The following is a 112,897-nucleotide window of genomic DNA, read 5'->3' on the forward strand; positions in this document are numbered from 1 at the left end:
CGCGCGCGCCCTCGCGCTCGCGCCGCTGTTCGGCCACGGTGATGCAGCGGTTCGTCGCGAACTTCGACCCGGTCTTGCGCTGGCGCGTGCAGACCACCCGGCTGTCTTCGGCGGCCTGCGTCAGGATCTGGTTGACCGCGGACTGATGGTTGTAGATCTCCACCTGCCGTTCGGCCGCACTGCCGGCCCCGGAGTTCCCGCCCAGGGCATGACCGATCGCCTCGAGGTGGCTCAACACCGCGGCACGGCCCTCGGTACTGATCTCGCCGTATTCACCCCCTTTGATCATTTCCGCTTCGATCTTGGCCTTCTGGGTCTGGAACGCGGCGTGGTCGGCGAACTCGATCTTGGTCTTGGCGAAGGTCGGTCCGGCCAACAATAGGGCAAGGGCAAAGGTCGGTAGAACACAACGAATGATCACCTGTTAACTCCTGAACGGGGTGAAGTAGGCCGCGTGCATGCGCGGATGCGGCGGTAGGCATCAGAGCATACAGAACGGTTAGTCGGTCTTGTTCTCAGCCCGGGAAGTATGGCGACGCCCCGTCAGGTCGGCGTCAACAACGCCCACAAAAGAGCCCAGACGATGCCATCGCCTGGGCCCAAAGGTGATGCCCCGATTACCGTAATCCTGGACTGCCCTTGGACAAGGAAACACGGGCAGGCGCGGAATCCGGTAGCCGGTAACGTAGTCCCGACGAGATTAAGCGTTCGTTAAATTCCGGTGAGCGGCGGACGGCGGCGGCGGCGGCGGGACGCCGCTGGTGCCCCGGGAGATCCGCAGGATTCGGCACCATTTACGACATGTTCGACGATATTGCGGGCGATATCGATACCGGTCGCTTCTTCGATCCCTTCCAGCCCCGGCGACGCGTTGACCTCCAGCAGCAGCGGACCCCGCCGCGAGCGGATCAGGTCGACGCCGGCCACCCCCAGCCCCACCGCCTGGGCGGCGCGCACCGCCACCGCCTGCTCGTCGGCACGGGCCTCGACCGCGGTGGCGGTGCCGCCGCGATGCAGGTTGGAGCGGAAGTCCCCCGCCGCGGCCTGCCGCCGCATGGCCGCCACCACGCGGTCGCCGACCACGAAGCAGCGCAGGTCCGCTCCCTCGGCCTCGGCGACGAACTCCTGGACCAGGAAGTTGGCGTAGAGCCCGCGCAGGGCCTCCACCACGCCGCGCGAGGCCGACAGCTTCTCGGTCAGCATCACGCCCGCCCCCTGGGTGCCCTCGTTGAGCTTGACCACGTGCGGCGGCGGCCCCAGCAGGGCCAGCAGGTCGGAGGTGTCGTCGGGGTTGTCGCCGAACACGGTCGCCGGCAGGCCGATGCCCTGCGCCGCCAGCAGCTGGTGGCAGGCGAGCTTGTCGCGCGCGCGCGCGATCGCCGCGGCGGGATTGGGCGTGTGGCTGCCCATCAGTTCGAACTGGCGCAGCACCGCGCAGCCGTAGCGGGTGATCGAGGCGCCGATGCGCGGGATCACCGCGCCGTAGCCGTCGATGGCGCGGCCCTTGTAGCGCATCGCGAACCCGTCGTCGCCGATGCGCATGTAGCAGCGCAGCGGGTCGAGCACCCGCACCGTGTGACCCGCCGCGCGCGCGGCCTCCACCAGCCGGCGCGTCGAGTACAGCTTGCCGTTGCGGGAGAGGATCGCGAGCTTCATCGGCGGCCTGCGAAGCGAAAAACGGCGGCACCACCGTATCGATGATGCCGCCGCCTGGATTGGAGCGGGTGATGGGAATCGAACCCACGCTAGCAGCTTGGGAAGCTGCAGTTCTACCATTGAACTACACCCGCGTGCGGCACCAGTCTATGCCCGCCGCACGCGGGCTGCAACGCGGGCACCGGCCTCGCCGGCACCCGCGCCCGGCGTCAGAAGCCGCCGCCGACCGTCGCGAACGCGGTGGTCTGCTTGCCGCCCTTCTCGCCCGCGTTCAGGCTCACGCCCAGGTTGGCATCCAGCCCGAACAGCGAGGTGCGCGCACCCAGCGTGAGCCGGGCGTAGGTGTCGTCGTAGGACAGCCCCGGCACCGCGTAGTCCATGCCGGTGCTGAGCGAGCGGGCGAAGGCCTCGGCGGCCGGATCCTCGAACTCGCGGTCGAGCGTCAGCCGCGCGTACGGTGCCAGCTGCGAGTGGATGGCGTAGCTGGCCTGCCAGCCGACGCTGCCGATCAGCGAGTCGTAGGACTGGTCGGGGAAGGCCAGCGCGCTCGACGAGGCCGCATCGCCTTCCGCGAAGCCGTCCACGTCGATGCGCTGCGCCACCAGGCCCAGCACCGGCCCGTGGCGGAGCGCGCCCTCGCCCAGGTCCCAGCCGGCGTGAAGCGCCGCGGTGACGTTGCTGCCGTCGGCCGAACCGTGGTGGACGCGCAGCACCGGCCCGACCGGCACCTGGCGGTCGATGTCGAAGTCCAGGCGGGTATAGCTCAGCTGCGCGTTGACCCAGGCGCCACCGTCCGCGTGCCAGCCGACGAACCCGCCCAGGGTGGCCTCGTCCTGGTCCCATTCGCCGCGGCGCTGCCCCCAGTCGTTGGCCTGTCGCCCGTAACCGGCGAACCCGCCATAGCTGAGGTTGCCGCGGGTCCAAGCGAGGCCGGCGGTCAGCGCGGGTCCGGCGCCGTCGTAGCTGTCGCCGTGGCCGTAGCGCTGGAAGTCGCCGCGCAGGTCGACCCACCAGCTGCGACCGTCCTGCTGCGGCGCCACCGACAGCTGCGCACCCACGCGCTCGGCACGGCCGCGCCCGGTCATCGCCGCCGAATGCGGCAGCACGGCGATCTGGCGCGGACCTTCGATCATCGCCACGGCGAGATCGGCGATCCCGCGATGCGCGGCCGAGGACGGATGCACGCCGTCGGCGAACAGATAGGTCGAGTCCGCGCCGGGCGCCGCGTACGTGGCGGGGCTGCAGGTGATCGACTGCGAGACGATCTGGGGCTGGCAGGCGGTCCCGGTGACGTTGGCGTATCCGTACTGCGCGGGCGCGGCGACCACTTCGCGCAGGAAGGTGAAGGTATCCAACGGAATCACGCGCAGGCCATTGGCCTGCAGCCCGCCGTACAGCGCGTTGTTGTAGGCGCTGGCGATCGCCGTGCCCTGGGCTGCCGCGGCGGGACCCTGCGCCAGGAAGGTGGGAGTCAGGCCGATGTCGGGGATGTTGGGCACCAGCACGTAACGCGCGCCGGCGGCCTGGAGGGCGCCGACAATGCCGACCTGCGCGGTCACGGCGCCCCCGATGATCTGCTGGGCCTGGCCCGGGTTCCCGGCGATCGAGAACAGGTCGTTGGGGCCGCCCCACACGGTGTACAGCGCATCCGGATCGGCCCGGCCGCCACTGGCCGACAGGTAGGCCGCGGCCTGGGTGGCAAGCGACGGGGTCAGCCCGAACGGCGGACCGACCCGGTCGGTCGCGACCATCGCGCCGCCCGCGGCGTAGTTGTCGCCGCTCTGGCCGTTTCCGTTGGGCGCGGCATTGGTGCCGTAATGCAGGGCCAGCCATTCGGCCCACACCAGGCCCGGATTGGTGGTGAAGCGCCCGAGGATGGCGGCCTGCGGGTTCTGCTGCACCAGCAGCGGACGGAAGTAGCCGGCGTCGGTCAGGCTGTCGCCGAAGAAGACGGTGCGGGAGAAGGTGTCGGCGGCCAGCGCGGGCGCGGTGGCCAGCGCCAGGGCGGCGGCCAGTGCCGCGAAGGCGGGGGTGGAACGTGACTTGGAACGGGGCATGCAGCGACTCCGGGCTCGAGGACGACGGCGGCCCCAATACGGGGCCGCACGGAAACAAGTGTCCGCGATGCCGGCGACGCGCTCACGCCGCACTGCGGCAAGCCGCGTGCGCCGCCGCGCCGGGCGGGCGACAATCCGACCATGGACATCGAACTCAACGGCGACGCCCTGACCGTCGCCGACTCAACCACCGTGCATTCCCTGCTCGAACAGCAGGGCCTCGCCGGCCGCCGTGTCGCGGTCGAGGTCAACGGCACTATCGTGCCCCGCAGCCGTCACGCCGAGCACCTGCTCCGCGAAGGCGACCGCGTCGAAATCGTCCACGCGCTCGGAGGGGGGTGACCCGGCGCGCATGCGATCCACGGGGTCGCGTGCCGGCGGGCGCCCGCACGCGGATGCGTGGGCCGCGTCCCGGAGCAACGCCGTCGCGCCATGGACGGCGCAACGGACCCTTCCGAAGCAGGGTCCCGATCTCCCTGTCGGCATCGGCTGCGTTCGCGAACGCACGCACAAAATGTGCAGGCCGGTCCGCCTCAGGGACGGCGCATCGATCCTTTCCAGAGCAACGGCCGACGGCCTGTCGCCTGCACCTCCGGGCGATGGCTGTCCCGCCTAGCGCCCGGGCACGCGAACGCGCCGCGTGAATCCGCCACCGATTTGAATCCCCGCTGCCCGCCGGCCCCGATCGGACCCGCACCGCCGCCGCCTTTGCGCGATAATCCGGCGATGACCACGCAGCCCACCTCCGAAGATACGCTCGTCATCGCCGGCAAGACCTACCGCTCCCGACTGCTCACCGGCACCGGCAAGTTCAAGGACCTCGACGAGACCCGCCGCGCCACCGAGGCCGCCGGCGCCGAGATCGTCACCGTCGCGATCCGCCGCACCAACATCGGCCAGGACCCCAACGAGCCCAACCTGCTCGACGTCCTGCCGCCCGACCGTTACACCATCCTGCCCAACACCGCCGGCTGCTACACCGCCGAGGACGCGGTGCGCACCTGCCGCCTGGCGCGCGAACTGCTCGACGGCCACAACCTCACCAAGCTCGAGGTGCTGGGCGACCAGAAGACGCTGTACCCGGACGTGGTGCAGACGCTGAAAGCCGCCGAGCAGCTGGTCGCCGACGGCTTCGAGGTGATGGTCTACACCAGCGACGACCCGATCCTGTGCAAGCGACTGGAGGAGATCGGCTGCGTGGCGGTGATGCCGCTGGCCGCGCCGATCGGTTCGGGCCTGGGCATCCAGAACCGCTACAACCTGGTCGAGATCATCGAGAACGCGAAGGTGCCGATCATCGTCGATGCCGGCGTGGGCACCGCCTCCGATGCCGCCATCGCGATGGAACTCGGCTGCCACGGCGTGCTGATGAACACCGCCATCGCCGGGGCGAAGGATCCGGTGCGCATGGCGCGGGCGATGAAGCTGGCGGTCGAGGCGGGGCGCGACGCCTTCCTCGCAGGCCGCATCCCGCGCAAGCGCTATGCCAGCGCGTCCTCGCCGGTGGACGGACTGATCGGCTGACGATGACCGATCCGTTTTCCAGCGACGGCGCCAAAGCCCCGCCCAAGCCGTTCACCGTCGTCGAGGGGCGCCGCGAGATCCGCAGCTTCGTGCTGCGCCAGGGCCGCTTCACCGAAGCGCAGCAGCGCGCGTTCGACGAGCAGTGGCCGCGCTACGGGCTGGACTACGCCGGCCAGCCGCGCAACCTCGACGCCGCGTTCGGACGCCGGGCGCCGCGCGTGCTGGAGATCGGCTTCGGCAACGGCGAGGCTCTGCGCCATGCCGCCCCGCGCGATCCGGGGCGCGACTTCATCGGCATCGAGGTGCACGCGCCGGGCGTGGGCCGCCTGCTCAACGCGCTGGCCGCGGACGGCACCCGCAACGTGCGCGTCTACCACCACGACGCGGTCGAGGTGCTCCAGCACGAGCTTGGCGAGGCCAGCCTCGACGAGGCGCGCATCTACTTCCCCGACCCCTGGCACAAGAAGCGCCACAACAAGCGCCGCCTGGTCCAGCCTGCCTTCGCGCGGCTGCTGGCGGGCAGGATCGCGCCGGGCGGGCGCTTGCACCTGGCCACCGACTGGCAGGACTATGCCGAGCAGATGTGGGACGTGCTCGACGCCACCCCCGGACTGGTCAACCGCGCAGGCCCGCGCGGCCACGTCCCGCGCCCGGACTGGCGACCGCAGACCCACTTCGAGACCCGCGGCCAGCGCCTGGGCCACGGTGTCTGGGACCTGCTCTACGACCGGGTCGAGGCCGATATCGACGCGTCCGCGCCCGCGGCGGGCGCGCCGTGAGCGCGGCTCCCGTGCTCCCGGGCCGCCTGCGCGCGCCGCTGCCGCCTGACCACGGACGCCGCCGCCCCAAGCCCCGCGCCATTCCGGACGCCAGGTCCTGATGGAACCCCAGCTCGCGCTCACGACGGACATGAAGATCGTGCTCGGGCTGGTCGGCCTGACCATGGTGCTGTTCGTGTTCCAGCGCGTGCGCGCCGACCTGGTGGCGCTGGTGGTGCTGGTGATGCTGGGCCTGACCGGGCTGGTGCAGCCGGAGGACCTGTTCAACGGCTTTTCGTCCAACGCGGTGATCAGCGTGATCGCCACGATGATCCTGGGCATGGGCCTGGACCGTACCGGCGCGCTCAACCGCCTGGCGGCGTGGCTGCTGCGGCGCGCGCGCGGCATGGAGGACCGGCTGCTGTTGCTGGTGTCCGGCATCGCCGGGCTCAATTCGTCGGTGATGCAGAACCCGTCGGTGATGGCGCTGTACCTGCCGGTGGTCTCGCGACTGTCCTCGCGCACCGGCATCGCGCTGTCGCGGCTGCTGTTGCCGGTGGGCGTGTCGATCGTGCTCGGCGGCACCCTGACCATGGTCGGCAACTCGCCGCTGATCCTGCTCAACGACCTGCTGGTGGCCACCAACGCCAACCTGCCCTCGGGCGCGGCCACGCTGGAGCCGTTGAACATGTTCGCGCCAGCGCCGATCGGCCTGTCGCTGCTGGCCGCCGGCCTGCTCTACTTCCGCTTCCAGGGCAAGCGCCGGTTGCGCGAGGAGGGCGACGCCAACGTCACCCCGGCGCGCACCGAGAGCTATTTCTCGCGTACCTACGGCATCGAGGGCGAGGTCCACGAGCTGATCGTCAGCGCCGACAGCCCGCTGGTGGGCATGACCTTCGGCGAGGCCGAGGCGCTGCACAACGCGCCGCTGCTGCTGGCCCTGCAGACCGGCAACGAGTCGCGGCTGGCGCCTCCGCCGGACGCGCGCATCTGGGTGGGCAGCGTGCTCGGCGCGATGGGTCCGCGCCAGCAGGTGGCCGACTTCGCGCAGAACCAGTTCCTGCGCATGAACTCGCGGCTGCGCAACTTCGCCGACCTGTTCAATCCCAGCCGCGCCGGCATCTCCGAGGCGGTGATCCCGCCGACCTCGAAGTTCATCGGCAAGAGCGCCGCCGAACTGCAGCTGCGCCGCCAGTACGGAATCAGCCTGCTGGCGATCAACCGCGACAAGACCGTGATCCGCGAGAACCTGCGCGACACGCCGCTGCGCGCCGGCGACATGCTGGTGCTCCACAGCATCTGGCAGGACCTGGCGCAGGCCGCCGGCAAGCGCGACTTCGTGATCGTCACCGACTATCCCAAGGGCGAGCAGCGGCCGCACAAGTTCCGCATCGCCATGGTGATCTTCGCCATCACCATGCTGATCGCGCTGTCCGGCCGGGTGCCGACCTCGATCGCGCTGATGACCGGCGTGGCCGGCATGCTGGTGTTCGGCGTGCTGAAGATGGACGAGGCCTATTCGGCGATCAGCTGGAAAACCGTGTTCCTGATGGCCTGCCTGATCCCGCTGGGCTGGGCGATGGACGGCAGTGGCGCGGCGGCCTGGGTGGCCGGCCACACCATCGAGCGGCTGCCCGGCGGCCTGCCCTCGTGGCTGCTGGAGTTCTGCGTGGCGGTGCTCACCGCCGCATTCTCGATGGTGATCAGCCACGTCGGCGCGACCATCGTGGTGGTGCCGATCGCGGTCAACCTGGCCCTGGCCACCGGCGGCAATCCCACCGCGTTCGCGCTGATCGTGGCGCTGTCGGCCTCCAACAACTTCGTCACCCAGTCCAACCCGGTGATGTCGATGATCACCGGCCCGGGCGGCTACCAGCCGCGGGAGCTGTGGAAGCTGGGTGTGCCGCTGTCGCTGATCTACACGCTGGTCGTGGTGCTGGCGGTGAACCTGCTGTTCTGAGCCACTCAGTCCGCGGTGCCCAGCTCCACCATGCCCTCGCGCACCGACAGCGCCACCGCGCGCAGCGCTTCGCCGCGGCAGGGCCCGGCCACGCATTCGCCACCGCGCAGTTCGAAGCTGGCCCCGTGCGCGGCGCAGACCAGCAGTCCCTCCCTGGACTTGAGGAACTGGCCCGGAGCCCAGTCGAGCCGTCGCCCCGCGTGCGGGCAGACATTGAGCCAGCCGCGGACTTCGCCGCCATCCCGATGGAGGACCAGCGACTCGGGTTCGCCATCCACCAGCGCCTCGACTTCGGCGAAGCCGCCGTCGGGAATGGCATCGAGCGCAAGCAGCGGGGCGGCTGGGATGGTCATCACGAAGGTTTAACGTTCCTGTTACAACTCGGGGGCGGTACCGCCCGATACTGGGCACCTTCCTATTGTCGCACCCCGCCGATGTCGTCAGTCCTGTTCCGCTCGCTCCACGCCCGCTTCGACGCCTCCGGCATGCGCGGGCTGTTCACGCCGCGCAAGCCGCGCAACCCGCTGCTGCGGGTGGCGCTGGGGCTGGTGGGCGTGGCGCTGCTGTGCGTGCTGCTGGTGGTCGGGCTGGTCGTGGGCGCGGGGATGCTTGCCTTCGGCCTGCTGCGCGGCGCGCTGCGGCCGCGCGCGGCGAAGTCGCGCGAGCGCACGCTCGACGCCGAGTATCGCGTGGTGTCCAAGCCCGGCCAGCCGGTCCTGCGCTGAAGCCCCATGCAGGACGTCATCGAGGCCCCTGCGATCCCGCGCATCGCGGTGCGCGGCGGCGGCAGCTTTCCGGTGCGACGGATCTACTGCGTGGGCCGCAACTTCGCCGACCATGCGCGCGAAATGGGCGCCAGCGCTCCGGCCTCGAAGGCCGAGCGGGGCACGCCCGTGTTCTTCCACAAGCCTGCCGATGCGGTGGTTACCGACGGCCACGTCGCCTACCCGCCCGGCACGCGCGACCTGCATCATGAAGTCGAGCTGGTCGTCGCGCTGGGCCGCGACGCCCCCGCCGGCGAGCTGCGCCTGGAAGACGCGCCGAAGCTCGTCTTCGGCTATGCGGTCGGGCTGGACCTGACCCGTCGCGACCTGCAGGCGGCCGCCAAGGCCAAGGGCTTGCCCTGGGACACGGGCAAGGGCTTCGACCAGTCCGCGCCGATCGGCGAGCTCGTGCCTGCCGCCGAGGTGGGCGAACTCGCGCCGCGTCGCCTGTCGCTCGAGGTCAACGGGCAGCTGCGCCAGCAGTCCACCCTGGAGCAGCTGATCTGGGACGTGCCCGAGATCCTGCACGAACTCTCGAAGCTCTACGCGCTGCGCGCCGGCGACCTCGTGTTCATGGGCACGCCCGCGGGCGTGTCCGCGCTGCGGCCGGGCGACGCCTGCGTGGCGCGGCTGGACGACGTGCTCGAACTACGTTGCCAGGTGCACGCGCCCTCGGCATAGTGGCCGCGCGCGACGCTGCCGTCGCCGGCGATAACGATTGAGGAGGCCCCATGGGCATGATCAGTGAGTTCCGGGAATTCGCGATGCGCGGCAATGTCATCGACCTCGCCGTGGGCGTGGTGATCGGCGGCGCGTTCGGCAAGATCGTCAGCTCGCTGGTGGACAACATCATCATGCCGCCGATCGGACTGCTGCTCGGCGGCGTGGACTTCAGCGACATCGCCTGGACGCTGCGCGCGGCCACGGTCGATGCCGCCGGCGAGGAAGTGCCGGCCGTGGTCATCGGCATCGGCGAATTCCTCAACACGCTGGTGCAGTTCGTGATCATCGCCTTCGCCATCTTCCTGCTGGTCAAGGCGATCAACCGCATCCACCGCAAGCCGCAGGCCGAGCCCGTGCCGGCCGCGCCTTCGGAAGAAGTGCTGCTGCTGCGCGAGATCCGCGACGCGCTGCGCAAGTAGGGGCGCGCCACGCCTGCATCCGGAGCCGCGGGCCTGCTAGGCTCGCGGCTTCGTCGTTTCCGGAGCCCGCGATGCGCCTGGCCAAGCTGCTGCTGTCCGCTTGTCTCGTTCCCGCCCTGGCGTTCGCCGACGATGCGGCCCTCGAGACCGCGGCCGCGCTGCGCGCGCAGGCGCTCGCCGACGACACTGCCTGGAACGTGGTGGAGTCGCTGACCACCGAAGTCGGGCCGCGCCTGGCCGGCAGCGAGGCGGACGCGCGCGCCGTGGCCTGGGCGCAGGCGAAGTTCGAAGAACTCGGCTACGACCGCGTCTGGATCGAACCGGTGACGTTTCCGAAGTGGGAGCGTCGCAGCGAATCGGCGCAGGTCCTCGGTGTCAACGCGCAGCCCCTGCTGGTGACCGCCCTGGGCGGCAGCCCCGGCGGCACGGTCGAGGCCGGGATCGTCCGCTTCGACAGCCTCGACGCGCTGAAGGCCGCGCCCGCCGGTTCGCTGGAGGGGAAGATCGCCTTCGTCGACTACCGCATGGAGCGGGCCCGCGACGGCAGCGGCTATTCGCACGGGAGCGCGGTGCGCGGCCGCGGCCCCTCCGAGGCCATCCGCAAGGGTGCGGTCGGCTTCCTGATGCGCTCGGCCGGCACCAGCGCGCATCGCGTCGCCAACACCGGCATCACCCGCTTCGACGAGGGCCTGTCGCCGGTGCCGTCCGCGGCGCTGTCGCTGCCCGACGCCGACCAGCTCGCGCGACTGCTGGCGCAGGGCCCGGTGCGCGTGCGCATCTCGCTGGACTGCGGCTGGGACGGCGAATACACCTCGCACAACGTCATCGGCGAGATCACCGGGCGCGAGGCACCGCAGGAGGTGGTACTGCTCGGCGCGCACCTCGATTCCTGGGACCTGGGCACCGGCGCCATCGACGATGCCTCCGGCATCGGCATCACCATGGCGGCGGGCCACCTGGTCCGGCAGCTGCCGCAGCGGCCGCGGCGCTCGATCCGCGTGGTGGCCTTCGCCAACGAGGAGCAGGGACTGCTGGGCGGCCGCGAGTACGCGCGCCGGCACGCCACCGACGTGGCCCGCCACGTCATCGCGGTGGAGAGCGACTTCGGCGCCGGCCGCATCTACGGTTTCAACACCAGCGGCGGCGAATCCGGTGCGGTGGCCCGCATCGCCGGGGCGCTGGCGCCGCTGGGGATCGCGCAGATGCCGGGCAAGGGCGGGCCGGGTCCGGACATCTCGCCGCTGGCCGCGATCGGCGGCGCCTGGGCCTGGCTGGGGCAGGACGGCTCGCGGTATTTCGACCTGCACCACAATGCCGACGACACGCTCGACAAGATCGATCCGGCCGACCTCGCGCAGAATGCCGCCGCCTATGCGGTGTTCGCGTGGCTGGCCGCCGAATCGGGCGCGGACTTCGGAAGCAAAGCGAAGGCGCCCGCCGCGGACTGAGCCGCCCGCGCAGGTGTGTGCCTGCGCGAGCGGCGCCTGACCGACTGACGGCCGCGACCGTCCGCCGCGAGCGAGCGGCAGCCCTGCTTTGCTGCGCACCCTCGTGCGACAGAGTCCGACGGTCCCACGCAGGTGCGCCACGTCGGGCCGGCACGTGGGCCGCAAGGGCAGCATCCCCTTCACCACCGTATCGCGTGCGGAAGGCCGGGCTGCGAAGCGACAATCGGCCTGCCCGCGTTTCCAAGTCGGCCCTCCATGGCGGGGACCGGTCGGACGACCGCCTGCCGTGCGGGACTCAGCCCGCGCCCGCGCGTCCCGCCCACTGCGCCAGCAGCACCGCGGTGGCGGCCGCGACGTTGAGGCTTTCCACCTTGCCCGTGCCCGGGATCGACAGGCGCAGGTCGCAGGCGCGCGCCAGCGCCTCGCCCATGCCCTCGCCCTCGGCGCCCAGCACGTAGACCAGGCGTCGCGGCAGCGCGGTCGCGAACAGGTCGCCGCCCTCGCGAACCACCGTGGCGGCCAGCGCGAATCCCGCCGTCCGCAGCGTGGCGATCGCCTCGTCCGGCGGCCCCATGTCCACCAGCGGCACCGCTTCCGCCCCGCCCTCGGCCACGCGTGCGGCCGCACCGGAGAGGGCGAGCGTGGAGGCTTCGGGCAGGAGCAGTCCAGCGACGCCGAAATGCGCCGAGGAGCGCAGGATCGCGCCAAGGTTGTGCGGATTGCCGACCCCGTCCAGCCAGAGCGCGCAGCACGGGCCTTCCGGCAGCGCCGCCAGCCAGTCGCCGAGTGCGAGCGAGGGCTCGCGCAACACGTCGGCCACGACGCCCTCGTGGTGCGTGCTCGCCGCCAGCCGACGCAGTTCGTCGGAATCCTCGACCACCCGGTAGCCGATGCGGTTGGCCACGCACCATTTCAGCAGCGGCTGCAGCTGGCCGATGCGCCCGGAGGCCAGGTACAGCTTGCGCAGGGCCTGCGGTCGGCGGGCGAACGCGGCGCAGACCGCGTTCATGCCGTACAGCCGCAACTCCGTGCTGCGCGCCGGGAGTTCCGCCGCCGATGCGCGTTCCCGCGGCGGACGGGATTCGCGCGCCGGTCCAGCCGCATCGCGGCCGCGCGCGCCCCAGGGCGTGTCGCGCCCGGGGCCCGGTGGCGGACGCCTGCTCATCTCAATCGCGCCTACGCCAGAAATCGGCGTTGCGGATGCCGAGCGCGTCTGGGTCGAACACCGGATCGACGCCTTCCTGCTTCTGCCGCTCGTAGTCCCGCAGCGCGACCAGCGCCGGCTTCTGCAGGATCAGGATGGCGACGATGTTGAGCCATGCCATCACGCCGACGCCGATATCGCCAAGCGTCCAGGCCGCGCCGGCAGAACGCACGGCGCCCAGGATCACCGCCAGCAGGATCGCCACCCGCAGCACCAGGGTCATCCAGGGCCGGTGCACCTTGCGGTTGATGTAGGCGATGTTGGTCTCGGCCATGTAGTAGTAGGCCACGATCGTGGTGAACGCGAAGAACAGCAGCGCCAGGGCCACGAAGCCCGCCCCGTAACCGGGCATGACGGATTCCACCGCCGCCTGCGCGAATCCCGGGCCCGCCTCGATGCCGGGCAGCGCTTCGACCAGGGCGGTCCCTTCGGGCGAGGCCACGTTGTACATGCCGGTGGACAGGATCATGAAGGCGGTCGCCGAGCACACCAGCAGCGTGTCCACGTAGATCGAGAACGCCTGCACGTAACCCTGCTTGGCCGGATGCGACACCTCGGCCGCGGCCGCGGCGTGCGGACCGGTACCCTGGCCCGCCTCGTTGGAGTAGATGCCGCGCTTGACGCCCCACTCCACCGCCAGGCCCAGCAGCGCGCCGAAACCCGCTTCCATGCCGAAGGCGCTGCGGAAGATCAGCGACACCATCGCCGGTACCTGCTCGGCGTTGAGCACCATGATCACGAAGGCTACCAGCATGTATGCCAGCGCCATGAACGGCACCACGAACTCGGCGAAGCGCGCGATGCGCTTGACGCCGCCGAAGATGATGAAGCCGAGCGCGAGGACCACGCCGGCGGCGGTGACGGTGGGCGCGATGCCCCAGGCGTTGTCGAGGCCCGCCGCGATGCCGTTGGACTGCACGCCTGGCAGGAAGAAGCCGGTGGCGACGATGGTGGAGATGGCGAACAGCCACGCGTACCACTTCTGCCCCATCGCCTTCTCGATGTAATAGGCCGGGCCGCCGCGATAGCGCCCTTCGTCGTCCTTTTCCTTGTAGATCTGCGCCAGGGTGGATTCGACGTACGAGGTCGAGGCGCCCAGGAACGCCATCACCCACATCCAGAACACGGCGCCGGGGCCACCGAAGGCGATGGCGGTGGCGACGCCGGCGATATTGCCGATGCCCACGCGGCCGGACAACGAGATCGCCAGCGCCTGGAACGAGGACACGCCCGCCTGCGACGACTTGCCCGACAGCAGCAGCCGGATCATCTCCGGAACGCTGCGCAGCTGCATGAAACGCGTACGGATGGAGAACCACAGTCCCGCGCCCAGGCAGAGTGCGATCAGCGCCTTGCTCCAGATGATGCCGTTCAGCCAGTCCAGAAATGCTTCCACGAAGACTCCTCCCCTCCGGTCGGTCCATGCTCCAGCCGGACGGCGGGCGCACGAAAGGGCGCACGATAAACCGATTTGCCCCGCGGCCACACCCCCGCCGGCAACGCGGGCCCGCAGTCAGTCCCCGACGACGTCCTCCGGTCGCGCCGCGGACCCGGTGGCGGCCGACCCGTTCCGGCGCAGGCGCGCAAAAAGCCGCAGGTCATGGATGCGGTCCTGCTTGCGGACCGCCCTGCGCAGCACGCCCTCCTCGACAAAGCCGTTCTTCGCGAGCACCCGGGCCGAGCCTTGGTTGAAATCGACCACGGTGGCCTGCAGCCGCTCCAGCGCCAGCGCGTCCATCACCCATGGCACGAACGCGGCAACCACCCGGGTCATCAGTCCGCGTCCCCAGTGCGCATGGCCCAGCCAGTATCCGAATTCCGCGCCCACCGCCCGTTCGCCGGCGAAGGGCCGCGCGCCGATGCCGCCGCAGGCCTCGCCCTCGACTTCGATCGCGAACACCGGGTCGGACAGGTCGACCACCGCGCCGGCCAGGAAGGCCTCGCCGTCGGCGCGCGTGTACGGAGACGGGAAGCGGTCGCTCAACCCGGGCGCGATGCGGGGATCGTTGGCGTGGCGCACCAGCGCGTCGAGATCGTCGCCGCGCCACGCGCGCAGGCGCAGGCCCGGTGCCACGGCCAGGGTCCGGTCCTGACACGCCATCTCGCGACCTCCGCAGCGGAAAGACGGCCGATCCTCTCACGGACCGGCGCGTCGCCGCAGCCGGTCAGGCGTGCCCGCTGACCGGCGCCGTCTCCGCCTCCAGCCGCTCGAGCTTCTTCGCCAGCGCATCCGGCGAGCGCGTGAACGGGGCCAGCAGCGCGTAGAACGCGGGCACCACGAACAGCGACAGCAGCGTGGCGAAGGACACGCCGAAGATGATCACCACGCCGATGGTCGCGCGACTGGCCGAACCCGGCCCGCCCGCCACCACCAGCGGCACCGCGCCCATCACGGTCGCCGCCGAGGTCATCAGGATCGGGCGCAGGCGAACCGCCGAGGCCTCGGCGATGGCTTCGCGCACGCCCATGCCCTCGTCGCGCAACTGGTTGGCGAACTCCACGATCAGGATGCCGTTCTTGGCCGCCAGGCCCACCAGCATCACGATGCCGATCTGGCTGAACAGGTTGAGCGTACCGCCGCTCGCCCACAGACCGATCAGCGCGCCCAGCACCGCCAGCGGGACGGTGAGCATGATCACCAGCGGATGGATGAAGCTCTCGAACTGCGCGGCCAGCACCAGGTAGACGATCAGCAGCGCCATGGCGAAGGTCACCAGCACCGCGCCACCGGCGCGCTGGTATTCGCGGGTTTCGCCCTTCCAGTCGATCTGCGCGTAGTCGGGCAGTTCCTCCTCGACCACGCGGTTGGTCCACTCGATCGCCTCGCCCATGCTGTAGCCGGGGGCCAGGCCTGCGCTGATGGTGATCGCGCGCAGGCGGTTGAAGCGGTTGAAGCTACCGGGCTCGGCGACTTCTTCCAGCGTGACCAGGTTGGACATCGGCACCAGGCCACCGTCGCCGCCGCGCACGTAGGTATTGGCCAGGTCGGCGGGCGTCATGCGCGCCTCGCGCCCGGCCTGCACCACCACCTCGTATTCCTCGCCGTTGTCGACGTAGGTGGTGACCCGGCGCGAACCCATCATCGTTTCCAGCGTCCGCCCGATCGCGGTTACCGACACGCCCAGGTCGGCGGCGCGCGCGCGGTCGATCTGCACGCGCATCTGCGGCCGGGTTTCCTTGTAGTCGGAGTCCGGGTCCTGGATGCCGGGGTTGGCTTCCATGCGTTCGAGCATGCGGTCGCGCCACTGCGCCAGCTCGGCGTAATCGGGCCCGCCCAGCACCAGCTGGTAGCGCTGGCCGCGGCTGCCGACCAGGCCGCCCGGCACGTTGGCGCGCACCTGCACGCCGGGCAGTTCGGCGAACTGGCGGCGCAGCCCGGCCACCACCTCGTCGGTGGTCTGCTCGCGCACGCCCCAGTCCTCGAGGAACACGATCACCTGCCCGGTGTGCATCTCCTCGCTGCCGCCCCAGCCACGCGGCACGCGCGAGTTCGCGCGCTGGATCGGCTTGCCCTCGCCCACCTCGTCGAGCACGATCTTCTCGACCTGCTGGATCTGCGAGACGGTGTAGTCGAAGCCGGCGCCCTCGGGTCCATCGACCATGATGAAGAAGCGGCCGCGATCCTCGGCCGGCGCCAGTTCGCTCGGCACACGCATGAACAGCAGGGCGGCGACCACGGCGCACGCGGCCATGGCCGCCAGCACCAGCGCCAGCAGGCGGCCGCCGGGCAGCGCCACCAGCCGCCCCACGCGCCGGCCATAGCCGGTGCTGACGCGGGCCAGCTGACGGTTCATCCAGGCGTTGAAGCCGGTGGCCTTGCCGTGCGGACGCAGCAGCTTGGAGCACATCATCGGGGTGAGCGTGAGCGCGATGAAGGCCGACAGCGCGACCGCACCGGCCAGCGCCACCGACAGTTCGCGGAACAGCCGCCCGGTGTTGCCGTCCATGAACCCCACCGGCAGGAACACCGCCACCAGCACCGCCGTGGTCGCGATCACCGCGAACGCGACCTGGGCCGTGCCGCGCCGCGCCGCCACCAGCGGCGGCTCGCCCAGGTCGACGCGCCGCTGCGCGTTCTCCAGCACGATGATCGCGTCGTCCACCACCAGGCCGATGCACAGCACCAGCGCCAGCAGGGTCAGCAGGTTGATCGAAAACCCGAACGCGTACAGGGCGACGAAGGCCGCGATCAGGCACACCGGCACCGTCACTGCAGGAATGACGGCGGCGCGCAGGCTGCCCAGGAACAGCCAGATCACCAGGAACACCAGCACCATCGCCTCGCCCAGCGTCCAGTAGACGCGCTTGATCGAAGCGTCGATGAAGGTGGTGCCGTCGTAGGCGATGAAGATGTCGGTGCCTTCGGGCAGGGTTTTCTGGATCACCTCGGCCTCGGCGCGCGCCGCGCGGGCGACATCCAGCGCGTTGGCGGTCGAGGTGCGCACGATGCCCAGGCCCACGTTCGGAACGCCGTTGCTGCGCAGGTAGGCGCGACGCTCCTCCGGCCCGAGCTCCACCTGGGCGACGTCGCCCAGGCGCACCACGTAGCCGTCCTCGCCCTTGCGCAGCGGGATCTGCGCGAACTGTTCGGGCTGGCGGTAACCGCGCTCCACGCGCAGGGTGAAATCGCGCGACTCGGATTCGATGCGGCCGGCCGGCAGCTCGACGTTCTCGCTGCGCAGCGCGTTCTCCACGTCGGTGGCGGTGATCCCGCGCGCGGCCATGGCATCGCGGTCGAGCCAGATGCGCATCGCGTAACGCTGCGACCCGCCCAGCTGCACGCGCGCCACGCCGTCGAGCGCCGACAGCCGGTCGACCACGTAGCGGTCGGCGTAGTCGGTCAGCTCCATCGTATCCATCGCCGTGGAGCGCATGTTGAGCCAGACGATCACCTCGGCGTCGGCCTCGACCTTGGCGATCTCGGGCGGGTCGGCTTCGTCGGGCATGCGGTCCATGACCCGGCTGATGCGGTCGCGCACGTCGTTGGCGGCCGCCTCGATGTCGCGGTTGAGGTTGAACTCGATGGTGACGTCGGCGCGGCCATTGCGGCTGCTCGACTGGATGGTGTTGATGCCCTCGATGCCCGACAGCGCGTCCTCCAGGATCTGGGTGACGCGCGTCTCGACCACCGCCGCGGACGCGCCCGGGTAGGTGACGTCCACCGACACGATCGGTGGATCGATATTCGGCAGCTCGCGCAGGGTCAGTCGCATGAACGACATCAGCCCCAGCACGATCAGCAGCAGGCTGATGACGACCGCGAACACCGGTCGCTTGATCGAGACGTCGGACAGCTTCATCGCTCAGCCTTCCTGCGCGGCGGCCGGGACCGGGGCCTCGCCGCCGGCGTCGGTGACCGTCATGCCGGGGCGCAGCTTGCCGGTGCCGTCCACGACGATGCGGTCCCCGGCCTCGACGCCGGCCTGGATCTCGGCCTGCCCGGCGCGACGCTCGCCCACGCGCACGTTGGCGCGCTCGACGGTACCGTCGGCCTTGACGCGCCAGACGAAGGTGTCGCGGCCGACCTGAACCACCGCGATCTCCGGCAGCACCAGGGCCTCGCGCGCGGGGCGCGACAGCTCGACCTGGACCAGCATGCCGGGACGCAGCCGCCGCTCGGGATTCGGGAAATCGCCGCGGACGATCACCGCGCGGGTGGCCGCGTCGACGCGCGCATCCACGCTCGACACCTCGCCCGCGAACGTCACGCCCGGCCAGGCGACGCTGGTCCCGGCCAGTGCCTGCCCCTGGGCCAGGTGCGCCAGGTGCACTTCAGGCACCGGGAAATCCACATACACCCTGGAGATGTCGTCCAGCGTCGCGACCACCGTGCCCGGCGTCACCAGCGCACCTGGGCTGACCTGCCGGATGCCGAGCACGCCCGCGAAGGGCGCGCGGATGCGGCGGTCGCCGATGTCGGCGCGCATCTGCGCCACGCGCGCCACGGCGGCGTCGCGGGTCGCGCGCTGGGTATCGAGCTGTGAGCGGGCGATCAGCTGCTGGCCGGCCAGCTCGGTGCCGCGACGGTACTGCTGCTCGGCTTCCTTGGCCGCCGCTTCGGCAGCGGCCAGCGCGGCCTGCTGCTGGTTGCCCGACAGGGTGACCAGCGGCGCGCCGGCCTGCACCTCGTCGCCGCTGTCGAAATGCACGCGCTCCACGGTCTCGCTGACCTTGGCGGTGATCGTCACCGATTCGCGGGCCTTGACCGTGCCCAGGGCCGAGATCGTATCGCTCCACGGCTGCAGCCTGGCCACCTCGGTGGTGACCACCGCGGTCGGCGCGCCCTGGCCCGGGCCGGTGGGCGCGGCCTCGCCACCGCAGGCGGACAACAGCAGGCAAAGGCTCCCGGCCAGCAGGACGGGAAACGAAGGGAAACGGAAATCTGGGGGCATGTCGACTGCGGGGAAGGAAACCGCCCGATTCTATCGGGGGCCGGTGAAGACGGCCCATGCCATAGGAGGGGGTGAGCGATCCGGATACCGTGTCAACCGATGCCGCGGTCGCGCGTTTGCGCCCGCCGGCGCGAGGCGTGGTTCAGGCGGCGACCCATCGCCCGAGCGCGGCCTGGCCATTGTCGCGTGCGCGCGCGAATACCGCTTCCTGCGCCTTGGCCACGTTGCCCTGCAGGTCCTGCGACCAGATCTTGAGCGCGGCCGACTGCATCGCACGGCCGTAGGAGAACGACAGCGTCCAGGGATGCGGGCCCATCCGGTTCATCGCGTCCAGATGGGCGGTGGCGGCCCGGTCGCCCTGCCCGCCGGAGAGGAACACGATGCCCGGCAGGATCGCCGGCACGGTCGACTTCAGGCACAGCAGGGTGGCTTCGGCGACTTCCTCGACGGTGGCGGTCTCGCCGCTGTCGGCGCCCGGCAGCACCATCGAGGGTTTGAGGATGGTGCCCTCCAGCGCGACGCTGTGCTGGTAGAGCGCGTCGAACAGCGAGCGCAGCACCACCTCGTGCACCTCGTAGCTGGCCTCGATGTCGTGGGTGCCGTCCATCAGCACCTCCGGCTCGACCACCGGCACCAGCCCCTGCTCCTGGCACAGCGCGGCGAAGCGCGCCAGCGCGTGGCTGTTGGAATCGATGCAGGTCCCGGATGGGGTGCCGTCGCCGATCGAGATCACCGCGCGCCACTTGGCGAAGCGCGCGCCGAGCTTGTAGTACTCCTCCAGCCGCGGACGCAGGCCGTCCAGGCCTTCGGTGACCAGTTCGCCCGGGCATCCGGCCAGCGGCTGGGTGCCCTTGTCGACCTTGATGCCCGGCAGGATGCCGGCATCGGCCATCAGCCTGGCGAACGGCACGCCGTCGCGGCTGGCCTGGCGGATGGTCTCGTCGTAAAGGATCGCGCCGCTGACGTGCTCGGCCAGCCGTGGCGTGGTCAGCAGCAGTTCGCGGTACGCGCGGCGGTTCGCCTCGTTGCTGGCGATGCCCAGCGCTTCGAACCGCCGGGAGATGGTGCTGGTCGACTCGTCGATCGCCAGGATGCCCTTGCCCGGCGCGATCATCGCCTGGGCGGTTTCGGCGAGCGTCTCGATGCTCATCGTGTCGGGTCGGCCACTGCGGAAAGGCGCCGATTATATCCCCGCGCCCCGCAGCGACAGGCGCACCGCGGTGGTCGCGGCGCGCCTTTGCAGCAAGGGTTACAGCTCGCCCAGGCCTTCGGCGCGGCCGTCCTCGCCCACCTGCAGCAGGCGCAGGGTATTGGTGGCGCCATGGGTTTCCATGTGCTCGCCGCTGGTGAACACGACGCGGTTTCCGGGGTCGAGCACGCCCGCCTCGACCAGCAGGCGGATGCTGCCGCGCGCGGCCTCGCGCGGGGTCTGGCCGCGGCTGTCGTAGTCGGTGGGGAACACGTCGCGCATCAGCGCCATGCGCCGGCGCGCGCCGGCGTGGCGCGAGAACGCGTAGATCGGCGGGCCGGCGCGGAAGCGCGACAGGTGCCGCGCGGTGCCGCCCGATTCGGTCATGGCCACGATCGCGGCCACGCCGATGTGCTCGCTGAGGAACATCGCGGCCATCGCGATCGCCTGGTCGGCGTGCTGCAGGCCGCGCTGCGCCTTTTCGAAGTCGGTATCGTGGTTGAACTGGCGTTCGGCGCCCATGCAGATGCGCGCCATCGCCTCGACCGCGCGCACCGGGAAATGGCCGGCGGCGGTCTCGGCCGAGAGCATCACCGCGTCGGTGCCGTCGATCACCGCATTGGCCACGTCCAGCACTTCGGCGCGGGTCGGGATCGGCGATTCGACCATCGACTGCAGCATCTGGGTGGCGGTGATCACCACCTTGTTGCGCGCCAGCGACTCGCGGATGATCTTCTTCTGCAGGCCCGGCAGCTCGGCATCGCCGATCTCAACGCCCAGGTCGCCGCGCGCCACCATCACCACGTCGCTGGCGTCGATCACCTCGGCGAGGTTCTCGATCGCCTCGGCGCGCTCGACCTTGGATACCAGCGCGGCATCGCTGCCGTGCGAACGCGCGATGCTGCGCGCTTCCTCCATGTCGGCGGCGTTGCGGCAGAACGACACCGCGATGAAGTCGACGCCGATCTGCGCGGCGATGCCGATCAGTTCGCGGTCGCGTTCGGTGAGCGCGCCCAGCGACAGGCCGCCGCCGAGCTTGTTGAGGCCCTTGCGGTCGGACAGCACGCTGTCGTTGAGCACGGTGTTGACGATGCGCTGGCCCTCGATGCGCTCGACCTTGAGCTGGACCATGCCGTCGTCGAGCATCAGCACGTCGCCGGGCGACAGGTCGCCGGGCAGGCCGAGATAGCTGACGCCCACCTCGTGCCGGGTGCCGGGCGGCGCATCCTCGCTGGCCACCAGGTCGAAGCGGTCGCCCGCCTTCAGCGACACCTTGCCCTCGGCGAACCGCTCGACGCGGATCTTGGGGCCCGGCAGGTCGGCCAGGATGCCGACCTCGACGCCGACGCGGGCCGCCGCCTCGCGCACCGCCTCGGCACGCGCGATCTGTCCGGCCGGGTCGCCGTGCGAGAAGTTCAGGCGCACCACGTCCACCCCGGCGCGGAAGATGGCATCGAGCACGCCGGGCGGATCGGTTGCCGGACCGAGCGTGGCGAGGATGCGGGTGCGGCGGCGGTGTTCGGACATGGACAGGATCCGTTGCAGGAGTAAGGATCGCGATGCGCATCGCGAGAAGCCCCGTATCCTAGCCGAGCCCGATGGCGATATCGCACATGTCCTCCGATATCCACGCACGCCTCGATGGACTGCCGGGATTTCCTGTCCTGGCAGGACGGCGCGTGCGCCTGCGCGACCCGTGCCCGGGCGATGCCGATGCGGTGTTCGCGCTGTTCTCCCATCCGGAGGTCATGCGCTACTGGAGCAGCGCGCCCATGCGGTCGCGTATGCAGGCCGAAGGCAGGATCGGCGAGATGCAGGACGGATTCGCGCGGCGCGAATCGATCGACTGGCTGGTGGCCGCGCGCGACGACGATCGCGCGATCGGCAGCTGCACCCTGTACCGCTTCGACGCGCGCCATCGCCGCGCCGAGATCGGTTACGCGCTGCATCCGGACCAGTGGCGTCGCGGCCTCGCCCGCGAAGCGGTATCGCTGGCGCTGGGCTGGGGTTTCCGCAGCCTCGGCCTGCACCGCATCGAGGCCGACGTGGATCCGCGCAACGAGGCCTCGCGCCGGCTGCTGCTGTCGCTCCGGTTCAGCAGCGAGGGACTGCTGCGCCAGCGTTTCCTCATAGACGGACGCGCGGCCGACTCCGAGATCTTCGGCCTGCTCCATCACGAATGGAGTCCGGGCCCGCCGCGCCGGCGCTGACCGCTGCAGCGGATATCGCCCGAGGGCCATCGCATACGGAAACGGCCCGGGATCCGGGGCCGTTTCCGGACGCGATCCTGTCGACCGCTACATGACGCAGCCGTTGACCGTGCGCGACCGCCGGGTCACCACGCCCCAGCCCGGGTCGCCGCAGCCGAACATGCGCACGCCGACCACGGCGCCCGCCTCGTCGTAGTAGATCACCGAGCCCGGGTAGCAGCAGTTGGCCTCTTCCTCGGCCCCGGCGGCCGCCGCCGCGCCCAGGCCGACCACCAGGCATGCGGCCAGCGCCGCGCATTTCAGGTTCCGCATCGAAATATCCATCGCGCTTGTCTCCCTTGGTGAACGGATCGCCGCGATGGCGATCCGTGCCCCTGCTCCGGCGCGCAGCTTCGCGCCGGCCGGATCAGCGATCGATGAAGCGGATGTTACGGAAACCTTCGTGGGATCAGCCGCGCGCCTCCAGCGCGGCCACCGCAGGCAGGGTCTTGCCTTCCAGGAATTCGAGGAAGGCGCCGCCGCCGGTGGAGATGTAGGACACCTCGCCGGCGATGCCGTACTTGTCGACCGCCGCGAGCGTGTCGCCGCCGCCGGCGATCGAGAACGCGCTGGATCCGGCGATCGCGCGCGCCAGCGCCTCGGTGCCCTTGCCGAAGGCGTCGAATTCGAACACGCCCACCGGCCCGTTCCAGACCACGGTTCCGGCGCCCGCGATCATCGCGGCGTAGCGCGCGGCGGTGTCCGGGCCGATGTCGAGGATCAGGTCGTCCGCCCCGACTTCCGCCACCGGCTTGACCGTGGCCTGCGCCTCGGGATGGAACTGCGGCGCGACCACGACGTCGGTCGGCACCGGGATGTCGGCGCCACGCGCCGCGGCCTTGTCCAGGATCTCGCGCGCGGTGTCGAGCAGGTCCGCCTCGTGCAGCGACTTGCCCACCGACAGGCCCTGCGCGGCGATGAAGGTGTTGGCGATGCCGCCGCCCACGATCAGCTGGTCGACCTTGCCGACCAGGTTGGACAGCAGTTCGAGCTTGGTCGAGACCTTGCTGCCGGCGACGATGGCCAGCAGCGGCCGCGCCGGTTGCTCCAGCGCCTTGGCCAGCGCGTCGAGTTCGGCCATCAGCAGCGGCCCGCCGGCGGCGACCGGCGCGAACCGGATCACGCCGTGGGTCGAGGCCTGCGCGCGATGCGCGGTGCCGAAGGCGTCCATCACGAACACGTCGCACAGCGCCGCGTACTTGCGCGACAGGGTCTCGTCGTCCTTGCCCTCGCCGGGGTTCATGCGGCAGTTCTCCAGCAGCACCAGCTGGCCGGGTTCGACCTGCACGCCATCGACCCAGTCGCGCACCAGCGGCACGTCGCGGCCGAGCAGTTCGCCCAGCCGGCGCGCCACCGGCGCCAGCGAATCCTCTTCGCTCCACTCGCCTTCCTTCGGCCGGCCCAGGTGCGAGGTCACCATCACCGCGGCGCCCTGCTCCAGCGCCAGGCGCAGCGTCGGGATCGAGGCGGTGATGCGCTGCTCGGAGGTGATCTGGCCATTGTCGATCGGCACGTTCAGATCCTGCCGGATCAGCACGCGCTTGCCGGCAAGGTCGAGGTCGGTCATTCGCTGGATGGGCATGGAGTCTCGCTCGGGTTCGCTGTGCGGGGCCGCCACGCGTAAGCGGTGGCGGCGTGGTGGGGCGGATGCGGCGACGGCGCGGGCGACGCAACGCCGGTGCGGGCCCGCATTGTCGATGCCGCAGGCGCGGCAGGCAAACGTTGCAGCGGCGACCGATCAGGCCCGGGGTTTGCGCAGGAGGCTGGCCGCGAGCGCCGCCACCAGCAGGGCACCGCCCACCAGCAGCGCCCACAGCAGCCAGCCGCGCCAGTCGCGCGGCTGTGCCGGCGGCTGCAGCGCGTCCGCTCCGGCGAGCACCCGCGAGGCCGAGAGCGTGGCAAGGCCCGGCTGCCAGGCGGGACCGCGGGTGGCGCGGATCGCCTCGAGCGACTGCGCGACCGGAGCCCCCGCGCGCTGCGCGCGGGCGCTGCCGGCGACCAGCCGGTACGGCGGCGTCCCCGCGGCGATGAACACCACCGCCTCAGGCCGCCAGCCCAGGCGCAGGCGCGGCGTCGACGCGTCGTTCCGCGCCCCCACCAGCTTCCACTGGCGATCGCGGGTGATGCCCGTCAGCGGCTGCGGCGCGGAGCGGTTGGCGCCCTCGCCGCTGCCGATGGCGTAGGCCACCCAGGGCCCCGCGCGCAGCGTCCACGACGCGTCCGCGTGTTCGCGGCTGTACAGCCGCCACTGGCCGGTGCCATTGCCCGCGTACTGCAGGTCGGCGACTTCGACGGGAAAGCGGCCGTCGAGTTCGAACAGCCGCGCCGTGGCAGCCGGCTCCTGCAGCGGCGTTCCCTCCAGTTCGCGCCACTGCAGCGGCGCGCGCCGGTCGGGCGAGGCCAGTTCGGCCTGCACCGACTGCAGGCGCGGACTGCCCTGCCCCTGTCCCGGCAGCAGCCGCAGGTAGCGCGCATCGGCTCCGACCGGCACGCGCCGCTGGAGCAGGCGCTCGCCAGCGCGCGCCAGGTCCACCAGTTGCGCCTGCGCCTGCACCGGGCGCCAGGCGCGCAGATCGTCGCTGGCCTCGACCCGGTAGGCGCGGTCGATTCCATCCTCGCCCGCGGCCCATTCCAGGTGCAGCGCTTCGATCGGCGCATCGAGCCCGCTGGCATCGACCAGCCAGGCCTCCGCCGTCGCACCGCCGCCGGTCGCGTCCGCCGCCTGCACGCGCAGCACGCTGCCGTCGGCGGCGCGTTCGACCGCCATCGACCAGCGGTCCTGCCGGTCGCGCGCATCCGGCAGGGCGAACCAGCGCAGCGGCACGCGCGGCGGCTCGCCGCGCCCGCCGTCGCCTGTCCGCATCAGCTGCGCAGGCACCGTCGCCCCGGCAGCATCGAGCACGTCCACGTCGGCCAGCGCGGGCGTGCGCGCTTGCCTGTACACCGTGTCGTCGAGCACCACCGCGTAGGCGCCGGCGTCCGCGCCGGCGAGGTCCAGCGACCACTGCGTGGCATAGTCGGATGCCGACGGAGCGGTCGCCAGCAGCCCCGCTGCAAGCGCGAAATGGACGCGACTCATGCCGGCTGCTCCTGGGCGGCCTGCGCCGCGCGCGGCGGCGCAGGCGCGAAATAGCCCACCAGGGTGCAGAGCACTCCGTAGGCGATGAACGAGCCGATGCCGAGCAGGTCGCCGAGATGCTGACGGTCGACCAGCACCAGCTTGCCCAGCACCACGCCCATCAGCACCGCGCCGGCCAGCCACAGCATGCGCTGGCCGCGCCTCGAACCGGCGATCCAGCCGATCACCCCCAGCAGGCTCCAGACCACGGTGAGACTGGTCTGGGCCAGCTTGGTGTCCACCAGCGCCTCGTCCCAGGGCACGCCGCCCCAGTGGTGCACGGCGCGCAGGGTGATGCTGGTGACCAGGGCGAACCCGGCGGCCGACAGCAGCGCGATCCGCATCGACGCGAGTACGCCGGGTGCCTGGTCCGACCACAGCCACCGCGCGAGCAGCGCCAGCACGAGCGCCTGCACCTGTTCGAGCGGGTTGAGCAGCGGCAGCCAGGGCAACGGATCCGCGCTGGCCGGCGCCAGCAGGCCGGACAGCCACCACAGCGCCAGCAGCGCGAACGACACCAGCTGCAGCGCCGGCCGCATCGCATCGAAGCGTGCACCGCGCGGTGCGCGCAGCCACCGCCAGCGCCACATCGATGTCGCCAGCAGGACGATCCAGGGCAGCGCGACCGCCGCCAGCGTCCAGCCTTGCGCCAGGCCGAAGCGCTCGGACATCCATTCCGCGAACAGCGCCAGCACCGAGGGCCACGCCAGCCACCAGGCGAACTGGGCCCAATCGCCGACGCGGTCATGGTCGCCACGCAGGCACTGCAGGCTGCGCACCCCCAGCGCGGCGTACGCCAGCCACGCCCACCCCCCGGCGCTGGCGAAGGGATGCCCATGCACGGCAGTCTGTGCCAGCGCGAAGGGGATGGCCGAGGCGAGCGCGAGCAGGGTCGTCGCCGCGAGCGCGCGCGCCGGCCGCCGGCGATGCACTTCGCCCGCCAGCCAGCCGGTCAGCGCGGTCGCGGCGAGCAGCGCGGCCAGCCGCGCATCGCCCGCCACGAAGGCCTCGATCTCGTGGAACAGGTTGCCGGCCCACCAGGCCAGGCCCCATGCGTAGTACGCCAGCGCGATGCGCTCATGCCCACGATCGCGATACGTCCACGCGCTGGCGAAGCCTGCCAGCGCGATCAGCAGCGCGCCCATGAAGGCCGGGTTGGCCAGCGCCTGCACGTCCGGCGGGACCAGGGCGGGCATGCCGAGTGCGTACGCCGCAGCCGCCGCCAGCTGCAACCCGGCGCCCGCCAGCTGCGGCAGCAGGCGCCGCTGCCTCAGCCCCAGCCAGGCCAGCGCCGCGCCCTCGAGCGCGAACACGCAGGCGGTGGCGCGCGCCGACAGCGCCAGCGGCACCGACAGCGTGGCGAAGCCCAGCGCCAGCAGCGCATGCGCCTGCGCCAGTACCGCGTAGCCTTCGCGCCGGCGCAGCGTCCACGCGAGCGCCGCGTACACGACGGCCAGGCCCAGCGCGCAGAACGCCAGCGGCAGCCGCGTGCCGTCCAGCAGCGCCGCCTGCAGCGAGAACGCGATCAGCGGCGTGCCGAACAGCAGGCAGCCGTCGACCAGGTCGCGGCGCTGCGGCGGACGCCTGCGCGCGTACAGGATCGGCAGCAGCAGGTAGAACACGAAGAACAGCACCAGGAACGGCTGGGTGCTGGCCTGGTGCGCCGGCGAATAGGCCAGCACCCCCCAGGCGATGCCGATGCCCCAGGTGAAGACGAAGCCGAGCAGGTTGAGCACCCGCCACGCCTTGGCCCAGGCGATCGCGAAGATCGCCAGGTTGAGCACCGCGTAGTACGAGAACAGCGCGACATGGCTGCCGCTGCCGGTGGACAGCCAGATGGGCGCCAGGAAGCCGGCGAGGATGCCGAGCACTGCCAGCGTGCGCGAGTCCTGCAGCACCGCCAGCACGCCCACCCCGGCCACCAGCACCACGCTCAGCCCGAAGGCCGCCCCGGCAGGCAACAGGTGGTAGAGCTTGAAGGCGGCGAAGACCACCAGCAGCAGCACGCCGATCGCGCCGCCCTGCAGCGCCAGCGCGAACGCCGGCCTGGCCATGCGCTGGCGCCAGCCGAACGCCAGCCCCGCCGTCGCCGCGGCGGCCACGCCCGCCAGGCGCAGTTCGACCGGCAGTTGCAGCCAGCCCTGCTCGCTGGCGTACCGCAGCAGCGCGGCCACGCCCGCCAGCAGCACCAGCATGCCGACCTTGACCGGCACGTTGCCGACGGTGAACCAGCGCTTGACCGCACGCGCCGCGACGCCGAAGGGATCGGGACCGGCGGGCGGAGGCACCACGGGACGCGCAGGCTGCGGCGCAGGCGCGCGCGCCGCGGCAGGCAGGGGCGGCGGCTGAACCTGCGCCTGGGATAGGGGCGGCGCATCGGCGGTGCCGCGGGGCATCGCGACCGCCGGAACCTCATCATGCACCGCGTCGGCATCCCCCCGTGGGACGCCCTCGATGCCAACCTCCGGGTCCGGGACATCAGCGGCGACAGCAACTGGCGCCGGCGCAGGCGGAGCGGCCGCGGATGCGGCAGCCCGTTCCACGCCCTCGCCCCGGCTTGCCGCCGCGCGCAGCTCGCAAACCCGGAGTTCCAGTTCGCCCACGCGCCGCTTGAGTCCGCCGATCGAGACCAGCGCGACCACCAGCAGTACGGGAACCGCCAGCACGGCCAGCGCCAGCAGGGTCAGGAGACCTTCCATTCCGCCATCCCCAGGAACGCCGATCCCGGCGCAGTGCCGGCCACCTTAGCGGGCCGGCTCGCCAAAACAAGAAGCCCCGCGACTGCGGGGCTCCAGGTATCGCATGCGGCTACCGCGGGCTTACTTGCCCGCGACCACGCGCACCATTTCCAGGCACTTGTTCGAGTAGCCCCACTCGTTGTCGTACCAGGCCACCAGCTTGACGAAGGTCGGGTCGAGCGCGATGCCGGCCTCGGCGTCGAACACCGAGGTGCAGGTCTCGCCGCGGAAGTCCGTGGCCACGACCTTGTCCTCGGTGTAGCCGAGGATGCCCTTGAGCGCGCCTTCGCTCTGCGCCTTCATCTCGGCCTTGATCTCCTCGTAGCTGGCCGGATTTTCCAGCTCGGCGGTCAGGTCGACCACGGACACGTCCGAGGTCGGCACGCGGAAGCTCATGCCGGTGAGCTTCTTGTTGAGCGAAGGGATCACCACGCCGACGGCCTTGGCCGCGCCGGTCGACGAGGGAATGATGTTCTCGAGGATGCCGCGGCCGCCGCGCCAGTCCTTGTTGCTCGGGCCGTCCACGGTCTTCTGCGTGGCGGTGGCCGCGTGCACGGTGGTCATCAGGCCGCGCTTGATGCCCCACTTGTCGTTGAGCACCTTGGCGATGGGCGCCAGGCAGTTGGTGGTGCACGAGGCGTTGGAGATGATGGCCTCGCCCTTGTAGCTCTCGTGGTTGACGCCGAAGACGAACATCGGCGTGTCGTCCTTCGACGGCGCCGAGAGCACCACCTTCTTCGCGCCGGCATCGAGGTGCTTCTGCGCGGTGGCCTTGTCGAGGAACAGGCCGGTGGATTCGATCACCACCTCGGCGCCCACCTCGTCCCACTTCAGGTTGGCCGGGTCGCGCTCCTGGGTCAGGCGGATGCGGTTGCCGTTGACCACGAGCGTGTTGCCCTCGACCGACACGTCGCCCTTGAAGCGTCCGTGCACCGAGTCGTAGCGCAGCATGTAGGCCAGGTAATCGGGCTCGAGCAGGTCGTTGATGCCGACGATCTGGATGTCGCCGAAATTCTGGACCGCCGAACGCAGCACGTTGCGGCCGATGCGGCCGAACCCGTTGATGCCTACCTTGATCGCCATGGTGCGCGGACTCCCGGAACAGGTTGGAAGAAGTACCGGATTCTAGCAGGCCGGCCGGGACGTTCCGGCGCCGCCGGCGCGGCGCGACTGGTTGCGCCTGCAATGATCCGGATCAAGGAGCCGCGGTCATGGCGCCGACACACTGGCGCCACCCCACACGGAGCCACACACATGAAGCGCACCTCGACCCTGCTGCTCGCGGCCCTGGCCGCCGCCATCGCCATGCCCGCCGCCGCCCAGTCCAAGGGCGACTGGACCCTGGGCGTGGGCGTGCACAACGTCGATCCCAGGTCGGACAACGGCAGCCTCGACGCCACCGCCCTGGGCCTGGGCCCGCTGCCGCCCACCGAGGTCGGCAACAGCGTGCGTCCGACCATCACCGCCGAGTACTTCATCGCCGACAACCTCGGCATCGAAGTCCTGGCCGCCCTGCCGTTCCAGCACGACATCGAGGTGCGCGGCGTGGGCAAGGTCGGCAGCACCAAGCACCTGCCGCCGGTGGTCTCGCTGCAGTACCACTTCGCGAACGCCAGCAAGGCCACGCCGTTCGTGGGCCTGGGCGTGAACTACACGACCTTCTTCAGCGAAGACACCACCGGCGCACTGTCCGGTACCGACCTCAAGCTGGGCGATTCCTGGGGCCTGGCCGCGCACGTGGGCGTGGACTTCGCCATCAGCGAGCGCAGCGCGATCCGCGTCGACGCCCGCTGGGCCGACATCGACAGCGACGTCGAGGTCAACGGGGTCAAGGTCGGCACCGCCAACATCGACCCGCGCGTCTACGGCGTGGCCTGGGTGGTGAAGTTCTGAGTCCAGGGGCGGCGCCGCCACGGTGCCGGATAGGAGACGCCCGGCAGGCCTCGCGCCTGCCGGGCGTTTGTTCTATGCGCGACCCACGCCGGCGGCAGGCCAGGCGGCCAGCGGCGCTCCGCTCAGCCTTCGTTGGCGAGCGGCGGCTGGTCGCCGACCGTCCACAGGCGTTCGAGCGCATAGAACTCGCGCACCCGCGGCAGCATCACGTGCACCACCACGTCGCCCAGGTCGACCAGCACCCACTCGGCCTCGCGCTCGCCTTCGACGCCCAGCGGCTGGCAGTCGAGCTGCTTGGCCTGGCGTACGACTTCGTCGGCGATCGACTTCACGTGGCGGGTCGACGTGCCCGAGGCGATCACCATGTAATCGCAGACGCTGGTCTTGCCGCGCACGTCGATCTCGACGACGTCGTTGGCCTTGAGCGAATCGACCGCGGCGTGGATGGTGCGAAGCAGCACCTCGGCGGGCGGCGGCGGGTTGGGAAGGCGGGTCTTGATGACGTGCGCGGAACTGGTCAAGGGCGCTGGCTCTGGCGGTAGCGGCGCGATTATACCGGCCGCGGGGTCGGCGCCCCGTGCACGCCGTACAGGCCGTGATCTTCGATGTAGGACGCGACGGCCGTCGGCACCAGGTCGCGCCAGTGGCCGCCGTCCGCGACAGCCGTCCGCACCCGCGTGGCCGAGGCCGGGTGCAGCGGCTGGTGCAACCGCAGCAGGCGCCCGGCCGGCCGCGCCCGCAGCGCTTCGGGATCCTCCGTCCAGCGCCCCTCCAGCGCCCGGGCCAGGTCGGCCGGCAGGGGCCGGTCGAGGCCGCTGCCGGGCCGGTCGGCCACCACGAAATGCGCCAGTCCGAACAGCGCCTCCCATTCGCGCCAGCTGGGCAGGGCCAGCAGGCTGTCGGCGCCGACCAGCAGGGCGACGGGCAGCGCGCCGCCGAGTTCGCCGCGCAGCGCCCGCAGCGTGTCCACGCTGTAGTTCGGACCCTCCCGGCGCAGCTCGCGCAGGTCGATGTGGAAATCCGGCTCGTCCGCGATCGCCAGCGACAGCATCGCCGCCCGCTGCGACGCATCGGCGCCGGGCGGGGGGCGATGCGGCGGATCGGCGGCGGGCATGAAATGGATCGGACAGCCGAGTGCGTCGCGGGCCGCGCGGGCGATCGCCAGGTGGCCGAGATGCACCGGATCGAACGTGCCGCCGTAGAGCACCAGCAGCGGGTCGCGCCGGTGCACCGGCGGTGGGGCGTGGGATGTCGGTTGCTGGGGCATGCGGGAGCGTCGTCCGGCGGTATGCGCGTCCGGAGCCTAGCCCGGGCGCGCGCAATGCGCGGTCAAGGCGCCCCCGCGTGTCATCCCGCCAGTGCCGCGGCCTTCGGTTCGGCCACCGCGACCAGCAGCCGCTCCAGCGCCAGCCAGGCGTCGGCCGGCTCCTCGCCGCTGCGCACCCGGCCCTTGGCGATGCGGTCCACCGCCCCGGCCATCACCACGAAGCGCTCCCAGCGCGCGGCCGGGTGGCGCGACAGCGCCCTCTTGTATACCGCCTGCTTGGAATCCCAGACCCGCTGCGCCTTGAACTCGGCGGCGAGGTTGCCGCCGCGCGCCTGCACCCGCGCCAGGGCCGCGACCCGGTTCAGCTCCATCACCACCATGCCCATCAACGCGGGCACCGCTTCACCCTCGGCGCGCAGGCCGGCCAGCATCCGCGCCGCCTGCGCGGCCTGCCCGGCCAGCGCGGCGTCGACCAGCCGGAACACGTCGAAGCGGGCGGCATCGGCCACCAGCGACTCCATCCGCGCCGCGTCCAGCGTGCCCTCGCCCGCCAGCAGCGCCAGCTTGTCCACTTCCTGCGCGGCCGCCAGCAGGTTGCCCTGCACGCGTTCGGCCAGGCGCTGCACCGCCGCGCGCTCGGCGCGGACGCCGCGCTGGCGCATGCGCGATTCCAGCCAGCCCTCGAGTTCGTGCGGGCGCACCGGGTTGGCCAGGACGACGTGGCCGACCCCGGCGATCGCCTCGCTCCATTTGCCGCCGTGCTGGCGGCTCCACTCGCGCGCGGTCACCAGCAGCACGATCTCGGGCGCGCCGGCGCCGTCCTTCGCCGCGCGCTGCGCCTCGGCGCAGTAGCCGGCGATGACCTCGGCACCCTCCTTGCCGGGGCGGCCGGTGGGCAGGCGCAGCTCGATCAGGCGCTGCGCGGAAAACAGGCTGGGGGCGCGGAAGCTCGCGTCCAGCGCGTTCCAGTCGAACTCGCGGCCGTCGGCGTCGAACACCTCGCGCTCGGCGTAACCGCATTCGCGCGCGCGGGCGCGGATCGCGTCGGCGGCTTCCAGGACCAGCAGGGGTTCGGCGCCGGCCACCAGGTAGGCCGCGCGCGGCGCCTCGGCGCCGAGCTGCGCGACCAGGCGCTCGGGCTTCAGCTCCATGCCGGGACGGGGTTCACTGCGCGGCCTGGCGGCGCTCGCGGGTGGCCGCGTCGATACGGCGCAGGATCGCGGCCGTCATCTCGCGCTGCATCTCGCGGCCGAGCAGCTCGGCTTCGGTGTCGGTGCCGGTCTGGTCGGTGGGCACCGAGATGTAGTCGCGCGCCAGTTCCACCGCCTGCTGCGGCACGATCTCGTCGCCGTTGGCGTCGGTCAGGGCGAACACCACCGCGTAGCGCAGCGTGTATTCCTGCGCGCGGCCGAACTGGTCCAGGCTCAGCGGCATCGAATCCCAGCGCTCGGAGCGGATCGCCAGCACGGCCAGGCGGCCGCGCGTACCGGACTCGGCCACGTCCACGCCGGCGTGGCGCAGGGAACGCTCCAGCGACAGCGCCAGCGCGCTGTAGGGATCGCGCGCGGTGACCCGCACCTGCCCCAGGTCGTCGGGCACCTGCAGCGCCTCACGGAGGTGGAAGCCGCAGCCCGAAAGGCCGAGGGCGAACAGGGCGGCGAGCAGGCAGGTCCGGATCATCGCCGAAGTCTGGCCGAGGCCGGGGACGGCGGCAAGCGCGCCGGCGCCGGTCATTCAGCCCGCCACCACGTTGACGATCTTGCCCGGCACCACGATCACCTTGCGCACGGCCAGGCCCTGCAGGAAGGCCTGCACATTGGGATCGGCCAGGGCCGCGGCCTCGATCGCCTCGCGCGCCGCGTCCACCGCCACCTCGATGGTGCCGCGCAGCTTGCCGTTGACCTGCACCGCCAGGGTGACCGCGTCGCGCACCAGCGCCGCCGGGTCGGGCCGCGGGAACGGCACGTCCTCCAGCAGCGTCTCCGGATGGCCCAGCGCCTGCCACAGCGCATGGCTGGCGTGCGGGGTGATCGGGTTGAGCAGCAGCACCATCGCCTCCAGGCATTCCTGGCGCAGGGCGCGGCCGTTGGCCGAGGCGTCGTCGAACTTCGCCACCGCGTTGAGCAGCTCCATCACCGCGGCGATCGCGGTGTTGAAGGCGTGGCGGCGGCCGTAGTCGTCGCCGACCTTCTGGATGGTCTCGTGCAGCTGGCGGCGCAGGGTCTTCTGCGCCGGCGTGGCGGCGGCCGCATCGAAGGCGCCGCCGGGGCCGTCCCCGGCGTGGCGCTGCACCTGGTTCCACAGGCGGCGCAGGAAGCGGGCCATGCCTTCGACGCCGGCCTCGTTCCACTCCAGCGACAGCTCCGGCGGCGAGGCGAACATCGAGAACAGGCGCACGGTGTCGGCGCCGTAGCGGTCGATCATCGCCTGCGGGTCGACGCCGTTGTTCTTGGACTTCGACATCTTCTCCACGCCGCCGACCAGCACCGGGTGGCCGTCGGACTTCAGCGTCGCGCCGTTGACCCGGCCCTTGTCGTCGCGCTGCACTTCCACGTCGGCGGGGTTGAACCACTCCTTCGCGCCGTTGACGTGCTCGCGGTAATAGGTGTCGGCGATCACCATGCCCTGGGTGAGCAGGCGCGTGGCCGGCTCGTCGCTGTCCACCAGGCCCTCGTCGCGCAGGAGCTTGTGGTAGAAGCGGAAATACAGCAGGTGCAGGATCGCGTGCTCGATGCCGCCGATGTACTGGTCCACGGGGGTCCAGTACTTCGCCCGCGCATCGACCATGTCGGCGGCGCCCGGCGAGGTGTAGCGCGCGTAGTACCAGCTCGACTCCATGAAGGTGTCGAAGGTGTCGGTCTCGCGCTCGGCCGGCTTGCCGCAGCCCGGACAGGTGGTCTTGCGCCACTCCGGGTCCGACTTGATCGGCGAATGCACCACGCCCGGGTTGGCGAAGGCGTCGGCCACGTCCTCGGGCAGCACCACCGGCAGCTGGTCTTCCGGCACCGGCAGCGCGCCGCAGTCGTCGCAGTAGACCACCGGGATCGGGCAGCCCCAGTAGCGCTGGCGGCTCACGCCCCAGTCGCGCAGGCGGAAATTGACCTTGCGCCGGCCGCTGCCTTCGGCCTCGAAGCGCTGCGCGAGTGCGGCGAAGGCGCCATCGTAGTCCAGGCCGTTGTACTCCCCGGAATTGATCAGGAAGCCGCGCTCGGTATGGGCACCGCGCTGCTCGATGCCGTCGAGGTAGTCGCGCACCACCGCCACCGCGGCCGAAGTATCGTAGGCGTCGACCGAGCCGCCGGCCAGCGCGGCCTGGAATGGATCTGCGTCGTGCGCCACGTCACCGGCGATTTCCGCCAGCGCGTCGCGCACGCCCGGCGGCACGATCACCGGCCGCACCGGCAGGCCGTAGGCCTTGGCGAACTCCCAGTCGCGCTGGTCGTGCGCCGGGACCGCCATCACCGCGCCGGTGCCGTAGCCCATCAGCACGAAGTTGGCGACGTAGATCGGCACGTCCTCGCCAGTGACCGGGTGGATCGCCCACTGGCCCGTGGCCATGCCGCGCTTGTCCTGGGTCTCCAGGTCGGCCTCGGACACGCCGCCGCGCTTGAGGTCGTCGAGGAACGCGGCCAGTTCGGGATTGGACTGGGCGGCCTTGAGCGCAAGCGGATGCTCGCCGGCGATGGAAATGAAGGTCACGCCCATCAGCGTGTCCGGGCGCGTGGTGTAGACGGTCAGCGGCGCGTCCTCGCCGTCGACCTTGAACTGGATCTCCAGGCCCTCGCTGCGGCCGATCCAGTTGCGCTGCATGGTCTTGACCGAATCCGGCCAGCCCTCGAGCGTATCCAGGCCGTCGAGCAGCTCCTGCGCGTAGTCGGTGATGCGCAGGAACCACTGCGGGATCTCGCGCTTCTCCACCAGCGCGCCGGAGCGCCAGCCGCGGCCGTCGATCACCTGCTCGTTGGCCAGCACGGTCTGGTCGACCGGGTCCCAGTTCACCACGGAGTTCCTGCGGTAGGCCAGGCCCTTCTTCATCAGGCGCACGAACATGCGCTGCTCGTGCACGTAATAGTCCGGCGAGCAGGTGGCGAACTCGCGCGACCAGTCGATGGCATAGCCCAGCGACTTGAGCTGGGCGCGCATGTGGTCGATGTTGGCGTAGGTCCACTTGGCCGGCGCGGTGGCGTTCTTGATCGCTGCGTTCTCGGCCGGCAGGCCGAACGCGTCCCAGCCCATCGGCTGCAGCACGTTCCTGCCGGTCATGCGCTGGTAGCGGCTGATCACGTCGCCGATCGTGTAGTTGCGCACGTGGCCCATGTGCAGCGCACCCGACGGGTACGGCAGCATCGACAGGCAGAAGAACTTCGGCTTGCCGGGCTGCTCGGTGACCTCGAAGGCGCGGGTGTCGTCCCAGAAGCGCTGTGCGGCGGCCTCCACCGGGGCGGGCTGGTAGGCGGCGTTTTCTGGGTTCGCGGACTCGACGGACACGGCTGGGCACTGGAAAAACAGGGACGGGAAGCCTACCGCAGCGCGGCATTCCCGTCATTCGCGGCGGCGCCGGCGGCCTCGTCCGGCGCGGCTGGAACCCGCCGGCACGGCTGCGCTGTGGTTCAATCGCGCGACCTTCGCGAGCCGACCGCCCATGCCCGACGCCCTCCGCCTGCTCCCCCTCCTCGCCCTCGCCGCGGGCCTCTCGCCGCAGCTGGCCGCCGCCGGACCGGTGGCGCTGCACTGCGATCGGCTGTTCGACGCGCGCAGCGGCCGCGTGCTGGGCGAGCACACGATCGTGGTCGAGGACGGCCGCATCCAGTCGGTGCTGCCGGGCCGCGCCAAGCTGGCCGAGGGCACGGAGTCGGTGATGCTGGCCGGCCGCACCTGCCTGCCGGGCTGGACCGACCTGCACGTGCACCTGGGCGGCGAGTCCAGTCCGCAGAGCTATTCCGAGGGCTTTCGCCTGGATCCGGTCGACTACGCCTTCCGCGCCGTCGGCTACGCCGGCAAGACCCTGCGCGCCGGGTTCACCACGGTGCGCGACCTCGGCGGCGAGGTCAGCCCGCACCTGCGCGATGCGATCAACCAGGGCCTGGTCGAGGGCCCGCGCATCTTCGCCGCCGGCAAGTCGATCGCCACTACTGGCGGCCATGCCGATCCCACCAACGGCTACAACTCGATGCTCTCGCACCTGGTCGGCCCGCCGGGCCCGACCGAGGGCGTGATCAATTCCGTCGAGGAAGCGCGCCAGGCCGTGCGCCAGCGCTACAAGGACGGCAGCGACGTGATCAAGATCACCGCCACCGGCGGCGTGCTGTCCTATGCGAAGTCGGGCGATGCGCCGCAGTTCCGCGTCGACGAGATCCAGGCGGTGGTCGAGACCGCGAAGGATTACGGCTACACCGTGGCCGCGCATGCGCACGGCACCGAGGGCATGAAGCGCGCGGTGGTCGCCGGCGTCACCAGCATCGAGCACGGCACCCACATGAGCGACGAGGTGATGCGGCTGATGAAGCAGCACGGCACCTGGTACGTACCGACCATCTACGCCGGTCGCTTCGTCGCGGACAAGGCCAGGGAGCCGGGTTACTTCCCGGAGATCGTGCGTCCCAAGGCCATCGCGATCGGCTCGCAGATCCAGGCAACGGCCGGCCGCGCCTACCGCGCCGGGGTGAAGATCGCCTTCGGCACCGACCAGGGCGTGGGACCGCACGGCGACAACGCGCGCGAGTTCATCTACATGGTCGAAGCCGGCATCCCGGCGGGCTACGCGCTGCAGGCAGCGACCCTGCACGCGGCGCAGGTACTGGGCGTGGACGACCAGGGCGTGATCGAGGCCGGCAAGCGGGCCGACATCATCGCCCTGCCCGGCGACCCGGTGGCCGACATCGAGGCGGTGCTGGGCGTGGACTTCGTGATGAAGGACGGCCGCATCCACCGCCGGCCGGAGGCCTGATGGACCTGGAATGGCTGGGCTACCTCGCCGCCACGCTCACCACGCTCGCGTTCGTCCCGCAGGCGGCGAAGACCATCCGCAGCCGCGACACCAGCGGCATCTCGCTGGGGATGTACGTGGTCTTCATCGTCGGCGTCGGCTGCTGGTTCGGCTACGGCCTGGCGCTGGGGTCGTGGCCGATGATCCTGGCCAACGCGGTCACCTTCGTGCTGGCGGCGCTGATCCTGGCGCTCAAGCTCCGGCACGGCTGATCCGCGACCTCAAGCTCCGGCACGGCTGGGCCGGTCGGCGCGGGGCCTCAGCGGCGCACGACGCCCGTTGCCCACCACGTCCACGCGAACCAGGCGGCGAACGCGAGCCGCTGGCTGATGCCGGCGCCGAGCAGCGCCGGCACCAGTACGCCCAGCCCGAGCACCAGCAGCCAGGCGATCCCGGTTGCGGGTCGCAATGCAGGCATGGCCGCGGCCAGCAGCCCGGCGCCGGCCAGGAACGCGATCCACCACAGCGTCCACGCCACGGCGTGCAGGCGGCTGGCGCCCGCGTCGGGCTCCTCCGGGTCCAGCGGCAGCAGCCCCTGGGCGGCGAAGGCCAGCGCGGCCAGCAGCAGCAGCGTGCTGCCCAGCCGGGCGTCCATGCCGCTGCCGCCGGGCAGGCGCCCGCGCAGGCGCCAGGCCACCGCGGCCAGCAGGACGCCGGGCATCACGAACACCAGCAGGTTGAACGCCAGCGCGCGCGGCATGCCCTGCGCTCCCGGCAGTGCGAGCGGATGCGCGAGCTGCGAATAGCCCGGCAGGGCGAGGCCGAAGGCGACGGCCGCGCAGAACGCGATCGCTGCGGCAATGGCGACGACTCGACGCTCTGCCATCACCGTCCCTCCTCCCAGTGGAACACGTCCTCCACGCCCACCCCGAACGCGCGCGCGATGCGGAACGCCAGCTCCAGCGAAGGCGCGTAGCGCCCGGCCTCGAGCGCGAGGATGGTCTGGCGCGTGACCCTGCAGGCGTCGGCCAGCGCCTGCTGGGTCATCTCGCCGTGCTCGAAGCGCAGTCGCCGGATCACGTTGGCGATGGGCGTTCCGGTCATTGCCGGTCGCGCCAGTACAGCCAGGCCGTGCGCGCCTCGCCGGCCACGTTCGCCACCAGGATCGGCAGCAGCAGGAGCAATGCCGCGCGCAGCGGTTCGAGCGGCGCGCGGACCACTTCCGGCGCAAGCATCCAGGCGATGGCGATCACGACCAGCCCCAGTTCCAGCAGGCGCCTGGACAGACGATCTGCCTGCGCGCGCAGCGCGAGGTCGCGTTCGTCCTCGGGCACGTCTCGATGGCGCAGCGCGGCCTCGATGGAGCGCCGCCGCATCAGCGGCCAGCCCAGGATCACCAGCACCCACGCGGCGAAGAACAGATAGCCCGAGAACACGCCCTGGGCCTGACCCAGCGACAGGCCGACAAGCATCAGGATCGCGACGAGGCCGGCGCCAAGCTGCTGCCAGCTCGCCCTCTCGCCCGGCGACTGCGTCTCGCCGTCTCGGCCGGGGCGTTCGGCGAGGTGCTGCAGCACGCCGGCCAGCGCAATCAGTCCGAACATCGCGCCGCCGGACAGCAGGTGCCAGGCCGCGTCGCGCAGGCCGATGACCACCAGTGCGACGCCGAGCGCGGCAACCGCCACGAGGCTGGCCAGGGTCCAGCGGTTGCGCGTCGTGGCGCGTGGTCCGACAGCGCGGTTCATACGCTCCTCCTCCGGTCGGCCAGGTAGATCAGTGCGGTCGCCGCGTATTCGACCAGCCAGCCCAGCATCAGCGCGAACACCAGCACGTTGGCGATGCCCAGGTGCGAGGCCCAGGCCAGGCGCTCGACAGGCGTGAAGCCCAGCAGGACCGCCAGCGCAATCACCGTCGCCACCAGGGCGGTCCGGCCGTGGCTCGACGCCCGCCGGGCGACCGCGCGGTCGCGCTCGTCTTCCTCGACCGTGCCCTTCCAGCGGGCAGCCACCACCCGCGACAGCACCGCCCAGGCGATCAGCAGCATCACCAGGCTGCGCGCCACGCCCTGCGCGGTATATCGGTCGACCGACGGCCCGAGGAACAGCTCGGCGCGGGTGGCAAGAAACAGCACCGCCACCAGCATGAACCCGGTCCCGATCCAGGCCTTCCATTCGCCCGGCGCGATCGCGCGTTCGCCCTCGCCACGCGGCAGCCGCGACAGCGCCAGCAGGCTGGTCCAGGCCGCGGTCACCAGCAGGACCATGCCGGCGTGGCCGCTGTCCACGCCCAGCACGCGCGCCGGCCCGGCCAGCAGCAGCCACAGCGCCGGCAGCGCGATCGCGGCCAGTCCCATCACCTGCCAGGGCCGTGTCTGCACGATGTCATCTCCAGCGGACTTGATGTAATAAATACTTTACTCAACGCCGGGCAATGTCAAGTATTTTTTACGCGCTGGCGTGGCGCGGCGGTGCGGCCTCAGGCATGGGCCGCGATTTCAGCGCGCAGCGCGCGCGCCAGCCCGCCCCTGCGTTCGACCCGAAGCCCGGACAGGCCCAGCCAGCCGGCGAGCTGTCCCAGCTCCGCGGCCAGTGCGCCGGCCGTCTCCGCCGGCGCGTCGGGCTCCACGTGCGCGCTGCGCACCACGAGCGCGCCTGCGCGGCGGTCGGCCTTGAGGTCGACGCGCGCCACCAGCCGGTCGCCCAGCAGGAAGGGCAGCACGTAGTAGCCGTGGCTGCGCAGGTGCTCGGGCACGTAGATTTCGATGCGGTAGCGGAACCCGAACAGCCGCTCGGTGCGCTCGCGCTCCCACACCACCGGATCGAAGGGACTGAGCAGGGCGCGCGCGGCAATGCGCCGCGGGATGCGCGCATCGCGATGCAGGTACGCCGGGCGGTCCCAGCCTTCGATACGCACCGGCAGCAGCTCGCCCGCCTCGACCAGGGCCGCGACTGCGGGCCGGCTCTGGCTGTGGTGCATGCGGTAGTAGTCGCGCAGGCAGGCCTCGGTGGCGATGCCGTGTGAGATCGCCGCGCGCCGCACCAGCCCGATGAAGGCCTCCGCGTCGGCAGGCACCGGCTGCGCCAGCACCGCCGCGGGAAGCACGCGTTCGGGCAGGTCGTACAACCGCTCGAACGCGGCGTTGCGCCCTGCCACGGCGAGCTCGCCGGTGGCGAACAGGTACTCGAGCGCCTTCTTGGTCGACGACCAGTTCCAGCCCCAGCCGGTCTTCGCACGCGGCAGGCCGTCGTCGAGGTCGCGCGCGGTGGACGGGCCGCGTTCGCGCACCTCGGCCAGCAGCGAGGCGACCAGCTTCTGATCGTGGCGCATCGACGACCATTCGTGACCGCGCTCCCGATAGGCGCGCATGCGGTGCTGCATGAGCGGCCACAGTTCGACCGGCATGAACGCGGCCACGTGCGCCCAGTACTCGACGATGCGCCGCGGCGCGTGCTCGGCGGCGCGCTGCAGCAGGCCGGTGTCGTACGGGCCCATGCGGCTGTACAGCGGCATGTAGTGCGCCCGCTGCAGCACGTTGACCGAATCGATCTGCAACACGCCGGTGCGCGCGAGCGTGCGCGAGAACGTGCGCAGCGTCGGCGTGGCGTGGCGGCGGTCGGCGAATCCCTGCGCGGCGAGCGCGATGCGGCGCGCCTGGGCGCGGTCGATGGCGAGGCCCACGATCACTCCGTCAACGGGAAGGTTGCGGCATTGTGCCCGGTTGTTTTCCGCGGCTCTGCCACAATGTGGGGGATTCGCCGCCGAGGAGCCCGCCGTCCATGTCCGTCCAGAACAGCACCCCGCACGTCTTCGACGCCACCACCGCCGGCTTCGAGGAGGACGTCCTGCGCAGGTCGCTGGAGGTGCCGGTGCTGGTCGACTTCTGGGCCGAGTGGTGCGGGCCCTGCAAGACGCTCGGCCCGATCCTGGAAAAGCTGGCGGGCGAGTTCCACGGCGCCTTCCTGCTGGCCAAGGTCGATACCGAGAAGGAGCCGCAGATCGCCGGCGCCTTCCAGATCCGCTCGATCCCGACCGTGTTCCTGGTCAAGGACGGGCAGATCGTCGACGGCTTCCAGGGCGCACTGGCCGAGGGCCAGGTACGCCAGTTCCTGCAGCACCACGGCATCGCGCCGGCCGAACCCGCCGACGAGGCGCCTGCCAAGGCGGCGCCGCTGGACCCGCAGGCCGAGGTCGCGCGCCTGCGCGAGGCGGTCGCGGCCGAGCCCGACAAGGACGAGCTCAGGCTCGACCTGGCGCTGGCGCTGCTGCAGACCGGCGCCCCGGCCGAGGCCGAGCGCCTGCTCGACGCCCTGCCCGCCAACCTCGCCACCGACGACCGCGCGGTGAAGGCGCGCGCGCGCCTGGGCTTCGCCGCCCTGCTGGCCGACGCGCCGCCGCCGGCGGCGCTGGAGGCGGCGATCGCGGCGGATCCGGGCGACCTGCGCGCGCGCCACCTGCTCGGCGTGCACCGGATCGTGGGCAACGACCCGGAAGGCGGCCTCGAGCAGTTCCTGGAGATGCTGCAGCGCGACCGCAGCTTCGAGGACGGCCTGCCCCGGCGCGCCCTGATCGATGCCTTCCGCATCGTCGAGGACGCCGAGCTGGTGGGCCGCTACCGCCGCCGCATGGCGTCGCTGCTGCTGGTCTGAGGGCGCGGCGCGAACGCGCTCAGCTCAGCCACAGCGTGATGGTGAACTGCAGCGCGCGGTACACGACCACGTTGACCAGCACCGTGCCGGCCAGCAGGGCCAGCGCTCCCAGCGCGGCGCGTCCGCGTCCAACGCCATAGCCGCGCGCCACCTGCCGCCAGGTCCAGGCGGCCAGGGCACCGAGGAAGAGCAGCGACAGCGCCGTGACCGCGCCGCGCGGCCCGGCGTACTGCTGGATCCAGCGCACCGCCTGGCCGAACGCCAGCGTCGCCGGCACCAGCATGGCGAAGAAGTGCAGGGTCACCACCACATGTTCGGCGTAATAGCGCCGCGTGCCGGCCAGCGCGGCCATCAGCAGCAGCGCCACGAACGGCACGTGCAGCACCAGCAGCGCCTTGCTCACGTCGCCGGCGATGGCATCGTAGTCGCGGCGCAGCTGCGCAAGGGTGTAGCCCTCGCCGCCGCTGGCACGCTCGCGCGCGTCGCGTTGCGCCACCACGCGTTCGACCAGCCCGGTGGTCACCACGCGATGCAGCTGTCCGGGAAATCGCTCGATGCCCGGCGCCGCCTCGTCGCCCAGTGCCGCCGCCGCAACCGGTCCCGGCACCTGGCTGGCGAACGACAGGTCGAAGTCGGCACGCAGCGGGGCCATGAAGTACACGACATTGGCGAGCAGGAACAGGCTCAGCGGCGGCAGCCAGCGGCGCCTGCGGCCCGCCATGTAGTCGCGGTCGAGCAGCCCCGGGCGGAACGCCAGCGCCCGCAACGTGCCCCACAGGCGGCCGTCGAGGTCGGTCAGCAGCTCGAAAGCCTGCGCCAGCAGGTTAGCCAGGCGGCGGTCGGCCTCCACGAACCGCTTCTGGCCGCAGGCCGCGCACCACTCGCCGGTGAGCAGGGCGCCACAGTTGCGGCAGGCTTCGTTGGCTGGCACGGCGTGCTCCGGCTCCGGACCCCGGCATTCGAACACGCGCGGGCCCACGAAGGAACATTCCATACCTTTGCGTATGGTAGAGTCCCAGCCCCCCACTCGCCCCCTGCCGCGCCATGACCCGCCTGCTGGCCCGAATCCGCTGGATGTTCAACCTGTGGCCTCCGTTCCTGCTGAGCGGCATCCACGTGACCCACATGTCGCCCGACTGGCGCTACGCGCGGGTCGAGCTTCGCATGCGCCCCTGGAACCGCAACTACGTCGGCACGCATTTCGGCGGCAGCCTGTTCGCGATGACCGATCCGTTCTGGATGTTCATGACCCTGCAGTCGCTGGGCCGCGACTACATCGTGTGGGACAAGGCCGCCGAGATCGAATTCGTGAAGCCCGGCCGCGGCGTGGTGGTGGCCGAGTTCCACCTGCCCGAATCGACGCTGGACACGATGCGCCGCGAGACCGCGTCGGGGCAGAAGTACCTGCCCTGGTTCGACCTCGACGTGCGCGACGCGCAGGGCGACGTGGTCGCGCGCGTGCGCAAGCAGCTCTACGTGCGCCGCAAGCGCGACCGGACCGGGTCCGCCGCCGACTGACGCGGCTCCCGCCGTCGCGGACGGAGGCGCCAGGTTGCGCACGGATTCACTGCCAGCGCGGCGCGCCTTGTATATCCTCCCCCGTGGAACCAGGGGAGCTTCATGGGTAAAGGGGCAAGCGCCAGCACGCAGGTGCCGATGCCGGACATCGCCGGCTACCGGTTGACGCGCGTGATCGGCGAGGGCGGCATGTCGACCGTGTACCTCGGCACGCAGGTGTCGCTGGGGCGCGAGGTGGCGATCAAGCTCATGCGTCCGGAAGCGCTGGCCGACGAGGTCAGCCGCCGCCGCTTCGAGAACGAGGCGCGCACGATCGCGCGGCTGGAGCATCCGCACATCGTCGGCATCCACGAGGTCGGACGCAGCGCCGACGGCCTGCCCTGGTATGCGATGCCCTACCTGCCGCGCGGCCACGTCGGCCAGCGCGACCTCACCGGCGATCCGGAGCGCGTGCGCGAGATCCTGCGCGCCCTGCTGTCGGCGCTGGGCTACGCGCATGCGCGCGGCGTCGTGCACCGCGACGTCAAGGCCGAGAACGTGCTGTTCGACGAGGCCGACCGGCCGCTGCTGGCCGACTTCGGCATCGCCCTGCGCCGCGGCCACGGCACCCGCGTCACCATGACCGGGCTGGCCGTGGGCAGCACCGCCTACATGGCGCCCGAGCAGGCGCGCGGCGAACAGGTCGACCACCGCGCCGACCTGTACAGCGTCGGCGTGCTGGCCTGGGAAATGCTGGCCGGTGAGCTGCCCTACAAGGCGGACGACGCACTGGCGATGGCGATCCAGCACGCGCAGAAGCCAGTGCCGAAGCTTCCGCCCGGACTGCGCCACTGGCAGCGGTTCATGGAACGCGCCCTGGCCAAGTCGCCGGCGAGGCGCTTCCACGATGCGGCGCAGATGCTGTCCGCGCTCGAGCAGGTGCCGGCCTCTGCGCATGCAGGCACCTGGCCCGGCTTGCCGGTGGTGCAGCGCCTGCGCGCCGTGCCGGGCATGGCCTGGATCGGACTGGCGCTGGTGGTCGCGGCGGCGCTCGGGCTGGCGCTGCAGCGCACGGGTCCCGTCATGCCCGCCACCGGCTCCCCGCCCGCCCTTGCTGCCGGCGTGGCGCCGCCGGCCGTGCACCCGCCCGCGCCGACCGATGGCGATGCGATGCATGGCGCCGCGCCGCTGTCGCCTGCCGACCTCGCGATCGACCGCATGCACGAGCGGATCGCGGCCGGCCGCCTGGCCTGGCCGGCGGAGGACAGCGCCACCGCCCACCTGCTGGCCGCCGCGCGTGCCGATCCGAAGCACCCGCAGCTTGGCGAGTCGGCGGCCGTGCTGACGGACGCGCTAGGGGCGGCCGCGGCCGATGCCATCGCGCGGGATCGCGACGACGATTCCGGACTGCTGTTGCGCGCAGCCGCGCGCGTGCGCGAAGGCGCCGGCGCCGTGCCGGCCGATGCGCTGCGCCGCTGGCAGGACGGCGTCGGCAAGGCGCTGTCGACGCGCATGGAGGCTGCCGCAGGCAAGCTCGATCGCGCGCGCGCGCAGCGCGTCGTCGAATTCGCGGGCCTGGCCGGCCTGCCGGCGCCCGCCAGGCAGCGGCTGCAGGCGCAGGCCGCGCGCGTGCCGGACCTCGGCGGCCGCACCGCGGACGACCTCGACGGCATGGTGCTGCTCGAAGGCCCCGGCAAGCCGGTCGCCGCCTTCCCCCGTCCCGTGAGTCGCGCCGAGTACGCGCGTTTCGCCGAAGTCAACGGCCGCGAACCGGCCCTGTGCCGCGAACGCATCTCGCTGCTGCGCGTGCTCGACCCGCGCAACTGGCAGACGCCGGGCTTCGAACAGGGCGACGGCGATCCGGTGGTGTGCGTGTCCTGGCGGGACGCCGATGCGTATGCGCAATGGCGCGGGCGTCGCGACGGACATCGCTACCGGCTGGCGACCGCGGCCGAAGCCGCCCGCCTGCCGGCGGCCCCTGGCGAACGCGCAGTGTCGGAATGGCGCGCCGACTGCGGCGACAGCTGCGCACGCCGCGCGGCCACGGGCCCGAGCTGGCGCACCGACAGCCGTTCGCGCTCGCTGGTGGCCGAACGCGGCTACGACGACGTCGGCTTCCGCCTCGTCCGCGACCTTTAGGCCGACCGCGCCGGGCGCCACCGGCAGCGTGCGCTGGCGCCGTAAGCGCAGCGCGCAGACGCAGGGTCACGGCAGGCGTTGAGGGCGGCCACGGCGCGGGCGGCGGCGCAGATCGCCCGCACCAGGCGCATGGTGGCGTCGTTGCCCGGCTGCCAGGCGTGGATGTCGGCCTCGTCGACCAGGATGCTGGGACCACCTTGGCGTGGGCGTCCGTCATGACCCGAGCCATGTTGCGTCGCACGCCCCCTGCGCCGCCGCGCGCCGGTGCGCCCGGTAGAATCCACGCATGTCATCGCCCCCCTCCTTCGCGCAGCGCGTGCAGCGCCTGTTCCTCACCGGCCTGCTGACCCTGCTGCCGATCTGGCTGACCTGGGTGGTGGTCAAGTTCGTGTTCGTGCTGCTGTCGGACATCAGCCGCCCCTGGGTGGGTCCGCTGGCGCAGCAGGTCGCGGCCTGGGCGCCCGACACCCTGGGCTGGATCAACGCCAGCTCCGTCCAGGCGACGGTGGCCATGGCGGCCACCCTGCTGCTGATCCTCGCGGTGGGCTGGCTGGCGCGGCGCGTGGTCGGCCAGCGCCTGCTGTCGTGGCTGGAAGCGCTGGTGCAGCGCATCCCGCTGGCCAACATCATCTATTCCAGCGCGCGCAAGCTGCTCGACATCCTGCAGACCAAGCCGGACGGCACCCAGCGCGTCGTGCTGATCGACTTCCCGCACAGCCAGATGAAGTCGGTGGGCTTCGTCACCCGCGTGATCCGCGAACAGGGCACCGGGCGCGAGCTGGCGGCGGTGTACGTGCCGACCACGCCCAACCCGACCTCCGGCTACCTGGAGATCGTGCCGGTGGAGAAGATCACGCCCACCGACTGGACGGTCGACCAGGCCATGAGCTTCATCATCAGCGGCGGCGCGGTGGCGCCCGACACCATTCCCTTCGATCCGCCGGCGCGGCCGGCGGCGCCCTGAGCACGATGGGCGCGCGCCTGCTCGACGACCGCGCCACCCGCCTGTTCATCGCGCTCGCGGCGTTCTTCTGCGCCAACGCGGTGCTGGCCGAGTTCATCGGGGTCAAGATCTTCGCGCTCGAGGACACGCTCGGCATCGCGCCGCTGGAATGGAACCTGTTCGGCCAGACCGGTTCGCTGAGCTTCACCGCCGGCACCCTGCTGTGGCCGGTGGTCTTCATCTTCACCGACGTCATCAACGAGTTCTTCGGCCGCCGCGGCGTGCGGATGATCTCGTGGATCGCGGTGGGCCTGATCCTCTACGGCTTCGCGTTCGCCTTCATCGCGATCTCGCTGGCGCCAGCCGGCTGGTGGGTGGAGGCCGCGCTGGCGCAGGGCGTGCCCGACTACCAGGCCGCATTCGCCGCGATCTTCGGCCAGGGCATGTGGACCATCGCCGGCTCGGTCACCGCCTTCCTGGTCGGACAGCTGATCGACGTGCAGGTGTTCCACCGCATCCGCCGCGCCACCGGCGAGCGCTTCATCTGGATGCGCGCCACCGGTTCAACCGCGGTGTCGCAGCTGGTCGACAGCTTCGTGGTGATCTGGATCGCCTTCGTGCTCGGGCCGCAGCAGTGGCCGACCTCGCTGTTCCTGGCGGTGAGCAGCGTCAACTACCTCTACAAGATGGCAGCGGCCGTCGCCCTGATCCCGCTGCTGTACCTGGTGCGGCGCGGCATCCGCGCCTATCTCGGCCTTGAGCGCGAGCGCGAACTGCGCGCGGCCGCCGCGCAGGACTGAAGCGGCCGCGGTCCGGCCGACCCCCTGGTGCGGAGATCGACGGCGCCAGGAGACGGCGCCATCGCAGGGGTCCGTGGTCGAAGATGCGTGCGGGCGGGCGCGACCCGCCCCGTCAGCGCGACGCGCCCACCCGCACGCAAGGCTCAGTACATGACCCGCAGGGTCACGCCGTAGGTCCGCGGCGCGCCGAGGAACGCGTTCCACGACCCGGTCTGGATCGGGGCGTCGAAGCCCACCTGGCTGTAGGTCTCGTCGGTGAGGTTGCGGCCCCAGAGTTCGACCGCCCAGCGCCGGTTGCGCGAACCGAGCACCACGCGTGCATCCACGACGGTGTATGCCTCCTGGAACTTCTGCGGATCGAGGTCGGACCCGGTGTTGTGGTCGCCGGTGTAGCGTGCCCCGAGATAAACGCGGCCCAGCAGGCTGTCGGCGAAATCCCACTCGTAGGTCATCGACGCGTTCGCCTGCCAGCGCGGCATGAAGCCCGGCGTGGCGCCCGGCAGCAGCACCAGGTCGGCATCGGGCAGCAGGTCGCTGCCGAACTCCGCCTGCAGCCAGGTCGCGCCGCCCTGCAGCGACAGGCCGTCGACCGGCGTCTGCCACATCAGGTCGAGGTCGAGGCCGTGGCTCTTGAGCTCGGGAATCGAGCGCACGACGTAGCTGGTGCCCAGGAAGCTGTTGAGCTGGAAGTCGGTGAAGGTCTGCTGGAACAGCGACGCGTTGAGCAGCAGGTTGCCGCCGGCCAGGGTCGACTTCAGGCCCAGCTCGTAGCTGTCGACGAACTCGCCCGGGAACGAGGTGTCGTCCACGGGCGTAATGCCGGACCCGCCCGAGGACAGGCCGTTGGACGACTGCACGCGGTCGAGGTTGAAGCCACCGGCCTTGTAGCCGCGCGCCGCCGACACATACGTCATCAGCGCGTCGCTCCAGCGGTAGGACGCGCGCAGCGAACCCGACCACTCCTTCTCGTCGCGCTCCTGCCAGGTGTCGCGGCCGTCGTGCATCACGTTGCTCCACGGCAGGCACATGTAGCCGATCACCGTCGGCACCAGTCCGGCGATGTAGGGTCCGGGCACGCCGCGGCCGGCCAGGGCCGCGCCGACCTGGGCGGGATTGACCAGTCCGTTGGCGCAGCCGATGCCGCCGTTCGGGTTGGACAGCTGCGAGCGCAGCGTCTTGCGCTCGTCGGTGTAGCGCGCGCCGATCGTGATGTCGAGTGCGTCGGTGGCGTGCCAGACGTTGTTGGTGAACAGCGCCGTGCTGCGCGCATTCTGTTCGAAGTGGTCGTGGCTGCCGCCACCGACGAAGGTCGTGCCATAGGGCCGGCCCGCCGCCTGCGACAGGAACAGGAACGGGTTGCTGGTGTCGACCAGCCCCGCCGGGAAGGCGCTGGCGATGTTGCTCAGCAGCGCGATCGACAGGTAGGGCTCGTAGGCGCCGCCCATGGTGATGCTGTCGTTGCGCACCAGGTCCTCGTCGGCGTAGAACGCGCCGAACATCCAGTCCACGCGCTCGCTCGATCCGGTCAGCCGCAGCTCCTGGCTGAAGGTCTCGAAGCCGACGTCGTTCAGGCCGTCGCCGTAGGGGCGGACCCAGATCGGCGCGGTGGTGAAGTCCAGGTCGCCGGAGTTGAGGTTGCTCCAGTCGCGCAGCGCGGTGATCGAGGTCAGGGTGGCATCGCCGATCCAGGGCGTGTCCCAGTCGACCTGCACCGACACGCCCTTGTCCTCCACCGACTGGCGGGTGATGTCGTTGCTGTAGGCCAGGCGCCGCGAGGGATCGGGGACGGGGATGACCCCCTCACCGCCGGCCAGCGCATCGACGATGGCGGCGGTGGGACCGCGCGTGGTGGTCACCGAGGCGCAGCATTCCTCGCTGCGGCTGGCGAAGTCGGCGATCGCGCGGATCCGCAGGCCGTCGGTCGGCTCGAGCAGCAGCTGGCCGCGCAGTCCGTGGAAGTCGAGGTTGCTGTCCTCGGTGCTGGTGCGCGGCCCGGCGCCGGTTTCGACGTCGAGGAATCCGTCGCGCCAGCGCTTGACGCCGTAGAGGCTGAACGCCGCGGTGTCGCTGATCGCGTCGTTGTAGCTGGCCGACACGCCGAACAGGCCGTAGTTGCCGGCGGTGACCTCGGCTTCGGCGCTCTGGTTGTAGGACGGCGCGCGCGTGACCACGTTGATCAGGCCCGCCGAGGTGTTCTTGCCGAACACCGTGCCCTGCGGGCCCTTGAGCACCTCCACCCGTTCGACCGGGCCGAGGTCGCCGAAGCCCACGCCGTTGCGAGGACGGTAGACGCCGTCGATCACCACCCCCACCGACGATTCGAGGCCGGGGTTGTCGCCGACCGTGCCGACGCCACGCAGGCGCACCGTGGTCTGGCTTTCCGAGGCGGTGCTGGTGACGCTCATGCCCGAGACCAGGTGCTGCAGCTCCTTGATGTCGCGCGCGCCTGCATCCTGCAGCAGCTGTTCGGGCAGCACGCTCAGGGTGATCGGCACGTCCTGCAGCGCCTCCTCGCGCTTCTGCGCGGTGACGACCAGGGCGTCGAGCGTGGTGGCGCGTTCGCTGGATGCGGGCTGTGCGGCGCTGCCGCCGTCCTCCTGCATGGCGTCAGCGGCGAGCGTGGTGGTCGCGAAACCGCACAGTGCGAACGCCACCGACGCGGCCAGCATGTTGCGATGGATCTTGTTGCCGTTCATGGGTCTACCCTCCCGTAGTCCTGCGTTGGGCCCCTCGTTGGCCGCCGCCCCCTGCGACGGCCCGGAAGCCTCGAATGTGTGCCTGTCTTCGTGTCGCCCGTGCTTCCGCGTCCCCTGCGTCCCCGCCTGTCCCGGACCTCCTCCGCCGCCGGTGTCCGCCTACGCCGCCTCCGCCCGCGCCAGTCCATGCAACGCGCGCAGGTGTTCGTCCGTCGTCCCCATCCGCAGCTCGAACGCCAGCAGGCGCCGGAAGCAGTGGCTGACGTCGAGTTCGTCGGTCATGCCCATGCCGCCGTGCAGCTGGACCGCTTCCTGGCCGACCCGGCGCGCGGCCTGGCCGACCACGACCTTGGCGCCCGAGACCGCCTCGCGCCGCGCCTGCGCGTCATTGCCCAGGCAGGCCGAGGTGGCCAGGTAGGTCATCGAGCGCGCCTGTTCGACCTGCATGTACATGTCCGCCATGCGGTGCTGCAGCGCCTGGAAGCGGCCGATCGGGGTGCCGAACTGCACCCGGTCGCGGGTGTACTGCACGGTGGTGGCGAGCGCGCGGTCGAGCACGCCCAGCGCATCGGCGCACAGCGCCGCCAGGCCGTGGTCGAGCGCCTGGTGCAGCGCTGCGGACGCGTCGCCGCTGCCGAGCCGCGCCGCGGCGGGCAGCTGCAGGTCCAGCGCGATGTCGGCCGCGCGCTGGCCGTCGACTGTGCGCAGCGTCCGCTGCTGCACGCCTTCGGCGTCGCACTCGACCAGGAACACGCCGGTGCCGTCGTCCGTGCATGCGCTCACCAGCAGCCAGCGCGCCATCGGCGCGTGGTAGACGCGGGCCTTGCGGCCGCGCAGGCGCCAGCCGTCGCCTTCCCTGGCGGCGGTGGTGGCGCGCGGCGCGAACCAGCCGCCGTCCTCGTCGTGGGCCAGCACCGCGATCGCCTCGCCCGAGGCCAGCGCCTCGAGCAGCGCCGAGCGCTGTTCGCCCTGCGCCAGCAGCGAGACCACGCGCGTAGCGAGCACCGCGCTGGAGTGGAAGGGTTCGAGCAGCAGGCCCGCGCCCGTCGCCTGCGAGACCAGCATCGTGCCCACCGGGCCGGCGCCGATGCCGCCGTCGGCCTCGTCGATGTCGAGCGCGAGCAGGCCCAGCTCGGCCAGCGCGCGCCAGGTGTCGGCCGACCAGCCTTCCTCGCCGGCGATGGTCTTCGCGCGGTGCTCGAGCGGGTAGTCGGACGCCAGATACCGCCGGATCGAGTCCTGCAGCATCTGCTGTTCTTCGGTGAAGGAGAAATCCATGCGTGGTGACCTCAGAGTTGCAGGACCATCTGCGCGATGATGTTGCGCTGGATCTCGTTGGATCCCCCGTAGATGCTCAGCTTGCGCAGGTTCATGTAGTGGCCGACGGCGCGCGGCACGTCCTCGCCGTCGCCTTCGTATTCCAGCGCGCGCGCTCCCAGCGCCTCGACCTGGAGTTCGGTGATGCGCTGCAGGATCTCGGTGCCGCGGATCTTGAGCATCGAGGCCTCCGGGCCGGGCGCCTGCTGGCGCGCCTCGGCGAAGATCACGCGCAGGTTGGTGACCTCCAGCGCGCGCAGTTCCAGCGCGACCTGGGCGATGCGCGAGGCGAACACCGGGTCGTCGGCCAGCGGCGCGCCGTCGCGCACGGCCTCGGCGGCCATGCGCCGCAGCCGCGCCAGTTCGCGCCGACTGGCGCCGATGCCGGCGATGTTGGTGCGCTCGTGGCCGAGCAGGAACTTGGCGCAGGTCCAGCCTGCGTTCTCCTCGCCCACCAGGTTTTCGACCGGCACGCGCACGTTGTCGAAGAACACCTCGTTGACCTCGTGCCCGCCGTCGAGCAGGCGCGTGGGCTGCAGGCGGATGCCGGGCGTGCGCATGTCGATCAGCAGGAAGCTGATGCCGCGCTGCGGCTTGGCGTCCGGATCGGTGCGCACCAGGCAGAAGATCCAGTCGGCATGCTGGCCGAGCGTGTTCCAGGCCTTCTGGCCGTTGACCACGTAGTGGTCGCCGTCGCGCTCGGCGCGGGTCTTGAGCGAGGCGAGGTCCGAGCCGCTGCCCGGCTCCGAATAGCCCTGGCACCACCAGTCGCTGCCGTCGAGGATGCGCGGCAGGAAGCGCCGCTGCTGCGCCGGCGTGCCGTAACGCATGATCACCGGCGCCACCATCTTCAGGCCGAACGGCAGCTGGATCGGCGCGTCGGCCGCGGCGCATTCGATGTCGAACAGGTACTGGCGGGTCTTGTCCCAGCCGGTGCCGCCGAACTCGCGCGGCCACATCACCGCGCCCCAGCCGTGCGCGTGCAGGATCTTCTGCCAGCGGCGCAGGTCGTCGGCCACCTGGCTTTCGTCGCCGCGGCGCACGCGGTCGCGGATGTCGCCTGGCAGGTGCGCGGCGACGAAGGCGCGCACTTCGTCGCGGAACGCGAGTTCGTCGGGGCTGAAGTTCAGGTCCATGGAGGCTCCGGTGGCTCAGGGCGCGTGCAGCGCGTCGAGGATCTGGCGCCGCAGCTGGGGCAGCGCGGTATAGGGGTCGGGGGGCGGCGCCTGCGTCTGCAGGGCGTCATGGCGGGCGCGCACGCCCGCCAGCGCCTGCGGGTGCGGCAGGATCCAGAAGCGGCGTTCGGCGATCGCCTCGAAGGTCAGGCGCGCCACGTCCCGGGCGGTGGTCTTCGCCGAGGCCACCGCCTTGTCGACCAGCGCCTGGCCGACGGCGGCGGCGCGGGTGCGGGTGCGCGCCGCGCGCGGGTCGCGGTTGCGGTCGGCCTTCGCGATCCCGGTGCCGACCCAGGACGGGCACAGCACCGAACAGCCGACGCGCTCGCCCACCAGCGACAGGTCCTGGTGCAGCGTTTCGGACAGCGACACGACCGCGTGCTTGGCGACGTTGTAGGGGCCGGTCAGCGGCGGGTCGACCAGCCCGGCCATCGAGGCGGTGTTGACCACGTGGCCGCGATAGCCCGGGTCCTTGGCGGCCGCCTCGAGCATGCGCGGCACGAAGGCGCGCACGCCATGGATCGTGCCCCACAGGTTGACGCCCAGCACCCATTCCCAGTCCTGCACGCTGGCTTCCCAGAGCAGGCCGGTGGTGCCGACGCCGGCGTTGTTGAACAGCAGGTGGACCGCGCCGAAGCGCGCCCAGGCATCGTGCGCCAGGGTCTGCATCGCGTCGCCGTCGGCCACGTCCAGGCGGCGCTGCATCACGGTGGTGCCCGTCGCCTCCAGCCCGGCAGCGGTCTCGGCAAGCGCATCGGCCTGCACGTCCACCAGCACCAGGGCCATGCCGGCATCGGCCGCCAGGCGCGCGAACTCGCGGCCGAAGCCCGATCCGGCGCCGGTGACCACCGCCACCCTGCCGCGCAGCTCGCCCATGGCCGCCGGCATGCTCATACGGCCGTGTACCCGCCGTCGACCGCCAGCACCTGGCCGGTGATGTGCGCGCCGGCATCGGAGGCGAACAGCAGCGCCGCGCCCTTGAGGTCGGCGTCGCCGCCGAGCCTGCGCAGCGGCGCATTGCCCATCAGCGCCTCCTCGCCCAGCGCGCCGATCACGCCCTGGCTCATCTTCGAGGGGAAGAATCCCGGCGCGATCGCGTTGACGGTGATGCCGCGCCCGCCCCACTCCGCGGCCAGCGCGCGCGTCAGGTTGACCACCGCGCCCTTGGAGGCGTTGTAGGCCGCGGTCTTGAGCAGCGCGCCGGCGTTGCCGCGCAGCCCGGCCACCGAGGCGATGTTGACGATGCGGCCGCTGCCGCGCGGCAGCATCGCGCGCCGCGCCACCTGCTGGGACAGCGCGAACAGCGCGCGCACGTTGAGCCCGAAGACCTTGTCCCAGGCTTCCAGCGGATAGTCCTCGGCCGGCGCGCCCCAGCTGGCGCCGGCGTTGTTGACCAGCACGTCGATGCCGCCGAACGCGGCCAGGCTCGCCTCGACCAGGCGCTCCGCCGCGCCGTCCACCGACAGATCGACCGCACAGGCCTCGGCGCGGATGCCGCGGCCGCGCAGGTGCGACAGCGCCTCGTCGAGCTCGTGCTGCTTGCGCGCCGCGACCATCACCGCTGCGCCATGGTCGCCCAGGGCCTCGGCGATCTGCAGGCCGAGGCCGCGCGAACCGCCGGTGACGAGGGCGGTGCGTCCGTCGAGGTCGAACAGGTTGCGCTGGCCGGTCATGTGCCCTCCCTCAGAACCATTCGTCGCGCATCGCCAGCGCGCTGTCGTCGTTGTCGGCCAGCCGGTCGAGCCACGCATCGACGCGCGGCAGCTCCCAGCGCAGGAACCAGCGCGCGGCCTGGCGCTTGCCGCGCGCGAACGCGTCGTCGCGCGCGCCCAGCGCCAGCACCTGGCCCAGCCACACCCAGGCCACGGTGACGTGGCCGAAGGCCTCGAGGTAGGCGCTGGCGTTGGCCAGGCGCGCGACCGGGTCCTCGACCTGCAGCAGCGCGGCGGTCACCTCGCGCAGACGCGCCAGGCGCGCCGCCAGCGGCTGCGCGAGCTCGGCACAACCGCCGCCGTTGGCGCGCGCCAGCGTGGCCTCGACCATGCGCACGTAGGCGTCCAACGCCGCGCCGCCCTGCATCGCCACCTTGCGGCCGAGCAGGTCGATGCCCTGGATGCCGTGGGTGCCTTCGTGGATGGCGTTGAGGCGGTTGTCGCGCCACAGCTGTTCGACGCGATAGTCGCGGGTATAGCCATAGCCGCCATGCACCTGGATGGCGAGGTCGTTGCCGGCCAGGCACCACTGCGAAGGCCAGCTCTTGGCGACCGGGGTCAGGATGTCGAGCAGCAGCCGCTTCGATGCGGCGGCCTCACCGTCGCCCGCCTCGTGCGCGATGCGCTGTTCGTCGACCAGGCGCGCGCAGGCCAGCACCAGGCCCAGCCCGCCCTCGGCGTAGCACTTCTGCGCCAGCAGCATGCGGCGCACGTCGGCATGCGCGACCAGCGGCACCTGCGGCTGCGACGCATCCTTGCCGGCCGGTCCCGGCGGCCGCCCCTGCGGCCGGTTGCGCGCGTAGTCGAGCGCGTGCAGATAGGCGGTGTAGCCGATCGCCGCGGCCCCCAGGCCCACGCCGATGCGCGCCTCGTTCATCAGGTGGAACATGCAGGCCAGGCCGTCGCCCGGCTGTCCGACCAGGTAGCCCACCGCGCCGCCGCGACCCTGTGGCCTGAACTTGCCTTCGCCGAAGTTGAGCGCGCAGTTGACCGTGGCGCGGTAGCCGAGCTTGTGGTTGATCCCGGCCAGGCTGACGTCGTTGCGCTCGCCGCCCTCGCCCGCCGTCAGCGTGCGCGGCACGATGAACAGCGAGATCCCGCGCGTGCCGGCCGGCAGGCGTCCGTCCGCGTCCGGCACCTTGGCCAGGACCAGGTGGACGATGTTGCCCAGGATGGTGTGCTCGCCGCCGGAGATCCACATCTTGCGGCCGGACAGGCGGTACTGCGGGCCCAGCGCGGAGTCGCGCTCGTAGTCGCCGCGGGTGGTGATGTCCGACAGCGACGAGCCGGCCTGCGGTTCGGACAGGCACATGGTGCCGGTCCATTCGCCGCGCAGCTGCGGCAGGGCGAAGGCCTCGACCTGCGCCGCCGAGCCGTGCGCCAGCAGCAGCGAGGCGTTGCCCATCGTCAGCATCGGATAGGCGCAGGCACCGATATTGGCCGCCGACAGCCAGGCCAACGCGGCCTTCTCCACCAGTACCGGCAGCTGCAGGCCGCCCACGGCCTCGTCCTGCGCGGCCGCGACCACGCCGCTCTCCGCCAGTGCGCGCACCGCGGCGGCGACCGCGTCCGGCAGCCGCACCGCTTCGCCGTCGAACGCCGGCTCCTCGCGGTCGGACAGCGCGTGGCATGGCAGCAGTACGTCCTCGCCCAGCCGCTCGCAGCTGTCGATCACCGCGTCGAAGGTCTCGCGCGAGTGCGCGGCGAAGCGCGGCGCCGACAGCAGCGACTCCGCCTCCAGCCAGTCGTAGAGCTGGAAGTCGAGGTCCTCGCGCGAGAGCAGCAGGCCGGTCATCGGCTCAGGCCACCTCGAACAGGCCGGCCGCGCCCTGGCCGCCGCCGACGCACATGGTGACGACGACGTACTTCACGCCGCGGCGCCGGCCCTCGATCAGCGCATGCCCGACCAGGCGCGCGCCGCTGACGCCGTACGGATGGCCGACCGCGATCGCGCCGCCATTGACGTTGAGCCGCTCGTGCGGGATGCCGAGCCGGTCCATGCAGTAGAGCACCTGCACGGCAAAGGCCTCGTTGAGCTCCCACAGGCCGATGTCGTCGACCGTGAGGCCGGCGCGCTGCAGCAGCTTCGGCACCGCGAACACCGGGCCGATGCCCATCTCGTCGGCCTCGCAACCGGCGACCGCATAGCCGCGGAAGATGCCGAGCGGGCGGATCCCGCGGCGCGCGGCCTCGGCGGCCGACATCAGCACGCTGGCCGAGGCGCCATCGGAGAACTGGCTGGCGTTGCCGGCCGAGACCACGCCGCCGGACAGCGCCGTGCGGATCTTCGACACGCCTTCATAGGTGGTGTCGGCGCGCACGCCCTCGTCGGCCGACAGCGTGACCTCGCGCGTGCCCATCGCCTTCGTCGCCGGGTCCACCACCGCCTGGCGGACGGTGATCGGCACGATCTCCTCGTCGAAGCTCCCGGCCGCCTGCGCCGCCGCGGCGCGCTGCTGGCTTTCCACGCCGTAGCGGTCCTGGCGCTCGCGGTCGATGCCGTAGCGCCTGGCGACGTTCTCCGCCGTCTGCAGCATCGGCATGTAGATGGCCGGATGGTGGCGCTGCATCCAGGCGTCTTCCAGCATATGCTGGTTGATGGTGTTCTGCACGGTGGAGATGCACTCCACGCCGCCGGCCACGTACACGCCGTCCTCGCCGGCGGCGATGCGCTGCGCGGTCTGGGCGATCGCCTGCAGGCCCGAGGCGCAGAAGCGGTTGACGGTGGTGCCCGGCGCACTGGACGACAGGCCGGCACGCAGCGCGATCTGGCGCGCGATGTTGCTGCCGGTCGCGCCCTCGGGCCAGGCGCAGCCCATGACCACGTCCTCGATCTCGGCCGGGTCCACGCCGGCGCGCTCGACCGCGTGGCGCACCACGTGTCCGCCGACGGTGGCGCCATGGCTGAGGTTGAGCGCGCCCTTCCAGCTCTTGGCCAGGCCGGTGCGCGCGGTGGAGACGATGACGGCTTCGTTCATGGCGTGACTCATGCGGCGGCGCGCGGGCGCGCGCCCGGATCGTTGAAGGAACGGCCCGACTCGGCCAGTTCGACCAGCAGCGGCGCCGGCTCCCAGGCCTCGCCGCGGTGGCCGCGGGCGTAGCGGCGCATCGCCGCCAGCACGTTGTAAAGCCCGACCTGGTCGGCATGGAACATCGGACCGCCGCGCCAGGCGGGGAAGCCGTAGCCGGCCAGGTAGACGATGTCGATGTCCGAGGCGCGCGCGGCGATGCCCTCGGCGAGGATGCGCGCGCCCTCGTTGGCCAGGGCGTAGACCAGGCGCTCGACGATCTCCTGGTCGGAGATCTCCCGGCGGGTGATGCCCAGCGCCTTCGACTGTTCGACGATCATCGCCTCGACCTCGGCCGAGGGATGCGGCGTGCGTTCGCCGGGCCGGTAGTCGTACCAGCCCTTGCCGGTCTTCTGGCCGTAGCGGCCCATCTCGCACAGCAGGTCGGCGTTCTTCGCGTAGACCATGTCCGGCCGCTCGAGGTAGCGGCGCTTGCGGATGGCCCACGCGATGTCGTTGCCCGCCAGGTCGCCCATCCGGAACGGCCCCATGGCGAAGCCGAATTTTTCCATCGCGCGGTCGACCTGTTGCGGCAGCGCGCCCTCCTCGAGCAGGAAAGTCGCCTGGCGCGAGTACTGCTCGATCATGCGGTTGCCGATGAAGCCGTCGCACACGCCCGAGACCACGGCGGTCTTGCGGATCGCCTTGGCCATCGCCATCGCCGTGGCCATCACGTCCCTGGCGGTCTTCGCACCCCGCACCACCTCGAGCAGGCGCATGACGTTGGCCGGGCTGAAGAAGTGCAGGCCCAGCACGTCCTGCGGGCGGCGGGTGAAGGCGGCGACGCGGTCGACGTCGAGTGTCGAGGTATTGGTGGCAAGGATGGCGCCGTCCTTCGCGACCGCGTCGATCTTTTCGAACACCGCCTGCTTGACCGCGTAGTCCTCGTAGACCGCCTCGATCACGAGGTCGGCATCGGCCAGCGCGGCGTAGTCGAGCGAGGGCGCGAGCAGGCCCATGCGCTGCTCGACCTGCTCGGCGGTGATCCGGCCCTTCTTCGCGCTGCCCTCGTAGTTGCGGCGGATGGTGGCCAGGCCGCGGTCGAGCGCTTCCTGCGAGGTCTCCACGATCGCCACCGGGATGCCGGCATTGAGAAAGTTCATGGCGATGCCGCCGCCCATGGTGCCGGCGCCGACGATGCCCACGCGCGTGACCGGGCGCGGCTTGACGTCGGGGCCGATGTCGTCGATCCGGCTGGCGGCGCGCTCACCGAAGAAGGCATGGCGCAGCGCGCGCGATTCGGGCGAGTTCACCAGCACGGTGAAGCCCTCGCGCTCGACCGCCATCCCCTCGTCGAACGGACGCAGCGAGGCGGCGACCGCATCCACGCAGCGCAGCGGCGCCGGATAGTTGGCCGACGCCGCGGCCACGCCCATGCGCGCCCAGGCGATGAAGGCCTGCGCGTCGGCATGTTCGACCTTGCGGTCGCGCACGCGCGGATGGTCCGCGCCCGCGGCGATCCGCTCGCGCAGCAGGGCGATCGCGGCCTCGACCGGATCGCCGTCCACCACGCTGTCGAACAGCGCGGTGCCGGCAAGCCGCTCGGCCGCGACCGGCGCCCCCGACACGATCATGTTCAGCGCGGCCTCCAGCCCGACCGCGCGCGGCAGCCGCTGGGTGCCGCCGCCGCCGGGCAGGATGCCGATCTTGACCTCGGGCAGTCCGACCTCGGCGCCGCGGCGCGCCACGCGGTAGTGGGCGCCCAGCGCCAGCTCCAGCCCGCCGCCCAGCGCGGTGCCGTTGATGGCCACGCACACCGGCTTGGCGCTGGACTCGACCACGGCGATGACGTCGTGCAGGTTGGGCGCCTGCCCGGCGCGCGGCGTGTTGAATTCCTTGATGTCGGCGCCGCCGGAGAAGAAGCGGCCGCCGCCGGTGATGACGACGCCCTGGACCGCGTCGTCGGCGTTGGCGGCCTCCACCGCCTCGGCCAGTCCGCGGCGCACGTCCAGGCCGAGGCCGTTGACCGGCGGATTGTCGAAGGTGACGACGGCAATGCCGTCGTGCAGTGTCGTGGTTACGGCCATGTCGTTGTCGGCACCGTGGCGGGTAGGGAAAGGAGTTGGCGGACCGCGCGCGTCATGCCGCGGCTCCTGCGCGCTGCGCGAAACGCCAGCCGAGCGCGGCCAGCATCGGCACCTGCGCGCCGAAACGCGCCGCCTGCGGATCGGTGGCCATGCCGGCGCGCGCGCGCGCGCCGACACCCTGGAGGATCGCGGCGAGGCGGAACAGGTTGTAGGCCAGGCAGAAATCCCAGTGCTCGCCGGCGCGCAGCCCGGTGCGGCGCTCGTACTCGCGCACGTAGGTCGGCTCGTCGGGAATGCCGAGCGCGTCGAGGTCGAGCCCGCCGAGGCCGGCGAGGAAATCCGGGACGATGTGCCAGGTCATCGCGTGGTAGCCGAAGTCGGCCAGCGGATGCCCGAGCGTGGACAGCTCCCAGTCCAGCACCGCGCGCAGCCGCGGCTCGCGGCGGGCGAAGACCAGGTTGTCGATGCGGAAATCGCCGTGCACCAGCGCCACCGGCTCGTCGTCCTCGCGCGGGGCCGCGCCGGGCAGCCAGGCGATGAGCTTCTCCATCGCCGGGATGTCGCCATCGCGACTGGCGAGGTACTGGCGCGTCCAGCGGTCGATCTGGCGCGCGAAATACTGTCCGGGACGGCCGTAGTCGCGCAGCCCGAGCGCGTCGACGTCGAGCTGGTGCAGATCGGCGATGGCGGCCAGCATCGCCTCGTAGCGGGCCGCGCGCCCCTCGGGCGACAGGTCCGGCAGCGCCGGGTCGCGGAAGACCTCGCCGTCGACGAAATCCATGACGTAGAAGCCGGCGCCGACGATCGATTCGTCCTCGCACAGCGCGTGCATCGCCGCGACCGGCACCGCGCTGCCGGCCAGCGCCTGCTGCACGCGGAACTCGCGCTCGATCGCATGCGCCGAAGGCAGCAGCCTGTCGCGCGGGCCGGGGCGTGCGCGCAGCACGCAGTCGCGCGTGGCCGTGCGCAGGCGCCAGCCGGGATTGGAGCGGCCGCCGGCCAGGCGCTCGATGTCGAGCTCGCCCTCGAACCCGTGCAGGTGGGCGCGCAGCCAGTGCTGCAGGCGCACGGCATTGGCTTCGACCGCCGGAAACCCATCGCTCATGCGGCGGCCCTCACCAGCACCCCATCGCGCAGCACCGGCACCACGTCGCAGATGTCGCAGCGGGCCGCATGCGCGATCTCCGCGTCCAGGCCCGCGCCCGACAGCATGCGTCCCACGCGCGACGCGGACAGCGCCTGGTCCGCATCGATGCCCAGGCTGGCGAACTCCGCCGCCAGCGCCGCATCGCTCGGCGCGTAATCGCCGGCGGCGCGCAGCGCCCGCGCCAGGTGGCCGGCGCCGATGAAGTCCTCGAGGCTGAAGCGGCCCAGCGATCCGGCGCACAGCAGCAGCACCGGCTGTCCCGGATGACGCGTGGCCACGTGTCGCGCCAGCGCGCCGGCGTTGCCCAGCGCGCCGACGTAGACCGCCGCCGCTCCCGCGCAGGCGGCAATCGCGCGGGTGCCGTTGGTGGTCAGGTACACCAGTTCCCCGCCGGCCACGAGCTGCAGCGCCAGCGCCAGCGGCGTGGCCGGCGCGTGCCCGGGCAGGGTCCGCGCCATGTACTCGCCCGCCACCACGGCGCCCGGCCGGCCGGTCGCGGCGGCGCGCGCGTCGTCGCCGTCGCGCGCCGGATAGACGGCCGTGGCGCCCGCGCCCAGGGCATGCACGATCGTCGAGGTCGCGAACAGCACATCGATCACGACTACCACCCTGCCCGCCAGGCGCACCGGGTCGATGTCCTCCCGGCGGACGAGCACGTGCAGCGATGGGATGGATGGGCCGGGCTGCATTCCTTTAAATTCCGTATAATGGAATTGAATTCTGTATTTCGGAATCACTCTAGACGGGAGCGTACGGCCATGCAACTGCGAGATGTGCTGCGCCGCAGCAGCGCAATACGTATTCCTCCGTCGCTTGCGTCCCGGCGGAAGCCCGCATAGGATCGTTGCAGTTTGTGGAATTCAATTCCATTAGGCGAAACTCATGGATCTAACACCCTCCCCCCGGAGCCGGGACCTCGAAGGCCGCCTGCGCGACTTCCTGCAGCGCCGCGTCTGGCCGAGCGAGGCCGACTACGACGGGGAAGCGGCCCGCTCCCGTGCCGCCGGCAATCCCTGGCAGCCGAGCACGGTGATCGCCGGACTGCAGGCCGAAGCGCGGGCCCAAGGCCTGTGGAACCTGTTCCTTCCCGGTTCGCCGCGCGCGCCCGAAGGCCTGTCCAATCTCGACTACGCGCCGCTGTGCGAGCTGATGGGCCGGGTCCACTGGTCGCCCGAGGTGTTCAACTGCAGCGCGCCCGACACCGGCAACATGGAGGTGCTGGCCCGCTACGGCAGCGAGGAGCAGCAGGCGCGCTGGCTCGACCCGCTGCTCGACGGCCGCATCCGCTCGGCCTTCCTGATGACCGAGCCGGACGTGGCCTCGTCCGACGCCACCAACCTGCAGTGCGCGATCCGCCGCGACGGCGACGACTACGTCATCGACGGGCGCAAGTGGTACGCCTCCGGCGCCGGCGATCCGCGCTGCGCGGTCTATATCGTGATGGGCATCTCCAGCCCGGACGCGGAGCGCCACCAGCGCCATTCGATGATCCTGGTGCCCGCCGATACGCCGGGCATCACGGTCGAACGCGCGATGGACGTGTACGGCTACGACGATGCGCCGCACGGCCACATGCAGGTCGCGCTGCAGAACGTGCGCGTGCCGGCGTCGAACCTGCTGCTGGGCGAGGGTCGCGGCTTCGAGATCGCGCAGGGGCGGCTCGGCCCCGGTCGCATCCACCACTGCATGCGCGCGATCGGCGTGGGCGAGCGCGCGCTCGAGGCGATGTGCCGGCGGCTGGCCTCGCGCCATGCCTTCGGGCGGGCGGTCGCGGACTTTTCGGTCTGGCGCGAGCGCATCGCGCGTTCGCGCTGCCTGCTCGACCAGGCGCGGCTGATGGTGATGAAGGCCGCGCGCATGATGGACACCGTGGGCAACAAGGCCGCGCGCGCCGAGATCGCGATGATCAAGGTGATCGCGCCGCAGGCCGTCGAGCAGGTGATCGACTGGGCGGTGCAGGCGCACGGCGCCGCCGGCGTCAGCCAGGACAGCTTCCTGGCCAAGGCCTGGGCGCATACCCGCACCCTGCGCCTGGCCGACGGCCCCGACGAAGTGCACCACGAGGCCATCGCGCGCCTCGAGCTGCGCAAGTACCGCGCGGAGGCGGGCTGACATGGGCAATCCCAAGCGCGACCCGCAGTCGCTGGCCCGCTCCGAAGGCGCGCCGCTGGTCAATTCGGTGGTGCGCGCGTTCTCGATCCTGCGCTGCTTCGAACACGGCCGCGACAATCCGGACGGCCGCTACCTCGGCAACCAGGACATCGCCAGGCGCACTAAGCTGCCCAAGGCCACGGTGTCGCGGCTGACGCAGACCCTGGCCACCCTGGGCTACCTCGAATATTCGCCGTCGCTGGAGAAGTACGCCCTCGGGCCCGCGGTGCTCGGCCTCGGCCATGCCTACATGGCCGGACACGACGTGATCGACATCGCCCAGCCGCTGATGCAGGAGCTGGCCGACTACACGCAGGCGGCGGTGATGCTGGCCGTGCCCGAGGGCCTGCGCATGCTGCTGCTGGAAGTCTGCCAGGGCGACGCGATGTTCAACCTGCGGCTGGAGAAGGGTTCGCGCGTGCCGCACGGCACCACCGCACTGGGCCGCGCCGACCTCGCCGCGCGCCCGCGCGAGGTGTTCGACCAGCGCCTGGCCGAACTCGAGCGCACCAGCACGCCGGAGGCCTGGCCGAAGATCCGCGCCGGCATCGAGCGCGCGCGCAAGGACTACGAGACCTACGGCTTCGTGTTCTCGCTGGGCGACTGGAATCCGGACGTGTTCGCGGTGGGCGTGCCAATGGTCTCGGCCGACGGCACCCGCCATTTCGCTTTCAACATCAGCGGGCGCCTGTCGGTGATGACGCGCGAGAAGCTGGTGCAGGACTTCGGCCCGAGGCTGGTCGCGCTGCGCAACCGCGTGTACGAGGCCACCGAGGGACGTTTCTAGAACGGGAGGAACAGGGACATGAGAGCCGTCGTCTGCGACGCGTGGGGACCGCCGGAATCGTTGCGCATCGGCGAGCTGCCGCTGCCCCAGCCGGGCCCCGGCCAGGTGCGCGTGCGCGTGCACGCGGCCGCGGCGAACTACCCGGATGCGCTGATGGTGGCCGGCAAGTACCAGTTCCGCCCCGAACTTCCCTTCGCGCCGGGACTCGAGTTCTCCGGCGTGGTGAGCGCGGTCGGCGACGGCGTGGACACGCTGCGCCCCGGCGACAAGGTGGTCGGCACCGCGACCCACGGCGCCTTCGCCGAGGAGGTGGTGGCCGAGGCCGGCCACCTGGTGGCGCTGCCCGCCGACACCGGCGACGAGGCCCTGGCCGTGGCCGCCAGCTTCCTGCTCACCTACGGCACCTCCTGGCATGCGCTCAAGGACCGCGCGCAGGCGAAGGCCGGCGAGACCCTGCTGGTGCTCGGCGCCGGCGGCGGCGTGGGCCTGGCCGCGGTGGAGCTGGGCAAGCGCCTGGGCCTGCGCGTGATCGCCGCGGCCTCGAGCCAGGCCAAGCGCGAGGCCGCGCGCTCGCGCGGCGCCGATGCCACGGTGGATTCCGCCGCCGGGGACTTCCGCGACCAGGTGCGCGCGCACGCGGGCAAGGCCGGCGTCGACATCGTCTACGACCCGGTGGGCGGCCCGCTGACCGAGACCGCACTGCGCAGCCTGGCCTGGGGCGGCCGCCACCTGGTGGTCGGCTTCGCCGCCGGGGACATCCCGAAGGTGCCGGCCAACCTGCTGCTGCTCAAGGGCACCGCCCTGCTCGGCGTGTTCTGGGGCGATTTCGTGCGGCGCGAACCGGCCGCCAGCGCCGCCAACACCCGCCAGCTGCTGGAGTGGCTGCGCGACGGCGCGCTGCAGCCGCTGGTGTCGCAGCGCTATCCCCTTTCGCAGGCGCCGGCCGCGCTGTCGGCCCTGCTCGCCCGCCAGGCGGTGGGCAAGCTGCTGGTGCTGCCGCAGCTGGCCGACTGAAACGCCGACAGGCGACCGACACAGGAGCCGAGCATGCAACGTTCCCCGCACTGGCCGCCCGGCCTGCCCCACCACCTCGAACTGCCGCAGACCTCGCTGTACGACAACCTCGCGGTCAGCGCGCGCCGCTACCCGCGGCGGCCGGCGACGATCTACTACGGACGCGCGCTCGACTACGCCACGCTCGATGCGCAGGCGAACGCACTCGCCGGCTACCTGCAGCAGCGCTGCGGCGTGGCGCGCGGCGACCGCGTCGCGCTGTTCATGCAGAACTGCCCGCAGTTCGTCGTCGCCTTCCACGCCATCCTGCGCGCCGATGCGGTGGTGGTACCGGTCAACAGCATGAACCGGCTCGAGGAAGTGCGGCACATCGTCCGCGACAGCGGCGCGCGCACCGCGCTGGTGGCGCAGGAACTCGCGCCCGAACTGCTGCCGCTGCGCGGCGAGCTGATCGACCACGCCGTGGTCGCCACCTACTCCGACTACGCCGACGCGGAGACCGACCTGCCCCTGCCCGAGGTGGTCGCGCTGCCGCGCGAACGCTTCGACGGCGCCGTCGCCTGGCAGGACGCACTGGACGCAGGGCTGTCGCCCTCCCCGCACCTGGCCGGGCCCGACGACCTCGCGGTGATGCCCTACACCTCCGGCACCACCGGCCATCCCAAGGGCTGCCTGCATACGCACCGCACGGTGATGCACACCACCGTGGCCGGGCCGGAGTGGTGCTTCGCGCCGAAGGACACGGTGGTCCTGGCCAACCTGCCGATGTTCCATGTCACCGGCATGCAGAACGGCGTGACCACGCCGGTCTGGCGCGGCAACACCATCGTGGTGATGACGCGCTGGGACAAGGCCTGCGCGGCGAAGCTGATCGAGCGCCACCGCTGCGGCTCCTGGACCGCGATCCCGACCATGCTGATGGATTTCCTGCACCAGGACCTGTCGCCCTTCGACCTGTCCTCGATGCGCATCCTCACCGGCGGCGGCGCGGCGATGCCCAGGGCCGTTGCCGAGCGCATCCGCCAGCTGTGGGGCATCGACTACGTGGAGGGCTACGGCCTGTCGGAAACGATGGCGCCGACCCATCTCAATCCCGTGCACCGGCCCAAGCCGCAGTGCCTGGGGCTTCCGATCTTCGACGTCGATTCGCGCGTGGTCGATCCGCAGACCTTCGAGGAACTGCCGCCGGGCGAGGTCGGCGAGATCGTCAGCCACGGCCCGCAGGTGATGCTGGGCTACCACGGCCGTCCCGCCAACGACCCGGAGACCTTCGTCGAGATCGACGGCAAGCGCTTCCTGCGCACCGGCGACCTGGCCTATGTCGACGACGAGGGCTATTTCTTCATGGTCGACCGGCTCAAGCGCATGATCAATGCCTCGGGCTACAAGATCTGGCCGGCCGAGGTCGAAGCCCTGCTCTACGGCCACCCCGCCGTGCAGGAGGCCTGCGTGATCGGCATGCGCGACGCGCACCGCGGCGAAAGCGCCAAGGCGGTGGTGGTGCTGCGCGAAGGCCATGACGCGACGCCCGCGGACATCATCGAATGGGCGCGCGGGCACATGGCCGCCTACAAGGTGCCGCACGCGGTCGAGTTCCGTACCACGCTGCCGCGCAGCGCGACCGGCAAGGTGCAGTGGCGCGCCCTGCAGGAAGCCGAAGACGGGCGCGCGCCATGAGCGGCGCGCACGGGCCGCCGGTCGCCGAGAACACGGGCTGGCGCTGGGGGCCGTTCACCTTCCGCCTGCCGTTCCTGCACACCCGTCCGCACTGGCCGGAGATCGCGCAGGGCCTGCTGGTCGCCACCGCGACGGGCCTGGCCCTTGTGCCGATCCTGATGGGCTACTTCGGCATGAGCTTCGACGAAGCCATCGCCACCTCGCTGCTGGTCAGCACCCTGATCGTGATCGCGCTGTGGGTGTTCGGGGAGCCCTATGCGCCGGGCTGGATCACGCCGGCGCTACCGCTGGTGCTGGCCTTCGTGCTGGCGCGCTACGACACGCCGGCGCTGCGCTTCCAGGCGATGACGGCGATGTCGCTGTCGTTCGCGCTGCTGGTGTTCGTGCTGGGCATCACCCGCGCCGGGCCACGCCTGATCGCCTGGCTGCCGCCGACGCTGCGCGCCACCATCCTGATCGGCTCGGCGCTGGCCGCGTTCCGCCAGGTGTTCGTCACCGACGCGCCGCGTTTCCTGGAGCAGCAGCCGGTGTCGATCCTGCTGGCCTGCGCGATCTGCCTGGTGGTGGTGTTCTCCGCGCCGCTGCAGCGCCTGCAGGGCCGGATGCCGTGGCTGCGCCACCTGGTCGCGCTGGGCCTGCTGCCCGGCTTCCTCGCGGCCGCCATCGTCGGGCCGCTGGTGGGCGAAGTGAGCTACGACGTGCAGTGGGGCTGGATGCTGCCGCCGGTCGGCGACGCGCTGGCGAAGATGTCGCCGCTCTCCATCGGCTGGCCCTCGCCGTCGATGTACCTGGACGTGCTGCCGCTGGTGCTGCTCACCTACGTGATCACGTTCGGCGACTGGGTCACCGCCGAGGCGGTGATCCGCGAGGCGCAGCCCGCGCGCCCGGACGATCCGATCCGCATCGACGCGCGCCGCTCGCACCTCACCCTGGCGGCGCGCAACGCGGCGTCGGCGCTCGTGGCGCCGTTCTTCACCACCCAGGGCGCGCTGTGGGCGGGTGTGCACGTGGTGGTGGTGTCGCGCTGGCGGCAGGGACGCCAGTCCATGCGCGACCTGCACAGCGGGCTGATCTCCTACTACATGATGGGCCTGCCGGTGATCTATTTCCTGCTGCCGCTGCTGACCGGGCTGCAGCCGCTGCTGGGCGTGGCGCTGGCGATCACCCTGGTGACCACCGGCTTCGCCTGCGCCTACATCGGCATGGCCATCCCGCGCAGCAACGCCGAGCGCGGCAGCGCGGTGCTGGGCGGCGTGGCGCTGTCGCTGTTCGATCCCTGGATCGCGCTCGCGGCCGCGGTGGCGTGCTGGTGGCTGCTGGTCGGACGCGAGCAGAAGGCGGCGCCCGCGCCGGCCCCTGGCGGGGAGCGCGCATGAGCACCCGCGCCGACTACCGCCACTTCCTGTCCATCCCCACGCGCTGGAAGGACAACGACGTCTACGGCCACGTCAACAACGTCGAGTACTACAGCTACTTCGACACGGCGATCAACACGTACCTGATCACCGAGGGCGGGCTGGACATCCACCGCGGCGCGGCGATCGGCCTGTGCGCCGAATCGCACTGCCGCTTCCTGCGCGAGATCGCCTTCCCCGGCAGCGTCGATGCCGGCCTGCGCGTGGAGAAGCTGGGCAACAGCAGCGTGCGCTACGGCATCGGCCTGTTCCGCTCCGGCGAGGAAGCACCCGCGGCGGAAGGCTGGTTCGTGCACGTGTTCGTCGACCGCGAGGCCCGGCGCAGCACGCCGATCCCCGACCGCATCCGCGCCGCGCTGGCCCCGCTGGTGGTGGAGCCGGCGCCGTGACCACGATGCGCGCGGCGGTGCTGCGCCGGATGGGCGCGGCGGCACCGTATGCGCAGTCGCGCCCGCTTGCGATCGAGAGCGTCCGGCTGCAGCCGCCCGGCCGCGGCGAGGTGCGCGTGCGCGTGCGCGCGGCGGGCCTGTGCCATTCGGACCTGTCGGTAATCGACGGCTCGCGTCCGCGGCCGCTGCCGATGCTGCTCGGGCACGAGGCCACCGGCGAGGTGGTCGAACTGGGCGAGGGCGTCGCCGGCCTGCGGCTGGGCGACCAGGTCGTGTTCTCGTTCGTGCCGATGTGCAGGCACTGCGATCCCTGCGCCTGCGGGCGCCCGGTGCTGTGCGAGCCCGGCGCGGCCGCCAACGCCGCCGGCGCCCTGCTCGACGGCGGGATGCGGCTGCGCGATGCAGACGAGGCGCCGCTGCACCACCATCTGGGCGTGTCGGGCTTCGCCGAATACGCAGTGGTGTCCGAACGCTCGGCGGTGCGCATCGATCCCGACCTTCCGCCGGCCATCGCCGCGCTGTTCGGCTGCGCGGTGATGACCGGCGTGGGCGCGGTGGTGAACACCGCCGGCGTGCGCCCGGGCGAATCGGTCGCGGTGTTCGGGCTTGGCGGCGTCGGCCTGTCGGCGGTGCTCGGCGCAGCCGCCTGCTCGGCCTGGCCGCTGGTGGCCGTCGACGTGGTCCCCGAGAAGCTGGCGCTGGCGCGCGATCTGGGCGCCAGCCACTGCATCGACGCGCGCGAGGGCGATGTCGCCGCGCAGGTGCGCGAGGCCACCGGCGGCGGCGCCGACCACGCCATCGAGACCGCCGGCAGCGAGCGCGTGCTCGCCACCGCCTACGCCTCGACGCGTCGCGGCGGCTGCACGATCACGGTCGGACTGCCGGCGCCGGACCGCATGTTCAGCGTGCCGGCGGTGGGGCTGGTCGCGGAAGAGCGTACGGTCAAGGGTTCGTACATGGGCTCGGCGGTGCCGCACCGCGACATCCCGCGCTACGTGGCCCTGCATCGCGCCGGCCGGCTGCCGGTCGAGCGCCTGCTCACGCATACGCTGGCGCTGGACGACATCAACGCCGGATTCGACCGGCTCGCCCGCGGCGAGGCGATCCGCCAGGTGGTGCTGTTCGACTGACGGACGGCCGGGCGCCAACGCCTGCCGACACCTCCCGCGCAATAGAAAGGCCGGCCCCGCGAGGGGCCGGCCTTCGTCGATCCAGCGGATCGCGCGACGTGCTTACGCGCGCGAATCCACGCGCTGGCCGCCGCGCGCCGGACGCGACGCCGGCTTGCCGGTGTGCGCATGCGCGTGCGCGCCGCGGTCGCCCGGCTTGCCGTGGCCACGCGCGCCTGCCTTGCGCGGGGCGCGCTGGCCGCCGGGCCTCTGCTCGCCCGGACGCTGCGGGGCGCGGCCGCCCGGCGGCTGCCGGCGCTGCTGGCCGCCGCCGTTCTTCGGGATCGGCGCATCGAGGCGGATCGGGCGGCTCGGCTCGAAGCCGTCCACCGCTTCCATCACGATGTCGGCCTTGAGCATGCGCTGGATCTGGCGCAGCAGGCCGCCCTCTTCCGGCGCGACCAGCGACAGCGCTTCGCCCGAGGCGCCGTTGCGGCCGGTGCGGCCGATGCGGTGCACGTAGTCCTCGGCCACCATCGGCAGGTCGTGGTTGATCACCAGCGGCAGGTTGGGGATGTCGAGGCCGCGCGCGGCCACGTCGGTCGCCACCAGGATCCGCGCCTTGCCCGACTTGAACTGGTCCAGCGCCTTCTGGCGCTGCGCCTGGCTCTTGTTGCCGTGGATCGCCACCGACTTCAGGCCGGCCGTTTCCAGCTGTTCGGCAAGGCGGTTGCAGCCGTGCTTGGTCTTGCCGAAGATCAGGACCTGGTCGGTATGGCGCCGGGCCAGGATCTCGACCAGCAGGTCGCGCTTGCGCGCGCCCTCGACCGGATGCACGCGGTGGGTGATGGTCTCGGCGATGGTGTTCTGCGCCGCGACCTGCACTTCGGTCGGGTTGTTCAGCAGCTCCATGGCGAGGGCGCGGATGCGCGGCTCGAAGGTGGCCGAGAACAGCATGGTCTGGCGCTGCTTGGGCACCCGCGAGAGCACGCGCTTGATCGAGGGCAAAAAGCCCATGTCGAGCATGCGGTCGGCCTCGTCGAGGACCAGCAATTCGACCGCGTCGAGTTTGGCGTGGCCGGCGTCGAGATGGTCGATCAGGCGGCCCGGGCAGGCGACCAGGATGTCGACGCCGCGGCGCAGGTTCTCGATCTGCGGCTGCATGCCGACGCCGCCGAAGATCATGGTGACGTTCAGGCGCAGGTGGCGGCCGTAGGCCTTGAGGCTGTCGGCCACCTGCACGGCCAGCTCGCGGGTGGGCACCAGCACCAGGGCGCGCGGCTTGCGCGGCCCCTTGGCCGGGGTCATCTTCGCCATCCGGTGCAGCAGGGGCAGGCCGAACGCGGCGGTCTTGCCGGTGCCGGTCTGCGCCGCGCCGAGGATGTCGCGGCCATCGAGCGCCGGCGGGATCGCCTGCGCCTGGATCGGGGTGGGGGTGGTGTAGCCGGTATCGGACAGCGCGCGCAGCAGCGCGGGCGAAAGCCCGAGGTCTTCGAACAGCATGTGGATTCGCTCCGTGTCAGCCGCGGCCGCGCCCCCGCGTCCCGGTGGGAGGCGGTGTCGACGCTGCTTCGACTGGCTTGCCCGGAACCATCCAGATCCGCGTTCGGGGCAATGTTTTGACGGTGACCGGAGGTTTCCGGGCCGTGTCTGCGCGACGAAAGACGTGCGGAATAGGACGCCACGGGACGGGGCCCGGGCCGGCCTGCCAGGATCGTGGCCGCTCGAAAGCGGCGGGGCAGCCGTGTTGCAAACGCGGCCATTGTAGCCGCATGTGAAGGCCCGGCGCCAGCGTGCGGCGTTGCGTGCGTGGGCGACGGCTCAGGTCCGCCTCCGGATCGAGGCCGGCCCAGCCGCGCGGACTGGAAGCGGCGCCATCGCCTGTGACACCCTTTGCGGGTTCCCGCACGCGCGCACCGCATGTCCTTCCGTAATTCGCAATCGAGTCCGGGCATCAGCCTTGCCCGCCTGCTGCTCGCGAGCACGCTGATCGTCACCGGCGGGTGGCGCCTGTGGCGCGCCTACGAGGGCGTGGCCATCAGCGGCCCGGACCTGGGCTTCAGCGTCGCGGAACTCGTGCTGGGCGTGCTGGTCGCCGCGGCCTGGCGCCTGCCGGTGACCGCGATGCTGGCCGCGGTGCTGGTGCTGGCCGAAGCCGCGCTGGCGCATCCGTTCTGGTCCGCGCGAGGCGCGGCCGCCGGCACCCACCTGCTGCAGTTCATGAAGGACGCGGGGCTGGCGGGCGGATTCCTGCTGGTGGCGCTCACCAGCTCCGGCCGCAGGCGCTGAGGTCGTGGCCGCCGAAGCGGGCCCGAATGCCCTGCTCGGCGCCGTCGCCCTGCTCGGGGCGGCGGTGGTGTTCGTGCCGCTGTTCCGCCGGATGGGGCTGGGCTCGGTGCTCGGCTACCTCGCCGCGGGACTGGTGATCGGCCCGTTCGGGTTCGGCTGGTTCTCGCATCCGCAGGCGATCCTGCACTTCGCCGAGCTGGGCGTGGTGATGTTCCTGTTCGTGGTCGGGCTGGAGATGCGCCCGTCGCACCTGTGGAGCCTGCGCCACCAGATCTTCGGCCTCGGTGCGCTGCAGATCTGCACCGCCGGCGCGGCGCTGACCGGCGTCTTCCTGATGTTCGGCCTCGGCTCGCAGGCCGCGTTCATCGGCGGCGCGGGCTTCGTGCTCACCTCCACCGCGATCGTGATGCAGCTGCTGGGCGAGCGTGGCGACATCGCCCTGCCGCGCGGCCAGCGCATGGTCTCGATCCTGCTGTTCGAGGACCTGCTGATCGTGCCGCTGCTGGCCACGGTGGCGCTGATGTCGCATGCGCCGGCCGATCCCGAGGCGCCGTCGCGGTTCGCCGCGGTCGGGATCGCGCTCGCCTCGATCCTCGGCCTGGTGGTCGCCGGCCTGTACCTGCTCAATCCGCTGTTCCGACTGCTGGCGGCGGCCAAGGCGCGCGAGGTGATGACCGCCGCGGCGCTGCTGGTGGTGCTGGGCGCGGCGGTGCTGATGGAGATGGGCGGGCTGTCGATGGCCATGGGCGCGTTCCTGGCCGGCGTCCTGCTGTCGGGTTCGACCTTCCGCCACCAGATCGAGGCCGACATCGAGCCGTTCCGCGGCATCCTGCTCGGCCTGTTCTTCCTGGCCGTGGGCATGTCGCTGGACCTGGACGTGGTCCGCGACGACTGGCGGCTGGTGGTGCTGGCCGTGCCCGCGCTGATGCTGGCCAAGGGGCTGTGCATCTACCTGGTGGCGCGGACGATGCGCAGCAGCCATCGCGACGCGCTCGACCGCGCGGTGCTGATGGCGCAGGGCGGCGAATTCGCCTTCGTGCTGTACGCCGCGGCCGAGGCCGCGGGCGTGATCGAAGGCCGCACCAACGACAGCATGACCGCGATCGTGGTCCTGTCGATGGTGCTCACGCCGCTGGTGGCGCTGGCCATGCGTCCGTTGCTGCGCGAGACCGCGCGCCCGTCGCTGGATGACGTCGACGTGGCGGACGGACAGACCGGCAGCGTGCTGATCATCGGGTTCGGCCGCTTCGGCCAGGTGATGAGCCAGTCGCTGCTGGCGCGCGACGTCGACGTGACCATCATCGACAACGACATCGACATGATCCGCAACGCCTCGAAGTTCGGCTTCAAGGTGTACTACGGCGACGGCCGCCGCCTGGACGTGCTGCACGCCTCGGGCGCGGGCTCGGCGCGGGCGATCGCGGTCTGCGTCAACGATCCCGCCGGCGCCACCCGGATCGTCGAGCTGGCCCGCAGGCAGTTTCCGCAGGCGAAGCTGCTGGTGCGCGCCTACGACCGCCAGCACGCGCTCACCCTGGTCAATGCCGGCGCGCACCTGCAGGTGCGCGAGACCTTCGGCTCGGCCGTGGCCTTCGGCGAAGCGGCGCTGCGCGCGCTGGGCGTGGATGCGGACGAGGCGGCGGCGATCTCGGCGCAGGTGCGCCGGCTCGATGCCGAGCGCTTCGAGCTGGAGGTGGCCAGCAACGATCCGCGCGCCGGCGCGCGCCTGGTCATCGGCAACCGCGACCGCAACGCGCCCAAGCCCACGCCTTTCGTGCCGCCGCGCCGCGCCAGTCGCGCGCTCAATGCGGAGGCGGAACAGGCCGCGCCGCCCGCCGCGGACGACCAGGCAGGCTGAAGGCGCGGCGCCCGCTCAGACGTCGACCACCATCCCCGGCCGCGCCAGCCGCACGTCCGCCGGGCCGCGTTCGCCCAGCTCGCCCGCCAGGGCCTCGCGCGCGCGGTCCTCGCCGTGTACCAGCACCAGCGGTGGGCGTCCCTCGAAGCCTTCGTACCAGGCGATCAGGCCGCGCTGGTCGGTATGCGCCGACAGGCCGCCGACGGTATGGATGCGCGCGTTGACGCGATGGTCGTGCCCATGGATGCGCACCCACTTCGCGCCGTCCACCAGGCGCCGGCCGAGCGTGCCCTCGGACTGGTAGCCGACGAAGACCACGTGGGTGCTGCGGCGGTCGATGCCGTGGCGGAAGTGGTGCAGGATGCGGCCGCCGTTGGCCATGCCGCTGCCGGCGATCACGATCGCGCCGTTCTCGATGCGGTTGATCGCCATCGACTGGTCGGTCGACTCGGTGATATGCAGGTTGGGCAGGCGGAACGGATCGGGCCTGCCCTTCCAGACCGCGCGCGCATCCTCGTCGAACAGCGCCTGGTGGCGGTCGTAGATCGCCACCACCTTCGCCGCCATCGGGCTGTCGAGGAAGATCCGCCAGCGCGACAGCCGCCACTCGTCCCAGTGCCGCGCGAACCAGTACAGCAGCTCCTGCGAACGACCCACCGCGAACGCCGGGATCAGCACCTTGCCGCGCGCCTCCCAGGCCTGCTCCAGCAGGTCGCCGAACTCGTGGATGGTGTCGAGCCGGTCGCGGTGGTTGCGGTCGCCGTAGGTGGATTCCATCAACACCAGGTCGGCTTCGCGCACCGGCTCGGGATCGCGCAGGATCGGCGTGCCGGGTGGGCCGAGGTCGCCGGAGTACACCAGCTTGCGGCCGTCGGCCCACAGCTCGACGATCGACGAACCGAGGATGTGGCCGGCATCGCGCAGGGCTATCTCCACGCCCGGCGCGATGGAGGTGCGCGCGCCATAGGGCAGCGGACGCACCAGGTCCAGCACCGCGTGCACATCCTCGCGAGTGAACAGCGGCATCGCTTCCGGCTCGCCCTGGCGGCGCTTGCGGTTCTCTCGATCGGCGTCGCTCTCGGCGAGCGAGGCCGCGTCGAGCAGCATCACCGGCAGCAGCTCGGCGCCGGCCTGCTGGACGTAGATCGGGCCGCGGAAACCCTGCCAGACCAGCCGCGGCACCCGGCCGATGTGGTCGATGTGGGCGTGGCTGAGCACCAGCGCATCGATCGAGGACGGGTCGAACGGGAACGGTTCGAAGTTGCGCGCCTCGGCCTCGCGTCCGCCCTGGATCATTCCGCAGTCGAGGAGGATGCGCCTGCCCGCCGCCTCGACCAGGTGCATCGAGCCGGTGACCTCCCCCGCCGCGCCGTGAAAATGCACACGCATGCCGCGCCTCCGTGTCCAAACAGCTGATTCTGCACGTCTTCACGACCCTTGGGGCAATCGGTCCGATCGCCGCGCATGACCTACGACACCCCCGGCCGCGCAACCAGCGGCGTAGAGTGCGGCCACACCGGCGCCGGCGGGTCCGTCGTCGCCGTCCATCGATCCGGAGATCCGCCTTGAGCGCCACCACACCCCGCCTGCTGCTCCTGTCCACCGCCGTCGCCCTGGCCCTGTCCGCCTGCGGCGGCAAGGACGCCGCCGAAGGCACCGCCTCCGCCCCCGCCGCGGATGCCCCCCCCGCATTCACCCTCGACGAAAGCAAGCTGCCCGACGTCAACCGCTTCCAGTTCGCCGACCTCGACGACACCCGCAACGCCTGCGTCGACTTCGCCGGCTATGCCAACGCCAAGTTCCTGGCCGCGCACCCGGTGCCCGGCGACCGCACCAGCTGGGGCGCGTTCGAGATGCTCGACGAGCGCTCCACCGCCATCCAGCAGCAGCTGGCCGAGCACGCGGCGGGCCTGGAGAACGCCACCGGCGTCGAGAAGCTGGTCGGCGACTTCTGGGCCACCGGCATGGACGAAGCGAAGATCAACGCACAGGGCATCGAGCCGCTGAAGGACGAACTGGCGGCGATCGACGCGCTGTCCGATTCGGCCGGCATCGTCGCCTGGCTGCAGCAGACCGCGGCCAAGGGCCAGGGCTTCCTGCTCGGCGTCGGCGCGATGCCCGACTTCCAGGATTCCTCGATCAACATCGCCGCCACCGGTCAGGGCGGCCTGGGCCTGCCCGATACCACCTATTACAGCGACGACAAGCACGCGCAGATCCGCGAAGCGTATGTGGCCCACATCGCCAAGGTGCTGGAACTCTCCGGCGTGCCGGCGGCCGACGCGCAGCAGCAGGCCAAGGACGTGATGGCGTTCGAGACCCGCCTGGCGAAGGTGTCGAAGTCGCGCGCCGAGTTCTCGCGCGACGTGTCGCTGTACTACAACCCGATGCAGGTCGCCGACGCCGACAAGCTCACGCCCAATTTCTCCTGGACGAAGTTCTTCGAGGCCCAGGGGATCGAGCAGCCGAAGCTGTTCTCGGTGTCGGTCCCGGACTACTTCAAGGAAGTCGACGCGATGCTGGCCGATGTTCCGGTCGAGCAGTGGAAGAGCTACCTGCGCTTCCACGTGGTCGACGGCGCCTCGCCCTACCTGTCCGACGCCTTCGCTCAGCAGCACTACGAGTTCCACAACAAGACCCTGAGCGGCCAGAAGGAAATGAAGCCGCGCTGGAAGCGCGTGCTCGACACCATCAACGGCCAGGTCGACGAGGCCATGGGCCAGATGTACGTCGACGTCGCCTTCCCGGCCGAATCCAAGGCCAAGATGGAAGCGCTGGTCGCCAACCTGGGCGAGGCGCTGAAGGCGCGCATCCAGAACCTGGAATGGATGAGCGAGGAGACCAAGGCCAAGGCGCTGGAGAAGCAGGCCGCGTTCACCACCAAGATCGGCTACACCGACAAGTGGCGCGACTGGAGCGGGCTGGAAACCGGCCGCGAGAGCTACCTGGACAACGTGCTCGCCGCGCAGGAGTTCAACTACAAGTGGCAGATCGGCAAGATCGGCAAGCCGGTCGACAAGACCGAGTGGGCCATGCCGCCGCAGATGGTCAACGCCTACTACAACCCGCTGCAGAACGAGATCGTGTTCCCCGCCGCGATCCTGCAGCCGCCGTTCTTCGACCCCGAGGCCACCGACGAGATCAACTACGGCGGCATCGGCGCGGTGATCGGCCACGAGATGAGCCACGGCTACGACGACCAGGGCAGCCGTTTCGGCGCGACCGGCAAGTTCGAGAACTGGTGGACCGAGGCCGACGCGGCCGCGTTCAAGGAGCGCACCGGCAAGCTGGTCGCGCAGTTCGACGGCTACAAGCTGGCCGACGGCCGCGCGCTCAACGGCACGCATACGCTGGGCGAGAACATCGGCGACCTCGGCGGGCTGGCCATGGCCTACGACGCGATGAAGAAGGCCACCGAAGGCACGCCCGACCCGATGACCGACGGCCTGACCCGCGACCAGCGCTTCTTCCTCAACTGGGCCACCGTGTGGCGCCGCAACTTCACCCCGGAAGAGGTGAGCAAGCGCCTGGTCACCGACGAGCACGCCCTGGCCGAGTTCCGTGCCATCGGCGCGCCGTCCAACCTGCCGGCGTTCGCCGCCGCCTTCAACTGCAAGCCGGGCGATCCGATGGTGCGCGACGGCGACAACCAGGTCGTGATCTGGTAATCCCGACCCGCTGTCTGCACCCTGGAAAAGCCCGGCAATGCCGGGCTTTTCCTTTCAGGCGTGCGGGGCGAAGCGAACGGGGCTCCGGAAGGGCCGCAGCGCCCCCGGGGAGAGGGCGCACCGCTCGGCGGGGGTCCCTGCCGCACGTGCGGCCGCGGCACGGTCATGTGCCGCGTGCCACCTCTCCCCCGCGGTCACTGCGGCGTCGCTGCGGGGATGCCGCGCCCTCGAGAGTCGAGGTCAGCCGCCCCTTCGCTCGTGGTCCCGCGCGCTCAGCGCCGTGGGTGCGCTCTACGGCAGAAGCCGGGCAATGAACAGCGACGAGTCGCGTGCTGGCGGGGCGGGCTCGCGACAAGCGCGCCATGGCGCGCGCCCGAGTCGGGGCAGGAAGCCCCGACCGAGGGAAAAGCGACCCCGCCCCGACAGCGCGCGGCGTCCAGCCGAAACCGCAGCCTGAACACATCCGCAGGCGTCGCGGCTACCGGCACGAAAGGACCTGGCAACCTGGCGGCGCTGCGCGCGACGGCAGGCCAGGCCGGTGAAGGTTCCCGCAGTGCCCTTGGTAGAATCCCCGGCCTTCCCCCGTGCCCCGGAGCTGCTCCATGCCGATCCAGAAGCCGCTCGCCGCCGCCCTTGCCGCCAGCCTGGTGCTGGTGCTGGCGTCCGGTGATGCCGATGCCCAGCGCAAGCGCCGCGCCGCGAAGCCGGCCGAACCGGCCATCACCGCCTGCAGCGACTTCTACAGCTTCGTCAACAAGGACTGGTTGGCCGCCAACACGGTGATCGCGGGCAGCGGCCGCGTGTCCGCGCTCGGCACCCTTCAGCAGCAGGCGCTGCTGCAGCAGCGCGCCCTGCTCGACGAGGCCGTGCTCAACCCCCAGAACGACGTGCAGAAGCTGCTGGGCGATTTCTGGGCCAGCGGCATCGACGAGGCCGCGGTGGAACGCGACGGCGCGCAGCCGATCGCCTCGCTGGTCGCACGCATCGACGCGATCAGGCGCAGCAAGGACGTGGCGCCGTCGATCGCGGCCCTGCACCAGGTCGGGATCCCCGTGGCGTTCAACTTCACCGCCGACCTCGACCTGGGCGACCTGGACCGCCACATCGGCTACTTCTCGCAGGGTGGCCTGGCCCTGCCCGACCCGGCCTTCTACACCCGCGACGATGCCGACACGCGCGCCCTGCTCGGCCGCTACACGGAGTACGTGGAGAAGATCCTCGCGCTGACCGGCACCCCGGCCGACAAGCTCAAGGACGAGATGGCGATGGTGCTGGACCTGGAAACGCGCATCGCGCGCGCATCCAGGCCGATTACCTCGCTGCGCGATCCGCGCGAGAACTACGCGCTGGTGCCGACCGCGGGCTTCGCCAAGCAGTTCCGCAACCTGCAGCTGGTCGAGTTCCTGCAGGCCCAGGGCGTGGTCGCCGAGAACGTGTCGATGGCGCACCAGGCCTACTTCACCGAACTCGACACCCTGGTGCGCACGCTCAAGCCGGCGCAGTGGAAGGTGTACCTGCGCTACCAGATCGGCAACGCGATGGCGCCGTACCTGTCGAAGGATTTCCGCGAGGCGGATTTCTCGTTCAACGGCCGCGTCCTGCGCGGCCTCGCCGCGCCGGCGGCGCGCGACACGCAGGTGCTGGACGCGATCAACCGCGCCGCCGGCCCGATGCTGGCGCGCGAGTACGTCGCCCGCTACCTGCCCCAGGCCACGCGCTCGCGCGCCGAGTCGGTCGCGGGCGAGGTGCGCGATGCCCTGCTGCGGTCGGTGGAACGCAACAGCTGGCTGTCGGAGACGGCGCGCACCGAAGCCAGGGCCAAGCTGCAGGCGTTGAAGATCGAAATCGGCGCGCCCCGCGACGACCTCGATTTCAGCGTGCAGCCGATGGGCCGCACCAGCTTCGGCAGCAACATGCTGATCGCCTCGACCTGGCGCCACCGCGAGGAGATGCGCCGCATCGGTCGCGGCGATGCCCAGCGCCGCTGGGACGTGCTGCCGCAGCAGCCGGCGCTGGCCTACGACCTGGCGCACAACCGCCTGGTCGTGTCCGCCGCCGCCCTGCAGGCGCCGATCCTGGACATGAGCCAGGACACCGCGGCCCAGTACGGCAGCTTCGGCGCACTGGTCGGGCACGAACTCTCGCGTGCGGTCGACCTCAAGGGCCAGCTGGTCGACGCGTCGGGCAACCTTCGCGCGTGGTGGACGCCCGCCGACGAGGCCGCCTTCGCCGGCCGCGCCGACCAGCTGGCCACGCAGTACGGTGCCTACGCCTATCCCGCCACGGAAGGGCTGCGGGTGGACGCCGCGCTGACCCGCGAGCAGAACGTGGCGGACCTGGCCGCGGTGGAGCTGGCGTTCGATGCGCTGTCGGCCATGCAGCCGCCGCCGGACAAGGCTGCGAAGGAGTCGTTTTTCCGCGCCTGGGCAGGCCTGTGGCGCGAACAGCTTGCGCCGGAAACGGCCACCCGCAACGCGTCCACGCTCGCGCATGCGCCGGGCCAGTGGCGTGCCAACGGCCCCCTGGTCAACCACCCGGCCTTCATCGAAACCTTCGGCTGCAAGGCCGGCAACGCGATGATGCGCAAGGCAGACGAGCAGGTGTCGATCTGGCGCTGAGCGCCGGATCGCGCGACGGCGGCCGGGCCCCCATCCGGCCGCCGGGGATTGCCTAGACCACGCGGCGGATGCGGCGGCCGCCGAACGGGGGCTGCCCGCGCCAGTGCCGGATCAGCAGCCAGCCGAACAGCATGCCGCCCAGGTGGGCGAAGTGGGCCACGCCCGACTGCGTGCCGGTGACGCCCAGCACCAGCTCGACCACCCCGTAGACGATCACCAGGGTGCGCGCCTTCATCGGCACCGGCGGGATCAGCAGCATCACCCGCTGGTTGGGGAACAGCATCCCGTAGGCCAGCAGCAGGCCGAACACGCCGCCCGAGGCCCCCACGGTCGGGAAGTAGCCGCCGCCGTTGCGCAGGCTCCAGGACACCACCAGCAGCTGGCACAGGCCGGCACCGACCACGCACACCAGGAAGTAGGTCAGGAAGCGGCGTTGGCCCCAGGCGTACTCGAGTTGCGCGCCGAACATCAGCAGCGCCAGCATGTTGAACAGCAGGTGGGCGATGTTGTTCGGGCTGTGCATGAAACCGTGGGTGAGCAGCTGCCACGGCATGAACGAGTGCGGGGCGTAGGACGCGACTTCCGGCGGCAGCCACGGCCACAGCATCAGCGGATCGAGCGCGCTGCCCAGCATCAGCTGCAGCGCGAACACCACGCAGTTGGCGATCAGCAAGGCCTTGGTGACGGGGGGAAGGTTGGTGAACATCGGCGCTCCTGCACTGGCGCCCATGATAACGGGGGATGCCGTGGCGGCCGGTCGATGCCGCGGGATGGTCTTTCCCGCTCCCGTCGCGCGATCAGTCGCGCGCCGGCCCCCACAGCGCCGCATCGAGGTCGCCGTCCGTGGCCGGCGGCATGCGCACGCGCCCCTTGTCGACGACCACGCCCTCGGCGCGCAGCCGCCGCACCTGCTCGCGGAATCCGCGCGAGCCGGCCGGAAAGGCGATCCTGCCGTCGCTGCGCAGGATCCGGTGCCAAGGCAGCGCGGGATCGTCGTTGCCCGAGAGCAGCCGCGCCACCAGGCGCGCCCGCCCCGGCAGACCTGCACGGCGCGCGATCTGGCCATAGCCGGCGACCGCGCCGCGCGGCACGGCGCGGATCGCGGCCAGGATGCGCTCGGCGATCGGATCGGCAGACACGGCGTCCATCGGCGACTAGGATATCCGGGTCCCGACGTGCGAGCCCGCAGCACCATGCAGAACTTCGAACAGATCCGCCGCCACCTGCTCGGCGGCGATTTCCGGGTCACCATGCAGGAGCCCTACGTGATCTGCGTGGAGCTCTCGCTGGACGGCGGGCGCCGCCACCAGGCGATCTTCCTGGCGGAGCTGCAGGACGACGACGGCCGCAACTACCTGCGCGTGAGCACGGTGATCGCGCCGATCACGGGCATCGACGCGCGCCGCGCGCTGGCGTTCAACTGGAGCACGCGCGTGGGCTACCTCGCCATCGGCGAACTCGATGGCGTGCCCTACCTGCAGCTGTGCGAGAACCGTCCCTACGACGGCCTCAGCGCCGCCGAGATCGGCCGCGTGGTGCTGGAGGTGGGGGGCATGGGCGACCGCCTGGAGCGGGCGCTCTCGGCAGAGGGCGACCTGCTGTAAGACCGGCGGCGGGCGCCAGCCAGGGCGGCGTCCCCGCCACCGGGCGGCACGCGCGGACGACGCCATGGCCCGCCCGCGCCGATGATCAGGCCCAGCCCCTGCTCTGCATCAGGCGGAACAGCAGGTAGGCGATCCCGCCCGACATCGGGATGGTCAGGATCCAGGCCCAGATCATCTTGTGGACCACGCCCCACTTGATCGCGTTCAGGCGCTTGGCCGTGCCCACGCCCATGATCGCGGACGAGATGTTGTGCGTGGTCGACACCGGGATGCCCAGCGAAGACGCGGCCAGGATCACCGATGCGGCGCTGGTCTCGGCCGCGAAGCCGTGGATCGGATGCAGCTTGACCAGCTTGTGGCCGAGCGTCTTGATGATGCGCCAGCCGCCGGCGGCGGTACCGGCCGCCATCACCACGGCGCAGGTGATCTTGATCCACGTGTCGATGTCGCCGTTGGCCAGCGCCTCGTCGGACGGATGCAGGAACGCCAGCCAGCCGGGCAGCACGTCGAGCGTGCCCGCGGCCTGCGCACTGACCAGGGTCAGCGCGACGATGCCCATGGTCTTCTGCGCGTCGTTCATGCCGTGGGCGAAGCCCATCCCCGCGGCGCTGACGATCTGCGCCTTGCCGAAGAAGCCGTTGACCCAGCGCGGCCGGGCGATGCGCGCCAGGATGCCGCCGCTGCGCGCCATCATAGAGATGACGAAGAACAGCACGCCCATCATCAGGAAACCGGCGGCGAAGCCCAGCACCGGCGAGGACACCATCGGCACGATCACCTTCCACAGCACGCCGGCGCTGCGGTAGACCGGCTCGGCCGGCTCGGACCAGATCACCACGTCGACGTTGTTGTAGGCCGCCGCCAGCGCGGCGCCGATCAGGCCGCCGATCAGGGCGTGCGAGGACGAGGACGGCAGGCCGAACCACCAGGTGATCAGGTTCCAGGTGATGCCGCCCAGCAGCGCGCACAGGATCAGCTGCGAGCCGACCTCGATCACGCCCGCGTCGATCAGTCCGGACGAGATCGTCTTGGCCACCGCGGTGCCGGCCAGCGCGCCGATCAGGTTCATCGAGGCGGCCAGGCCCACCGCCTGCATCGGCGAAAGCACCTTGGTGGCGACCACGGTGGCGATCGAATTGGCGGTGTCGTGGAACCCGTTGATGTATTCGAACACCAGCGCGGTGATCACCACCACCATGACCAGGGTCAGCATCGTGGCGGCCCGGTCAGGAGTTCTTGAGCACGATTTCGTAGGCGACCACGCCGGCTTCGCGGCAGCGGTCGATCGCCTTCTCGAGGATCTCGAAGAACTCCTTGAGCAGGAACATCTGCAGCGGGTCGAGCTTGCCCGAGTAGATGTCGCGGTAGAGCTCGAGCATCAGCCGGTCGGCCTCGTTCTCCAGCGCGCGCAGGCGGTCGTTGAGCGCCTTCATCGGCTCGAGCTTCATCGCGCGCAGCGCCTTGACCATCTCCACCACCACCCCGGCGGCCTGCTCGAGCATCGCCGCGCGCGGCGCGAAGTCGATGTGCTCCAGGTGCTGGGTGGCCAGCGAGTAGCGGTCGGCGAACTTCTCGATCTGCTTGGGGATCTTGTACAGCGCCGAGCCCAGCGCCTCGATGTCCTCGCGCTCGATCGGGGTGATGAAACTGTCCACCAGCGCCTGGCTGATCTTGTCCGAGGCCTCGCGCTCGCGCAGGCGGGCCAGCTTGAAGGCGTCCAGGGCGGGCTGGCGGTCGGCCTCCCGGAGCATGGCGTGCAGGGCCTTGGCCGCGTCGTGGGCCGCCACGGCGGCGTCCTCGAGCAGCGTGTAGAACTGGTTGCCCTGCCCGAACATGGTTTGCAAGGAGAACATCGCGATGGATCCCGCCGCCGGGGAGTGGACGGCCTTTCGAGGCGGAATTATGACCGGTCGCCCCCCTGCATCGCCATCACCGGCGTCGAAACCGTGAGAAAGGACCGCCCGGACCGGGTGTTATGATGCGCTGCCGCGCCCAAGTGCCGCGCCGCCGCCCCATGGACGACGACCCTCCTCCGCCCTCCCGCCGGCCCAGTCCCGACCGCATCCCCCGCACGGATCCCACCCTGACCGCCCACGCGGCCCGGGGTCCGGCGCACGCTCCGCACCCGGCCAGGCAGGTGCGCGATGCTTGAACTGGCGATCGTCCTGCTGCTGATCGGATGCAACGCCTTCTTCGCGCTGTCGGAGATGTCGGTCGTCACCTCGCGCAAGGGGCGGCTGCGGCAGATGGCCGAGCACCGCGGGGCGCGCAAGGCGCTGGAACTGGCCGAGCATCCCGAGCGTTTCCTGTCCACCGTGCAGGTGGGCATCACCCTGATCGGCATCCTCACCGGCATGTTCGGCGGCGACGCCATCGGCGCCCGGATCGGCACCCGGCTGCTGGCCACCTTCCCGTCGATGGGCGCGAAGATGCCCTTCTTCGAGGGCAGCTACGCCGCCGTGACCGGCACGGTCCTGGCCGTCGGCCTGATCACCTACCTGAGCATCGTGCTGGGCGAACTGGTGCCCAAGCGCCTGGCCCTGCTGGCGCCCGAGCGCCTGGCCGCGCTGGTGGCGCTGCCGATGCACTGGCTCTCGCGCCTGGCCGCGCCGGCGGTGCGCCTGCTGGGCGCGTCGGTGGGCGCCATCCTGCGCCTGCTGCGGCTGCACCAGACCGAGGCCGCGCAGGTCACCGAAGAGGAGATCCGCCTGCTGGTGAGCGAAAGCCACGAGCAGGGCGTGATCGACGCCGACGAGCGCAACATGATGAACCGCGTGCTGCGCCTGGGCGACCGCAGCGCGGCCAGCCTGATGACGCCGCGCACCCGCATCGCCTGGCTGGACGCGGCCGAGGGCTTCGAGGAGAACCTGGCGCTGATGCGCGCCACCCCGTTCTCGCGCTACCCGGTCTACCGCGGCAACGACGCCGACGTGGTCGGCATCCTCGAGATCAAGTCGCTGATCGACCGGCTCGAGGAGCCGGAGTTCGACCTGTTCAAGTACCTGCGCGAGCCGCTGTTCGTGTCCGAGTCGACTCCGGCGCTGAAGCTGCTCGAGATCCTGCGCGAGGAGCAGTATTCGCTGGCGCTGGTGGTCGACGAGTACGGCGACGTGGCCGGCCTGGTCACGGTCAACGACGTGCTCGAGGCGGTCATCGGCCGCACCCAGACCGGCGAGGGCCCGGATGCGGTGTCGCAGGTGGTCGCCCGCGAGGACGGATCGCTGCTGGTCGACGGGACCGCCTCGGTGGAGACGGTGCGCGAGCTGTTCGGCAGCGGCACCCTGCCGGGCGAAGAGGAGCACGACTACCACACGGCCGCAGGCATGGTGATCGCGCACTTCGGGCGCATTCCCAACGTCGGCGAGCACTTCCAATGGAGCGGCTGGCGCATCGAGGTGGTCGACCTCGATGGCCCCCGGATCGACAAGCTGCTGGTGCAGCGTGTGGATGCGGGCGATGGCGGACACTGACGCGCACGGCACCAGCCGCGCGCAGGCCGCGGTCCTGGGCACCCGCGAACTGCTCGACGCGCTCGCGCGGGGCGACAGCGGGGACCACCTGCGGCTGGAGGACATCCTGGCCGGGCTCAGCCGGCAGGTGTTCGGCATGCTGCTGTTCGTGTCCACCCTGCCCGCCTTCATCCCGATCCCGGGGGTCGGCGGCGCGATCAGCGGGCCGGCCACGATCCTGGTCGGCGTGCACCTGCTGGTCGGCATGCGCAGGCTGTGGCTGCCGCGCTTCGTCGCCAGGCGCGGGCCGCGCCGGTCCAGCCTGCAGGCGTTCCAGCGCGCGGTCGATCCCTGGCTGACCCGCCTGGAGCGCGTGGTCAGGCCGCGCCTGACCACGCTGATCGAGCATCGCGCCGCGGCCATGTTCACCGGCCTGCTGCTGGTGCTGCTGGGGATCCTGCTGGCGCTGCCGATCCCGTTCACCAACTACCTGTTCGGCGCGCTGATGCTGGTCTACGCCTTCGCCCTGCTCGAACGCGACGGCGGACTGATGCTGCTGTGCTGGGTGGCCGGCATCGTCGCGATCGTGGTGTTCGGCATCCTCAGCGGCACGCTCGCGGCCGCGGCGACGCAGTGGCTGGGCGGACTGCTGGCCTGAGCGGACTGCCGCCCGCGACGACGCCTGCGCGGCGGCTCAAGCCAGCAGGCGCTTGAACTCGGCGTTGGCCACCGGGTGGCCCAGCCAGTAGCCCTGCGCCATGTCGCAGCCGCGCTCGCGCAGGATGGCGTACTGCCCTTCCTTCTCCACGCCTTCGGCCACCACCTGGATGCCCAGCGAGTGGGCCATGGCGATGATCGCGGTGGTCAGCGCCAGGTCGTCCGGGTCGCGCAGTACGTCGGCGATGAAGCTGCGGTCGATCTTGACCCCGTCCACCGGCACCCGGCGCAGGTGGCTCAGGCCCGAGAAGCCGGTGCCGAAGTCGTCCAGCCACACCTTGACGCCGCTGTTGCGCAGGCGCGCCAGCACGCTGCTCACGCGCGCCTCGTCGGCGATCACCGCCGTTTCGGTCAGCTCGATGTGCAGGTGCTGCGGGGCCAGGCCGCTCTCGCGCAGCACGGCCTCGGTGGTCGCGGCGAGGTCGCCGGCGCGCAGCTGCCGCGGCGAGACGTTGACCGACACGAACAGCCCCTGCGCCCCCGGCAGGTCGCGCTGCCAGCCGCGCGCATCCATGCACGCCGCGCGCAGCACCTGCGGCCCGATCGCCTCGATCAGCCCGCTCTGTTCGGCCACGTCGACGAACAGCGCCGGCGACACCTGGCCGTGCTCGGGATGGCGCCAGCGCAGCAGCGCCTCGGCGCCGACCAGCTTGCCGTCCGAGAGCCGGTACAGCGGCTGGTAGGCCAGGCTCAGCTCGCCGCGCTCCCAGGCCCCGCGCAGGTCCTGCTCCATGCGTACGCGCCGCTCCACGGCCTGGTCCATGACCCGGCTGTAGAAGCGGTAGCAGCTCTTGCCGGCGACCTTGGCCTGGTACATGGCGATGTCGCCGTTCTTGAGCAGCGAGGGCACGTCGGTGGCGTCTTCCGGGAACAGCGCGATGCCGATCGAGATGCCGAGGAACACCGGCCGGCCGCGCACGGTGATCGGCCGGCCCAGTTCCTCCACCAGCACCTCGGCCAGGCGGCCCGCGCGCTCGCGGATGTCGCCACCGGGATCGCCCTGCAGCAGGATCACGAACTCGTCGCCGCCGAACCGGGCCAGCACCGCGCCCTCGCCGCCGTGCGCGTCGATGACCTCGCCGATGCGGCCGGTGAACTGCATCAGCACCTCGTCGCCGGCATCGTGGCCGATGGTGTCGTTGACGCGCTTGAAATCGTCGATGTCGGTGAACAGCAGCGCCAGCTGCCGCGCCGCGCCATTGCTCTCGGCGACCCGCTGGTCCAGCACCTCGCGGAACGCCAGCCGGTTCGACAGGCCGGTCAGCGCATCGGTATAGGCCATGCGGCGGATGTCACGGTCGTGCCGCATGATGCTGTCGCGCATGTGCGAGAACGCGCGCACCAGGTCGCCGATCTCGTCGGCGCGGCGCGTCGCCGGCACGGCGGCCTCGAAGTTGCCCGCCTCGATGCCGCGCGCGGCATCGGCCAGCTGCCGGATCGGCGAGACCAGCCTGCGCTGCAGGACCAGTCCGATCATCGCCAGCAGGGCCACGAGCGAGGCCAGCAGCAGGCCCACCCACAGCAGCTGGCTGCGGCTGACCTCGCGCAGGCGGCCGGACATGATCCCGCCGATCTGCCGCTCGTCGGCCTTGACCGCGTCCAGCGAGTAGCCCACGCGCACGCCGCCCAGGCGCTGGTCGCCGATGCGGATGGGCGCAGCCACGTCGAGCAGTTCGCCGCTGGCCTGCACGTGGGCGCCGGTGATCGAGAGCACCTCGTAGGCGAGCGGGTCCGACATCGTCTGCCCGTAGGTGGAGATGTCGGGGCTGCCGTCGTGGATCACCTGGCCGTCGTTGTCGTAGACGATGACGTAGGTCACGTCGGGCTGGCGCAGCACCTGGCGCAGCGCCGTGCCGATGGTTTCCAGGTCGAAGTAGTACAGCGGGTTGACCAGCGAATCGGCCAGCTGCAGCACCTGCGTCTCACCCTGGGAGAGCAGGCGCCGCGACGAGAAGTCGTCGATCGCCTGCAGCCCCAGGCTGCGCACCTCGCGGTGCAGCTCGTTCTGCCGCTGCAGCACCAGCGCGACCAGCGCCAGGGTCAGCAGCAGCATCGCCACCGCGAGCACCGCGAAACGCGCCTGCAGGCCGAAGCGCGACGGCTTCATTCGACTTCCCTCGTCACGCGCGCCACGCCGCGGCTGAGGCGCTCGAGCCCGGCCGCCGTGTCGGCGTCGATCGGCACGAAGCGGGTGGTCTTGAAGAAGCGCAGCAGCGCCTCGCGCGCGTCGGGGTCGGCGGCCGCGCCGGCGAGCACCTCGCGCAGCCGCTCGCGCACCCGCGGGTCCATGTCGCCGCGCACCATCTCCAGCGCGCGCGGGAACTCGCCGCTCTCGCGCACGATGCGGAAGTCGCGCCGGTAGGACGGCGGCACGCGCTTGGGGTTGGCCCAGTCCAGGTTGCTCATCGCGCCCACGTCGACCAGGCGCTTGTGCACCCAGGCCGAGACGTTGAGCTCGGAACGGCCGAACACGTAGCCCACCGAGTCGGCGCCGGGCCGGTCCATCGGCGAGAGCAGCACCTCCAGGCGCAGGCCCTGGGCGAGCAGTTCGTCGGCCGGCACGTAGTAGGCGCTGGTGGAGTGGCGGTTCTGGAACACGATGCTGCGGCCGCGCAGGTCGGCCAGTTCGCGCACCGAACTGTCCTTGCGCACGAAATAGACCGTGTGGTACCTGGCCACGCCGTCGCGTTCGGTCATCAGCAGCGGCTGCGCGCCGGCGCGATCGGCCAGCGCCATCGCGGTGCCGGCGGTCTCGGTCACCCAGTCCACCCGCCCGCGCCGCATGTAGCTCTGCATCTGCTGCGCGTCGCGCGCCATCAGCACGCGTCCCTCGCGGATGCCGACGTCGGCCATGCGCGGCACCACGTAGTCGAGCAGCGGCTTGAGCTGGTCGTAGTGGGCCTTGGGATCGTCGCTGATGCGGCCGAGCACGAGCACGCCGTCGTCGGCCAGGGCCGGCGCCAGGCAGGCGAGCCAGAGCGCCAGCGACAGCAGGAGACGGAGACGGGAACCGGATGGAAGGACTGGCAAGGGACGGTTCCGGGTCGACTCGGATGCTGGCACGGCGGCGAGCCTAGCCGAAATCCGCGTCGGCCGGTAGCGATCCGCGCCATGCGCGGCCTGCGTGGACATGCGGGACATCGCGTGTCCCGGAGCGACAGGCCGCGCCTTCGCTCAACCCCCGCCGGCCAGTCGCGCCATGCGCTGGGCATCGGCGAGCACGCCGCGCAGCAGGCGCACGTCGCGGTCGTCGAGTGCGGCACGCAGGAAGATCCGGCGCAGCTTGCGCATCGCGGACTCCGGGGCGCGCCCCTTGTGGAAGTCGATCGCATCGAGGGTGTCGCCCAGCTGGGCGAAGAAGCCCTCCAGTTCCGCATGACTGGCCGGAACGTCGCCGTCCGGTGCCGGCGCCGCCAGGCGTTCCGGCGACGCCCCGCGCAGGCCGAGCATGGCCAAGCGCAGTTCGTAGCACAGCACCTGGACCGCGGCGGCGAGGTTGAGCGAGCTGTAGACCGGATCGGCCGGGATGTGGACGGCCGCATGGCAGAGCTGCAGCTCGTGGTTGTCCAGGCCGGTGCGCTCGCGCCCGAACACCAGCGCCGCCGCGGTTCCGGTGGCGGCCGTGCCGAGCGCGCGCGCGGCGGCCTCGGCCGGCAGCAGCTCGTCCAGGGCGATGCGGCGGCTGCGCGCGGTGCAGCCCAGCACCAGGCGGCAGTCGGCCACGGCCTCGGCCAGGGTCGGCACCAGCTCGGCGGCGGCGAGCACGTCGTCGGCGCCGGCGGCCATGGCGGCCGCGTCGGCATGCGGGAAGCGTTCGGGCGCGACCAGCACCAGCCGCCGCAGCCCCATGGTCTTCATGGCGCGGGCGGCCGCGCCGATGTTGCCGGGATGCTGGGTTCCGACCAGGACGATGCGGAGATTGCCGGCCGCGTGCAGGAGTTCGCTCATGGCGCGATGGTAAACTGCGCGCCCGGCCACTGGCGCCGGCCCGCTCTTTTCCCCCGCCGTCCACGGAGTCCCACGATGCTCGCCCCCGCAGTCAATGTCATGGTCAAGGCCGCGCGCGCCGGGGGCAACGTGCTGCTGCGTCACATGCACCGCCTGGACGCGCTGAACGTGGTGGAAAAGGAGCGGATGGACTACGCCAGCGAGGTCGACGGCCAGGCCGAGGAGGCCATCGTCAAGGAGCTGCGCCGGGCCAATCCCGACTACGCCATCCTGGGCGAGGAAGGCGGCGCGCAGAAGGGCAACCGCGGCCCCAGCCGCTACACCTGGGTCATCGACCCCCTCGACGGCACCAGCAACTACCTGCACGGCATCCCGCACTGGTGCGTGTCGATCGCGCTGTGCGAAGGCCCCGAACCGCTGCACGCGGTGGTCTTCGACCCGCTGCGCAACGAGCTGTTCACCGCCACCCGCGGCGCCGGCGCCCAGCTCAACGAGAAGCGCGTGCGCGTGTCCGAGCGCAAGGACCTGCCCGGCGCCATGCTGGTCACCGGCTTCCCGCCGCGCGAGCGCAAGCGCGCCGACGCGCAGCTGGATTGCCTGAAGGTGCTGCTGCGCGACGTCGAGGACGTGCGCCGCACCGGTTCGGCCGCGCTCGACCTGGCCTGGGTAGCCGCTGGCCGCTGCGACGCCTACTTCGAGGCCGGCGTGCAGCCCTGGGATATCGCCGCCGGCGTGCTGCTGGTGCGCGAGGCCGGCGGCCGGGTGACCGACTTCCGCGGCGCGCCGACCGGCCCCATGCACGTGGCCATGGGAACCGGCCGTCCGCTCATCGCCGGCAACCTCAGGGTCACCGAGTCGCTGCAGAAGGTGATCGTGTCGTCGGGATACGCGGCCTCGTTCGACTGAGCGGCTGTCCGCGGCGCGCCAGGCGGGCCCGACCGGAAAAGAAAAAGGCCGCGCGATGCGCGGCCTTTTCCGTCATGCGGTCGGCTTTGCAGCCGCCAGCGCCCTGCCTTACGGGCGGCGCGCCAGGGCTTCCTCGTCGCGGGCCTTGGGCAGCAGGTCCTGTTTGGTCACGCGCAGCAGGCCCAGGGTCAGCAGTGGGCAGGCCACCAGGATCGAGGACGCGGTACCGATCACGATGCCGATCATCATCGCCTCGGACATGCCTTCCAGCGAGCCGCCGCCGTAGATGTACAGCGCCAGCACCGTCAGGAACGCGACCACCGAAGTGATGATCGTGCGCGACAGGGTCTGGTTGATCGAGGTGTTGAGCACTTCCAGCGGCTCGGCGCGCATGGCGCGGAAGTTCTCGCGCACGCGGTCGAAGACCACGATGGTGTCGTTGATCGAGAAACCCATCACCGTCAGCAGGCCGGCCAGCAGGGTCAGGTCGAACTCGCGCCCGGCCAGCGAGAACCAGCCGGCCACGATCAGCACGTCGCCCAGGGTGGTGATGATCGCCGAGACCGCGAACTTCCACTCGAAGCGGAAGGCGATGTAGATCAGGAAACCCACCACCACGAACACGATCGCGTAGATGCCCTTCTTCGCCAGGTCCTGGCCGACCTGCGGGCCGACGAACGAGCGGCCCTTGATCGTGGCCGGGTTGTCGGCAGTCGATGCCGCGACCAGCACGTCCTCGGCGGTGCGGTTGATGGCCTCGGCGTCGGTGCTGCCGTCCTTGGGCTGCAGGCGGATCATCAGGTCGCTGCCGGTGCCCATGGTCTGCACCTGGGCGCCGGGATAGCCGGCCGACTCGAGCCGGTCGCGCACCGTGTCGACGTCGGCGGGCCGCTCGAACACCAGTTCGACCGATGTGCCGCCGGTGAAGTCGAGCGCGTAGTTGAAGCCGTTGACCGCGATCTGGACGACCGAAGCCACCATCAGCAGCAGCATGAAGCCGATGGTGACCATGCGCCAGCGCATGAAGTCGATGCGGGTGTCGTTCGGGATCAGGTGCAGGGGAAACAGTTTCATGGTCGTGGTCTCCCGGCGCTCAGATGGCGATCGACTTGAGTTTGCGACGACCGCCGTAGATCAGCGTGGCGATGCCGCGCGAGACGGTGACGGCGGTGAACACCGAGGTCAGGATGCCGATGACCATGGTGACGGCGAAGCCGCGCAGCGGGCCGGTGCCGAACGCGTACAGCGCCACGCCGGCCAGCAGCGCGGTCATGTTGGAGTCGAAGATCGTGCCCGAGGCCTTGTCGTAGCCGGTGGCGATGGCGGTGCGCGGCGGCAGGCCGGCGCGCAGTTCCTCGCGTATGCGCTCGTTGATCAGCACGTTCGCGTCCACCGACATGCCGATCGACAGCGCCAGGCCGGCGAAGCCCGGCAGGGTCATGGTGGCGCCGAACAGGCTCATCACCGCCACCACCATCACCAGGTTGAGCAGCAGGGCGATACAGGTGATCAGGCCGAACATGCGGTAGTAGAGGGCGAAGAACACCAGGGTGAACGCGAAGGCGTACATCACCGCCTGGGTACCGCGGGCCACGTTCTCGGCGCCGAGGCTGGGGCCAATCACCCCCTCCTCGACGAAGTCCATCGGCGCGGCCAGCGCGCCGGCCTTGAGCTGCTTGGCCAGGGCGGTGGCTTCCTCGCGGCTCAGGCCGGTGGTCTGGAAGTCCTTGCCGAACACGCCGCGGATGGTCGAGGAGCTGATCACGCGCTCCTCGGTGCGCGAGGAACGCACCTCCTCGCCGTTGACCATGGTCACCGTGGGGATGCGTTCGACGTAGACGATGCCGAGGCGGTTGCCCACGTTCTCCAGCGTGTGGTCGAGCATGCGCTTGCCGCCCGCGGCATTGAGCGTGATCGACACCGCCGGCAGGCCGGTCTGCGGATCGGTCTGCGGCTGCGCGTTCACCAGCTCGTCGCCGGAGACCAGCAGGCGGCGCGAGAGCAGCAGCGGCTGGCCGTTCTGGTCGTAGTAGATGCGCGAGCCTGCCGGGATGTTGTTGTCGGCCAGGGCGGCCGCGGCCTGGGCCTCGTCGCCGGTCACGGCGCGGAACTCCAGGGTGGCGGTGGCGCCGATCAGGCGCTTGGCCTCGGCCGTGTCCTGCAGGCCCGGCAGCTGGATCACCAGGCGGTCGTCGCCCTGGCGCTGCAGCGAGGGCTCGGCCACGCCGATGGCGTTGATGCGGTTGGCGATGACGTTGCGGTTCTGCTCGATAGCGTCGGTGGCGATGCGGCTCAGCTCGCCCTCCGACAGGCGCACGCCGATGCGGTTGCCGTCCACCTCGATGGCGGGGCCGCTGGTGCCCAGGGCGGCTCCGCCCATGCCGCCCATGGCGTTGGCGATCTCGGTGCGCGCCCGCGCGGCGTCGGCCGCGTTGGCCAGGGTGACCTGGATGGTGCCGTCGGCGCGCCGGTCGGCGCCGGTGTAGCCGATGCGCGCTTCGCGCAGCGCGGTGCGGATCGCGTCGGCATAGCCGTCCAGGCGCTTCTCGAGCGCCGCCTTCTGGTCGACCTGCATCATGAAGTGCACGCCACCCTGCAGGTCCAGGCCCAGCGACATCGGGCGCGCGCCGAGCTTCTCCAGCCAGGCGGGCGTGGTCGGCACCAGGTTCAGGGCGGCCGAGTAGTCCTGGCCCAGCGCCGGGCGCAGCACGTCCGAGGCGCGGGTCTGGGTCGGCGCATCGGGCAGGCGCACCAGCACCTGGCCGCCTTCGAGCTCGACCGAGCGCGGGGCGATGCCCGCCTCCGACAGCAGTTGCTCCACGCGCCGCACCAGGGCCTCGTCCACGACCGCCGCCGGGCGGTTCTTGGTGACCTGCACGGAGGGGTCCTTCTGGTACAGGTTCGGCACGGCATAGAGCGCGCTGAGCAGCACCACGATCAGGATGAGGGCGTATTTCCAGCGGGGAAATTCGAGCATTGCAGGTATCGCCTGGCGAATGGGGGCGCACCCCCGGGGGCCGGTTCCCGGCGGGGCCGGGACACCGTCGCGGCATCACGCCGCGCGCGGACGGGCCGCGGTAGTGGTGGTCGCCGGCCTCAGGCCGACTTGAGCGTGCCCTTGGGCAGCACGTTGCCGACGGCGCCGCGCTGGACGCGGATCTCCACGCGGTCGGCGATCTCGATGGTCACGAAGCTCTCGCCCAGCGAGCGCACCACGCCGGCGATGCCGCCGCTGGTGATGACCTCGTCGCCCACGGCCAGCTTGTCGAGCATGGCGCGGTGTTCCTTCTGCCGCTTCATCTGCGGGCGGATCATCAGGAAGTACATGACCGCGAACAGGATCAGGAAGGGCAGCACGGCGCCCATCAGGCCGGGACCGGCGGGCTGGCCGGTGGCGGCCTGGGCGTGGGCCGGGGCAATGATCAGGTCGAGCAGGTTCATGGGGACATCCGTCGGAAAAATAGCGGGGAATTATGCCACGGCCCCGCCGCGGGCCGGGCCGGGGCCGGGAGGCACGGCCAAAGGCGGGCTGCGGCGCCCTGCCCGCGGCGCGCCGGGGCGCGGCTCAATGCGGCCGTCGCAGCGCGTGGAAAGACTCGCGGAAGGTGGCGAAGGTTCCCGCGGCGATCGCCGCGCGCATGTCCGCCATCAGCTTCTGGTAGTGCCACAGGTTGTGCAGGGTGCCCAGGATCGGGCCGAGCATCTCGTTGCAGCGGTCGAGGTGGCGCAGGTAGGCGCGGCTGTATCCACCGGCGCAGGCCGGGCAGCCGCAACCTTCTTCGATCGGGCGCAGGTCCCGCTCGTACTTCGCGTTGCGGACCCGGACCACGCCGGTCGAGGTGAAGTAGTGGCCGTTGCGCGCGTTGCGGGTCGGCATCACGCAGTCGAACATGTCCACGCCGCGCGCCACCGCCTCGACCAGGTCCTCGGGCCGGCCCACGCCCATCAGGTAGCGCGGCCGGTCGGCAGGCAGCTGCGGGCAGGTGTGGTCGAGCATGGCGTTGCGCTCGTCCTCAGTCTCGCCCACCGCCAGGCCGCCGATGGCGTAGCCGTCGAAGCCGATCTGCTGCAGGCCCTCGGCCGAGCGGCTGCGCAGGTCGTGGTGCACGCCGCCCTGGACGATGCCGAACAGCGCCGCGTCGTTGCCCTCGTGGGCGCGCCTCGAGCGCTCGGCCCAGCGCAACGACAGTTCCATCGAACGCTCCACCACGCGCTTGTCGACCGGCCTGCCGTCGACGTTCACCGGCGGGCACTCGTCGAAGATCATCACGATGTCGCTGCCCAGCACCTTCTGGATGTGCATCGATTCCTCCGGGCCGAGGAACACCTTCGAGCCGTCGGTGGGCGCGGCGAAGGTCACCCCGGCCTCGGTGATCTTGCGCCGGTGCGCCAGCGAGAACACCTGGAAACCGCCCGAGTCGGTGAGGATCGGCCCGTCCCAGCGCGAGAAGCCATGCAGGCCGCCATGCGCCTCGATCACCTCCAGCCCGGGCCGCAGGTACAGGTGGAAGGTATTGCCGAGGATGATCTGCGCGCCGAGCTCGCGCACCTGCCCGGGCAGCATGCCCTTGACCGTGCCGTAGGTGCCGACCGGCATGAAGGCGGGGGTTTCCACCACACCGCGCGGGAAGGCCAGGCGTCCGCGGCGCGCGGCGCCGTCGGTGGTGATCAGGTCGAACTGCATGCGGGACATGGGGCGGGATCGGGCATCGGATGGGACAGGCGGGGGCGTGGCGCAGGCCCGCCGGAGCGCAGGCGCCGGCAATGGAGCCAGTCGGAAAAGATCGCGGGCGACGCGGCGCAGGCCCCTGCCTCGCGGTCGCCGGCCGCACATTGTAGGGGGCGGGGCACCGGGCCGCCTGTTCAGCCGAAGCGCACCAGTCCTTCGTCGCGCAGCCGCAGGGCCAGCACCGCGCCCGGCGCCGGCGCCATGTCCGCGGGCAGGTCGACCTCGACCAGGGCGCCGTCCCCCAGCCGAAGCACGGCCACGCGCCCCGGCCCGCGGAACGAGACCGCCAGCACTTCGGCACGAAGCGATCCCTGCCGGTCCGGCACCAGCCGGTCTGGCCGCAGCAGCACCTGTCCACTGCCGGCCAGCCCCAGCGACGCGGCCGGCAGCACCCGTCCGCGGCCGATGAAGCCGGCCACGAACGGATCCGCGGGCGCGGCGTACAGCGTGGCCGCATCCGCCCACTGCAGGATCCTCCCCTGCTCCATCACCCCGATGGCGTCCGCCATCGCGAAGGCTTCGGCCTGGTCGTGGGTGACCAGCAGCGCGGTGGTGCCGGTGCGCCGCAGGATCGCGCGCAGTTCGGCGGCCAGGTGCTCGCGGGTGTCGATGTCGAGGTTGGAGAACGGTTCGTCGAGCAGCAGCAGCGCCGGCGACGGCGCCAGGGCGCGCGCCAGCGCCACCCGCTGCTGCTGGCCACCGGACAGCTCGTGCGGCCAGGCGTCGGCGCGGTCGGGCAGTCCCACCAGCTCCAGCACCTCGGCCACCCGCGTCCGACGCTCGCGGCGCGGCATCCGCGACAGCCCGAAGCCGACGTTGCCGGCCACGTCCAGGTGCGGGAACAGCGCGTAGTCCTGGAACATCATCCCGACGCCGCGCTGCTCCGGCGGCAGCGTGCGGCCAGGCGACGACAGCACCCGTCCATCGAGCCGCACCTCGCCCGCCTGCAGCGGTTCGAACCCGGCGACGGCGCGCAGCACCGTGGTCTTGCCGCAGCCCGATCGGCCCAGCAGGCAGCCGATCTCGCCGCGCGCCAGCCGCAGCGACAGCCCGTCGACCACCGTGCGCGCGCCGCCGGCGACCGGATAGGACACGCCGATGTCCTGCGCCTCCAGCATCGCGTTCAAGGCGACACCGCCTGGCGGGCGTAGGCCGGGCCGGTGCGCGAAAGCAGGATCACCGGCAGCAGCCCGGCCAGCACGATCAGCAGCGCCGCGACCGCCCCGTCCTCGTAGGCGCCGCGCGCGGCGTCGGCGTACAGCCAGGTGGCCAGGGTCTCGAAGTTGAGCGGCCGCAGCAGCAGGGTGGCGGGCAGCTCCTTCATCGCATCGACGAACACCAGCAGCGCCGCCGCGGCCAGCGACGGACGCAGCAGCGGCAGGTGCACCCGCCGGAGCATCCTGCCGGCCGGATCGCCGAGCCCGCGCGCGGCCTGGTCGAGCGAGGCCGGGATCCGCGCCAGCCCCGCCTCCGCGCTGCCGGCGGCGATGATCGCGAAGCGCAGCACGTAGGCCAGCACCAGCGCCGAGACCGAGCCCATCAGCAGCATGCGCGGCGTCATGCCGAGCCCCTGCAGCAGCAGGTTGGCGCCATCGTCGAACCAGGCCAGCGGCGCCAGCAGCCCGATCGCAAGCACGGTGCCGGGCACGGCGTAGCCCAAGCTGCCGGCGCGCATCGCCAGCGACGCCAGCGCGGGACGCCGTCGCGCCTGCGCCAGGCGCAGCGCCCAGGCCAGCACCAGCCCTGCGCCGACGGTGGCGAAGGTCGCCAGGGTCGCCACGCGCAGCGTGTTCCAGGCGCTCGACCACAAGGTCGGCGACACGCCGCCGCCCGCATCGAAGCGCTGCCAGCTTTCCGCGACCAGATAGGCCGTGGGCGCGACGAAGCCCACCAGCACCGGCAGCGCCGCCGCGGCCAGCGCCAGCCAGGCTGCGCCGCCATGCAGGCGCTGGCGCTGCATCGGGCGCGGGCGCAGCGTGCTGGCGTAGCGCTGGCGACGGCGGCCGTGGCGTTCGATCGCGATCAGCACCACGACCAGCAGCAGCATCGCCAGCGCGATCTGCGCCGCGCCCGGCAGGTCGCTGCGCGTGATCCAGGTGGTATAGACCGAGACCGTCATCGTCTGCACGCCGAGGAACTCGGACGCGCCGATGTCGTTGAGCGTTTCCAGCAGGGCCAGTGCCGCGCCCACCGCGATCGCCGGCCGCGCCAGCGGCAGGGCCACGCGCCGGAACAGCGCCGCCCTCCCGGCGCCGAGCGTGCGCGCCGCCTCCAGCAGGCTCGCGGCCTGGGTCATGAACATCGCGCGCGTGGTGATGTACACGTACGGGTACAGCACGAAGCCCAGCAGCACGATGCAGCCGCCGAGGCCGCGGATATCGGGCAGCCGGAAATCGCGCGGACTGTCGTAGCCCAGCAGCGTGCGCAGCAGCGACTGCACCGGACCCAGCGGATGCAGCAGGTCGAGATAGGCGTAGGCCACGATATAGGTCGGCACCGCCAGCGGCAGCAGCAGCGCCCAGGCCATCACTCCGCGCCCCGGGAACTCGTAGGCGGTCACCAGCCAGGCCGCGCCGGTGCCGATGCACACCACCAGCGCGCCGACGCCCGCCAGCAGCAGCAGCGTGTTCCAGGCCGCGGCCGGCAATACGCTGGCCGCGATGTGCGACCACAGTCCGGCGCTGCCCTGTGCCGCCGTCCACGCCAGCGCCAGCAGCGGCAGCAGCACGACGCCCGCCACCAGCAGCGCGGCCAGCAGCCAGCCGTCCAGGTGCGGACGGGCGCGGGCGCGGAACGCGGCGGCGGCCAGCGTGGTCATCGCGGTCGAACCGGATCCGGGGTGCGCGCCCTTGCGCCGCGCACCCGCACCGTCAGTTGTCGAAGCCGACGCGGTCGACCAGCTCGCTGGCCTGCTTGCGGTGCCTGGCCACTTCGGTCAGCGGCAGCGCATCGACCTTCATTTCGCCGAAGCTCGCCACCACCGGATCGAGCTCGACCCCGGCCTTGACCGGGTATTCGTAGTTGGCGCGCGCATACAGGCTCTGCGCCTCGTCCGAGACCAGGTACTCGAGCAGCTTCACCGCGTTGTCGCGGTTGGGGGCGAACTTCGCGACCGCCGCGCCGCTGATGTTGACGTGGGTGCCGCCGCCTTCCGCGCTGGCGAAGACGGGGCGGATCACCTGGATCGCCTCGCCCCACTGGTGCTGCTCGCTGCCCGGCTCGGCGTTCTTCATGCGGCCGACGTAGTAGGCATTGGCGATGCCGATGTCGCAGATGCCGGCGAGGATGTCGCGGGCCACGTCGCGGTCGCCGCCGGCGGCCTTGCGCGCCAGGTTGGCCTTGACCCCGCGCAGCCATTGCTCGGTCTTCTCGGCGCCGGCGTGGGCGATCATCGCCGCGATCAGGCTGGTGTTGTAGGGATGCTGGCCCGAGCGGATGCAGACGCGGCCCTTCCACTGCGGATCGGCCAGCTGCTCGTAGGTGAAGCCGTCGAGCTGCAGGTCCTTGTCCGCGTACAGGATGCGGTCGCGCAGCGACAGGGCGTACCACTGCCCGTCGCCGCCGCGCAGGTGCGCCGGAATCGCAGCGTCCAGCGCCTGCGATGCGACGGGCTGGGTCTGGCCGTTGTCGACCAGGTCGAGCAGGTTGCCGGTGTCCACCGTCATAAGGACGTCGGCCGGCGAACGCTCGCCTTCCGCGCGCACGCGCTCGAGCAGTCCATCGCGCACGAACACGGTGTTGACCCGGATGCCGGACGATGCAGTGAACGCGTCAAGCAGCGGCTGGATCAGGCCCGGCTCGCGCGTGGTGTAGAGGTTGACCTCGCCGGTGGCGGTCGGCGCCTCGCTCGCGGCCGGGTCCTGCGCCGGCGCAGCCGGTTCGCGCTGGCCGCAGGCGGCCAGCAGGACGAGGGCCGCAAGGGCAGGCAGGCGGGCGGCATGGGCAAGACGCATTCGGGACTCCTGGCGTTCTGCGCGGCGCAGCGCCGCGTGGAAACGAGAATTGTACTCATCCGCGCCCGCCCCTGCCCGCCGGCCCGGCGACGCGCCGGCTCAGCCGAAGCGGTCGCCCAGCAGCAGCATCGCGTCGCCGTAGGAGAAGAAGCGGTAGCGCTCGCGCACCGCGTGCGCGTAGGCCGCCAGGATCCGCTCGCGCCCGGCGAATGCCGACACCAGCATCAGCAGGGTCGATTCGGGCAGGTGGAAGTTGGTGAGCAGCGCGTCGACGCTGCGGATGCGGTAGCCGGGAAAGATGAAAATGCTGGTCTCGCCCGAATGCGGATGCAGTTCACCGTCCACGGACGCGCTCTCCAGCGCGCGCACGACCGTGGTCCCCACCGCGATCACGCGCCCGCCGGCGGCGCGGGTGCGCCGCACCTGGGCGACCAGTTGCGCGCCGACGTTGATCCATTCGCTGTGCATGGCGTGCTGGTGCAGGTCGTCGGCGCGCACCGGCTGGAAGGTCCCGGCACCCACGTGCAGGGTGACGTGGCCCGATTCGATCCCGCGCGCGCGCAGGTCGGCCAGCAGCGCGTCGTCGAAATGCAGGCCGGCGGTGGGCGCGGCCACCGCGCCGACCTCCCGCGCGAACACGGTCTGGTAGCGCTCGGCGTCGTCGCGGCCGGGTTCGCGGCGGATGTAGGGAGGCAGCGGCAGTCGTCCAGCCTCCAGCAGCCAGGCTTCGAGCGCGCCGGGCACCTCGAACTGCAGGTGGTAGAAGCCGCCGTCGCGATCGAGCACCACCGCCTCGCCGCCCGCGTCCAGCGCGATGCGCGAGCCCGGCCGCGGCGGCTTGCTCACGCCCAGCTGCGCTCGCGCCCGGTTGTCCGGCAGCAGGCGCTCGATCAGGATCTCCACGCGACCGCCGGTTTCCTTCTGCCCGAACAGCCGCGCCGGGATCACCCGCGTGTCGTTGAACACCATCAGGTCGCCCGGGCGCAGCCAGTCGCCCAGCGCGCGGATGCGCGCATCCACCAGCGCGGCCTCGCCCGGCGGCACCACCAGCATGCGGCTCGCCGAACGCTCCGGCAGGGGTTCCTGCGCAATCAGCTCCGGTGGCAGGTGGTAGGAGAAATCGGACTTCTTCATGGGCGAATTGTAGGCGTGTGTGGCGCCTGGGACGTGCAGGCGGGGCGCCCGCCGCAAGGCCGGGCGCCTCCCATGGACCGCTCCGGATGATCGCCGCGGCGATGACCGGGGGAAGGGCGGCTGCTCGCGGCGTGCGGCGGCCTTCTCCCACTCCATCACATGCGCTGCAGGCGACCCCCTCCCCGGCGCGCGGGGGAGAGGCGACGGCGTCCTTCGCCTGTGGCGAAGGACGCTTACCGTTCGAACTTGGTCGAGAGAATGACCGCCGAGGTGGTGCGCTCCACGCCGTCGAGCGCGCCGATGCGGTCGGTCAGTTCGTCCATGTCCACCACCGTCGGCACCACGCCCATCGCCACCAGGTCATGCGCGCCGCTCACCGAGTGCAGGCTGCGCACCTGCGGCATCTCGTGCAGGGCCTGCACCACGGCCGGCATCTGCTTGGGCGCCACCGTGATCAGGATGTGGGCGCGGATGTAGCCGCGCTCGACCTGCTCGTTCACGCGCACGGTGTAACCGCGGATCACGCCTTCGCGCTCCAGGCGCTCCATCCGGCTCTGCACCGTGGTGCGCGACAGCCCCAGCCGCCGGGCGATTTCGGCGGTCGAGGCGCGCGCGTTTTCGCGCAGGGCGGACAGCAGCTGGGCGTCGGCGGGAGTAATCTTCATGATCTGCGCAAAACCTTCGGCAATCCGCCGAAATGATAGTGAATTCTGCGCGGATCCGCCCTGTCTTTCGCCGAAGGGATCGAGATAATAGGAGCAGGGCCGCCGCTGGCGGCCTCCCACCTGCCCCCACGGCGCCACCGCTGCGCCGGCTCGTTTCCAGGAGAAGCGCCGATGTCGATCACCGCTGCCCTCGCCCCCCTGCGCGCACACGGCGGCCAGCGCCGCACCACCGGCCTGGATGACGCCACGCTCGAACGGCTGGCCGCCAGCCACCCCGAGCTGCGCGAGGCGATCGCGGCCGCGGCCGAGGAGTACGCGCGCATCCGCGGCGACTTCGCCGACCTGCTCGAACTCGACGAGTCCGCACAGGTCGAGGCGGTCCAGGCGGGCTTCGTGAACTTCTACGCCACCGATGCGGTGAACCCCTATGTCGCGCTGACCGCGCGCGGGCCGTGGATCGTGACGCTCAAGGGCGCGGTGGTCCACGACTCCGGCGGCTACGGCATGCTCGGCTTCGGCCACGCGCCCAAGGCGGTGATCGAAGCGATGGCCAAGCCGCAGACCATGGCCAACGTCATGACGCCCAGCCTGTCGCAGCTGCGCCTCGACCGCGCCCTGCGCCGCGAGATCGGCCACAGCGCCGGCGGCTGCCCCTTCGCCCGCTTCCTGTGCCTGAATTCGGGCTCGGAGGCAGTGGGCCTGGCCGCGCGCATCGCCGACGTCAACAGCAAGCTGATGACCGACGCCGGCGGCCGCCACGCCGGCGCGAAAATCAAGCGCCTCGTGGTCAAGGGCAGCTTCCACGGCCGCACCGAGCGCCCGGCGCTGTACTCCGACTCGACCCGCAAGACCTACCTGCAGCACCTGGCCAGCTTCCGCGGCGAGGACTCGCTGATCGCGGTCGATCCCTACGACGCCGACGCGCTGCGCCGCGCCTTCGCCGACGCCGAGGCGAACGGCTGGTTCATCGAGGCGGTGTTCCTGGAGCCGGTGATGGGCGAAGGCGACCCAGGCCGCGCCCTGCCCCGCGCCTTCTACGACGTGGCGCGCGAGCTCACCGCCGCGCACGGCGGCCTGCTCCTGGTCGACTCCATCCAGGCCGGCCTGCGCGCCCACGGCGTGCTGTCGATCGTCGACTACCCCGGCTTCGAAGGCTGCGCCCCGCCGGACATGGAAACCTATTCCAAGGCCCTCAACGCTGGGCAGTACCCGCTGTCGGTGCTGGCCGTCACCGAGTCCACCGCGCAGCTGTATCGCACCGGCGTGTACGGCAACACCATGACCACCAACCCGCGCGCGCTCGACGTGGCCTGCGCCGTGCTCGACGCGATCACCCCCGAACTGCGCGCCAACATCCGCCAGCGCGGCCAGGAAGCCGTGGCCAGGCTCGAGGCGCTCAAGGCCGAGCTCGGCGGGCTGCTCACCGGCGTGCAGGGCACCGGCCTGCTGTTCTCCTGCGAACTGGCGCCGCAGTTCAAGTGCTACGGCGCGGGGTCGACCGAGGAATGGCTGCGCGAGCACGGCATCGGCGTGATCCACGGCGGCGCCAACTCGCTGCGCTTCACCCCGCGCTTCGAGACCACGGCCGACGAACTCGAGCTGCTGGTGTCGATGGTCGGCAAGGCCCTGCGCGAGGGCCCGCGCATCCGGTCGGCCGAAGCCGCCTGACCCCGGACGGTCCCACCCGCGCCCCGGCCGGGACGCGGGCGGACTGCTGTCGCTACAGGAGGCGCAGCGTCAGCGGATAACGGTATGCCTCGCCGTTCCAGGCCTTCGTTGTGCCGATGATGCCGCACACCAGCCACGTCACCGCGAGCGCGCCCGCGGCCAGCAGCAGCACGATGCCCGCCGGTGCGGTGAGGATGATGCCCAGGCCCAGGGTGAGCACGGTCGCGCCCAGCAGCAGCACGCCGATCACACACACCGCGCAGGCGTACAGAAACATGCTGAGGTTGAAGTTGAAGGCCTCGCGCGCATGCGCCGCGGCAAATGGTGAATCGTCGCGCTTGAGCAGGTAGACCACGCCCGCCGCCAGCATGCCGGCGAAGCCGGCGGTCCAGCTGGTGAGCAGCGCCAGCAGCAGCGCGCCCAGATGCGCGCCCGCCGCCCACTGGCGATCGGCCAGCGAGGCACCTTCACGATCGAGCAGAGTGTCCATCGTCCGTCTCCCACCGGAAACCGTCCGGGTCCGGAACGATGTTGCGCCCGCCGCGCGGAAACTCAACCCAACTGATGCCCTGGTCCCCGGGGCGCCGCGCGCCGCGGGATCCTGCCCGCGACGGCGGCCGCGTGCCCGTCAGTTGATCAGGCGGATGGCGAACGGATAGCGGTAGTCCTCGCCCTTGTTCGCGGCGAGGCCGGCGATGATGCTGAAGACGATGCAGGCGATCCACAGCAGGAGGTTCAGCAGCGCGCCGATCAGGATGATCGACAGCACCACGCCGATGATGTAGCCGAACAGCAGCGTGATCTGGAAGTTCAGCGCTTCCTTGGACTGGCTGACCAGGAATCCGCGGTCGGCCTTGTCCTTGTTGATCAGCCAGACCACCAGCGGCACGATGAAGCCGAGGATGATGCCGGACAGGTGGGTCAGCATCGCAATGGTGCGGTCGTCCTGGCTCGCACTGCCGTGGACCGGGTTGGTGTCGCTCATGGAATCTTCCCCTGGACTGGATGGATAGGGCCGTTGGATGGCCGCGTCACGCCGCCGGCACCCCCTGCGCGGCCCGCCAAGCATAACGTCAATCCGCGCCTGCAACGGTCATCCGGCCCAGCAGGATCGACCCGGTGCGGATGTGCGAACGCGGGTCGACGTCGCTGCCCACCGCCTCGATGGACTCGAACATCCCGCGCAGGTTGCCGGCGATGGTGATGCCGTCCACCGGCCAGGCGATCTCGCCGTTTTCGACAAGAAAACCCGCCGCACCACGCGAATAGTCGCCGGTGACGGTGTTGACGCCCTGTCCCATCAGTTCGGTGACCACCAGCCCGCGCCCCATCCCGGACAGCAGCGCCTCGAAGCCGCCCGCGTTCGCGCCGACCTGCAGGTTGTGCACCCCGCCGGCGTTGGCGGTGGTCTGCAGCCCCAGCCGGCGCGCCGAGTAGCTGCCCAGCACGTAGCGCTGCAGCACGCCGCCGTCCACCAGCGCCGAGGCGCGGGTGGCCACGCCCTCGTTGTCCCAGGCCGCCGAGCGCAGGCCGCGGTGCAGGAACGGATCCTCGTGGATCGAGAACCAGTCCGGGAACAGGCGCGTGCCGGCACTGTCGAGCAGGAAGCTGGCGCGCCGGTACAGCGATCCGCCCGACACCGCCCCCAGCAGGTGGCCGATGAGCGAGCGCGCGACCTCGGCCTGGAACAGCACCGGGTACTCGCCGGTGGCGACCGGCCGCGGCTGCAGCCGCGCCAGCGCGCGCTCCGCCGCCTTGCGCCCGATCCGGGCCGGCGCATCCAGGTCTTCAGCGGCCAGGGCGAAGCTGTACCAGCCATCGCGCTGCATGTCCTCGCCGCTGCCGGCGATCAGCGCACAGCCGATGCTGTGGTGGCTGCCGCGCTCGCTGCCGACGAAGCCGTGCGAGTTGGCGTAGACGCTCAACGACGTGCTGGTGCTGACCGACGCGCCGTCGGAATTGCCGATGCGCGCGTCGGCCTCGCGACCCGCGGTTTCGCAGGCCAGGGCCAGGTCCACCGCCTGGTCCGCATCGATCGCCCAGGGATGCCAGTCGTCGAAGTCCGGCCAGCCGGCGGGTCCGGGGCGCGCCATCAGTTCGGCGTCGGCCAGCCCGGCAGCCGGGTCGTCCTCGGTGAAGCGGGCGATGGCGCAGGCCTGGGCCACGGTCGCCTCGAGGCTGGATTCGCGCAGGTCGGCGGTGCTGGCGCTGCCCTTGCGCTTGCCGAAGTAAACGGTCACGCCGATGCCGCGGTCGCGGGTGGACTCCACCGTCTCGACCTCGCCCATGCGCACGCCCACGCTCAGGCCGCGCTCCTCCGAGCACGAAACCTCGGCCTGGCTGGCGCCCTGCGCGCGGCAGGCGTCGAGCAGGCGCGCGGCCAGCCCCTCCAGCCGCTGCAGGCGCTCGGGGCTGTCGTCTTCGTTCACGGGCACGGCAACGCTGTTCAATGGCTTATCCTGATGCGATGAGAGGAAAGGACGAAGACACCGGCGAGTTCCTGTCGCCGAGCCGCAGCCAGCAGCGCCGCGAGGCGCTCGACGTGCTGGCGCTGGCCGGCACGCTCGCCGAGCTGGATCCCGGCCGGCTGGACAGGTTGCCGGTGCCCGAGCACCTGCTGCCGCATATCGCCGAGGCGCGGCGGATCAGTTCGCACATCGCGCGCAAGCGGCAGCTGGCCTTCCTGGCCAAGCAGATGCGGCGCGAGGACGACGAGGTGCTCGACGCGATCCGCGACGCGCTGGACGCCGGCGGCGAAGCGGCCAGGCAGGAAACCGCCCAGCTGCACCGCGCCGAGCGCTGGCGCGAGCGGCTGCTGGACGAAGGCGACGCGGCGCTGGGCGAACTGCTGGCGGAGTTTCCGGCCGCCGACCGCCAGAAGCTGCGCCAACTGGTGCGCAACACGCTGGACGAACGCGCCCGCAACAAGCCGCCGCGCGCGTTCCGCGAGCTGTTCCGCGAGATCCGCACCCTGCTGGCGGGCGGTGAAGACGAGGAAACGCCCGACCTCGACGCAGCCGCCGAGGCCGACTGACCCGTCGCCGCGCGGCCGCGCGGCGACGCTCCGGGCTGGCAGCTGCCTTCGACCGCGCATCGCGCTCAGGCCCGGGTTCCGCCCACCGTGATCTGCGAGACCAGCAGCGAGGGCTGGCCCACGCCGACCGGCACGCTCTGGCCGTCCTTGCCGCAGGTGCCCACGCCCTCGTCCAGGGCCAGGTCGTTGCCGACCATGGTCACGCGCTGCATGGTTTCGGGGCCGTTGCCGATCAGGGTCGCGCCCTTCACCGGCGCGGTGATGCGGCCGTCCTCGATCAGGTAGGCCTCGGTGGCCGAGAACACGTACTTGCCGCTGGTGATGTCGACCTGGCCGCCGCCGAAGTTGACCGCGTACAGGCCCTTCTTCACCGAGCGGATCATCTCCTCGCGCTCGTGCGTGCCGGCCAGCATGTAGGTATTGGTCATGCGCGGCATCACCAGGTGCGCGAACGACTCGCGGCGGCCGTTGCCGGTGGGCGCCACGCCCATCAGCCGGGCGTTGAGCGTGTCCTGCATGTAGCCGGTCAGCACACCGTCCTCGATCAGCGTGGTGCAGCGCGTCGGCGTGCCCTCGTCGTCGACGTTGAGCGAGCCGCGGCGGCCGTCGAGCGTGCCGTCGTCGACGATGGTTACGCCAGGCGCCGCCACCCGCTGGCCCATGCGCCCCGCATAGGTGCTGGTGCCCTTGCGGTTGAAGTCGCCCTCCAGGCCGTGGCCGACCGCCTCGTGCAGCAGCACGCCCGGCCAGCCGTTGCCGAGCACCACCGGCATGTTGCCGGCCGGCGCGTCGATCGCCTCGAGGTTGACCAGGGCCTGGCGCAGCGCCTCGCGCGCGAATTCCTCGGGACGACCGTCGCCGAGCAGCACGTCATAGCCGTAGCGGCCGCCATAGCCGGCGTAGCCGCTCTCGCGGCGCCCGTCCTGCTCGACGATCACCTGCACGTTGAGCCGCACCAGCGGGCGTACGTCGCCGGCCAGCACGCCGTCGCTGCGCGCCACCAGCACGGTGTCGACGCCGCCGGTCAGGCTGACCATTACCTGCTTCACCCGCGGGTCGGCCGCGCGCAGCGCGCGGTCGACGCGGCGCAGCGCCTCGACCTTCGCGGCGTTGTCCATCGCGTCGACGGGGTCGCGCGCCGGGTAGAGGTCGCCGCGGCGCCGGGCCACGGCCAGGCCCTGCGGCATGCGTGAGGCGCCGTCGCGGGCGATGGCGCGCGCCGAATGCGCCGCTTCCAGCAGCGCCTCGCCGTTGATGTCGTCGGAATAGGCGAAGCCGGTCTTCTCGCCGCTGATCGCGCGCACGCCCACGCCCTGCTCGATCGAGTGCGCGCCGTCCTTGACGATGCCGTCCTCCACGCTCCAGCTCTCGCGCCGCGAATGCTGGAAGTACAGGTCGCCGAAATCGATGCCCGGGCCCAGCAGGGTGCCGAACATGCGCTCCAGGTGCGTGGCGTCGAGGCCGGCCGGCAGCAGCAGCCGCGACTGGGCGATGGATAGCGCGGTATCGGGAGTGTCCATGCGGGCAGTCTGGGGATTGCGACGCCGATGGCAAGCCCGGCGTCGCGGAATCTCACTGGATGCGCGCTGACGGCGCGTGCGGCGGGGCTGCGGCGGCCTGCGGGGCGGGCGAAGCGCCGACCACTTCGACCTTCGGGTCCTTCCACGGACCGGTCACGCGGTAGGTGCGCGCGTTCATCTCCCCCAGCGGGCGCTTGAGCACGGCGTTGGCCACCGCGCCGACCGCGGCGCCGACCGGGCCGCCGGCGATCGCGCCCACCGCTGGCAGCAGGTTGCCGGTACGCGGGTGCACCTCGATCACCTGGTCGTGGGTCTGCGCGCGCAGGTCGCTGCGGCCGTGCATGCGGATCTCCGCGGCCGGACCGTCGATGGCCATGCCGTCGCTGCGCGCCGTGCCCCCCGCGAAATGCACGGTGCCGGCGATCCGGTCGAAGGCGAAGCCCCTGGAGAAGAAATCGCGGAAATCGAGCAGCAGCCGGCGCGGCAGCTGCGCGACGCCGAGCAGGCCGAGCACGCGTCCCGCGCCCGGCTCCACCTCGACCAGGCGCCCGTCCTCGATCGCCACCGACAGCTCGCCCTGGATCGCCCCGAGCGAGAAGTCGGCAGGACTGCGCGGCCAGTCCGCCTCGAAGCGCAGTCGGCCCTGGCCGCTGTCGATGCTGTTGCCGAAGCCAAGCCCCGCCATCAGCTCGCCGAAGTCGCGGCTGTCGGCATCCACGCGCAGCCGGGTGCGCGCGGCGGCCCCGCGCCCGGTCCAGCTGCCGCCGGCATCCAGTCGCTGGCTCGGCGAGCGGGTCTGCAGCTGCTCGATCTCCAGGCCGGTGTCGCTGGGGCGCGTGCGCAACTGCAGCTGGCCAAGGGCGAGCGTGCCGAAGCGGAAATCATCGACCTGGAGCTGCAGCGGCGGGACCTGCGCGGGATCCTGGCCCGGATCGGCCTGCTCCGGCGCGGCCATCGCGGTCGTCGCCGCCGTGCCAGCCCCGCCACCCGTGCCGGACAACAGCGCCGGCGGCTGCCAGTGCAGGCGTGCGAAGCGCCCGCTGACCGGCGCACGCGCCGCGCGTGGCACCTGCAGCGCACCGGCGAGCGCCGCGCCGTCGAACTGGACGCGGGTCTGCATCGCATCCTGCGACACCTGTACGCGGGTGTCGGCGAAGCCGGACCCGAGCAGGCGCAGGCTGCCGACCTCCACGTCGATGCCGCGCAGCGCCAGCGCATCGCCCTCGCCCCCATTCGCGTCGCCACCGGCCAGCGAGGTCCAGCCCAGCAGGTCCAGCTCCGGCGTGCGGCCGCCAACCACCAACCCGCTCGCCGGTGGCGGATCCGGGACGGCGCGTGCGCCCAACAGGATGCGGATGCCGGTGCCTGTTCGACCGCTGCGCGCGCGCAGGGCAAGCCGCTCGCCCATCGCCACCGCGACCTCGCCCTCCTCCAGGGGCAGGCTGGCGGTAACCGTGGTCGGCAGCGCCTCGCCCGCCGGCTTGTGCAGCGGCGCGGGCAGCGCCAGCGCGGTGCCCACCAGGTCCGAGCGCAGCTGCAGGCGGGTGCCGCCGGCGCCGGCACGTCCGCTGCGCGGCACGGTCACGCCCACCCGCCACAGCGAGCGTCCGTCCATGTGCGGCGCCAGCCAGTCCAGGCGCGGCGCCTGCGCCAGCAGTTCGGCCGCAGTGAGCGGCGCCTCGAGTTCGGCCTCGAACGCGGCGCCAGGATCGCGTACGTGACCGCGTCCCGCGCGCAGCGACAGCGCGGACGCGCGGCCATCGCGCACCGCCGCCAGGCCGTCGCCGCGGAAGCCGTTGCGGTCGTAGCGGGCCACGCCGCGCACGCGCTGCAGCTCCAGGTTCCAGCGCGTATCGCCCAGGGCGACGCCGCGCAGGTCCACGTCGCCGCTCACGCCCGGTGCGGCCCCGCTGCCGTCCAGCGGCAGCGAAAGCGCGAAGGTCGCGGACAGCGGACCGGATGCGGACAGGCTGTCGAGCGTGTCCTCGATGCCGGCGCGCAGCGGACTGCTGCGCAGCAGTTCCAGCACCTTGCCGGCGTCGCCGGCCGGACGCGCCCGCACCGACAGCAGCGCCTGCGAGTAGTGCTCCAGGCGCGCCTGCAGCCCGTCCACCTCGACCCCGGCGATGGAGCCGCGGCCCTGCACGCTGAAGCCGTCGTTGACGAAGGCGACTTCGGCATCCAGTCCCTCCAGCACCGGCCAGTCGTCCTGGAACCGCACGCTGGCATCCTCCAGCCGCGCCCGCGCGTGGAACAGGCCGTGGTGCTGCCGGCCCTGGCGCGTGCTGAACGGCCAGTCGTCGAGCTCGCCGCGCAGCACCGCGCGGCCGCCGCGCACGCGGCCGGCGAGCAGCGCGCCGTCGAGCCAGCGTTCGGCCGCATCGGGCATCAGGTGGCGCACCCAGAAGCGCCTGGCCACAGGCACCTGTGCGTCGTCGAGCTCGGCGGCCAGCTCCAGCAGCGGCCGCGTGCCGTCGTTCTGGAACCAGATGCCGCCGCGCACGTCGGCCGCATAGCCCTCGCCGTCGATCCGCAGCGCGGGCGTGCCGATGCGCAGGCCCTCGCCTTCGCGCCAGCCGGCCAGCTCGCCGTGCAGGGTGACCGGATGCGGGGTACCGAATCCGGAGGGCCAGTCGAATCGCACCACGGCGGCCGGATCCGGGACGAAGCGGAAGCCCTGGGCATCGCCGCTCAGGCTGCCGGCCAGGCCATCGAGTCCCGGGGTGTCGCCGACGCTGGCAAAGCGCAGCGCCTCCACCTCCGCCTGCGCCCGCGCGCGTCCGCGCTCGTCGCGGGCGATGGCGAGGCTGCGGATCTCCGCGTCGGGCGCGGCGTCGAGCAGCCAGCGGCGCAGGCCCGGGTCGAGCCGATCGCCCAGCGCCAGCAGCGACAGCAGCGGCCCGGCGTCGATCCCGTCCGCACTCAGCGCGAACTGGCGGCCACCGATGACGGCCAGGCCGTCGAGCACCTGCGGCGCGTCCGCCGGCCCCAGTCGCAGGTGCGGGGCATCCAGCCGCCAGCCCGCGTCCGACTGGCGCCAGCGTGCCCGGGCCTCAACCCGCTCGAACGCCAGCCGCGGCGCGTCGCGCCCGGGCAGGGCCGCGCCACGCACGGCCACGTCGGTCAACGCGGCGTCCAGGGTCGCCTGGGTGACGCGCTTGTCCTGCAGCTGCAGCCACAGCTGGGCCCGCCCCTGGCCGCCGTCGACGGCGGCGCCGGCAGCGCGCAGCAGCGGCGCCCAGGCGCCGACGTCCGCTTGCAGCGCGGCGACGTAGGCGCGGCCGTCGCCCTGGTGGCGGTCCAGGTCGAGCGCCAGGTCCAGCGGCTCGGCCGCGGGGTCGATCCAGGCGCGCGCGGCGGCGCGCACGCGCGCCCCGTCCACCTGCAGGCGCAGGTCGATGCGCGGCAGCGTGGTTTCGGGTGCGAACGCGGGGGCATCGACCGTCAGCTGCCCGCCGATCACCTGCAGTTCGCCCAGGCGCTCGAGCGTGGCGAACGGATCACCGTCGGACTGGTCGGCGCCGGGCAGCCCGCGCACCTGCCAGCGCCCGTCGTCGAGGCGCTCCAGGGTCAGCTGCAGTCCGCGCAGGCGCAGCTCGGTGAACGCGCGCCCAGGCAGCAGGCCGGCGTACTGCGAGACCAGCATTTCGGCCGCACCGATGCGGACCGCGCCGGCGCCGTCGCCGATACGCAGGCCCTCGAAACGCAGCAAGGGCCCGCGCCTGGTCCACTGTGCCTGCAGCCGGTCGAAGGCGACCGGCCGGCCCGCACGTTCTTCCAGCCAAGCCGCCACCCGGTCGGGGTGGCGTTCAGCCAGCGGCAGCAGCCGGCTGACCACGCCGGCGACCAGCGCGAGCGCGACCAGCGCGGCCGCCAGCGCATACCACGCGCCGCGTCGCGCCAGCCGCAGCCGGCGACGGAACGGCGTGGTCACGCCTGCGCCACTCCGCGGCGGCAGCCCGGGTCAGAGCAGCACGACATCGAACTGTTCCTGCAGGTACTGCTCGTCGGCCTGGAAGCGGATCGACTTGCCGAGGAATTCCTCGAGTTCGGCCACCGCGGTCGACTCGTCCTCGGTGATGCGCGCCACCACCTTCGGCGAGGCGATCACCAGCAGCCGCTCGGCCTCGAACTGGCGCACCGCGCGCACGATCTCGCGGAAGATCTCGTAGGTCACCGTTTCCGGCGTCTTGACCATGCCGCGGCCGCCGCAGGCGTTGCAGGTCTCGCTGAGCTGGCGCTGCAGGCTCTCGACCGTGCGCTTGCGGGTCATCTCCACCAGGCCCAGCGGCGAGAAGTCGTAGACCGTGGTCTTGGCGTGGTCCTTGGCCAGCGACTTCTCGAGCGTGCGCAGCACCTGGCGGCGGTGCTCCTCGTCGACCATGTCGATGAAGTCGATGATGATGATCCCGCCGAGGTTGCGCAGCCGCAGCTGCCGCGCCACCGCCTGCGCGGCCTCGAGGTTGGTGCGGTACACCGTCTCCTCGAGATTGCGCTGGCCGACGAAGGAGCCGGTGTTCACGTCGACCGTGGTCATCGCCTCGGTCTGGTCGATCACGAGATACCCGCCGGATTTCAGCGGCACTTCCTTGTCCAGCGCGCGCTGGATCTCGTCCTCGACCCCGTACAGGTCGAAGATCGGGCGGTTGCCGGTGTACAGCTCGATGCGCTCGGCCAGCACCGGCATGTACTTGGCGACGAAGGCCTGCAGCCGGTCGAAGGTCTCGCGCGAATCGACCTTGACCTTCTCCACGTCCTTGCGGATCAGGTCGCGCACCGCGCGCAGCGGCAGGCTCAGGTCCTCGTAGATGCAGGTCTGCACCGGCGCCTCGCGCGAACGCTTGCCGACGATGTTCCAGACCCGCGACAGGTAGGCCAGGTCCTCGGCCAGCGCCTCGGCCGGCTGGCCCTCGGCATTGGTGCGCACGATGTAGCCCAGCGACTCGTCGGCCGGCGAGGCCTCGGCGACCAGGGCCTTCAGTCGCGCGCGCTCGGCCTCTTCCTCGATCCGCGCCGAGACGCCGATCACCCGCGACTGCGGCAGCAGCACCAGGTAGCGCGAGGGAATGCTCAGCTGCGTGGTCAGGCGCGCGCCCTTGCTGCCGATCGGGTCCTTGACCACCTGCACGATCACTTCCTGGCCGTCGCGCAACAGTTCGGTCACCGGCCGCACCGGCTGCGGCACCGGCGGGAGGGTGTCGTCCACCGCCTCGGGCTGGGCCGGGCGCACCACGTCGTTGGCGTGCAGGAACGCCGTGCGCTCCAGGCCGATGTCGACGAAGGCCGCCTGCATGCCGGGCATCACCCGCTGCACCCGGCCCTTGTAGATGTTGCCCACCACGCCGCGGCGCCAGCCGCGCTCGATATGCAGCTCCTGCAGCATGCCGTTCTCGACCACGGCCACGCGGGTCTCGCGCGGAGTGACGTTGACCAGGATCTCTTCCGACATCAGTCCCGCACTCCCCCCGTCGTGCCCGCGGCCCCGGCGAAACCGGTGGCGATTCCGAACCCGTGCAGCAGATTCGCCGTCTCGTGCAGCGGCAGCCCCATCACCCCGGAAAAGCTGCCTTCGAGCCGCTGCACGAAGCGCTCCGCCCCGCCCTGGATGGCGTAGGCGCCGGCGCGGCCCATGGGCTCGCCGCTGGCGACGTAGGCGGCGATATCGCGTTCGTCCAGCGGCGCGAAACTCACCCGCGAGATGCAGACCGCCTGCGCCTCGCGTGCCGCCGAAACCAGGCTGACCGCCGAGATCACCATGTGCGTGCGCCCCGACAGCCGCCGCAGCATGGCCGCCGCGTCGGCCGCGTCGCGCGGCTTGCCGAACACCTCGTCGTCGAGCACCACCTCGGTGTCCGCGCCCAGCACCACGGCGTCGGGCACGCCCACCACCTCCAGCAGGCCGGCGCCCGCCTTCTCGCGGGCGACGCGGCGCACGTAGTCCCCGGGCGGCTCGCCGGGCGCGCGCTGTTCAGGAACCTCGACATCGATGATGCCGAAGCCCACGCCGAGACGCGCCAGCAGTTCGCGTCGGCGGGGGGACTGGGAGGCAAGATGCAGCATCGGGAAAGGATACCCGCGCGGGCCGCTCCACCCGCTGACGGGGTGCCCGTAACCCCGTTCAGGCTCACGGGCCGTTCACCGGA

Annotated in this window: 96 protein-coding genes, 1 tRNA gene and 1 pseudogene (1 of these 98 cut by a window edge); 34 read left to right on the top strand and 64 right to left on the bottom strand. The window is 71.6% G+C overall.

Translation table 11 applies throughout. The features are described 5' to 3' along the window. The 4 genes from ACFQ2D_RS13850 to ACFQ2D_RS13865 all read right to left on the bottom strand — a co-directional run. Positions 1-421, bottom strand: partial view of a hypothetical protein gene (locus ACFQ2D_RS13850; protein WP_280942530.1) — the 5' portion only. The gene continues 50 nt to the left of window position 1, outside the view; the window shows 421 of its 471 coding nt (coding positions 1-421); the start codon lies at positions 419-421; its stop codon lies beyond the left edge, outside the window. Positions 422-711: 290 nt separating this feature from the next. After that, complete coding sequence (gene rimK, locus ACFQ2D_RS13855; RefSeq protein ID WP_280942529.1) at positions 712-1,656, bottom strand: 30S ribosomal protein S6--L-glutamate ligase; 945 nt, start codon at positions 1,654-1,656, stop codon at positions 712-714. A gap of 60 nt (positions 1,657-1,716) precedes the next feature. Next, positions 1,717-1,790, bottom strand: a tRNA-Gly gene (locus tag ACFQ2D_RS13860). A 75-nt stretch (positions 1,791-1,865) separates the two neighbouring features. After that, entirely contained in the window at positions 1,866-3,671 is a 1,806-nt protein-coding gene (locus ACFQ2D_RS13865) for an autotransporter domain-containing protein (protein ID WP_386795698.1), read from the bottom strand. Positions 3,672-3,854: 183 nt separating this feature from the next. Here ACFQ2D_RS13865 and thiS point away from each other — a divergent pair, with 183 nt between their 5' ends. The 4 genes from thiS (at position 3,855) to ACFQ2D_RS13885 (ending at position 7,955) form a co-directional block, all read left to right on the top strand. Next, positions 3,855-4,055, top strand: coding sequence for a sulfur carrier protein ThiS (thiS, locus tag ACFQ2D_RS13870; RefSeq protein WP_280942527.1), 201 nt, complete (start codon positions 3,855-3,857; stop codon positions 4,053-4,055). Between the two features lie 384 nt (positions 4,056-4,439). Then, a complete protein-coding gene (locus ACFQ2D_RS13875; protein ID WP_280942526.1) occupies positions 4,440-5,237 on the top strand; it encodes a thiazole synthase in 798 nt (265 codons plus the stop codon). A gap of 2 nt (positions 5,238-5,239) precedes the next feature. Beyond that, the gene (gene trmB, locus ACFQ2D_RS13880; RefSeq protein ID WP_280942525.1) at positions 5,240-6,016 is read left to right on the top strand and encodes a tRNA (guanosine(46)-N7)-methyltransferase TrmB; all 777 of its coding nucleotides are present in this window, start codon (positions 5,240-5,242) and stop codon (positions 6,014-6,016) included. Positions 6,017-6,116: 100 nt separating this feature from the next. Beyond that, positions 6,117-7,955, top strand: a complete 1,839-nt coding sequence (locus tag ACFQ2D_RS13885) for an SLC13 family permease (protein WP_280942524.1) — start codon at positions 6,117-6,119, stop codon at positions 7,953-7,955. 5 nt (positions 7,956-7,960) lie between these two features. Here the strand turns inward: ACFQ2D_RS13885 and ACFQ2D_RS13890 are convergent, their stop codons facing one another. Next, on the bottom strand, positions 7,961-8,308 hold the full coding sequence (locus ACFQ2D_RS13890) for a Rieske (2Fe-2S) protein (RefSeq protein ID WP_280942523.1): 348 nt from the start codon (positions 8,306-8,308) through the stop codon (positions 7,961-7,963). Between the two features lie 81 nt (positions 8,309-8,389). Between ACFQ2D_RS13890 and ACFQ2D_RS13895 the strand changes: the two genes are divergently transcribed. From ACFQ2D_RS13895 to ACFQ2D_RS13910, 4 genes are all read left to right on the top strand, one after another. Then, entirely contained in the window at positions 8,390-8,680 is a 291-nt protein-coding gene (locus tag ACFQ2D_RS13895; protein ID WP_280942522.1) for a hypothetical protein, read from the top strand. Positions 8,681-8,686: 6 nt separating this feature from the next. Further along, on the top strand, positions 8,687-9,400 hold the full coding sequence (locus tag ACFQ2D_RS13900; protein ID WP_280942521.1) for a fumarylacetoacetate hydrolase family protein: 714 nt from the start codon (positions 8,687-8,689) through the stop codon (positions 9,398-9,400). A gap of 50 nt (positions 9,401-9,450) precedes the next feature. After that, positions 9,451-9,861, top strand: coding sequence for a large-conductance mechanosensitive channel protein MscL (mscL, locus tag ACFQ2D_RS13905; protein ID WP_280942520.1), 411 nt, complete (start codon positions 9,451-9,453; stop codon positions 9,859-9,861). Positions 9,862-9,932: 71 nt separating this feature from the next. Continuing rightward, positions 9,933-11,309 (top strand): M28 family peptidase, encoded by a 1,377-nt coding sequence (locus ACFQ2D_RS13910; RefSeq protein ID WP_280942519.1) that lies wholly within the window; start codon positions 9,933-9,935, stop codon positions 11,307-11,309. Between the two features lie 295 nt (positions 11,310-11,604). Here ACFQ2D_RS13910 and ACFQ2D_RS13915 read toward each other — a convergent pair whose 3' ends face one another. From ACFQ2D_RS13915 to pyk, 7 genes are all read right to left on the bottom strand, one after another. After that, on the bottom strand, positions 11,605-12,474 hold the full coding sequence (locus ACFQ2D_RS13915) for a TrmH family RNA methyltransferase (protein ID WP_280942518.1): 870 nt from the start codon (positions 12,472-12,474) through the stop codon (positions 11,605-11,607). Position 12,475: 1 nt separating this feature from the next. Then, positions 12,476-13,909, bottom strand: a complete 1,434-nt coding sequence (locus ACFQ2D_RS13920) for an alanine/glycine:cation symporter family protein (protein WP_280942517.1) — start codon at positions 13,907-13,909, stop codon at positions 12,476-12,478. Between the two features lie 117 nt (positions 13,910-14,026). Further along, positions 14,027-14,614 carry a GNAT family N-acetyltransferase gene (locus ACFQ2D_RS13925; RefSeq protein ID WP_280942516.1) on the bottom strand — a complete coding sequence of 196 codons (588 nt, stop codon included), beginning with the start codon at positions 14,612-14,614 and terminating at the stop codon, positions 14,027-14,029. Positions 14,615-14,678: 64 nt separating this feature from the next. Further along, positions 14,679-17,813: an efflux RND transporter permease subunit gene (locus ACFQ2D_RS13930; RefSeq protein ID WP_280942515.1), complete on the bottom strand. Its 3,135-nt coding sequence runs from the start codon at positions 17,811-17,813 to the stop codon at positions 14,679-14,681. A gap of 3 nt (positions 17,814-17,816) precedes the next feature. After that, a complete protein-coding gene (locus ACFQ2D_RS13935) occupies positions 17,817-18,905 on the bottom strand; it encodes an efflux RND transporter periplasmic adaptor subunit (RefSeq protein ID WP_342457130.1) in 1,089 nt (362 codons plus the stop codon). Positions 18,906-19,047: 142 nt separating this feature from the next. Then, on the bottom strand, positions 19,048-20,055 hold the full coding sequence (locus ACFQ2D_RS13940; RefSeq protein ID WP_280942514.1) for a class I fructose-bisphosphate aldolase: 1,008 nt from the start codon (positions 20,053-20,055) through the stop codon (positions 19,048-19,050). Between the two features lie 99 nt (positions 20,056-20,154). Then, entirely contained in the window at positions 20,155-21,621 is a 1,467-nt protein-coding gene (gene pyk / locus ACFQ2D_RS13945) for a pyruvate kinase (RefSeq protein ID WP_280942513.1), read from the bottom strand. An 86-nt stretch (positions 21,622-21,707) separates the two neighbouring features. Here pyk and ACFQ2D_RS13950 point away from each other — a divergent pair, with 86 nt between their 5' ends. Beyond that, entirely contained in the window at positions 21,708-22,304 is a 597-nt protein-coding gene (locus ACFQ2D_RS13950) for a GNAT family N-acetyltransferase (RefSeq protein ID WP_280942512.1), read from the top strand. An 87-nt stretch (positions 22,305-22,391) separates the two neighbouring features. On the opposite strand, the gene ACFQ2D_RS13955 is transcribed toward ACFQ2D_RS13950, so the two are convergent. The 5 genes from ACFQ2D_RS13955 to gap form a co-directional block, all read right to left on the bottom strand. Then, the gene (locus tag ACFQ2D_RS13955; protein ID WP_280942511.1) at positions 22,392-22,616 is read right to left on the bottom strand and encodes a DUF6289 family protein; all 225 of its coding nucleotides are present in this window, start codon (positions 22,614-22,616) and stop codon (positions 22,392-22,394) included. A 136-nt stretch (positions 22,617-22,752) separates the two neighbouring features. Further along, positions 22,753-23,925, bottom strand: a complete 1,173-nt coding sequence (locus ACFQ2D_RS13960; protein ID WP_280942510.1) for a phosphoglycerate kinase — start codon at positions 23,923-23,925, stop codon at positions 22,753-22,755. A gap of 156 nt (positions 23,926-24,081) precedes the next feature. Further along, positions 24,082-25,422 carry a DUF3999 domain-containing protein gene (locus tag ACFQ2D_RS13965; RefSeq protein WP_280942509.1) on the bottom strand — a complete coding sequence of 447 codons (1,341 nt, stop codon included), beginning with the start codon at positions 25,420-25,422 and terminating at the stop codon, positions 24,082-24,084. Then, positions 25,419-28,160 (bottom strand): DUF2339 domain-containing protein, encoded by a 2,742-nt coding sequence (locus ACFQ2D_RS13970; protein WP_280942508.1) that lies wholly within the window; start codon positions 28,158-28,160, stop codon positions 25,419-25,421. The genes ACFQ2D_RS13965 and ACFQ2D_RS13970 overlap by 4 nt, the downstream gene beginning before the upstream one ends. A 120-nt stretch (positions 28,161-28,280) precedes the next feature. Then, a complete protein-coding gene (gap, locus tag ACFQ2D_RS13975) occupies positions 28,281-29,282 on the bottom strand; it encodes a type I glyceraldehyde-3-phosphate dehydrogenase (protein ID WP_280942507.1) in 1,002 nt (333 codons plus the stop codon). 171 nt (positions 29,283-29,453) lie between these two features. Here gap and ACFQ2D_RS13980 point away from each other — a divergent pair, with 171 nt between their 5' ends. After that, positions 29,454-30,092, top strand: a complete 639-nt coding sequence (locus ACFQ2D_RS13980) for an OmpW/AlkL family protein (protein WP_280942506.1) — start codon at positions 29,454-29,456, stop codon at positions 30,090-30,092. A 122-nt stretch (positions 30,093-30,214) separates the two neighbouring features. On the opposite strand, the gene rsfS is transcribed toward ACFQ2D_RS13980, so the two are convergent. From rsfS to leuS, 5 genes are all read right to left on the bottom strand, one after another. After that, the gene (gene rsfS, locus ACFQ2D_RS13985; protein WP_280942505.1) at positions 30,215-30,613 is read right to left on the bottom strand and encodes a ribosome silencing factor; all 399 of its coding nucleotides are present in this window, start codon (positions 30,611-30,613) and stop codon (positions 30,215-30,217) included. Between the two features lie 29 nt (positions 30,614-30,642). Further along, positions 30,643-31,359, bottom strand: coding sequence for a nicotinate-nucleotide adenylyltransferase (gene nadD / locus ACFQ2D_RS13990; protein WP_280942504.1), 717 nt, complete (start codon positions 31,357-31,359; stop codon positions 30,643-30,645). 80 nt (positions 31,360-31,439) lie between these two features. After that, a complete protein-coding gene (gene holA, locus ACFQ2D_RS13995) occupies positions 31,440-32,510 on the bottom strand; it encodes a DNA polymerase III subunit delta (RefSeq protein WP_280942503.1) in 1,071 nt (356 codons plus the stop codon). Positions 32,511-32,523: 13 nt separating this feature from the next. Further along, positions 32,524-33,039 carry an LPS-assembly lipoprotein LptE gene (locus tag ACFQ2D_RS14000; protein ID WP_386795683.1) on the bottom strand — a complete coding sequence of 172 codons (516 nt, stop codon included), beginning with the start codon at positions 33,037-33,039 and terminating at the stop codon, positions 32,524-32,526. Between the two features lie 54 nt (positions 33,040-33,093). Further along, on the bottom strand, positions 33,094-35,847 hold the full coding sequence (leuS, locus tag ACFQ2D_RS14005; protein WP_280942501.1) for a leucine--tRNA ligase: 2,754 nt from the start codon (positions 35,845-35,847) through the stop codon (positions 33,094-33,096). A 154-nt stretch (positions 35,848-36,001) separates the two neighbouring features. Between leuS and ACFQ2D_RS14010 the strand changes: the two genes are divergently transcribed. Together ACFQ2D_RS14010 and ACFQ2D_RS14015 are read left to right on the top strand one after the other, a co-directional pair. Then, the gene (locus ACFQ2D_RS14010) at positions 36,002-37,306 is read left to right on the top strand and encodes a metal-dependent hydrolase family protein (protein WP_280942500.1); all 1,305 of its coding nucleotides are present in this window, start codon (positions 36,002-36,004) and stop codon (positions 37,304-37,306) included. Continuing rightward, on the top strand, positions 37,306-37,557 hold the full coding sequence (locus ACFQ2D_RS14015; RefSeq protein ID WP_280942499.1) for a SemiSWEET transporter: 252 nt from the start codon (positions 37,306-37,308) through the stop codon (positions 37,555-37,557). The genes ACFQ2D_RS14010 and ACFQ2D_RS14015 overlap by 1 nt, the downstream gene beginning before the upstream one ends. A 47-nt stretch (positions 37,558-37,604) precedes the next feature. On the opposite strand, the gene ACFQ2D_RS14020 is transcribed toward ACFQ2D_RS14015, so the two are convergent. The 5 genes from ACFQ2D_RS14020 to ACFQ2D_RS14040 form a co-directional block, all read right to left on the bottom strand. Then, a complete protein-coding gene (locus ACFQ2D_RS14020) occupies positions 37,605-38,171 on the bottom strand; it encodes a DUF998 domain-containing protein (RefSeq protein ID WP_280942498.1) in 567 nt (188 codons plus the stop codon). Beyond that, on the bottom strand, positions 38,171-38,389 hold the full coding sequence (locus ACFQ2D_RS14025) for a helix-turn-helix transcriptional regulator (RefSeq protein WP_345782266.1): 219 nt from the start codon (positions 38,387-38,389) through the stop codon (positions 38,171-38,173). The genes ACFQ2D_RS14020 and ACFQ2D_RS14025 overlap by 1 nt, the downstream gene beginning before the upstream one ends. Next, entirely contained in the window at positions 38,386-39,030 is a 645-nt protein-coding gene (locus ACFQ2D_RS14030; RefSeq protein ID WP_280942497.1) for a hypothetical protein, read from the bottom strand. The genes ACFQ2D_RS14025 and ACFQ2D_RS14030 overlap by 4 nt, the downstream gene beginning before the upstream one ends. Then, positions 39,027-39,662: a hypothetical protein gene (locus ACFQ2D_RS14035; protein WP_280942496.1), complete on the bottom strand. Its 636-nt coding sequence runs from the start codon at positions 39,660-39,662 to the stop codon at positions 39,027-39,029. Before ACFQ2D_RS14035 ends, ACFQ2D_RS14030 begins: the two co-directional genes overlap by 4 nt. 98 nt (positions 39,663-39,760) lie before the next feature. Beyond that, positions 39,761-40,963 (bottom strand): winged helix-turn-helix domain-containing protein, encoded by a 1,203-nt coding sequence (locus ACFQ2D_RS14040; RefSeq protein WP_280942495.1) that lies wholly within the window; start codon positions 40,961-40,963, stop codon positions 39,761-39,763. A 98-nt stretch (positions 40,964-41,061) separates the two neighbouring features. On the opposite strand from ACFQ2D_RS14040, the gene trxA reads away from it, so the two are divergent. Further along, the gene (gene trxA, locus ACFQ2D_RS14045; RefSeq protein ID WP_280942494.1) at positions 41,062-41,931 is read left to right on the top strand and encodes a thioredoxin; all 870 of its coding nucleotides are present in this window, start codon (positions 41,062-41,064) and stop codon (positions 41,929-41,931) included. 19 nt (positions 41,932-41,950) lie between these two features. Here the strand turns inward: trxA and ACFQ2D_RS14050 are convergent, their stop codons facing one another. Further along, on the bottom strand, positions 41,951-42,862 hold the full coding sequence (locus tag ACFQ2D_RS14050; protein ID WP_280942493.1) for a DUF3667 domain-containing protein: 912 nt from the start codon (positions 42,860-42,862) through the stop codon (positions 41,951-41,953). A 113-nt stretch (positions 42,863-42,975) separates the two neighbouring features. Between ACFQ2D_RS14050 and ACFQ2D_RS14055 the strand changes: the two genes are divergently transcribed. Continuing rightward, positions 42,976-43,449: a DUF4442 domain-containing protein gene (locus tag ACFQ2D_RS14055; protein ID WP_280942492.1), complete on the top strand. Its 474-nt coding sequence runs from the start codon at positions 42,976-42,978 to the stop codon at positions 43,447-43,449. A 102-nt stretch (positions 43,450-43,551) separates the two neighbouring features. Continuing rightward, entirely contained in the window at positions 43,552-45,567 is a 2,016-nt protein-coding gene (locus ACFQ2D_RS14060) for a bifunctional serine/threonine-protein kinase/formylglycine-generating enzyme family protein (RefSeq protein WP_280942491.1), read from the top strand. A gap of 65 nt (positions 45,568-45,632) precedes the next feature. On the opposite strand, the pseudogene ACFQ2D_RS14065 reads toward ACFQ2D_RS14060, so the two are convergent. After that, a pseudogene (locus ACFQ2D_RS14065) lies at positions 45,633-45,841 on the bottom strand (2-oxo acid dehydrogenase subunit E2); the annotation flags it as partial. Between the two features lie 12 nt (positions 45,842-45,853). Between ACFQ2D_RS14065 and ACFQ2D_RS14070 the strand changes: the two are divergent. Both ACFQ2D_RS14070 and ACFQ2D_RS14075 read left to right on the top strand, forming a co-directional pair. Beyond that, positions 45,854-46,531: a DUF502 domain-containing protein gene (locus ACFQ2D_RS14070; RefSeq protein WP_280942490.1), complete on the top strand. Its 678-nt coding sequence runs from the start codon at positions 45,854-45,856 to the stop codon at positions 46,529-46,531. 5 nt (positions 46,532-46,536) lie between these two features. After that, a complete protein-coding gene (locus tag ACFQ2D_RS14075; protein WP_280942489.1) occupies positions 46,537-47,310 on the top strand; it encodes a queuosine precursor transporter in 774 nt (257 codons plus the stop codon). A gap of 143 nt (positions 47,311-47,453) precedes the next feature. Here ACFQ2D_RS14075 and ACFQ2D_RS14080 read toward each other — a convergent pair whose 3' ends face one another. The 10 genes from ACFQ2D_RS14080 to ACFQ2D_RS14125 all read right to left on the bottom strand — a co-directional run bounded on the left by ACFQ2D_RS14080 (position 47,454) and on the right by ACFQ2D_RS14125 (position 61,108). Beyond that, positions 47,454-50,006, bottom strand: a complete 2,553-nt coding sequence (locus ACFQ2D_RS14080; RefSeq protein WP_280942488.1) for a TonB-dependent receptor — start codon at positions 50,004-50,006, stop codon at positions 47,454-47,456. 159 nt (positions 50,007-50,165) lie between these two features. Next, a complete protein-coding gene (locus ACFQ2D_RS14085; RefSeq protein WP_280942487.1) occupies positions 50,166-51,284 on the bottom strand; it encodes an acyl-CoA dehydrogenase family protein in 1,119 nt (372 codons plus the stop codon). Positions 51,285-51,295: 11 nt separating this feature from the next. After that, a complete protein-coding gene (locus ACFQ2D_RS14090; RefSeq protein WP_280942486.1) occupies positions 51,296-52,459 on the bottom strand; it encodes an acyl-CoA dehydrogenase family protein in 1,164 nt (387 codons plus the stop codon). A 15-nt stretch (positions 52,460-52,474) separates the two neighbouring features. Next, entirely contained in the window at positions 52,475-53,374 is a 900-nt protein-coding gene (locus ACFQ2D_RS14095; protein ID WP_280942485.1) for an SDR family oxidoreductase, read from the bottom strand. A gap of 14 nt (positions 53,375-53,388) precedes the next feature. After that, positions 53,389-54,171 carry an SDR family oxidoreductase gene (locus ACFQ2D_RS14100; RefSeq protein ID WP_280942484.1) on the bottom strand — a complete coding sequence of 261 codons (783 nt, stop codon included), beginning with the start codon at positions 54,169-54,171 and terminating at the stop codon, positions 53,389-53,391. A gap of 10 nt (positions 54,172-54,181) precedes the next feature. Next, positions 54,182-56,005: an acyl-CoA dehydrogenase gene (locus tag ACFQ2D_RS14105; protein WP_280942483.1), complete on the bottom strand. Its 1,824-nt coding sequence runs from the start codon at positions 56,003-56,005 to the stop codon at positions 54,182-54,184. 4 nt (positions 56,006-56,009) lie between these two features. After that, positions 56,010-57,188, bottom strand: a complete 1,179-nt coding sequence (locus ACFQ2D_RS14110) for an acetyl-CoA C-acyltransferase (RefSeq protein WP_280942482.1) — start codon at positions 57,186-57,188, stop codon at positions 56,010-56,012. Positions 57,189-57,196: 8 nt separating this feature from the next. Continuing rightward, a complete protein-coding gene (locus ACFQ2D_RS14115; RefSeq protein ID WP_280942481.1) occupies positions 57,197-59,305 on the bottom strand; it encodes a 3-hydroxyacyl-CoA dehydrogenase NAD-binding domain-containing protein in 2,109 nt (702 codons plus the stop codon). A 52-nt stretch (positions 59,306-59,357) separates the two neighbouring features. Further along, positions 59,358-60,410, bottom strand: coding sequence for a phosphotransferase family protein (locus ACFQ2D_RS14120; RefSeq protein ID WP_280942480.1), 1,053 nt, complete (start codon positions 60,408-60,410; stop codon positions 59,358-59,360). Then, on the bottom strand, positions 60,407-61,108 hold the full coding sequence (locus tag ACFQ2D_RS14125) for a 2-phosphosulfolactate phosphatase (protein WP_386795684.1): 702 nt from the start codon (positions 61,106-61,108) through the stop codon (positions 60,407-60,409). Before ACFQ2D_RS14125 ends, ACFQ2D_RS14120 begins: the two co-directional genes overlap by 4 nt. Positions 61,109-61,334: 226 nt before the next feature. Here ACFQ2D_RS14125 and ACFQ2D_RS14130 point away from each other — a divergent pair, with 226 nt between their 5' ends. Genes ACFQ2D_RS14130 through ACFQ2D_RS14160 form a run of 7 tightly spaced genes read left to right on the top strand, consistent with a single transcriptional unit; the run spans position 61,335 to position 69,015 of the window. Then, positions 61,335-62,564 carry an acyl-CoA dehydrogenase family protein gene (locus tag ACFQ2D_RS14130; RefSeq protein WP_280942478.1) on the top strand — a complete coding sequence of 410 codons (1,230 nt, stop codon included), beginning with the start codon at positions 61,335-61,337 and terminating at the stop codon, positions 62,562-62,564. Between the two features lies 1 nt (position 62,565). Beyond that, positions 62,566-63,390: an IclR family transcriptional regulator gene (locus ACFQ2D_RS14135; protein ID WP_280942477.1), complete on the top strand. Its 825-nt coding sequence runs from the start codon at positions 62,566-62,568 to the stop codon at positions 63,388-63,390. Positions 63,391-63,408: 18 nt separating this feature from the next. Next, a complete protein-coding gene (locus ACFQ2D_RS14140) occupies positions 63,409-64,404 on the top strand; it encodes an NADPH:quinone oxidoreductase family protein (protein WP_280942476.1) in 996 nt (331 codons plus the stop codon). A 33-nt stretch (positions 64,405-64,437) separates the two neighbouring features. Continuing rightward, on the top strand, positions 64,438-66,081 hold the full coding sequence (locus ACFQ2D_RS14145; RefSeq protein WP_280942475.1) for a long-chain fatty acid--CoA ligase: 1,644 nt from the start codon (positions 64,438-64,440) through the stop codon (positions 66,079-66,081). Then, positions 66,078-67,457 (top strand): hypothetical protein, encoded by a 1,380-nt coding sequence (locus ACFQ2D_RS14150; protein ID WP_280942474.1) that lies wholly within the window; start codon positions 66,078-66,080, stop codon positions 67,455-67,457. The genes ACFQ2D_RS14145 and ACFQ2D_RS14150 overlap by 4 nt, the downstream gene beginning before the upstream one ends. Further along, on the top strand, positions 67,454-67,885 hold the full coding sequence (locus ACFQ2D_RS14155) for an acyl-CoA thioesterase (RefSeq protein ID WP_280942473.1): 432 nt from the start codon (positions 67,454-67,456) through the stop codon (positions 67,883-67,885). Before ACFQ2D_RS14150 ends, ACFQ2D_RS14155 begins: the two co-directional genes overlap by 4 nt. 5 nt (positions 67,886-67,890) lie before the next feature. Then, positions 67,891-69,015, top strand: coding sequence for a zinc-dependent alcohol dehydrogenase family protein (locus tag ACFQ2D_RS14160; RefSeq protein WP_280942667.1), 1,125 nt, complete (start codon positions 67,891-67,893; stop codon positions 69,013-69,015). 102 nt (positions 69,016-69,117) lie between these two features. On the opposite strand, the gene ACFQ2D_RS14165 is transcribed toward ACFQ2D_RS14160, so the two are convergent. After that, positions 69,118-70,497, bottom strand: a complete 1,380-nt coding sequence (locus tag ACFQ2D_RS14165; protein WP_386795685.1) for a DEAD/DEAH box helicase — start codon at positions 70,495-70,497, stop codon at positions 69,118-69,120. A 417-nt stretch (positions 70,498-70,914) separates the two neighbouring features. Between ACFQ2D_RS14165 and ACFQ2D_RS14170 the strand changes: the two genes are divergently transcribed. Together ACFQ2D_RS14170 and ACFQ2D_RS14175 are read left to right on the top strand one after the other, a co-directional pair. Then, complete coding sequence (locus tag ACFQ2D_RS14170; protein ID WP_280942471.1) at positions 70,915-71,283, top strand: hypothetical protein; 369 nt, start codon at positions 70,915-70,917, stop codon at positions 71,281-71,283. Positions 71,284-71,287: 4 nt separating this feature from the next. After that, entirely contained in the window at positions 71,288-73,141 is a 1,854-nt protein-coding gene (locus ACFQ2D_RS14175; protein ID WP_280942470.1) for a monovalent cation:proton antiporter-2 (CPA2) family protein, read from the top strand. 15 nt (positions 73,142-73,156) lie between these two features. Here the strand turns inward: ACFQ2D_RS14175 and ACFQ2D_RS14180 are convergent, their stop codons facing one another. Next, a complete protein-coding gene (locus tag ACFQ2D_RS14180; protein WP_280942469.1) occupies positions 73,157-74,530 on the bottom strand; it encodes an MBL fold metallo-hydrolase RNA specificity domain-containing protein in 1,374 nt (457 codons plus the stop codon). A 200-nt stretch (positions 74,531-74,730) separates the two neighbouring features. Between ACFQ2D_RS14180 and ACFQ2D_RS14185 the strand changes: the two genes are divergently transcribed. Further along, positions 74,731-76,809: a M13 family metallopeptidase gene (locus ACFQ2D_RS14185; RefSeq protein ID WP_280942666.1), complete on the top strand. Its 2,079-nt coding sequence runs from the start codon at positions 74,731-74,733 to the stop codon at positions 76,807-76,809. Positions 76,810-77,411: 602 nt separating this feature from the next. Next, on the top strand, positions 77,412-79,427 hold the full coding sequence (locus ACFQ2D_RS14190; RefSeq protein WP_280942468.1) for a M13-type metalloendopeptidase: 2,016 nt from the start codon (positions 77,412-77,414) through the stop codon (positions 79,425-79,427). A 52-nt stretch (positions 79,428-79,479) separates the two neighbouring features. On the opposite strand, the gene ACFQ2D_RS14195 is transcribed toward ACFQ2D_RS14190, so the two are convergent. Next, positions 79,480-80,133, bottom strand: coding sequence for a rhomboid family intramembrane serine protease (locus ACFQ2D_RS14195; protein WP_280942467.1), 654 nt, complete (start codon positions 80,131-80,133; stop codon positions 79,480-79,482). Between the two features lie 91 nt (positions 80,134-80,224). Beyond that, complete coding sequence (locus ACFQ2D_RS14200) at positions 80,225-80,566, bottom strand: MGMT family protein (RefSeq protein WP_386795686.1); 342 nt, start codon at positions 80,564-80,566, stop codon at positions 80,225-80,227. A gap of 36 nt (positions 80,567-80,602) precedes the next feature. Between ACFQ2D_RS14200 and ACFQ2D_RS14205 the strand changes: the two genes are divergently transcribed. Next, a complete protein-coding gene (locus ACFQ2D_RS14205) occupies positions 80,603-81,031 on the top strand; it encodes a hypothetical protein (protein ID WP_342457129.1) in 429 nt (142 codons plus the stop codon). 85 nt (positions 81,032-81,116) lie between these two features. Here the strand turns inward: ACFQ2D_RS14205 and ACFQ2D_RS14210 are convergent, their stop codons facing one another. Both ACFQ2D_RS14210 and ACFQ2D_RS14215 read right to left on the bottom strand, forming a co-directional pair. Then, the gene (locus tag ACFQ2D_RS14210; RefSeq protein WP_280942465.1) at positions 81,117-82,244 is read right to left on the bottom strand and encodes an inorganic phosphate transporter; all 1,128 of its coding nucleotides are present in this window, start codon (positions 82,242-82,244) and stop codon (positions 81,117-81,119) included. 13 nt (positions 82,245-82,257) lie between these two features. Further along, positions 82,258-82,884: a DUF47 domain-containing protein gene (locus ACFQ2D_RS14215; RefSeq protein WP_280942464.1), complete on the bottom strand. Its 627-nt coding sequence runs from the start codon at positions 82,882-82,884 to the stop codon at positions 82,258-82,260. Between the two features lie 291 nt (positions 82,885-83,175). On the opposite strand from ACFQ2D_RS14215, the gene ACFQ2D_RS14220 reads away from it, so the two are divergent. After that, positions 83,176-84,501: a hemolysin family protein gene (locus ACFQ2D_RS14220; RefSeq protein WP_280942463.1), complete on the top strand. Its 1,326-nt coding sequence runs from the start codon at positions 83,176-83,178 to the stop codon at positions 84,499-84,501. Beyond that, entirely contained in the window at positions 84,488-85,138 is a 651-nt protein-coding gene (locus ACFQ2D_RS14225) for an exopolysaccharide biosynthesis protein (RefSeq protein WP_280942462.1), read from the top strand. The genes ACFQ2D_RS14220 and ACFQ2D_RS14225 overlap by 14 nt, the downstream gene beginning before the upstream one ends. A 36-nt stretch (positions 85,139-85,174) precedes the next feature. Here ACFQ2D_RS14225 and ACFQ2D_RS14230 read toward each other — a convergent pair whose 3' ends face one another. The 3 genes from ACFQ2D_RS14230 to ACFQ2D_RS14240 all read right to left on the bottom strand — a co-directional run bounded on the left by ACFQ2D_RS14230 (position 85,175) and on the right by ACFQ2D_RS14240 (position 89,145). Beyond that, on the bottom strand, positions 85,175-87,304 hold the full coding sequence (locus tag ACFQ2D_RS14230) for a putative bifunctional diguanylate cyclase/phosphodiesterase (protein WP_280942461.1): 2,130 nt from the start codon (positions 87,302-87,304) through the stop codon (positions 85,175-85,177). Further along, positions 87,301-88,227, bottom strand: coding sequence for a phosphate/phosphite/phosphonate ABC transporter substrate-binding protein (locus ACFQ2D_RS14235; protein WP_386795687.1), 927 nt, complete (start codon positions 88,225-88,227; stop codon positions 87,301-87,303). Before ACFQ2D_RS14235 ends, ACFQ2D_RS14230 begins: the two co-directional genes overlap by 4 nt. A 144-nt stretch (positions 88,228-88,371) precedes the next feature. Next, positions 88,372-89,145 carry an RNA methyltransferase gene (locus ACFQ2D_RS14240; RefSeq protein ID WP_280942460.1) on the bottom strand — a complete coding sequence of 258 codons (774 nt, stop codon included), beginning with the start codon at positions 89,143-89,145 and terminating at the stop codon, positions 88,372-88,374. Positions 89,146-89,220: 75 nt separating this feature from the next. Here ACFQ2D_RS14240 and ACFQ2D_RS14245 point away from each other — a divergent pair, with 75 nt between their 5' ends. Further along, complete coding sequence (locus tag ACFQ2D_RS14245) at positions 89,221-90,051, top strand: inositol monophosphatase family protein (RefSeq protein WP_280942459.1); 831 nt, start codon at positions 89,221-89,223, stop codon at positions 90,049-90,051. 108 nt (positions 90,052-90,159) lie between these two features. On the opposite strand, the gene secF is transcribed toward ACFQ2D_RS14245, so the two are convergent. From secF to ACFQ2D_RS14290, 9 genes are all read right to left on the bottom strand, one after another. Beyond that, the gene (gene secF, locus ACFQ2D_RS14250; RefSeq protein WP_280942458.1) at positions 90,160-91,125 is read right to left on the bottom strand and encodes a protein translocase subunit SecF; all 966 of its coding nucleotides are present in this window, start codon (positions 91,123-91,125) and stop codon (positions 90,160-90,162) included. A 19-nt stretch (positions 91,126-91,144) separates the two neighbouring features. Next, positions 91,145-93,028: a protein translocase subunit SecD gene (secD, locus tag ACFQ2D_RS14255; RefSeq protein ID WP_280942457.1), complete on the bottom strand. Its 1,884-nt coding sequence runs from the start codon at positions 93,026-93,028 to the stop codon at positions 91,145-91,147. Between the two features lie 119 nt (positions 93,029-93,147). Continuing rightward, complete coding sequence (gene yajC, locus ACFQ2D_RS14260; RefSeq protein WP_280942456.1) at positions 93,148-93,492, bottom strand: preprotein translocase subunit YajC; 345 nt, start codon at positions 93,490-93,492, stop codon at positions 93,148-93,150. Positions 93,493-93,616: 124 nt separating this feature from the next. Beyond that, positions 93,617-94,744 carry a tRNA guanosine(34) transglycosylase Tgt gene (gene tgt, locus ACFQ2D_RS14265; RefSeq protein ID WP_280942455.1) on the bottom strand — a complete coding sequence of 376 codons (1,128 nt, stop codon included), beginning with the start codon at positions 94,742-94,744 and terminating at the stop codon, positions 93,617-93,619. Positions 94,745-94,914: 170 nt separating this feature from the next. Continuing rightward, entirely contained in the window at positions 94,915-95,898 is a 984-nt protein-coding gene (locus ACFQ2D_RS14270; RefSeq protein ID WP_280942663.1) for an ABC transporter ATP-binding protein, read from the bottom strand. A 5-nt stretch (positions 95,899-95,903) separates the two neighbouring features. Continuing rightward, positions 95,904-97,598 (bottom strand): ABC transporter permease, encoded by a 1,695-nt coding sequence (locus tag ACFQ2D_RS14275; protein WP_280942454.1) that lies wholly within the window; start codon positions 97,596-97,598, stop codon positions 95,904-95,906. Between the two features lie 52 nt (positions 97,599-97,650). Further along, the gene (locus ACFQ2D_RS14280) at positions 97,651-98,733 is read right to left on the bottom strand and encodes a Fe(3+) ABC transporter substrate-binding protein (protein ID WP_280942453.1); all 1,083 of its coding nucleotides are present in this window, start codon (positions 98,731-98,733) and stop codon (positions 97,651-97,653) included. Positions 98,734-98,832: 99 nt separating this feature from the next. Then, positions 98,833-99,867 carry a tRNA preQ1(34) S-adenosylmethionine ribosyltransferase-isomerase QueA gene (gene queA / locus ACFQ2D_RS14285; protein WP_280942452.1) on the bottom strand — a complete coding sequence of 345 codons (1,035 nt, stop codon included), beginning with the start codon at positions 99,865-99,867 and terminating at the stop codon, positions 98,833-98,835. 233 nt (positions 99,868-100,100) lie between these two features. After that, the gene (locus tag ACFQ2D_RS14290) at positions 100,101-100,532 is read right to left on the bottom strand and encodes an Lrp/AsnC family transcriptional regulator (protein WP_280942451.1); all 432 of its coding nucleotides are present in this window, start codon (positions 100,530-100,532) and stop codon (positions 100,101-100,103) included. Positions 100,533-100,703: 171 nt separating this feature from the next. Between ACFQ2D_RS14290 and ACFQ2D_RS14295 the strand changes: the two genes are divergently transcribed. After that, entirely contained in the window at positions 100,704-102,200 is a 1,497-nt protein-coding gene (locus tag ACFQ2D_RS14295) for an aminotransferase class III-fold pyridoxal phosphate-dependent enzyme (protein ID WP_280942450.1), read from the top strand. 52 nt (positions 102,201-102,252) lie between these two features. Here the strand turns inward: ACFQ2D_RS14295 and ACFQ2D_RS14300 are convergent, their stop codons facing one another. The 3 genes from ACFQ2D_RS14300 to pmbA form a co-directional block, all read right to left on the bottom strand. Continuing rightward, on the bottom strand, positions 102,253-102,690 hold the full coding sequence (locus ACFQ2D_RS14300; RefSeq protein WP_280942449.1) for a DUF4870 domain-containing protein: 438 nt from the start codon (positions 102,688-102,690) through the stop codon (positions 102,253-102,255). Positions 102,691-102,828: 138 nt separating this feature from the next. Beyond that, positions 102,829-103,185: a DUF4870 domain-containing protein gene (locus tag ACFQ2D_RS14305; protein WP_280942448.1), complete on the bottom strand. Its 357-nt coding sequence runs from the start codon at positions 103,183-103,185 to the stop codon at positions 102,829-102,831. Positions 103,186-103,273: 88 nt separating this feature from the next. After that, positions 103,274-104,650: a metalloprotease PmbA gene (pmbA, locus tag ACFQ2D_RS14310; protein ID WP_280942447.1), complete on the bottom strand. Its 1,377-nt coding sequence runs from the start codon at positions 104,648-104,650 to the stop codon at positions 103,274-103,276. A 17-nt stretch (positions 104,651-104,667) separates the two neighbouring features. On the opposite strand from pmbA, the gene yjgA reads away from it, so the two are divergent. Continuing rightward, entirely contained in the window at positions 104,668-105,234 is a 567-nt protein-coding gene (gene yjgA, locus ACFQ2D_RS14315; RefSeq protein ID WP_280942446.1) for a ribosome biogenesis factor YjgA, read from the top strand. 65 nt (positions 105,235-105,299) lie between these two features. On the opposite strand, the gene tldD is transcribed toward yjgA, so the two are convergent. The 4 genes from tldD to ACFQ2D_RS14335 are packed head-to-tail and all read right to left on the bottom strand — an operon-like array spanning position 105,300 to position 112,814. Continuing rightward, on the bottom strand, positions 105,300-106,754 hold the full coding sequence (gene tldD, locus ACFQ2D_RS14320; protein WP_280942445.1) for a metalloprotease TldD: 1,455 nt from the start codon (positions 106,752-106,754) through the stop codon (positions 105,300-105,302). A gap of 52 nt (positions 106,755-106,806) precedes the next feature. Then, on the bottom strand, positions 106,807-110,688 hold the full coding sequence (locus ACFQ2D_RS14325) for a YhdP family protein (protein WP_280942444.1): 3,882 nt from the start codon (positions 110,686-110,688) through the stop codon (positions 106,807-106,809). A 30-nt stretch (positions 110,689-110,718) separates the two neighbouring features. Continuing rightward, complete coding sequence (gene rng / locus ACFQ2D_RS14330; RefSeq protein WP_280942443.1) at positions 110,719-112,203, bottom strand: ribonuclease G; 1,485 nt, start codon at positions 112,201-112,203, stop codon at positions 110,719-110,721. Then, entirely contained in the window at positions 112,203-112,814 is a 612-nt protein-coding gene (locus ACFQ2D_RS14335) for a Maf family protein (RefSeq protein ID WP_280942442.1), read from the bottom strand. Before ACFQ2D_RS14335 ends, rng begins: the two co-directional genes overlap by 1 nt. Between the last annotated feature and the right edge of the window lie 83 nt (positions 112,815-112,897).

It is taken from the genome of Luteimonas composti (assembly GCF_042678665.1).
In the GTDB taxonomy this organism is placed as follows: domain Bacteria; phylum Pseudomonadota; class Gammaproteobacteria; order Xanthomonadales; family Xanthomonadaceae; genus Luteimonas; species Luteimonas composti.

Excerpts from the sequence above, each read along its gene's own strand:
- rimK (WP_280942529.1), bottom strand. The coding sequence starts at position 1,656 with ATGAAGCTCGCGATCCTCTCCCGCAACGGCAAGCTGTACTCGACGCGC.
- thiS (WP_280942527.1), top strand. The coding sequence starts at position 3,855 with ATGGACATCGAACTCAACGGCGACGCCCTGACCGTCGCCGACTCAACC.
- ACFQ2D_RS13875 (WP_280942526.1), top strand. The coding sequence starts at position 4,440 with ATGACCACGCAGCCCACCTCCGAAGATACGCTCGTCATCGCCGGCAAG.
- trmB (WP_280942525.1), top strand. The coding sequence starts at position 5,240 with ATGACCGATCCGTTTTCCAGCGACGGCGCCAAAGCCCCGCCCAAGCCG.
- ACFQ2D_RS13885 (WP_280942524.1), top strand. The coding sequence starts at position 6,117 with ATGGAACCCCAGCTCGCGCTCACGACGGACATGAAGATCGTGCTCGGG.
- ACFQ2D_RS13890 (WP_280942523.1), bottom strand. The coding sequence starts at position 8,308 with ATGACCATCCCAGCCGCCCCGCTGCTTGCGCTCGATGCCATTCCCGAC.
- ACFQ2D_RS13895 (WP_280942522.1), top strand. The coding sequence starts at position 8,390 with ATGTCGTCAGTCCTGTTCCGCTCGCTCCACGCCCGCTTCGACGCCTCC.
- ACFQ2D_RS13900 (WP_280942521.1), top strand. The coding sequence starts at position 8,687 with ATGCAGGACGTCATCGAGGCCCCTGCGATCCCGCGCATCGCGGTGCGC.
- mscL (WP_280942520.1), top strand. The coding sequence starts at position 9,451 with ATGGGCATGATCAGTGAGTTCCGGGAATTCGCGATGCGCGGCAATGTC.
- ACFQ2D_RS13910 (WP_280942519.1), top strand. The coding sequence starts at position 9,933 with ATGCGCCTGGCCAAGCTGCTGCTGTCCGCTTGTCTCGTTCCCGCCCTG.
- ACFQ2D_RS13915 (WP_280942518.1), bottom strand. The coding sequence starts at position 12,474 with ATGAGCAGGCGTCCGCCACCGGGCCCCGGGCGCGACACGCCCTGGGGC.
- ACFQ2D_RS13925 (WP_280942516.1), bottom strand. The coding sequence starts at position 14,614 with ATGGCGTGTCAGGACCGGACCCTGGCCGTGGCACCGGGCCTGCGCCTG.
- ACFQ2D_RS13930 (WP_280942515.1), bottom strand. The coding sequence starts at position 17,813 with ATGAAGCTGTCCGACGTCTCGATCAAGCGACCGGTGTTCGCGGTCGTC.
- ACFQ2D_RS13935 (WP_342457130.1), bottom strand. The coding sequence starts at position 18,905 with ATGCCCCCAGATTTCCGTTTCCCTTCGTTTCCCGTCCTGCTGGCCGGG.
- ACFQ2D_RS13940 (WP_280942514.1), bottom strand. The coding sequence starts at position 20,055 with ATGAGCATCGAGACGCTCGCCGAAACCGCCCAGGCGATGATCGCGCCG.
- pyk (WP_280942513.1), bottom strand. The coding sequence starts at position 21,621 with ATGTCCGAACACCGCCGCCGCACCCGCATCCTCGCCACGCTCGGTCCG.
- ACFQ2D_RS13950 (WP_280942512.1), top strand. The coding sequence starts at position 21,708 with ATGTCCTCCGATATCCACGCACGCCTCGATGGACTGCCGGGATTTCCT.
- ACFQ2D_RS13955 (WP_280942511.1), bottom strand. The coding sequence starts at position 22,616 with ATGCGGAACCTGAAATGCGCGGCGCTGGCCGCATGCCTGGTGGTCGGC.
- ACFQ2D_RS13960 (WP_280942510.1), bottom strand. The coding sequence starts at position 23,925 with ATGCCCATCCAGCGAATGACCGACCTCGACCTTGCCGGCAAGCGCGTG.
- ACFQ2D_RS13965 (WP_280942509.1), bottom strand. The coding sequence starts at position 25,422 with ATGAGTCGCGTCCATTTCGCGCTTGCAGCGGGGCTGCTGGCGACCGCT.
- ACFQ2D_RS13970 (WP_280942508.1), bottom strand. The coding sequence starts at position 28,160 with ATGGAAGGTCTCCTGACCCTGCTGGCGCTGGCCGTGCTGGCGGTTCCC.
- gap (WP_280942507.1), bottom strand. The coding sequence starts at position 29,282 with ATGGCGATCAAGGTAGGCATCAACGGGTTCGGCCGCATCGGCCGCAAC.
- ACFQ2D_RS13980 (WP_280942506.1), top strand. The coding sequence starts at position 29,454 with ATGAAGCGCACCTCGACCCTGCTGCTCGCGGCCCTGGCCGCCGCCATC.
- nadD (WP_280942504.1), bottom strand. The coding sequence starts at position 31,359 with ATGCCCCAGCAACCGACATCCCACGCCCCACCGCCGGTGCACCGGCGC.
- holA (WP_280942503.1), bottom strand. The coding sequence starts at position 32,510 with ATGGAGCTGAAGCCCGAGCGCCTGGTCGCGCAGCTCGGCGCCGAGGCG.
- ACFQ2D_RS14000 (WP_386795683.1), bottom strand. The coding sequence starts at position 33,039 with ATGATCCGGACCTGCCTGCTCGCCGCCCTGTTCGCCCTCGGCCTTTCG.
- ACFQ2D_RS14010 (WP_280942500.1), top strand. The coding sequence starts at position 36,002 with ATGCCCGACGCCCTCCGCCTGCTCCCCCTCCTCGCCCTCGCCGCGGGC.
- ACFQ2D_RS14015 (WP_280942499.1), top strand. The coding sequence starts at position 37,306 with ATGGACCTGGAATGGCTGGGCTACCTCGCCGCCACGCTCACCACGCTC.
- ACFQ2D_RS14020 (WP_280942498.1), bottom strand. The coding sequence starts at position 38,171 with ATGGCAGAGCGTCGAGTCGTCGCCATTGCCGCAGCGATCGCGTTCTGC.
- ACFQ2D_RS14025 (WP_345782266.1), bottom strand. The coding sequence starts at position 38,389 with ATGACCGGAACGCCCATCGCCAACGTGATCCGGCGACTGCGCTTCGAG.
- ACFQ2D_RS14030 (WP_280942497.1), bottom strand. The coding sequence starts at position 39,030 with ATGAACCGCGCTGTCGGACCACGCGCCACGACGCGCAACCGCTGGACC.
- trxA (WP_280942494.1), top strand. The coding sequence starts at position 41,062 with ATGTCCGTCCAGAACAGCACCCCGCACGTCTTCGACGCCACCACCGCC.
- ACFQ2D_RS14055 (WP_280942492.1), top strand. The coding sequence starts at position 42,976 with ATGACCCGCCTGCTGGCCCGAATCCGCTGGATGTTCAACCTGTGGCCT.
- ACFQ2D_RS14060 (WP_280942491.1), top strand. The coding sequence starts at position 43,552 with ATGGGTAAAGGGGCAAGCGCCAGCACGCAGGTGCCGATGCCGGACATC.
- ACFQ2D_RS14070 (WP_280942490.1), top strand. The coding sequence starts at position 45,854 with ATGTCATCGCCCCCCTCCTTCGCGCAGCGCGTGCAGCGCCTGTTCCTC.
- ACFQ2D_RS14075 (WP_280942489.1), top strand. The coding sequence starts at position 46,537 with ATGGGCGCGCGCCTGCTCGACGACCGCGCCACCCGCCTGTTCATCGCG.
- ACFQ2D_RS14080 (WP_280942488.1), bottom strand. The coding sequence starts at position 50,006 with ATGAACGGCAACAAGATCCATCGCAACATGCTGGCCGCGTCGGTGGCG.
- ACFQ2D_RS14085 (WP_280942487.1), bottom strand. The coding sequence starts at position 51,284 with ATGGATTTCTCCTTCACCGAAGAACAGCAGATGCTGCAGGACTCGATC.
- ACFQ2D_RS14090 (WP_280942486.1), bottom strand. The coding sequence starts at position 52,459 with ATGGACCTGAACTTCAGCCCCGACGAACTCGCGTTCCGCGACGAAGTG.
- ACFQ2D_RS14095 (WP_280942485.1), bottom strand. The coding sequence starts at position 53,374 with ATGGGCGAGCTGCGCGGCAGGGTGGCGGTGGTCACCGGCGCCGGATCG.
- ACFQ2D_RS14100 (WP_280942484.1), bottom strand. The coding sequence starts at position 54,171 with ATGACCGGCCAGCGCAACCTGTTCGACCTCGACGGACGCACCGCCCTC.
- ACFQ2D_RS14105 (WP_280942483.1), bottom strand. The coding sequence starts at position 56,005 with ATGACCGGCCTGCTGCTCTCGCGCGAGGACCTCGACTTCCAGCTCTAC.
- ACFQ2D_RS14110 (WP_280942482.1), bottom strand. The coding sequence starts at position 57,188 with ATGAACGAAGCCGTCATCGTCTCCACCGCGCGCACCGGCCTGGCCAAG.
- ACFQ2D_RS14115 (WP_280942481.1), bottom strand. The coding sequence starts at position 59,305 with ATGGCCGTAACCACGACACTGCACGACGGCATTGCCGTCGTCACCTTC.
- ACFQ2D_RS14120 (WP_280942480.1), bottom strand. The coding sequence starts at position 60,410 with ATGAGCGATGGGTTTCCGGCGGTCGAAGCCAATGCCGTGCGCCTGCAG.
- ACFQ2D_RS14130 (WP_280942478.1), top strand. The coding sequence starts at position 61,335 with ATGGATCTAACACCCTCCCCCCGGAGCCGGGACCTCGAAGGCCGCCTG.
- ACFQ2D_RS14135 (WP_280942477.1), top strand. The coding sequence starts at position 62,566 with ATGGGCAATCCCAAGCGCGACCCGCAGTCGCTGGCCCGCTCCGAAGGC.
- ACFQ2D_RS14140 (WP_280942476.1), top strand. The coding sequence starts at position 63,409 with ATGAGAGCCGTCGTCTGCGACGCGTGGGGACCGCCGGAATCGTTGCGC.
- ACFQ2D_RS14145 (WP_280942475.1), top strand. The coding sequence starts at position 64,438 with ATGCAACGTTCCCCGCACTGGCCGCCCGGCCTGCCCCACCACCTCGAA.
- ACFQ2D_RS14150 (WP_280942474.1), top strand. The coding sequence starts at position 66,078 with ATGAGCGGCGCGCACGGGCCGCCGGTCGCCGAGAACACGGGCTGGCGC.
- ACFQ2D_RS14155 (WP_280942473.1), top strand. The coding sequence starts at position 67,454 with ATGAGCACCCGCGCCGACTACCGCCACTTCCTGTCCATCCCCACGCGC.
- ACFQ2D_RS14160 (WP_280942667.1), top strand. The coding sequence starts at position 67,891 with ATGCGCGCGGCGGTGCTGCGCCGGATGGGCGCGGCGGCACCGTATGCG.
- ACFQ2D_RS14165 (WP_386795685.1), bottom strand. The coding sequence starts at position 70,497 with ATGCTGTTCGAAGACCTCGGGCTTTCGCCCGCGCTGCTGCGCGCGCTG.
- ACFQ2D_RS14170 (WP_280942471.1), top strand. The coding sequence starts at position 70,915 with ATGTCCTTCCGTAATTCGCAATCGAGTCCGGGCATCAGCCTTGCCCGC.
- ACFQ2D_RS14180 (WP_280942469.1), bottom strand. The coding sequence starts at position 74,530 with ATGCGTGTGCATTTTCACGGCGCGGCGGGGGAGGTCACCGGCTCGATG.
- ACFQ2D_RS14190 (WP_280942468.1), top strand. The coding sequence starts at position 77,412 with ATGCCGATCCAGAAGCCGCTCGCCGCCGCCCTTGCCGCCAGCCTGGTG.
- ACFQ2D_RS14195 (WP_280942467.1), bottom strand. The coding sequence starts at position 80,133 with ATGTTCACCAACCTTCCCCCCGTCACCAAGGCCTTGCTGATCGCCAAC.
- ACFQ2D_RS14210 (WP_280942465.1), bottom strand. The coding sequence starts at position 82,244 with ATGCTGACCCTGGTCATGGTGGTGGTGATCACCGCGCTGGTGTTCGAA.
- ACFQ2D_RS14215 (WP_280942464.1), bottom strand. The coding sequence starts at position 82,884 with ATGTTCTCCTTGCAAACCATGTTCGGGCAGGGCAACCAGTTCTACACG.
- ACFQ2D_RS14220 (WP_280942463.1), top strand. The coding sequence starts at position 83,176 with ATGCTTGAACTGGCGATCGTCCTGCTGCTGATCGGATGCAACGCCTTC.
- ACFQ2D_RS14225 (WP_280942462.1), top strand. The coding sequence starts at position 84,488 with ATGGCGGACACTGACGCGCACGGCACCAGCCGCGCGCAGGCCGCGGTC.
- ACFQ2D_RS14230 (WP_280942461.1), bottom strand. The coding sequence starts at position 87,304 with ATGAAGCCGTCGCGCTTCGGCCTGCAGGCGCGTTTCGCGGTGCTCGCG.
- ACFQ2D_RS14240 (WP_280942460.1), bottom strand. The coding sequence starts at position 89,145 with ATGAGCGAACTCCTGCACGCGGCCGGCAATCTCCGCATCGTCCTGGTC.
- ACFQ2D_RS14245 (WP_280942459.1), top strand. The coding sequence starts at position 89,221 with ATGCTCGCCCCCGCAGTCAATGTCATGGTCAAGGCCGCGCGCGCCGGG.
- secF (WP_280942458.1), bottom strand. The coding sequence starts at position 91,125 with ATGAAACTGTTTCCCCTGCACCTGATCCCGAACGACACCCGCATCGAC.
- secD (WP_280942457.1), bottom strand. The coding sequence starts at position 93,028 with ATGCTCGAATTTCCCCGCTGGAAATACGCCCTCATCCTGATCGTGGTG.
- yajC (WP_280942456.1), bottom strand. The coding sequence starts at position 93,492 with ATGAACCTGCTCGACCTGATCATTGCCCCGGCCCACGCCCAGGCCGCC.
- tgt (WP_280942455.1), bottom strand. The coding sequence starts at position 94,744 with ATGTCCCGCATGCAGTTCGACCTGATCACCACCGACGGCGCCGCGCGC.
- ACFQ2D_RS14270 (WP_280942663.1), bottom strand. The coding sequence starts at position 95,898 with ATGCTGGAGGCGCAGGACATCGGCGTGTCCTATCCGGTCGCCGGCGGC.
- ACFQ2D_RS14275 (WP_280942454.1), bottom strand. The coding sequence starts at position 97,598 with ATGACCACGCTGGCCGCCGCCGCGTTCCGCGCCCGCGCCCGTCCGCAC.
- ACFQ2D_RS14280 (WP_280942453.1), bottom strand. The coding sequence starts at position 98,733 with ATGCGTCTTGCCCATGCCGCCCGCCTGCCTGCCCTTGCGGCCCTCGTC.
- queA (WP_280942452.1), bottom strand. The coding sequence starts at position 99,867 with ATGAAGAAGTCCGATTTCTCCTACCACCTGCCACCGGAGCTGATTGCG.
- ACFQ2D_RS14290 (WP_280942451.1), bottom strand. The coding sequence starts at position 100,532 with ATGAAGATTACTCCCGCCGACGCCCAGCTGCTGTCCGCCCTGCGCGAA.
- ACFQ2D_RS14295 (WP_280942450.1), top strand. The coding sequence starts at position 100,704 with ATGTCGATCACCGCTGCCCTCGCCCCCCTGCGCGCACACGGCGGCCAG.
- ACFQ2D_RS14300 (WP_280942449.1), bottom strand. The coding sequence starts at position 102,690 with ATGGACACTCTGCTCGATCGTGAAGGTGCCTCGCTGGCCGATCGCCAG.
- ACFQ2D_RS14305 (WP_280942448.1), bottom strand. The coding sequence starts at position 103,185 with ATGAGCGACACCAACCCGGTCCACGGCAGTGCGAGCCAGGACGACCGC.
- yjgA (WP_280942446.1), top strand. The coding sequence starts at position 104,668 with ATGAGAGGAAAGGACGAAGACACCGGCGAGTTCCTGTCGCCGAGCCGC.
- tldD (WP_280942445.1), bottom strand. The coding sequence starts at position 106,754 with ATGGACACTCCCGATACCGCGCTATCCATCGCCCAGTCGCGGCTGCTG.
- rng (WP_280942443.1), bottom strand. The coding sequence starts at position 112,203 with ATGTCGGAAGAGATCCTGGTCAACGTCACTCCGCGCGAGACCCGCGTG.
- ACFQ2D_RS14335 (WP_280942442.1), bottom strand. The coding sequence starts at position 112,814 with ATGCTGCATCTTGCCTCCCAGTCCCCCCGCCGACGCGAACTGCTGGCG.